The organism is Pandoraea pnomenusa (assembly GCF_000767615.3).
GTDB classification, from domain to species: domain Bacteria; phylum Pseudomonadota; class Gammaproteobacteria; order Burkholderiales; family Burkholderiaceae; genus Pandoraea; species Pandoraea pnomenusa.
Genome location: NZ_CP009553.3, coordinates 4070056 through 4185398 on the forward strand (window position 1 = coordinate 4070056; position 115343 = coordinate 4185398).

At 64.8% G+C, this 115343-nt stretch carries 104 protein-coding genes, 1 tRNA gene and 1 pseudogene (1 of these 106 running past the window's edge); 52 read left to right on the forward strand and 54 right to left on the reverse strand.

Going from position 1 to position 115343, the window contains the following annotated elements; all coding sequences use genetic code 11:
* Window positions 1-101: 101 nt before the first annotated feature.
* A tRNA-Leu gene (locus tag LV28_RS42150) sits at window positions 102-186 on the forward strand.
* Between the two features lie 108 nt (window positions 187-294).
* A complete protein-coding gene (locus tag LV28_RS42155) occupies window positions 295-1656 on the forward strand; it encodes a DUF6538 domain-containing protein (RefSeq protein WP_038620269.1) in 1362 nt (453 codons plus the stop codon).
* 283 nt (window positions 1657-1939) lie between these two features.
* On the opposite strand, the gene LV28_RS42160 is transcribed toward LV28_RS42155, so the two are convergent.
* From LV28_RS42160 to LV28_RS42170, 3 genes are all read right to left on the reverse strand, one after another.
* A complete protein-coding gene (locus LV28_RS42160; RefSeq protein ID WP_038620084.1) occupies window positions 1940-3190 on the reverse strand; it encodes an IS256 family transposase in 1251 nt (416 codons plus the stop codon).
* Window positions 3129-3635 (reverse strand): hypothetical protein, encoded by a 507-nt coding sequence (locus LV28_RS49015; protein WP_147291615.1) that lies wholly within the window; start codon window positions 3633-3635, stop codon window positions 3129-3131. Before LV28_RS49015 ends, LV28_RS42160 begins: the two co-directional genes overlap by 62 nt.
* Window positions 3636-3719: 84 nt before the next feature.
* On the reverse strand, window positions 3720-4253 hold the full coding sequence (locus tag LV28_RS42170; RefSeq protein WP_147291614.1) for a hypothetical protein: 534 nt from the start codon (window positions 4251-4253) through the stop codon (window positions 3720-3722).
* Between the two features lie 158 nt (window positions 4254-4411).
* Between LV28_RS42170 and LV28_RS42175 the strand changes: the two genes are divergently transcribed.
* The 8 genes from LV28_RS42175 (at window position 4412) to LV28_RS42210 (ending at window position 10741) form a co-directional block, all read left to right on the forward strand.
* Window positions 4412-4993, forward strand: a complete 582-nt coding sequence (locus LV28_RS42175; RefSeq protein ID WP_038620263.1) for a recombinase family protein — start codon at window positions 4412-4414, stop codon at window positions 4991-4993.
* An 895-nt stretch (window positions 4994-5888) separates the two neighbouring features.
* On the forward strand, window positions 5889-6740 hold the full coding sequence (locus tag LV28_RS42185) for a ParB/RepB/Spo0J family partition protein (protein WP_058371686.1): 852 nt from the start codon (window positions 5889-5891) through the stop codon (window positions 6738-6740).
* A gap of 140 nt (window positions 6741-6880) precedes the next feature.
* Window positions 6881-7108, forward strand: a complete 228-nt coding sequence (locus tag LV28_RS49655; protein ID WP_038620254.1) for an FDXHR family putative zinc-binding protein — start codon at window positions 6881-6883, stop codon at window positions 7106-7108.
* Between the two features lie 222 nt (window positions 7109-7330).
* Complete coding sequence (gene istA / locus LV28_RS42190; RefSeq protein ID WP_038620251.1) at window positions 7331-8347, forward strand: IS21 family transposase; 1017 nt, start codon at window positions 7331-7333, stop codon at window positions 8345-8347.
* Window positions 8344-9129: an IS21-like element helper ATPase IstB gene (gene istB / locus LV28_RS42195; RefSeq protein WP_038618959.1), complete on the forward strand. Its 786-nt coding sequence runs from the start codon at window positions 8344-8346 to the stop codon at window positions 9127-9129. The genes istA and istB overlap by 4 nt, the downstream gene beginning before the upstream one ends.
* 161 nt (window positions 9130-9290) lie before the next feature.
* A complete protein-coding gene (locus LV28_RS42200) occupies window positions 9291-9515 on the forward strand; it encodes a hypothetical protein (protein WP_038620248.1) in 225 nt (74 codons plus the stop codon).
* Window positions 9505-9813 carry a hypothetical protein gene (locus LV28_RS42205; protein ID WP_038620246.1) on the forward strand — a complete coding sequence of 103 codons (309 nt, stop codon included), beginning with the start codon at window positions 9505-9507 and terminating at the stop codon, window positions 9811-9813. Before LV28_RS42200 ends, LV28_RS42205 begins: the two co-directional genes overlap by 11 nt.
* Before the next feature lie 28 nt (window positions 9814-9841).
* Window positions 9842-10741 (forward strand): hypothetical protein, encoded by a 900-nt coding sequence (locus LV28_RS42210; protein WP_147291613.1) that lies wholly within the window; start codon window positions 9842-9844, stop codon window positions 10739-10741.
* Window positions 10742-11116: 375 nt separating this feature from the next.
* Here the strand turns inward: LV28_RS42210 and garD are convergent, their stop codons facing one another.
* Complete coding sequence (gene garD, locus LV28_RS42215; protein WP_023873373.1) at window positions 11117-12688, reverse strand: galactarate dehydratase; 1572 nt, start codon at window positions 12686-12688, stop codon at window positions 11117-11119.
* Between the two features lie 289 nt (window positions 12689-12977).
* Here garD and LV28_RS42220 point away from each other — a divergent pair, with 289 nt between their 5' ends.
* Both LV28_RS42220 and LV28_RS49105 read left to right on the forward strand, forming a co-directional pair.
* Window positions 12978-14330, forward strand: coding sequence for an MFS transporter (locus tag LV28_RS42220; protein ID WP_023873372.1), 1353 nt, complete (start codon window positions 12978-12980; stop codon window positions 14328-14330).
* Between the two features lie 310 nt (window positions 14331-14640).
* Entirely contained in the window at window positions 14641-15186 is a 546-nt protein-coding gene (locus LV28_RS49105; RefSeq protein WP_038620240.1) for a hypothetical protein, read from the forward strand.
* A gap of 130 nt (window positions 15187-15316) precedes the next feature.
* Here LV28_RS49105 and LV28_RS42230 read toward each other — a convergent pair whose 3' ends face one another.
* Window positions 15317-16426: an ArsO family NAD(P)H-dependent flavin-containing monooxygenase gene (locus LV28_RS42230; RefSeq protein ID WP_115344490.1), complete on the reverse strand. Its 1110-nt coding sequence runs from the start codon at window positions 16424-16426 to the stop codon at window positions 15317-15319.
* The gene (locus tag LV28_RS42235; protein ID WP_371328131.1) at window positions 16423-17304 is read right to left on the reverse strand and encodes an AraC family transcriptional regulator; all 882 of its coding nucleotides are present in this window, start codon (window positions 17302-17304) and stop codon (window positions 16423-16425) included. The genes LV28_RS42230 and LV28_RS42235 overlap by 4 nt, the downstream gene beginning before the upstream one ends.
* Before the next feature lie 117 nt (window positions 17305-17421).
* On the opposite strand from LV28_RS42235, the gene LV28_RS42240 reads away from it, so the two are divergent.
* Complete coding sequence (locus tag LV28_RS42240; RefSeq protein WP_048806548.1) at window positions 17422-18801, forward strand: FAD-dependent oxidoreductase; 1380 nt, start codon at window positions 17422-17424, stop codon at window positions 18799-18801.
* A gap of 57 nt (window positions 18802-18858) precedes the next feature.
* Window positions 18859-19722: an NAD(P)H-binding protein gene (locus LV28_RS42245; RefSeq protein WP_023597194.1), complete on the forward strand. Its 864-nt coding sequence runs from the start codon at window positions 18859-18861 to the stop codon at window positions 19720-19722.
* 75 nt (window positions 19723-19797) lie between these two features.
* On the opposite strand, the gene LV28_RS42250 is transcribed toward LV28_RS42245, so the two are convergent.
* The 4 genes and pseudogenes from LV28_RS42250 to LV28_RS48480 all read right to left on the reverse strand — a co-directional run bounded on the left by LV28_RS42250 (window position 19798) and on the right by LV28_RS48480 (window position 29074).
* Entirely contained in the window at window positions 19798-20646 is an 849-nt protein-coding gene (locus tag LV28_RS42250) for an esterase (RefSeq protein ID WP_048806547.1), read from the reverse strand.
* On the reverse strand, window positions 20627-21781 hold the full coding sequence (locus LV28_RS49600) for a glycosyltransferase family 9 protein (RefSeq protein ID WP_048806850.1): 1155 nt from the start codon (window positions 21779-21781) through the stop codon (window positions 20627-20629). Before LV28_RS49600 ends, LV28_RS42250 begins: the two co-directional genes overlap by 20 nt.
* A 303-nt stretch (window positions 21782-22084) precedes the next feature.
* A pseudogene (locus LV28_RS49605) lies at window positions 22085-22804 on the reverse strand (tetratricopeptide repeat protein); the annotation flags it as partial.
* A gap of 102 nt (window positions 22805-22906) precedes the next feature.
* Window positions 22907-29074: an autotransporter domain-containing protein gene (locus LV28_RS48480; protein ID WP_052408635.1), complete on the reverse strand. Its 6168-nt coding sequence runs from the start codon at window positions 29072-29074 to the stop codon at window positions 22907-22909.
* A gap of 708 nt (window positions 29075-29782) precedes the next feature.
* Between LV28_RS48480 and LV28_RS42265 the strand changes: the two genes are divergently transcribed.
* Complete coding sequence (locus LV28_RS42265) at window positions 29783-30328, forward strand: glutathione peroxidase (protein ID WP_038620235.1); 546 nt, start codon at window positions 29783-29785, stop codon at window positions 30326-30328.
* Window positions 30329-30588: 260 nt separating this feature from the next.
* On the opposite strand, the gene LV28_RS42270 is transcribed toward LV28_RS42265, so the two are convergent.
* From LV28_RS42270 to LV28_RS42355, 18 genes are all read right to left on the reverse strand, one after another.
* On the reverse strand, window positions 30589-31560 hold the full coding sequence (locus LV28_RS42270) for a VOC family protein (RefSeq protein WP_023873364.1): 972 nt from the start codon (window positions 31558-31560) through the stop codon (window positions 30589-30591).
* A gap of 33 nt (window positions 31561-31593) precedes the next feature.
* Window positions 31594-32559 carry a PDR/VanB family oxidoreductase gene (locus LV28_RS42275; RefSeq protein WP_023873362.1) on the reverse strand — a complete coding sequence of 322 codons (966 nt, stop codon included), beginning with the start codon at window positions 32557-32559 and terminating at the stop codon, window positions 31594-31596.
* 41 nt (window positions 32560-32600) lie between these two features.
* Complete coding sequence (locus tag LV28_RS42280; protein ID WP_038622195.1) at window positions 32601-33047, reverse strand: RidA family protein; 447 nt, start codon at window positions 33045-33047, stop codon at window positions 32601-32603.
* A 17-nt stretch (window positions 33048-33064) separates the two neighbouring features.
* Window positions 33065-34096: a Rieske 2Fe-2S domain-containing protein gene (locus LV28_RS42285; RefSeq protein ID WP_023597202.1), complete on the reverse strand. Its 1032-nt coding sequence runs from the start codon at window positions 34094-34096 to the stop codon at window positions 33065-33067.
* Between the two features lie 65 nt (window positions 34097-34161).
* Entirely contained in the window at window positions 34162-34380 is a 219-nt protein-coding gene (locus LV28_RS42290) for a recombinase-like helix-turn-helix domain-containing protein (protein ID WP_023597203.1), read from the reverse strand.
* Window positions 34380-34742 (reverse strand): hypothetical protein, encoded by a 363-nt coding sequence (locus LV28_RS42295; RefSeq protein ID WP_023597204.1) that lies wholly within the window; start codon window positions 34740-34742, stop codon window positions 34380-34382. The genes LV28_RS42290 and LV28_RS42295 overlap by 1 nt, the downstream gene beginning before the upstream one ends.
* 13 nt (window positions 34743-34755) lie before the next feature.
* Complete coding sequence (locus tag LV28_RS42300) at window positions 34756-35766, reverse strand: ABC transporter substrate-binding protein (RefSeq protein ID WP_023597205.1); 1011 nt, start codon at window positions 35764-35766, stop codon at window positions 34756-34758.
* A gap of 73 nt (window positions 35767-35839) precedes the next feature.
* Window positions 35840-37336, reverse strand: coding sequence for an aldehyde dehydrogenase (locus LV28_RS42305; RefSeq protein ID WP_038620232.1), 1497 nt, complete (start codon window positions 37334-37336; stop codon window positions 35840-35842).
* 13 nt (window positions 37337-37349) lie between these two features.
* Complete coding sequence (locus LV28_RS42310) at window positions 37350-38168, reverse strand: aspartate dehydrogenase (protein WP_038620230.1); 819 nt, start codon at window positions 38166-38168, stop codon at window positions 37350-37352.
* Window positions 38161-39813 carry a thiamine pyrophosphate-binding protein gene (locus LV28_RS42315; RefSeq protein ID WP_023873356.1) on the reverse strand — a complete coding sequence of 551 codons (1653 nt, stop codon included), beginning with the start codon at window positions 39811-39813 and terminating at the stop codon, window positions 38161-38163. The genes LV28_RS42310 and LV28_RS42315 overlap by 8 nt, the downstream gene beginning before the upstream one ends.
* Window positions 39806-40612: an SDR family oxidoreductase gene (locus LV28_RS42320; RefSeq protein ID WP_023597209.1), complete on the reverse strand. Its 807-nt coding sequence runs from the start codon at window positions 40610-40612 to the stop codon at window positions 39806-39808. The genes LV28_RS42315 and LV28_RS42320 overlap by 8 nt, the downstream gene beginning before the upstream one ends.
* Window positions 40609-41475: an IclR family transcriptional regulator gene (locus LV28_RS42325; RefSeq protein ID WP_023873355.1), complete on the reverse strand. Its 867-nt coding sequence runs from the start codon at window positions 41473-41475 to the stop codon at window positions 40609-40611. The genes LV28_RS42320 and LV28_RS42325 overlap by 4 nt, the downstream gene beginning before the upstream one ends.
* Before the next feature lie 73 nt (window positions 41476-41548).
* Window positions 41549-42475, reverse strand: coding sequence for an alpha/beta fold hydrolase (locus tag LV28_RS42330; RefSeq protein ID WP_038620228.1), 927 nt, complete (start codon window positions 42473-42475; stop codon window positions 41549-41551).
* A 138-nt stretch (window positions 42476-42613) separates the two neighbouring features.
* Window positions 42614-43171: a cupin domain-containing protein gene (locus LV28_RS42335; protein WP_023597212.1), complete on the reverse strand. Its 558-nt coding sequence runs from the start codon at window positions 43169-43171 to the stop codon at window positions 42614-42616.
* A 58-nt stretch (window positions 43172-43229) separates the two neighbouring features.
* On the reverse strand, window positions 43230-44021 hold the full coding sequence (locus tag LV28_RS42340; RefSeq protein ID WP_023597213.1) for an SDR family oxidoreductase: 792 nt from the start codon (window positions 44019-44021) through the stop codon (window positions 43230-43232).
* A gap of 16 nt (window positions 44022-44037) precedes the next feature.
* A complete protein-coding gene (locus LV28_RS42345) occupies window positions 44038-44820 on the reverse strand; it encodes an ABC transporter permease (RefSeq protein ID WP_023597214.1) in 783 nt (260 codons plus the stop codon).
* Between the two features lie 40 nt (window positions 44821-44860).
* Window positions 44861-45730 carry an ABC transporter ATP-binding protein gene (locus LV28_RS42350; RefSeq protein ID WP_023597215.1) on the reverse strand — a complete coding sequence of 290 codons (870 nt, stop codon included), beginning with the start codon at window positions 45728-45730 and terminating at the stop codon, window positions 44861-44863.
* 325 nt (window positions 45731-46055) lie between these two features.
* Window positions 46056-47132 carry a porin gene (locus LV28_RS42355; protein WP_031627377.1) on the reverse strand — a complete coding sequence of 359 codons (1077 nt, stop codon included), beginning with the start codon at window positions 47130-47132 and terminating at the stop codon, window positions 46056-46058.
* Between the two features lie 503 nt (window positions 47133-47635).
* On the opposite strand from LV28_RS42355, the gene LV28_RS42360 reads away from it, so the two are divergent.
* From LV28_RS42360 to LV28_RS42375, 4 genes are all read left to right on the forward strand, one after another.
* Window positions 47636-48793 carry an FAD-dependent monooxygenase gene (locus LV28_RS42360; protein ID WP_038620226.1) on the forward strand — a complete coding sequence of 386 codons (1158 nt, stop codon included), beginning with the start codon at window positions 47636-47638 and terminating at the stop codon, window positions 48791-48793.
* A 54-nt stretch (window positions 48794-48847) separates the two neighbouring features.
* On the forward strand, window positions 48848-49702 hold the full coding sequence (locus tag LV28_RS42365; protein ID WP_023597218.1) for an IclR family transcriptional regulator: 855 nt from the start codon (window positions 48848-48850) through the stop codon (window positions 49700-49702).
* An 82-nt stretch (window positions 49703-49784) separates the two neighbouring features.
* Window positions 49785-52199, forward strand: coding sequence for a M66 family metalloprotease (locus LV28_RS42370; RefSeq protein WP_048806546.1), 2415 nt, complete (start codon window positions 49785-49787; stop codon window positions 52197-52199).
* Between the two features lie 333 nt (window positions 52200-52532).
* Window positions 52533-52844: a DUF4148 domain-containing protein gene (locus LV28_RS42375; RefSeq protein ID WP_023873347.1), complete on the forward strand. Its 312-nt coding sequence runs from the start codon at window positions 52533-52535 to the stop codon at window positions 52842-52844.
* 109 nt (window positions 52845-52953) lie between these two features.
* Here LV28_RS42375 and LV28_RS42380 read toward each other — a convergent pair whose 3' ends face one another.
* The gene (locus LV28_RS42380; RefSeq protein WP_023597222.1) at window positions 52954-53655 is read right to left on the reverse strand and encodes an ArsR/SmtB family transcription factor; all 702 of its coding nucleotides are present in this window, start codon (window positions 53653-53655) and stop codon (window positions 52954-52956) included.
* A 151-nt stretch (window positions 53656-53806) separates the two neighbouring features.
* Here LV28_RS42380 and LV28_RS42385 point away from each other — a divergent pair, with 151 nt between their 5' ends.
* The 3 genes from LV28_RS42385 to LV28_RS42395 all read left to right on the forward strand — a co-directional run bounded on the left by LV28_RS42385 (window position 53807) and on the right by LV28_RS42395 (window position 58021).
* A complete protein-coding gene (locus LV28_RS42385) occupies window positions 53807-55027 on the forward strand; it encodes a cytochrome P450 (RefSeq protein WP_023597223.1) in 1221 nt (406 codons plus the stop codon).
* A 209-nt stretch (window positions 55028-55236) separates the two neighbouring features.
* Window positions 55237-56661 (forward strand): MFS transporter, encoded by a 1425-nt coding sequence (locus LV28_RS42390; RefSeq protein ID WP_048806545.1) that lies wholly within the window; start codon window positions 55237-55239, stop codon window positions 56659-56661.
* A gap of 106 nt (window positions 56662-56767) precedes the next feature.
* A complete protein-coding gene (locus tag LV28_RS42395; RefSeq protein WP_023597225.1) occupies window positions 56768-58021 on the forward strand; it encodes an Hsp70 family protein in 1254 nt (417 codons plus the stop codon).
* Window positions 58022-58143: 122 nt separating this feature from the next.
* On the opposite strand, the gene LV28_RS42400 is transcribed toward LV28_RS42395, so the two are convergent.
* The 6 genes from LV28_RS42400 to zwf all read right to left on the reverse strand — a co-directional run bounded on the left by LV28_RS42400 (window position 58144) and on the right by zwf (window position 64947).
* Window positions 58144-59643 carry an AMP nucleosidase gene (locus LV28_RS42400; protein WP_023597226.1) on the reverse strand — a complete coding sequence of 500 codons (1500 nt, stop codon included), beginning with the start codon at window positions 59641-59643 and terminating at the stop codon, window positions 58144-58146.
* Between the two features lie 207 nt (window positions 59644-59850).
* Entirely contained in the window at window positions 59851-60060 is a 210-nt protein-coding gene (locus tag LV28_RS42405; RefSeq protein ID WP_023597227.1) for a dodecin, read from the reverse strand.
* A gap of 46 nt (window positions 60061-60106) precedes the next feature.
* Entirely contained in the window at window positions 60107-60706 is a 600-nt protein-coding gene (locus LV28_RS42410; protein WP_023597228.1) for a MarR family winged helix-turn-helix transcriptional regulator, read from the reverse strand.
* 127 nt (window positions 60707-60833) lie between these two features.
* Window positions 60834-62708: a bifunctional transcriptional regulator/glucokinase gene (locus tag LV28_RS42415; RefSeq protein ID WP_023873340.1), complete on the reverse strand. Its 1875-nt coding sequence runs from the start codon at window positions 62706-62708 to the stop codon at window positions 60834-60836.
* Window positions 62686-63363, reverse strand: coding sequence for a 6-phosphogluconolactonase (pgl, locus tag LV28_RS42420; RefSeq protein WP_031627378.1), 678 nt, complete (start codon window positions 63361-63363; stop codon window positions 62686-62688). The genes LV28_RS42415 and pgl overlap by 23 nt, the downstream gene beginning before the upstream one ends.
* A gap of 90 nt (window positions 63364-63453) precedes the next feature.
* A complete protein-coding gene (gene zwf, locus LV28_RS42425) occupies window positions 63454-64947 on the reverse strand; it encodes a glucose-6-phosphate dehydrogenase (RefSeq protein ID WP_023597229.1) in 1494 nt (497 codons plus the stop codon).
* A gap of 309 nt (window positions 64948-65256) precedes the next feature.
* Here zwf and edd point away from each other — a divergent pair, with 309 nt between their 5' ends.
* The 4 genes from edd (at window position 65257) to LV28_RS42445 (ending at window position 69178) form a co-directional block, all read left to right on the forward strand.
* A complete protein-coding gene (edd, locus tag LV28_RS42430; RefSeq protein ID WP_231113198.1) occupies window positions 65257-67104 on the forward strand; it encodes a phosphogluconate dehydratase in 1848 nt (615 codons plus the stop codon).
* A gap of 120 nt (window positions 67105-67224) precedes the next feature.
* Window positions 67225-67602, forward strand: a complete 378-nt coding sequence (locus LV28_RS42435) for a hypothetical protein (RefSeq protein WP_023597231.1) — start codon at window positions 67225-67227, stop codon at window positions 67600-67602.
* Between the two features lie 72 nt (window positions 67603-67674).
* Complete coding sequence (gene dapA, locus LV28_RS42440) at window positions 67675-68556, forward strand: 4-hydroxy-tetrahydrodipicolinate synthase (RefSeq protein ID WP_023873337.1); 882 nt, start codon at window positions 67675-67677, stop codon at window positions 68554-68556.
* 40 nt (window positions 68557-68596) lie between these two features.
* On the forward strand, window positions 68597-69178 hold the full coding sequence (locus LV28_RS42445; protein ID WP_038620221.1) for a hypothetical protein: 582 nt from the start codon (window positions 68597-68599) through the stop codon (window positions 69176-69178).
* A 28-nt stretch (window positions 69179-69206) separates the two neighbouring features.
* Here the strand turns inward: LV28_RS42445 and mgtA are convergent, their stop codons facing one another.
* Complete coding sequence (gene mgtA / locus LV28_RS42450) at window positions 69207-71936, reverse strand: magnesium-translocating P-type ATPase (RefSeq protein ID WP_025249675.1); 2730 nt, start codon at window positions 71934-71936, stop codon at window positions 69207-69209.
* Between the two features lie 855 nt (window positions 71937-72791).
* Here mgtA and LV28_RS42455 point away from each other — a divergent pair.
* Window positions 72792-73394 carry a phosphatase PAP2 family protein gene (locus tag LV28_RS42455; RefSeq protein WP_023597235.1) on the forward strand — a complete coding sequence of 201 codons (603 nt, stop codon included), beginning with the start codon at window positions 72792-72794 and terminating at the stop codon, window positions 73392-73394.
* A gap of 131 nt (window positions 73395-73525) precedes the next feature.
* Here the strand turns inward: LV28_RS42455 and rnk are convergent, their stop codons facing one another.
* Complete coding sequence (gene rnk / locus LV28_RS42460) at window positions 73526-73951, reverse strand: nucleoside diphosphate kinase regulator (protein WP_023597236.1); 426 nt, start codon at window positions 73949-73951, stop codon at window positions 73526-73528.
* A gap of 149 nt (window positions 73952-74100) precedes the next feature.
* Between rnk and hemL the strand changes: the two genes are divergently transcribed.
* From hemL to ribD, 5 genes are all read left to right on the forward strand, one after another.
* Window positions 74101-75405 carry a glutamate-1-semialdehyde 2,1-aminomutase gene (gene hemL / locus LV28_RS42465; protein WP_023597237.1) on the forward strand — a complete coding sequence of 435 codons (1305 nt, stop codon included), beginning with the start codon at window positions 74101-74103 and terminating at the stop codon, window positions 75403-75405.
* Between the two features lie 86 nt (window positions 75406-75491).
* Window positions 75492-76106 carry a LemA family protein gene (locus LV28_RS42470; RefSeq protein WP_023597238.1) on the forward strand — a complete coding sequence of 205 codons (615 nt, stop codon included), beginning with the start codon at window positions 75492-75494 and terminating at the stop codon, window positions 76104-76106.
* Window positions 76107-76116: 10 nt separating this feature from the next.
* Window positions 76117-77109, forward strand: a complete 993-nt coding sequence (locus LV28_RS42475) for a TPM domain-containing protein (protein WP_080685223.1) — start codon at window positions 76117-76119, stop codon at window positions 77107-77109.
* Window positions 77110-77114: 5 nt separating this feature from the next.
* A complete protein-coding gene (locus tag LV28_RS42480; RefSeq protein ID WP_141570980.1) occupies window positions 77115-77726 on the forward strand; it encodes a TPM domain-containing protein in 612 nt (203 codons plus the stop codon).
* Window positions 77727-77732: 6 nt separating this feature from the next.
* Window positions 77733-78830, forward strand: coding sequence for a bifunctional diaminohydroxyphosphoribosylaminopyrimidine deaminase/5-amino-6-(5-phosphoribosylamino)uracil reductase RibD (gene ribD, locus LV28_RS42485; RefSeq protein WP_038620219.1), 1098 nt, complete (start codon window positions 77733-77735; stop codon window positions 78828-78830).
* A 135-nt stretch (window positions 78831-78965) separates the two neighbouring features.
* On the opposite strand, the gene LV28_RS42490 is transcribed toward ribD, so the two are convergent.
* From LV28_RS42490 to LV28_RS42500, 3 genes are read right to left on the reverse strand one after another with little or no spacing between them, the layout of a single operon-like run.
* Window positions 78966-79727, reverse strand: a complete 762-nt coding sequence (locus tag LV28_RS42490; protein WP_023597242.1) for a 2-keto-4-pentenoate hydratase — start codon at window positions 79725-79727, stop codon at window positions 78966-78968.
* Entirely contained in the window at window positions 79724-80563 is an 840-nt protein-coding gene (locus LV28_RS42495; RefSeq protein WP_023597243.1) for a 2-keto-4-pentenoate hydratase, read from the reverse strand. Before LV28_RS42495 ends, LV28_RS42490 begins: the two co-directional genes overlap by 4 nt.
* A complete protein-coding gene (locus LV28_RS42500) occupies window positions 80563-80772 on the reverse strand; it encodes a tautomerase family protein (RefSeq protein WP_023597244.1) in 210 nt (69 codons plus the stop codon). Before LV28_RS42500 ends, LV28_RS42495 begins: the two co-directional genes overlap by 1 nt.
* Before the next feature lie 157 nt (window positions 80773-80929).
* Between LV28_RS42500 and LV28_RS42505 the strand changes: the two genes are divergently transcribed.
* From LV28_RS42505 to LV28_RS42530, 6 genes are all read left to right on the forward strand, one after another.
* Entirely contained in the window at window positions 80930-81835 is a 906-nt protein-coding gene (locus LV28_RS42505) for a LysR family transcriptional regulator (protein ID WP_038622184.1), read from the forward strand.
* A gap of 488 nt (window positions 81836-82323) precedes the next feature.
* Complete coding sequence (locus LV28_RS42510) at window positions 82324-83436, forward strand: branched-chain amino acid ABC transporter substrate-binding protein (RefSeq protein WP_023597246.1); 1113 nt, start codon at window positions 82324-82326, stop codon at window positions 83434-83436.
* A 104-nt stretch (window positions 83437-83540) separates the two neighbouring features.
* Window positions 83541-84464 (forward strand): high-affinity branched-chain amino acid ABC transporter permease LivH, encoded by a 924-nt coding sequence (gene livH, locus LV28_RS42515; RefSeq protein WP_023597247.1) that lies wholly within the window; start codon window positions 83541-83543, stop codon window positions 84462-84464.
* 8 nt (window positions 84465-84472) lie between these two features.
* A complete protein-coding gene (locus LV28_RS42520; protein WP_023597248.1) occupies window positions 84473-85747 on the forward strand; it encodes a high-affinity branched-chain amino acid ABC transporter permease LivM in 1275 nt (424 codons plus the stop codon).
* Window positions 85744-86511: a high-affinity branched-chain amino acid ABC transporter ATP-binding protein LivG gene (gene livG, locus LV28_RS42525; protein ID WP_038620217.1), complete on the forward strand. Its 768-nt coding sequence runs from the start codon at window positions 85744-85746 to the stop codon at window positions 86509-86511. Before LV28_RS42520 ends, livG begins: the two co-directional genes overlap by 4 nt.
* On the forward strand, window positions 86511-87212 hold the full coding sequence (locus tag LV28_RS42530) for an ABC transporter ATP-binding protein (RefSeq protein ID WP_023597250.1): 702 nt from the start codon (window positions 86511-86513) through the stop codon (window positions 87210-87212). Before livG ends, LV28_RS42530 begins: the two co-directional genes overlap by 1 nt.
* A 245-nt stretch (window positions 87213-87457) precedes the next feature.
* On the opposite strand, the gene LV28_RS42535 is transcribed toward LV28_RS42530, so the two are convergent.
* Both LV28_RS42535 and LV28_RS42540 read right to left on the reverse strand, forming a co-directional pair.
* Window positions 87458-87955, reverse strand: a complete 498-nt coding sequence (locus LV28_RS42535) for an SRPBCC family protein (protein ID WP_038620215.1) — start codon at window positions 87953-87955, stop codon at window positions 87458-87460.
* Between the two features lie 2 nt (window positions 87956-87957).
* Window positions 87958-88290, reverse strand: a complete 333-nt coding sequence (locus LV28_RS42540) for an ArsR/SmtB family transcription factor (RefSeq protein WP_023597252.1) — start codon at window positions 88288-88290, stop codon at window positions 87958-87960.
* Between the two features lie 241 nt (window positions 88291-88531).
* Here LV28_RS42540 and ribBA point away from each other — a divergent pair, with 241 nt between their 5' ends.
* The 4 genes from ribBA (at window position 88532) to LV28_RS42560 (ending at window position 92211) form a co-directional block, all read left to right on the forward strand.
* On the forward strand, window positions 88532-89653 hold the full coding sequence (gene ribBA / locus LV28_RS42545; RefSeq protein WP_024788703.1) for a bifunctional 3,4-dihydroxy-2-butanone-4-phosphate synthase/GTP cyclohydrolase II: 1122 nt from the start codon (window positions 88532-88534) through the stop codon (window positions 89651-89653).
* A 214-nt stretch (window positions 89654-89867) separates the two neighbouring features.
* Complete coding sequence (ribH, locus tag LV28_RS42550; protein WP_023873325.1) at window positions 89868-90380, forward strand: 6,7-dimethyl-8-ribityllumazine synthase; 513 nt, start codon at window positions 89868-89870, stop codon at window positions 90378-90380.
* Window positions 90380-90835, forward strand: a complete 456-nt coding sequence (gene nusB, locus LV28_RS42555; RefSeq protein ID WP_023597253.1) for a transcription antitermination factor NusB — start codon at window positions 90380-90382, stop codon at window positions 90833-90835. Before ribH ends, nusB begins: the two co-directional genes overlap by 1 nt.
* 170 nt (window positions 90836-91005) lie before the next feature.
* A complete protein-coding gene (locus LV28_RS42560; RefSeq protein WP_038620213.1) occupies window positions 91006-92211 on the forward strand; it encodes a pyridoxal phosphate-dependent aminotransferase in 1206 nt (401 codons plus the stop codon).
* Window positions 92212-92393: 182 nt separating this feature from the next.
* Here the strand turns inward: LV28_RS42560 and LV28_RS42565 are convergent, their stop codons facing one another.
* Window positions 92394-93383, reverse strand: a complete 990-nt coding sequence (locus LV28_RS42565; protein ID WP_023597255.1) for a lytic transglycosylase domain-containing protein — start codon at window positions 93381-93383, stop codon at window positions 92394-92396.
* 639 nt (window positions 93384-94022) lie between these two features.
* On the opposite strand from LV28_RS42565, the gene LV28_RS42570 reads away from it, so the two are divergent.
* The 3 genes from LV28_RS42570 (at window position 94023) to LV28_RS42580 (ending at window position 99419) form a co-directional block, all read left to right on the forward strand.
* Window positions 94023-95573, forward strand: coding sequence for a UbiD family decarboxylase (locus tag LV28_RS42570; RefSeq protein ID WP_023873323.1), 1551 nt, complete (start codon window positions 94023-94025; stop codon window positions 95571-95573).
* A gap of 275 nt (window positions 95574-95848) precedes the next feature.
* Window positions 95849-97348, forward strand: a complete 1500-nt coding sequence (locus LV28_RS42575) for an NAD-dependent succinate-semialdehyde dehydrogenase (RefSeq protein WP_038620211.1) — start codon at window positions 95849-95851, stop codon at window positions 97346-97348.
* A 454-nt stretch (window positions 97349-97802) separates the two neighbouring features.
* Entirely contained in the window at window positions 97803-99419 is a 1617-nt protein-coding gene (locus tag LV28_RS42580) for an APC family permease (protein WP_023597258.1), read from the forward strand.
* A gap of 69 nt (window positions 99420-99488) precedes the next feature.
* On the opposite strand, the gene LV28_RS42585 is transcribed toward LV28_RS42580, so the two are convergent.
* The 9 genes from LV28_RS42585 to LV28_RS42625 all read right to left on the reverse strand — a co-directional run bounded on the left by LV28_RS42585 (window position 99489) and on the right by LV28_RS42625 (window position 107084).
* Complete coding sequence (locus tag LV28_RS42585) at window positions 99489-101435, reverse strand: GGDEF domain-containing protein (RefSeq protein ID WP_028731354.1); 1947 nt, start codon at window positions 101433-101435, stop codon at window positions 99489-99491.
* 388 nt (window positions 101436-101823) lie between these two features.
* Window positions 101824-102636 (reverse strand): MetQ/NlpA family ABC transporter substrate-binding protein, encoded by an 813-nt coding sequence (locus LV28_RS42590; RefSeq protein ID WP_023597260.1) that lies wholly within the window; start codon window positions 102634-102636, stop codon window positions 101824-101826.
* Between the two features lie 62 nt (window positions 102637-102698).
* On the reverse strand, window positions 102699-103352 hold the full coding sequence (locus LV28_RS42595; protein WP_023597261.1) for a methionine ABC transporter permease: 654 nt from the start codon (window positions 103350-103352) through the stop codon (window positions 102699-102701).
* The gene (locus LV28_RS42600; protein WP_023873319.1) at window positions 103342-104376 is read right to left on the reverse strand and encodes a methionine ABC transporter ATP-binding protein; all 1035 of its coding nucleotides are present in this window, start codon (window positions 104374-104376) and stop codon (window positions 103342-103344) included. Before LV28_RS42600 ends, LV28_RS42595 begins: the two co-directional genes overlap by 11 nt.
* A gap of 349 nt (window positions 104377-104725) precedes the next feature.
* Entirely contained in the window at window positions 104726-105148 is a 423-nt protein-coding gene (locus tag LV28_RS42605; RefSeq protein WP_023873318.1) for a response regulator, read from the reverse strand.
* 13 nt (window positions 105149-105161) lie between these two features.
* The gene (locus LV28_RS42610) at window positions 105162-105806 is read right to left on the reverse strand and encodes a response regulator (protein WP_029754293.1); all 645 of its coding nucleotides are present in this window, start codon (window positions 105804-105806) and stop codon (window positions 105162-105164) included.
* 112 nt (window positions 105807-105918) lie between these two features.
* On the reverse strand, window positions 105919-106476 hold the full coding sequence (locus LV28_RS42615) for a ferritin-like domain-containing protein (protein ID WP_023873316.1): 558 nt from the start codon (window positions 106474-106476) through the stop codon (window positions 105919-105921).
* A 163-nt stretch (window positions 106477-106639) separates the two neighbouring features.
* On the reverse strand, window positions 106640-106801 hold the full coding sequence (locus tag LV28_RS42620) for a DUF1328 domain-containing protein (RefSeq protein ID WP_023597266.1): 162 nt from the start codon (window positions 106799-106801) through the stop codon (window positions 106640-106642).
* 106 nt (window positions 106802-106907) lie between these two features.
* Window positions 106908-107084 carry a DUF1328 family protein gene (locus tag LV28_RS42625; RefSeq protein WP_023597267.1) on the reverse strand — a complete coding sequence of 59 codons (177 nt, stop codon included), beginning with the start codon at window positions 107082-107084 and terminating at the stop codon, window positions 106908-106910.
* Between the two features lie 237 nt (window positions 107085-107321).
* On the opposite strand from LV28_RS42625, the gene LV28_RS42630 reads away from it, so the two are divergent.
* From LV28_RS42630 to LV28_RS42645, 5 genes are all read left to right on the forward strand, one after another.
* Window positions 107322-108866: a sensor histidine kinase gene (locus tag LV28_RS42630; protein ID WP_160117973.1), complete on the forward strand. Its 1545-nt coding sequence runs from the start codon at window positions 107322-107324 to the stop codon at window positions 108864-108866.
* A gap of 142 nt (window positions 108867-109008) precedes the next feature.
* Window positions 109009-109215 (forward strand): CsbD family protein, encoded by a 207-nt coding sequence (locus tag LV28_RS42635; protein ID WP_023597269.1) that lies wholly within the window; start codon window positions 109009-109011, stop codon window positions 109213-109215.
* A gap of 139 nt (window positions 109216-109354) precedes the next feature.
* Window positions 109355-109492: an entericidin A/B family lipoprotein gene (locus tag LV28_RS48485; RefSeq protein ID WP_023597270.1), complete on the forward strand. Its 138-nt coding sequence runs from the start codon at window positions 109355-109357 to the stop codon at window positions 109490-109492.
* Between the two features lie 128 nt (window positions 109493-109620).
* Window positions 109621-110184, forward strand: coding sequence for a hypothetical protein (locus tag LV28_RS42640; protein ID WP_038620207.1), 564 nt, complete (start codon window positions 109621-109623; stop codon window positions 110182-110184).
* Between the two features lie 501 nt (window positions 110185-110685).
* Window positions 110686-110991 (forward strand): hypothetical protein, encoded by a 306-nt coding sequence (locus LV28_RS42645; protein ID WP_024788702.1) that lies wholly within the window; start codon window positions 110686-110688, stop codon window positions 110989-110991.
* Between the two features lie 116 nt (window positions 110992-111107).
* On the opposite strand, the gene LV28_RS42650 is transcribed toward LV28_RS42645, so the two are convergent.
* The gene (locus LV28_RS42650; RefSeq protein WP_038620205.1) at window positions 111108-112520 is read right to left on the reverse strand and encodes a methyl-accepting chemotaxis protein; all 1413 of its coding nucleotides are present in this window, start codon (window positions 112518-112520) and stop codon (window positions 111108-111110) included.
* A 296-nt stretch (window positions 112521-112816) separates the two neighbouring features.
* Entirely contained in the window at window positions 112817-113734 is a 918-nt protein-coding gene (locus LV28_RS42655) for a LysR family transcriptional regulator (protein ID WP_255315206.1), read from the reverse strand.
* A 133-nt stretch (window positions 113735-113867) separates the two neighbouring features.
* On the opposite strand from LV28_RS42655, the gene LV28_RS42660 reads away from it, so the two are divergent.
* Both LV28_RS42660 and LV28_RS42665 read left to right on the forward strand, forming a co-directional pair.
* Window positions 113868-114650, forward strand: a complete 783-nt coding sequence (locus LV28_RS42660) for a sulfite exporter TauE/SafE family protein (RefSeq protein WP_081327018.1) — start codon at window positions 113868-113870, stop codon at window positions 114648-114650.
* Window positions 114651-114754: 104 nt separating this feature from the next.
* Window positions 114755-115343, forward strand: the 5' portion of a protein-coding gene (locus LV28_RS42665) for a carbohydrate kinase family protein (protein WP_023873308.1). Its footprint extends 350 nt past the window's final position; the window shows 589 of its 939 coding nt (coding positions 1-589); it begins with the start codon at window positions 114755-114757; the stop codon falls past the right edge of the window.

The window sequence follows — 115343 nt, forward strand, 5'->3', positions numbered from 1 at the left end:
GTGGCCGGCAGGAATTTCGGTCATAATTTCGCCTTCGTCCGGTGAGCCATCAAATGCGCCGAACGAATCACGCTGCGACACCATTCGGTGAACGCACACCCGCCCAGGTGGTGAAATTGGTAGACGCAGGGGACTCAAAATCCCCCGCCGCAAGGCGTGCCGGTTCGATTCCGGCCCTGGGCACCACAATCCCGGCCAGGGGCACCACGAAATCCCAGTATCCATGCGGGTTTCCAGCAACTTAACGCCAGCACCGATGAGGTTTGTGGGGTAATCCTATGGGATATACTCCTCATGAAGTTGACTCTCGGTGTCCTACGCGTGTCTCTGAAAAATGCCTTCCTCCGTGGTGGTGTCATTTACTACCAGCGAGCAATCCCGAAAGACTTACAGGGCCGCTACTCCGCCAAGCTGGTGAAGACCAGCCTAGGGACTAGCGATGTCCTGATCGCCAAACGGAAGATCGAACAGATTAATCGCGAACTCGAAGCGGAATGGGCGCTCATGCGCGGCCACCCCGAAGCGACCCCGAAGAGTATCCAAGGGCAAGCGATAGAGTTGCTCCGTAAGTGGGGCCTGTCTCCCGATCCGACTCCAGACGATGCTGATGCCGTTGAACTGTTTCGCGACCATCTCGATGAGAAGCGGGAGCGCTACGCAGACGGGGACGAAACGACCTATCGGGATGCCGATGGCAGCGAGTACCTAAGCCCGGTCAAAATCAAAGCAGCGCAAATCATTGCCGGTACCGTGAAGCCTGTCCTCACGGATGCTCTTGAGTTGTATCTTCAGGTCCACCCGAAGCGCTCCGACGAGCGTTTTGAGGGACATACGCGGCTCGTGTTCAAGACACTGACGGATGTCGTCGGAGACAAGCCAATTGCAGACCTGTCACGAAGTGATGCGCATAAGTATGTCGCGGCTGAGATAGCCCGTGGGGTGAAGACCGGCACCGTCAATCGCTACATGAATACGATCCGGGCAATCATCGGCACTTGGTTACGCGAGAAAGAATCGGACAAGCCTAACCCCTTCACCCGCATCCCGATCCCGGAGAATGGTGGCGATGCGAAGAAGCGGGAGCCGTTTACAGGGGCAGAACTGCGGACGCTCTTCGATGCGTGCAAGACCAAGGATGATGATGTCCGGTGGTTGACTGCCATTCTGGGTGACACCGGAGCACGTCTAGCGGAAATCACTGGGCTAGCTTTGGATGACCTCGTGTTGGACGCTGAGACCCCGCACGTCGTTATTCAGCCTCACCCTTGGCGCTCCCTCAAGAACGCATCTAGTGCCCGTTCAGTGCCCCTAGCGGGCATGGCGCTATGGGCCGCCCAGAGGGTCAAGCAGGCCGCACGTAGGGGCCAGATATTCGCATTCCCCCGCTACACCTCGGCGGATGGGACCAAGGCCACGCATGCAAGCAACACCATTGCAAAGTGGATTCGGAGTCTGGAGGTAGACGGTAAGGCCATGAATCACACAGCCCATGAGCTACGCCACACGATGGCGGATCGTCTCCGGGATGTGCAGTGTCCCGAGGACATACGGCAGGCCATCGGGGGATGGGCTACGAGAGACATCGCATCTAAGTACGGGAAGGGCTACAGCCTAAAAGTGATGGCTGAGTGGCTAGCCAAAGTGAGGGCAATATGACCATCCTAAGACAAAGGATTGGAGGGCAATGGGATTTGTGGTTTTCCATCCTAAGCACTTTTCGTCAGCGGGCAGGTGTTCTTACCGCCTCGATTAGCCAAGCTTCGTAACCATCCAATCCATCAGCACCACCGTAGCGAACAATACCTTTCGTGAGGGAATCAAGGACAAAGGCAATATGCTGTGTGAAGGCGACGAGCCAATGAATGTCGCTGAGTGGCTCTGGCCTTCCTGAGGCAAAATGGAGGGTGTCAGAAATTCCGTGTTCAAGGCGGGTTGGGAATCACACGGACGGTCGCACGAAACGATCGGCGTAGAGGATAGCGAATTGGTTCATGGCCGCTTTCCAGTCTTTGGCTGCACGCCCCCAATCAGCGGTGATATTGCGCAGTGCCAGCCAAATGAGTTTCGTCGCTGCATCATCCGTCGGGAAGTGACCTCGCGTCTTGATGATCTTGCGCAGTTGCGAGTTGATATTCTCGATGGCGTTCGTAGTGTATATAACCTTGCGGATGTCCGGTGGAAACGCAAAGAACGGAATCACGCGATCCCAGGCATTGCGCCACGACGTGCTCACAGTTGGGAATTTCTGGCCCCAAGGCCCGTGGGCAAACGCATCCAATTCGGCCTGGGCCGCCTCGGCGCTGGGCGCGGTGTAGATCGGTTTGAGCGCGGCAGCCAGACCCTTGCGATCCTTCCAGCTCGCGTAGTCGAGGCTGTTGCGGATCAGATGGACGATGCAGGTTTGCAGCGTCGTTGCCGGAAACACGGCGGCCAGGGCTTCAGGCATGCCTTTGAGGCCGTCGGTCACGGCGATCAGGATGTCATTGATCCCACGCGTTTTCAGGTCGTTGAACACTTTCATCCAGAACTTGGCACCTTCGGTGTTCTCGATCCACAGGCCCAGGATGTCGCGTGAGCCGTCAGGCAACACGCCCAGTGCCAGATAGACAGCCTTGTTACGCACCACGGCGTCTTCGCGAATCTTGACCCGCAGCGCGTCGAAGAACACGACCGGATACATCGGCTCCAGCGCCCGGGCCTGCCAGGCAGTGACCTCGGCCATCACCTCGTCGGTCACGGAACTGATGAAGTCGGGTGAGACCTCGGTGCCGTACTGCTCCAGCAGGAAGCCCTGAATCTCGCGCACAGTCATGCCTCGGGCATACATGGCGACAATCTTGTCGTCGAAGCCCGTGAAGCGGCGTTCGTGCTTGGGAATCAGCAGCGGCTCGAAGCTGCCGTCACGGTCGCGGGGCACCTCGATGCGCATCGGGCCGTCCTCAGTCAGCACCGTCTTGGCACCTCGGCCGTTGCGCTGATTGGTGACGTTGGCCGGTTTGGCCCCGCCGGCCGGGTAGCCGAGATGGTGGTTCATCTCGCCGCCCAGCGCGCGTTCGATGAGCGCCTTCTTGAGCGCCATGGTCGCGGCATTGATGGCTTCGGCCGTCATCGCACCATTGCCGAACTGCTCAAGCAGCTCGGCGGGAATTGCCGGCAGCTCTGCCAGCGGGGCTTTCGGTTTGCGAGGCATACATTCTCCTTGGGAGCATCATATGCCTTGAACACGAAATTACTGACAGGCCCGCAAAATGCCACGGGCCAAAGCACGATTTAATTGGTTCAACATCAGACGGCTCAACATGGGCGCTCAGATCGTGCGCAACCTTATTTCGGAGCGCGTTAAGGGCAACCACCCCAGCACCATGCAACTCAAGAAGGCTGCCAGGCGGCAACCGTTTTATCTCCCACTTCTTTGCGAACCCCATGCGCTCCCTTTGTTTTACGCTGAGATTAGGGTTTGCAATCTCCAAGTACCGATCTAAAAATCTCTCAATTATCAGATGCGATAGCAAAATCTGGCCGATCAACTCCCGGTCCTTTCCCAAATAGGCAAGGTACTCGCCATTGAACGCAGCCACACATTGCTCATGATGGTCGGCGTCATTCAGCATGGTCCGAACAAATGCGGAGTTCATTAGTGACCTTGTAGACTCGTCCGATTCCATTTTTTGCATGTCCAAAATTTTGACAAAAAAAATGTGAGACCTTCCCCTTCGACCTTACCTAGGCGAACCTCCCCCCATACCCCCAAATATCTGCCTCATTTCCTTAGGCATTGCCGCGCGTGCCGATGGCGTATTCACGATGATTCGATTCGCCACCGAACGAAGTCCGTCAATGACAAACTTCAAGTCTTCGGTAGAGACCTGTTGCATCGTCGGTTGAGCGCCGGGACGCTGCTTCAGAAAATTGGTTACCGAAGGCCCTTGATTTGATATGCCCCATTGCCAGTGGGCGAATTGATTGCGCTTTTCGGTTAAGAGCTTGTAATCACCTAGCGCAGCCTTTAGAGCCCGGTCCGCGTCTGGATCGTCGGATGGCCGAAGCTCTAGCAATGCCGATATGATTTCCTTCATCTGCGCAGGCTTTAGGTTGCCTTTGTCAATGAGTACCTTTGCAGAGTCCTCATCGAGACCGCAGCAATCCATAAAGAGTGTGTACACGAGCATCTCCACAAACGAATGAACGGAGATCATTTCACCCAAGCACTTTAAATAATCTTCAGGCAGTACCGACCACGTTGTATTTGTCACGCCTATATCCCCCAAGTTTCGAGCATTCTACCCAAGCCGGGTCTGTCCGAAGAGGATCACTTACGTACTCCCCTTGCGGCATATGTACGAAACTAAGGCTTGCATTTTTTCGTACATGGCCTATTATTCGTACGTCCATTTCGTACATAGAGCCTATCATGTCCCGTGTCTTCGCCTACTGCCGCGTGTCCACTGCCGACCAAACCACAGACAACCAAGTCCGAGAGATTGAGGCCGCAGGCTTCGCGCTCACGCCTCGACGCACAGTCACCGAACACATCTCCGGGTCCGCCACAGCAATGGACCGCCCGAAGTTCAGGGCTCTAAGTGAGAAGCTTGAAGACGGCGATGTTCTGGTGGTGACGAAGTTAGACCGCCTTGGGCGCAATGCGATGGATGTCCGTGCTACGGTGGAAGCCCTCGCCGCTGAAGGTGTCCGGGTTCACTGCCTCGCTCTCGGTGGTGTTGACCTGACTAGCGCAGCAGGACGGATGACGATGCAGGTCCTTGCAGCAGTAGCAGAGTTCGAGCGGGACCTGTTGATTGAGCGGACCAATGCAGGTATCCGCAGAGCCAAGGCCGATGGCAAGGCATTCGGCAGGCCTTCAGCGCTTTGCCCTGAGCAGCAGCAGGAGGTGCGCCGGAAGTTGGCCGAGGGTGTCCCAGTGGCGCAGCTAGCGCGGGACTTCGGGACTACCCGACAGACCATCATGAGGGTCCGTGGCCGCGAAGCGGCATAGGGCAGACCGAATTATGGCCCACAATAGGAGACCCCTCGATAGGTAGCATACTAGGAGAATCCTGCCGTCCGACCGAATTATGTCCGATAGTAGGAAGAAGCCACGCCTCGGAATTGCGTGGCCGTCTTCATCTGCCTTGCTGCTGTGTCGCGCTCTCTGTAGAGGGAGGCGGGCGACACCCTAGGCAACAAGGCAAGGCATTGCTCATGGCCTTGCGTGTGCATGGGCCGGTCTGTGACTACGGCGCACCGGTCCCATTGCCCTCGATAGAGCCCATCCGTCACACGTCACCATAGCCATTCTTGTTTCTGGCTATCGGTTCGCGTCACCAGCAGTGCCCCCTCAGTTCCCTTGGCAGTTCACCCCGAGAGTCACCCGTGAGGGTCGGCTCTGTTTCTGCGCAATTCCTCTTCCTTCGAAATGAAAAAAGAACAACGCATCCAGTATCAACGGCGGCTTGATCCCGAGACTAGTGATGTCCTACGGGTTCGCCTTGAGCGACCGCTAGCGGACACCATTCAGGCTCTTCAAGAGCATCCTACGTGTGTCATCAAGGGCAACCTCATCCCGTCTCGCAGTTTGATTATGCGGCGTGCCATTCAGGTCTACGACAAGTATGTCCGTGGCCTGAGTGGCGATGCTGCTGATCGTGAGAACGCCGAACTCCATCGCCTTACCTAAGCCAACGTTTCCACTGACCATGACAACCATTACTGACAAGGCCTTCTCAGGCCAGCAATTCTTCGGACTCCCTGAGTTCGTAGGTACTCCGACCGCCACCGTGAATGGTGATGACGCTCCTCTGACTTCATTGGCTAGCGGGGTCTTTCTCACCAGTCCCTGCGCACAAGACGATGAGGTAATCGTCGCCTTCGAGCGAGCATAAGGAAAGGGGATGGACCTGAATAGACCAATTGGACTTGCCCATCCCTCTCTCAGTAAGCCCCTAAGGATGCCATTCGGGGATATTTACGTTGCCCCTGAGCGCTTCCAAGTCCGCGATGCCGATGCGGCCACCCTAGTGGATGGCACGTTGCTTAAGGCTGGGTCTCGCAGACTCACGAAAGAACTTAAAGCCATCATGGAGGCAGGCTCCACACTGGACCCCATGATCGTCTGGAGTGATCCACAGGATGGCCTTACGTACCTCATCGACGGCCACCACAGGCACGACGCAATGGTTGCCGCTGGCGTTTCGCCGGGGCGAATGGTTTGGGCTCAGACCCTGCGAGTGCCGACCGCAGCAGAGGCCCGTGAGGTGGCTCTGTGGATTAATCGCAGGGCGCATCTGAACATGGACCCGAAGGAAGTTCATGAGGCCTACTGGCGTCTATTGGTTGCTGGGGAAACTACCGGCTCCGTCCGCGAGCAGGCGGCTCGATACCAAGTGAAGCAGACCACTGTTCACCGGATGATGAAAGCCGCGCCTGAGGTGAGGGCGCAACTTCAAAACATGGCTAACTCCGAGGGCGTCAATTTCGATGTTGACTACGTTAGGGAACGCGCGCCGCGCTGGAAGGAACTGTCCACTTGGAGAGACCCCGAAGCGGGTGCCGAATCAATGGACGTGATCGAAGCGAAAGAGATTGAGCGCATTGTCAGGGACCTCACGTTGAGGCATGGCGAGACCGCGAAAGCAAATCCACAGATGCTTGTGCGGGCACTCCGAGAGTTTTTGGAGGGGGCCACTGGCGGCAACGCGAAGATCGAACTTATGGGGGACTCCAGTGGTGATGAAGACTTCTGAAGATGCCCGCACAGCGGACATTCGGTGTTCCCTTAGGTATGTCACTTTGGAACGCCGATAAGTGTTCCAAAAGAACACCCTCCGCTAACGCAACCCACGCCCGCCATTGAGCGGGCTTCTTTTTGTCTGCAAACAACATCATGAGCAAACGACTAACCGGAGACCGCAACCAATGCCCCGGATGTCACCAGCATTTCAATTCCTCTCACGCTTTCGACAAGCACCGAATAGGCGTATTCGGGAAAGACCGTCGATGTATGACTGTCCCCGAGATGAAAGCGAAGGGCATGGCAATTAATAAGGATGGATTCTGGGTCAGCAGTCTACGCCCTCAAGAATCGATTCTGAGGGCACCGGTAGGCACCTAACAGCCGCCGCCCGACACCGACCTATACCACTCATCCCATATTCCCATGAGCCCCTCTGAATCCCCCACCGTTGCACTCGAACTGCTGACAACGATGCGAGACCGGTATGAGCGCTTTGTTCCTCGCGTCTACCGGCATTACTTGTTAGCGCCGATGTAAAACTGACCCACCCGCCGAAGTGAATCTGACCCACCTGGGAGAGGATGGCGGCTTTTGCCGCCGATGCTGACTCAGGAGCAAGCAGTGGAAATCAAGGTATTGGCAAGGCGCGGAGCGCCGGTGCGGGAGATAGCGAGGCAGATGGGTGTCTCGCGGAACACGGTCCGACGATATCTGCGCGACCAGAAGGCTAGCCGGTATAAGGGGCGAGAGCCTCGGCCAACCAAACTGGACCCGTTCAAGGCGTACCTGCTTGGGCGAATCGAGGCGGCGCGGCCGCACTGGATTCCGGCAACGGTGTTGCTGCGCGAGTTGCGGGAAGAAGGCTACGACGGCGGTATCAGCCAACTCAAGGTGTTCCTCGCGCCATACAGGGACGCGGAGCCGGAACCGGTCGTGCGCTTCGAGACGCCGCCAGGCCGACAGATGCAAGCCGACTTCACCACGATCCGACGCGGCAGGTCGCCGTTGCTGGCGCTGGTCGCCACGCTGGGCTACAGCCGGGCGACGTACGTGCGTTTCACGAGCGGCGAGGATGCCACGACGTTGTGCCAGTGTCTGCGAGAAGCCTTCGTCTACTTCGGCGGCACGCCCGAGCATGTGCTGTTCGATAACGCCAAGTCGGTCATCGTCGAACGCGATGCTTACGGCGACGGTCATCATCGCTGGAACGGCGAGATGTTGGCGCTGGCGGAAACGTATGGATTTACGCCGAAGGTATGCAGGCCGTACCGTGCCAAGACCAAGGGCAAGGTCGAGCGCTTCAACCGGTATCTGAAGCAGAGCTTCGTGGTGCCGCTGGCGGCGACGCTCAAGCAATCTGGCCTGAAGCTGGATGTCGAGGCGGCTAACGGCCATATTGGCCGCTGGCTGGCCGAGGTGGCGAATGTCCGGGTGCATGCCACGACGAAAGAGAAACCGTCGGTTCGACTGCCGTTAGAGCAAGCGGCACTGCTGCCGTTGCCGGTGTCGGCCTCGATTACAGCACCGGTACCGACGCGGCTTAAGCGAGTGCTGCCGAGCGAAAGCCTGCAGCATCCGCTGTCGGTCTACGACGCCTTGCTGGAGGTGGCAGCATGAATCTCCAGCATGAACGCATTGCAGGGCTGTGTGACGAACTGAAACTGGACCGCATCGGGAACGACTGGAGCGTGCTGGCCCAGAACGCTGCCAACGCTGATGCCAGTCACGCCGACTTCCTCGAACAGCTACTGCTGACCGAACGGGATGCCCGAGAGGAACGCAAGCGCCAGACGCTGACCAAGATGGCCTCCCTGCCGGGCATCAAGACGCTGGAGCAATACGACTTTGGCTTCGCCAGCGGCGCACCGCGAGCCCAAATCCAGGAGCTGGCCGGGCTGGCGTTTATCGAACGGGCCGAGAATGTCGTGCTGCTCGGGCCATCTGGCGTGGGCAAAACGCGCATCGCCTGCGCCCTGGCGTATCGGGCGACACAGGCAGGAATCAAGACGCGCTTCACGACCGCCGCCGACTTGATGATGCAGTTGGCCACAGCCCGGCAGCAGAACCGGCTGCGGGAGTTTTTTAACCGCGCCGTGGTTGGCCCAAAGCTGCTGGTTATCGATGAAATCGGCTACCTGCCGTTTGGACGCGAGGAAGCCAATCTGTTTTTTAACGTGGTGGCCAAGCGATACGAGCGCGGAGCCATCGTGCTGACGAGCAACCTGCCATTTACGCAGTGGGCCACGGCATTTGCCGACGACCAGACGCTGACTGCGGCGATGCTCGACCGGCTGCTGCATCACGCGCACATCGTGCAGATTGCAGGCGAAAGCTATCGGCTGAAGGACAAACGGAAAGCTGGACAAACTACACGCGCAGGCGCGAAAGCCGCCGCGTGACACGGAGCCTGGGTGGGTCAGATTTACTTCGGCGATACGCCGGAAGGTGGGTCAGATTTAAACCGGCGTTGACAATTACTTCCGAAAGGACCTTCTCAGGCGAATGAAGAAGGCCAAACACCTCGCACAAATCTACGCCTCCGGCACTTGAAACCATTCCCATGACTATCGAACCAGAAGCCTCCGCATCAGCGTTGAAGAAGCGCAAACCGTCGAAGCGCGTGACCAACATTGCCGCTGAGAATGAGCGCCGCCAAGCGATCCATGCGCGATTGGACCTCCTCCTTGGTAACCCCACCCGTGATGAGCACATGGAAATTCTGATCTCGTTACTCATTGGATGGGAGCTAGAGGCGAGGCTACGGAGATTGGTCGATGCAAAGTGACGACGAAGTATTCACCGTCTCCGGCATCACAGCGTCAGCGTCCGCGTTGATCCGCCTTGGATTACTCCAGCGTGACCCTCAAGGTGCCTTTCTGACCACCGGCAAATTTCCCCATCGGCCCATCCCGGCTGCTCCCCCAGACTTCTCCTCAGCACCTGCCCCAGACCCATACAGCCCCGAGGGATTGACCAGGCGGGGCTATCACGTGTTGCGAGGGGAAACCTTCGACCAAGACCGCGTGATGATCGGCGGGGGCTATTACCGCATTACCGAGGCACGGAAGCACGGCCTCATCTAACTCACCACTTCAAACCAAGACTACGACCATGAGCGACTACAACAGCTACTCCACCTACGTGCCTACCGACGAAACAGTAGCCCCGACCACCGGCCCCACGACGCGTGTTACTGGTGGGACGACTTCGATTACGTTGAACGGCAATGAGTCCAAATCTAACTTTAGTCAGCATGCCGAGGTTTCCGCTAGTGACCTCTCTCCGTACTCCGCTGATGACTGGCGCAGCACAGCCCGAAACTCAATGGGTTTCCCCACCAACAACATCACCGCTGATAGCGTAGTTGAAATCTCAGGCATGAATGCCAAGGTTGGCGACTTCATTAAGGCGGGTGTCCTGCGAGAGACTGCGGATGGCTTCGCACTGGTATCTAGCGATAGCGCGGGTGACACCGACGAGGGCACCGAAGAGACAAGCCCGGACGCAGCCACGATGCCCGAAGAAGTGGCCTCAGCGGTGGATGCCGCAGTGGAGCCGTTCGACCAATCGACACTGGATGTTGGTCTAGCCCATGCCATCGCAGCCGCTACCGGCGATATGGCAATTGAGGATGTCGTCTTAGGCGTGGCCCAGCGGTCTGGCATGGACCCGTCGCAAGCAGGCGAACGTGTTCAATTCGTGATGGACGCGTATCAGGCGCAGACCGATAACTTCCTCACGAAGAATGGCCTCAATGCTGATGAGCTTCCCGCATTCTACGATTGGGCCAAGCAGAGCGGACAGAAGGCAATGCTCACAACTGCCATCCAGCAGCAGGCATACGGGCGCGACATGAGCGCGTGGAAGCCACTCATTGCTGGGTTTATGCGTGGTGTTGCCCCGAACCTCGGAGCACTCCAAGCAAACGGCTACGAGGTCAACGGAAATCTTGTGCGCATCGACGGGAAGTGGATGAACGTGAAGGCAGCAGCTAAAGCCGGATTCATCTGATTCACGGCGGGGACTGCCTCGACGCAAGGCCTGGGGTGGGGTAACATCGCGGGGTAATTCAACCTACCCCACGAATCCCCTTCAGGCCAGATATAGCCTTGCGGGCTGAGAGTTGCGTAGCGTTACCGGCCCTGGGCACCACAACAGCCTTATCTCGCAAGACTTCCCGCAGGTCATCCCTCTTCGCGCCGATGGTCCGCCTATCCGTCGCGACATGGGCAGGTTTTTACCCGGTCATTCACCGATTCCCACGGCCATCGGATCTTCCCCGAACGGAATCCCGCCCCGACGCGCCGGGCAACACGCGGGTGACGCATCCGTCCCGCCGCCCTAGGCGGCTCACGAACTGCATCCCGCGCGCAGCCCCCCCAAGCATCAGGTCACAGGGGCCGGATTGAAAAGCACCAGGGCATTGTGCAGTTTCAACTTTTCCGCCGCCGTCTGCTTCTCGCCACTCGCGACGGCAAGCATCGTTCGGAAGAGCTGCCAGCCCACCTCCTCGATCGTGGCCGCACCCGTCGCAATCGTGCCGGCATCGATGTCCATCAGGTCGTGCCAACGACGCGCCAGGTCCGAGCGCGTCGCGACTTTGATGACGGGCACTTCGGCGAGACTGTACGGCGTGCCTCGCCCGGTCGTGAAGACGTGCAGATTGATGCCCGCGGCAACTTGCAGCGTGCCGCAAATGAAATCGCTCGCCGGTGTCGCCGCGTAGATCAACCCCTTCTGCCTTGCCTTTTCGCCCGGCGAAAGTACGCCTGAGATCGCCGCGCTTCCTGACTTGACGATGGACCCCATCGCCTTCTCCACGATGTTGGAGAGCCCACCCTTCTTGTTACCGGGCGTGGTGTTGGCGCTGCGGTCGGCGCCACCCCGCTTGAGATAGTTGTCGTACCAATCCATCTCGCGGATGATGGCCGCAGCGACTTCCGGCGTTGCCGCACGCCCCGTGAGCTGCCCCACGCCGTCACGCACCTCCGTGACTTCCGAGAACATCACCGTGGCCCCCGCCCGCACCAGAAGATCCGAGGCAAAGCCCACCGCAGGGTTGGCAGTGAGTCCGGAGAACGCATCGCTGCCGCCACACTGCACGCCGACGACCAGATCGGACGCGGGACAGGTCTCCCGCCGCCGACGATTCAACCGCGTCAAGTGCCCTTCGGCCGTTCGCATGATCGATTGAATCATCGACTCGAAGCCCACATGCGACTCGTCCTGCAACACGACCACGTCGCCGTTGTCGACACCAGATTCGCCGCCCGGCGCCGAAACGCTCGAGATGGGAATGGTGCCCGCCGGCATGAGGCGCTCCGGTTGCAGCTTTTCGCAGCCCAGGCTCACCATCATCACCTCGCCACCGAAGTTCGGGTTCAGCGCAATATTGCGCACCGTACGGATGGGCACCATGGCGTCGGGTGCGTCGATGGCCACGCCACATCCATAGGTGTGACCAAGACCGACGACATCGTCGACATTCGGAAATTTCGGCAGCAACTCGCGCTTGATACGCGCCACGGCATGCTCGACGACATCCGCGACGCATTGCACCGTCGTCGTGATAGCGAGGATATTGCGCGTACCCACCGATCCGTCGGCGTTCCGATACCCCTGGAACGTGAAATTCTCGAGCGGCGGCATCTCCGGCGCGGGAATCGTCGCCATCGGCAGGTCGTCCAGCGCGGGAGGCGTCGGCATGCGAATGACATGCTCATTGACCCAGCTTCCTCTGGGTAATGCCTTCGTCGCGTAGCCGATGACGACGTTGTACCGGATAACCTCGTCACCCTCGGCCAGATCCCGCAACGCGACTTTGTGCCCCTGTGGCACTCGCTCGAGAAGCGTCAACCCATCCGCGAACGTCGCCCCTTCCCCCAGCCCCCCGTCATTCACAACAATCGCAACGTTGTCATTGGGATGCACACGTATATATAGCGGAGCCAATTCCATTTGCTTCTTCCTCTCCGGGCCATAGCCCAACCACCTAAAAGTTACATCATCATACAACGTATGACCTGTTTTCTCATACGCGTTAACCCTCTAACAATGACGTTTTATGGTACTTGACGTTGCGATTCGATCAATCACGTTGTACGATGACGTATAAGAAATAAATCGATGCATCGAAAGAAGCTCGGCGGTCGACAAGCGCCGCTTGAGGAGACGGGCGAGGCGCGCCCGATCCCCCCTCGGGAACAGGAATCGTCGCCTCGCAGGCAAGCAATAGAGGAAGAACGTCATGGCAATCGGCCGAACCGTGAGCGCCGCGCACGCGCTCAAACGCACCAACGTCCGCTACATCATCCTGGCACTCGTTTTTTTCATCACGACCCTGAACTACGCCGACCGCGCCACGCTTTCGGTCACCGGCTCGGCGATGCGCGGTGAGTTTGGTTTCGACGCGATCGAGATGGGGTACATCTTCTCCGCGTTCAGCTGGTCGTATGTCCTGTGTCAGGTTCCGGCCGGATGGCTGCTGGACCGCTTCGGCGCTCGCCGCGTCTACGCCGCAAGTATTTTGCTTTGGTCGCTCTTCACGCTCCTGCAAAGCACCATCGGATGGACCGGCAGCGCGGCGGCGGCCGTCACGGGCCTGTTCATCCTGCGCTTTGCCATGGGCGCGGCGGAAGCCCCCGCATTCCCTGCAAACGCCAAGGTCGTCGCGAGTTGGTTCCCCGCCAGGGAACGGGGTACCGCGTCAGCCATCTTCAACTCGGCGCAATACTTTGCCGCCGTCGTATTCACCCCTCTGATGGCGTGGATCACGCACGCGTTCGGCTGGCATGAAGTGTATGTCGTGATGGGAGTCGTCGGCCTTGTCCTGTCGGGCGTGTGGCTCAGGTTCATGAAGCACCCTGCCGACCATCCGGGCGTCAGCCCACGCGAGCTCGAATATATCGAGCAAGGTGGCGGATTCATTCGCGGCCACTCGGCGGCCGCCGCCCATGCCCCTCGCAGCAACGACAGCTGGCGCGTCGTACGCCAACTGCTGGGCAACCGCATGCTCCTGGGCGTTTATCTCGCCCAGTTCTGCATCAACGTGCTCACATACTTCTTCCTCACCTGGTTCCCCATCTATCTGGTCCAGGCACGGCACATGACCATTCTTCAGGCCGGCCTTGTCGCATCCTTGCCGGCCATCTGCGGCTTCGGTGGCGGGGTGCTCGGCGGACTCCTGTCGGACACACTCATCCGTCGCGGCCGCTCGCTCACCGTTGCCCGCAAGGTCCCCATCGTCGGCGGCATGCTGCTGTCGTGCTGCATCGTCGGGTGCAACTACGTCACCACCGACTGGATCGTCGTCGCATTGATGTCGCTCGCGTTCTTTGGCAAAGGCATCGGCGCGCTGGGCTGGGCCGTCGTCGCCGATACGTCACCGCGAGAGGCGATCGGCCTTTCCGGCTCCCTGTTCAACATGTGCGGCAACGTCGCAGGCATCGTGACACCGATCGTTATCGGGTATCTGGTCACGCGATCCGGCGGCTCCTTCAACGGCGCGCTGGCATTCGTCGGCCTGAACGCACTGTTGACGGTGTTTTGTTACCTCGTCATCGTCAAGGACATCAAGCGCGTGGCGCTTCGCCCTATCTAGTTCGTTCGATTACGAAACGCCTAAAGGGCGCATGACACGTATCGCCCCCAGCGGAGACGCCATCCACCGATAGGTCGAGTCCGAATCCGACAGCGCGTCATCCAATATCCGCACGCAGCGTGCAATTTGCCCATTGGACAAGCATGGCGCGGGTTATCCCGATACGCCTCACTCGCGAAACGCACCGGTGCTTTCGGCACGCGACGCCCATTCGGGGGATTCGGATGTTGCTGAAACTCAAGTGACTTCACTGCTGCCATGATGAAAACGCCCCCTCGATATGGCAATGGGGTTACTTCATGGAGGATCTATGAGCAGTCCGAAAGATAAAGCCGGCAAGTCCCTGTGCGGCGACACGAGGCCGCCGGCGACCGGCGACGAAGCGCCCCGCGCCGTCGACACACCGCCCGGCGACGACGACGCAAGGAAAGCCGAAGACTCGACCCGACGCATTTGCCCGAAATCACGACGCGAGACGTCGAAAGCCACCGACGCAGGCGACGCGTCCGCGCCCCTGGTCGATCCACGCCGGGAGCCGGCGAAATCGGGACGGGAACCGGCAAGATATCTCGGCGCCAACCGAAAGGTGGCGCCAGCGGCCGTGCCGACCCTGAAGCTACCGAGAGCCCTGGCGCGGGAGGGCTTCGTCGTGTGGTTCCATGACCATGGCCAATACCTTGGCCTTGCATGGAACGACGCGGTATCGGAGATCGAAAAAGCCCACGTCGACGACGCGGATCACGCGATCTATTTCGACACCTTTGCCCAGGCCGCCGTCGCGTGTGAGAAGTACATCAGCCCATGCCGGGTGCTGCACTCGCCCGGCCCCGGCAAGCGCCCGAGGCTCATGGGCTAGTCCGCACCCATGGTTCACGTCCGAGAGACTCGCACCCCGACGCCACACCCGCAGACGTCGCATCGCCGGCCCCGCGATCGCCCGGGCGCGGGGCGAATGCCGCATCAGGGGCCCCCGCCCTTGACGACGCTCACGTCTCCCGGCTCGGTGTGACCGCAGCCCCTTGCGCGCCGAGATACGCCACCACTTCCTGCGCCGTGGCACGAGCACTTCGCATCACGCCGATCAGCGTGGCCGAAGCGTACCCGGTCCATTCTCCGTAGCCGACGAGCCACAATCGAGGTTCGTCGACGGCACGCGTGCCCGTCACGCGAATCGTGCCGTCGGCGTTGACGATCGACAAGGCGCTCAAATGCGCCAGCGCGGGCCGAAACCCGGTGCACCAGATGACGACGTCGACCGGCGAATGCGTGCCGTCCGACCAGATCACGCCGTCTTCGACGAAGCGCTCGAACGGCCGTACCGCGTGCAGGACGCCTCGTTCTCGCGCCGCGCGCACCGAAGGCACCATGACGATATTCGCCAGACCGCTGTCCGGATAGGGGTCGGGCAAGCCACGTTGGGCGGCCTGCCAGCGCGCGGTCGCTCGCTCGAACAGCACACGGCCGTCGACGTCGTCGGGCAGGAACGTCGGCGGTTCGGGGGTGACCCAGACCGATGCGGCAACGGCAGAGACTTCCGCATGAATCTGCGCCCCCGAATTGCCGCCGCCGACCACCAGAACGCGCAGGCCGCGCAACGCCTCCGGACCTTGATAGTTCGCCGAATGCCATTGGCGACCGCGAAACGAGGATTGGCCGGGGTATGACGGCACATGCGGCGCGTGCCACGACCCGGTGGCGCTGATCACCGCACGCGCCAGCCAGTCGCCACGATTGGTGTGCACGCGCAGCCCGTCGACCTGCGCCGTGACCGAGACAACCTCGACCGGACGCTCCACCGGTACGGCATAACGTGTTTCGTACTCCCGCAAATACGCCACGACTTCGTCGCGCGACGGATAGTGCTCCGCGCCGCCTCGCATCGGCCATCCCGGCAGCGAACTCCATTGCGCCGGCGAGAAGAGCTGCAACGACGGCCAGGCGCGCTGCCAGGCGCCGCCCGGCCCGGGCTGGTCGTCGAGCACGACGTAATCCACCTGCCAGCGACGCAGAAAATACGACGTCGCCAACGCCGACTGGCCGCCGCCGACGACCAGGGCATCCACGGTGCGCAACGGCACCTCGTCACGCTGCGTCATGCCACACCCTCCTCGCCTTCATCGTCCCACCGCGTCTGCGGCCCCACCTGACGGAAATAACGTCCGGGCGACTCGCCGAAGGCCCGCCGGAACATCGCAATGAAGTTGCTCGGTGTGGAATAGCCGAGCGAATCGGCGACCGCGCCGACGGCCTCGCCATTGGCGAGTCGATCCAGCGCACTCACCAGCCGCGCCTGCTGGCGCCACTGCGTGAAGCCCATGCCCGTCTCCGTCACGAAAAGCCGTCTTGCCGTGCGCGCCGACACTCCCGACTGCCGGGCGAGCGAATCGAGCGACGTATGCGCGCCAAGATCGTCGAGCACCGCGCGCGCCACGCGTATCGCCCGGGCATCGGTCGGCATCGGCAACCCGAGCGCCTGCTCGGGCGCGCGTTGAATCTCGTCGACGAGCACCTGCGCAAGACGCATTTCCGCATCCGTAAGCGTATCTCGCATCGCCCACGACACCGCCCGTTTGACCAGTGCCGCCAACAGCTCCGAAACGCCGACAACACATGGCGTCCGTGGCAGGCCGGTCGCCGCGCTGGGCGCCACGAGCACGATCCATCCGCTGACCACGCCGGTGAGCGATACGCGGTGCGTCATGCCCGGCGGTATCCATCCGGCGCGATACGGCGGCAGCACCCAGGCCCCGAGCGGCGTGTGAACGTGGACCAGGCCCGAGTGAATGCAGAAGAGCTGCCCCCGCAAATGGGAATGCCAGTCGAGCTCCCGCGTGCCGATCCGGAACAGACTCCGCTCGTTGTCGTGGCCACCGAACGCCCAGACCGGCGGCCCGTCAAGGCGGTCGTTCGGCTGGTATTTGGCGAGCGGCGATTCCGACAGCGACATCAGGGGGGGGATTTGGCTAGCCTCCATCATTTTGTCCGGAAATCATTGTTTTATGACCAAACAATGTTATCAGGTCGACAGTGCTCGCGCCGACAATGAACGCATCGTCACAGCCGGCCCGCACCATCGGGGCCCATTCACCTCATGACCGCCTTGCATGTCAACATCATCGGCGCGGGCCTTGGCGGCCTGTGCCTTGCCCAGGGCCTGCGCCGGGCAGGAATCGCCTTCGACGTCTACGAGCGCGACGCCTCATCCGACGCCCGCTTCCAGGGCTATCGTCTGCGCATCGACGCCGACGGCCTCGACGCCCTCGCCGAATGCTTGCCGGACGAAGCCCTCGTGCGCATCCGCGAGCGCGCCGCCGTGGCGCGGTCCGGCGGCCGCTTCGTCACGCCGCAGCTCGACGATGCCGACGTCGTTCTTCCACCCAGTTGGCACGAGGCCCGGGCGAATGCCGGCTTGCCTTCGCCAAGCGACCAGGGTCGCCGCCGCCGCGGCGCCGCAGGCAAGGCGGCGCGGCACCTGCCCCGGACCGACCACATTCCGGGCGACCTCAGCGTGCATCGACAGACGCTGCGGGAAATTCTGCTCGACGGCATTCGCGAGCGCGTCCATTTCGGAAAATCGTTTGCCCGCACGACCTCAACCCCGGACGGCCAACGCGTTGCGCATTTCGACGACGGTTCGCGCAGCCGCGCCGGTCTCGTGGTTGCCGCCGACGGCAGCCATTCGCGCGTGCGCGAATCCGTGCTGCCCGGCATGGCGCCTCGCGACACCGGCAACGTGTGCTGTTACGGCCTGACGCCGCTCACGACCGCGATGCTCGTGCTCATGGACCGTCACGGCGAGGCGACCGTGATGGAGGGAAGCACCGTGGTGTTTGCCGACGGCTTCGCCGTCGTGATCGAGGCGATGCTCTTTCGCCGCCCCGACAGCGAGCGTGCGCAGGCGCCGCTGCCCGGGCCGGAACGCATGCCGCTCTCACCCGTGCCGGACTATCTGTACTGGGCCTTCATCGGTCCGGCGTCGACGCTGCTCGGCGCGTCGCGCACGAACGGTGCGAACGGTGCGAACGGGGCGAACGTCCAATCCGACGAAACGCTCACGCTTGCGCGCATCGACGCGCTGACCGATGCGTGGCATCCGCATCTGCGTTCGCTTTTCACGTACGCCTCGCCCGACACGATCCGTACGCTGCCGGTACGCAGCACGACAAGCCCGCTGCCATGGCAGATCGACGGCGTGACGGGGCTGGGCGACGCCGTGCACACGATGAGCCCCGCAGGCGGTCTCGGCGCGAATACGGCACTGCGCGATGCCGCCCGGCTCACGACATGGCTGCACGACGTTGCACGAGGGCGCGCCTCGCTTGCCCGCGCCATTTCGCGATACGAGCGCGACATGTGCGAGCGCGCACAGGAGGCCGTGCGACTGGCCGACGCGGGCGCCGCCTTGCTCAACGGTCGCCGTCATCCCCCGCAAGCAACCCAGCCAGCCCCGGCCGACGCGATCCATCTGTGAACCCGGCGCGCTCCCGTGTTACAAATACGGCAACGTGACTGCGCGCCAGGAGTAACCATGTACACCGTAATGGGTATCACGGGACGAGTCGGCGGAGTGATCGGACACGATCTGCTGGCGGCCGGCCGGCCGCTGCGGGCGATTGTTCAGGATCCCGTCAAATCCAGTCGATGGGCAACGCTGGGCAGCGAGATCGCAGTGGCCGAGCATGGCGACGTCGACGCCCTCACGAACGCATTTCGCGGCAGCGAGGCGGTGTTCGTGATGCTGCCGCCGAACGCCGATCCGGAGCCGGACTTCTCTCACGCACGACATCTGATCGACGCCATTCGCCAAGCGCTGGCCGCCACGCGCCCCAGGCGTGTGGTCTGCCTCTCGAGCATCGGGGCGGACAGCGAGGTGCCGAGCCTGCTCTCGGCGCTGCACATGTTCGAGACGGCCATGGTGTCGCTGCACCTGCCCGTCACCTTCCTGCGCCCCGCCTGGCTGATGGAGAATTTCGCTTGGGACATCGCGCCCGCGCGAGAACGCGGCGAGCTGCCGAGCTATCTCGCGCCGGTGGATCGGGCGATACCGATGGTGTCGACGAGCGACGTCGGTCATTTCGCTGCCCGCGCCATGCAGGAGGATTTCGACGACGAACGCGTTTGGGAGATCGAAGGGCCTCAGCGATACTCTCCCGACGACATCGCCGCGGCACTGGCCCGTGCGCTGGTGCGCGACGTGAGCGCCGAGGCCGTGCCGCGTGCCGGCTGGGACCCACTCTTCCGTGCGCAGGGCATGCGCAATCCGCTGCCGCGCATCCAAATGCTCGATGGCTTCAACAACGGCACCTTTCAGTTTCGCGACGACGGGAAACACACGCTGCGTGGCGAGGTGACGCTTCTCGAAGCGATCACCGCGCTGGTGCGAGAGGCCTGAGCGAGGGCGCACCACCACGCACCACCACGCACCTCCGCGCGGCTACACCGCTTCAGACACGCCGAGCCACGCCGCTCAAGGCGATTCCGCGCATGCGGGCGTCCGCGCGAGCAACGCCGGCCAGCGCGCCGCCCAATCGCCGTCATGCGCCACGCCGTTGACCACCAACGTGCGGACGCACCGGCCGCCGACCGCGGCAGCGAAGCGCTTCGCGACCTCCGGTGGCACGACCGTGTCCTGTGCGCTGCTGAAGTGCACCTGCGCGACGCCCGACAGACGTGCGGCCTCATCGATTGGATTGAGCGATGCTGGCATCGGCGACACGCCGTGGATTCGATTGACATATGCCACGTCGAGATTGCCCGCCACCGTGCGCAGCGATACGACGTCGTGGCGGCGCGCGGCAATGAGTGCGGCAATCGCGCCGCCGCCTGAAAAGCCGACGAGGCCCAGACGCTGTCCGGGCACGCGCGCGGCGATGCGACCAACGGCGTCGTTCATCGCGTCGACCACTTCCGGCGCGAACCGCTTGCCGGTCCAGTACGCCACGTTGCACGCCGGGTTTCGAGCCATTGGCGTGAACTGACAGGGGCGAGCGAGATAGACCACGTTCGGTGACGTATCCGCGGCGGCCAGGGCGAGTCCGGTTGCCGCGACAGGCGTTGGGTCGGGCGACGGCTCGGTGCGCGACAACCAGGCCAGACCGTCCCCCTCGATATAGATGCGCACCGGCGCGTCGGCGCGCGCGATACGCACAAACGCGGTCAGCACGAATGCTCCGCCCTGCACCGTTTCCCGATGCAGTCCTGCGGGGCCGGCCAGCGCCTGCGCATGCGCGTCCCGATCAAGGCTGGCGCAGCCCGAGAGCGCGGCCGCCGCGACAGCGCACGCGCCGATCCAGGCTTCAGCGCGCATGGTCGTCATGCGCCGTCTCGCGCGATGCGGCCACGAAGGCGTCGAGCGCACGCGCCATCTTCTCGACGACGGGCGTCCACTCGGCACGCGCCGTCTGGCGAAACAGGCGCATCCCTGGATACCAGGGAGAATCGTCGCGCCCTTCCAGCCATCGCCAGTCGGGTACGAACGGCAGCAGCACCCACACGGGGCGTCCCATCGCACCGGCCAGATGCACGGGCGACGAATCGACGGAGATCAGCAGATCGGCCAACTGGAGAATGGCGGCGGTGTCCTCGAAATCGCGAATCTCGTCGCCGAGCACAACGACCTGCATGCCGTCGGGCGGAGCACTCGCCTGCGCGCTCGCCGGTCCCTTCTGAATCGAGAGAAAGGACGCACCGGATGCGCCCAACGGCGCCAGTTGCGCGAGCGTCATTGAGCGATTGTGGTCGTTCACATGCTCGGGACGCCCGGCCCAGACGAGGGCGACCCACGGCCTGGGCACGTCGGCGAGACGCTCGCGCCAGAGGGCCACGCGCGCCGGATCGGCGCTCAGATACGGCATCTCGCCCGGAAGATCGTCGAGCCGAAGCCCCATTGCCATGGGCAGGCTCATCAGTTCGCAATGCAGGTCGAACGCTTCGGTCAGCGAGCCACGCGCGACGATATCCTCGTCACCCCACATCCGCTTCGCAATGGACAGCGCCTCGGCATTGACCTCGAAAATCACACGCGCCTGACTGCGCTCGCGCGCCCAGCGCGCCATGCGCATGAACTGGAAGGTATCCCCGTATCCCTGTTCGTCGTGAATGAGGAGCGTCTTGCCGGGAATCGGCTGTCCGTCCCATCGAGGCCGCTGCACCTTGCGCTCGATCGACTGTGTGTGCTCGAGACTGTAGCGATACCGATACTCGCGCCAGCCGCGCTCGAAGTCGCCGAGCAGCAGCAACGCCTCGGCGAGATCGAACCGGTTGGCCAAATCGCCCGGTACCTGACGCGCGAGCATGTCGAGCACGTCGCAACCTTCACGCGTCTTGCCTTGCGCTCGCAGCACCATCGCCAGCAGACGCCAGACCGACATCGGCGCAACGCCCTCGGCCACGGCTTCGCGCAGCAATGGCTCCGCGCCTTCGTAATCCTGCGCCGCGACCAACGACGCGATGGCGCTCTGACGCTCGGTCTGGGCTTGCGTCGGCGCCGGCGCGTCGATTGCGGACGTGGCCGCGCCAGCGTCGGCGTGCCCCTGATCGCGCCTGGCGACGTCGGCCTCGACGGCGGCGAGCGCCGCGCGGGCGCCGACATTCTCGGGCACGATTCGCACGGCCTCGCGTGCCGATGCGAGTGCTTCATCGAGACGTCCCAGGAGTCGCAGAATGCACGCGCGCGCGACGAGTGTCGACGGATGCTGCATGGCGAAGGCCGACATCACTTCCACGATCTGCCATGCGCCGCCCAGATTGCCGCGCGCGAGTTCGATATCGGCGAGATTGCGGTAGGCGTCGACGAATTGCGGGTCGATTTCAATGGCGCGCCGCGCCATCGCGGCCGCTTCGTCATGACGTTGCTGCGCACGCAACAGCGCCGCCAGGTTGCTGTGCACGTCGGCGCGCTGTCCGTCGAGTTCGAGCGCACGCCGGTAATGCCGCTCCGCTTGTTCGGTCCGGCCCAGCAGACGCGCCGTGTTCCCGAGATTGTTCCACGCATCGGCAGACCCGGGTTGCAGTTCGCTCAGACGCTCGAGACTCGCCAGACTCTGCGACAACTGACCGGCTTCCTGCTGCGCGATCCCCAGATTGTTCCATGCCGCGGGGAAGGTCGGATCGACCTCGACGGCCCGCTGCGCGGCGTTCAACGCCTCGTCGAGGCGTCCGGCCTGACGGTTCATCTCTGCCAGATCCGACCAGCAGGCAGCCGGTGCGCCCGGCACCTTGCATACCTCGCGCAAGTGCTCGATGGCCACGTCCAGTTTTCCGTACGCGTGCGCCATCAGGCCCAGCAGGTAATGCGCGTCCGGATGCCCGGGGGACGCCGCGAGCACGCGTCGGCACAGGATTTCGGCTTGCGGCGCCTGCCCGGCCTGCCAGTGAGTGCGCGCACGGGCCATGGCCTCGGCGAAAGTGATCGTTTCCGTGGCGGGCACGGTCGAGGCGTTTGGCGAAACCGGAAGGGCGGGGCTGGAAGACATCGGAACGATGGGCGGGCGGTGGCGGACCGCAAGATACTTCCACGGCGCTCGCCATCGTGTCAACGATGGCGAGCGCCGGTGTCGGGTCACGGCACCAAGCCGTCAGAAGCGTTGCTGGATGCGCACGATGCCCGTGTGCGATACGAAGCCAGAGCCGGCCTGAAGGTTATAGCGGATCGATGCACTCATGTTGCTCGCGCGCATGAGCGTGAGGCCCAGCGAAATATCGGCAAGATCCGACACGGGCGTCGCGCCCACCGTCGTGAACGCCGTCTGCCCCGACGGATCGGCGGCGAAGCTCGCCCCCGTCGACAAGCGCGTGCGATTGTACTCGTGCACCCAGCGCACGCTCAGCTCCGGCATCCACGTGCCCGACGACGTCTCGAACGGGACACCGATCTTCGCCCCCAGCGCACTGCGCACCGAGCTGGCGCTCGCGCTGCCCACCGAGAGCGCCGCACCGTTGCCGCCGCTTTCCGTGTAGCCGGGCTGACTCAGGTGGCTGAAGCTCAGGCCCACCAGCGGCGTCACGATCGCGCGCCCAACCGCCAGCGGCCAGCCAAACTCCGCGCTACCGACATACTGCTGCCCGTTGAAGCTGCCGCCCGCCGCGCCGTTGAAGCCCTGCATCGACACCAGGCGCGTGGTGTTGTAGCGCTGCATGACCACCGAGCCCGAGAGATTCACATACCACGGCTCGCCGGTATAGGAGGCGTAGCCGATCAGTCCGTACCCATTGACGCTCGTGTTGTTGCCCGACGTGGCGCCGTCGTTGTTGATGACCGTGCGCGAGAACTGGAATGCGCCGCCCGCGCGCCAGCGGTCGCCGAAGGCGCGGTCCGCACCAATGAGCAGGCCGCCGTAATTGGCGGCGTAGCCGTCCACGCCGTCACGCTCGGACTGGCTGGCGTGGCCGCCGAATGCCTGGCCCCACACGCCCCAGTTCACCGCGGCGTCGCCCGTTGCCACCCCGGTCCCTCCGGCCGAGGCCGTGCGCAGACCGTTGACGTGGGCACTCACCACACTGAGCGCGTCGATCGCGGCGGCCCCCGCGGCGCGTGTCACTTGCGACGGTGCCAACTGATTGCCCACACGGTTGGCCGACGCCGTCGAACCATCGGAGAGCGAACCCAGCGTCGCGTTGTATAGGTTGAGCAGTTGCGCATCGCTCACGCCGGTATAGCCGAGCAGCCCTCGCAACGCCGACTGGGCGTTCTGCGTCGAAGCGATAGTGGCATTGGTGCGCGGATCGAACGACGGGATCTGACCACCACCGTTGCCGCCAGCGCCGCCGCCAATGGTGCCGGTACCGCCGCTGTTGCCGCTATTGCCGCTATTGCCACCATTGCCGTTGTTGCCGTCGTCCTTGCCCGCGTTCGGATCGGAGACCACGGTCAGCACCAGATCGCGCTTCGTGCCGTTGGCCACGTTCGCGCCAGTAGCGCCGAGCGTCGTCGAGCCGTTAACGCGATAGCTCAGCAAGCCTTCGTTGTAATTGGCCGTACCGGCGGTGTCGATCACGACATAGCGCTGGCCGACCGCGAACGAATACCCGAGCGACTGCAACGCGATTCTGGAGCCGGGTGCCAGCGTCGTATTGCCGGTGACCACGAGCCGGCCATAGCCGCTGTCGGTCGTCATGTCACCGGTCGTCACCGCATTGCTCGCTACACCAACCTGCAGTGTGCCGCTCGCGGCCTGGTCGAAGTTGCCATCGACGTTGAGCGTTCGGTTGATCTGCAACACCGACGCGTCGTTGTGCACCGTACGCACGCCGCCAAGGTCAAAGTGGTCGTCGAGCACCAAACGTCCCCCTGTGAAGCGGGTGTCGGCATTGGTGCTCACGATGGTGCCCGGGAAAACGCCGCCAAAGCCGGTCAGGGTGCCGTAAGTGCCATCCGTTGCGCCAGCGATCTTCAACACGTTGGGCGAGCGATTGATGATCCAGCCGGCGATCGTGCCGGCGTTGTTGATCGCATCGATGGACGACGTCGTTGCCTGGTTCGAAATCGCGCCGCCGACGCCCGTGATCAGGCCTCCCGCCTGGTTGTTGATCGTGCCGATGGACGCATCGTTGTAGATCCCGTAATAAGCGCCCGAGATCGTGCCGGCGTTGTTGATCGCGCCGATCGTGCCTGCGAACAGCGTGCCGCCAATCAATTGCGACGCGTTGTTCAGGCCCACCGCATACTGGCCCGGCACGCCGGTGCCTGCGGTGATCGTACCGCCGGCCAGGTTGTTGATGGCAGCGATCGAACCGCCGTAGTTCGCAAGGCCATACATCTGCCCGATCAGGGCGCCGGTGTTCTCGATCAGACCGAACGACGACGGCCTGGCCAGGTCGCCGGATGCCGCCAGCATCACCCCCGTGTAGCCGGTGATTCGCCCGCTGTTGGTGAGCACGCCCCACTCGCCCGTGCCCCACACGCCCACGCCATTGGAGGCGGTCGTGGTCGCGGCGATCGTGCCGGCGTTGATTAGTGTCGTGAGCGAACCCGTGTTCGCAACGCCCAGCGTGGCGCCCTGGATCAGGCTGCGGTTCTCCAGACGCGCAAGCGCACCGGTGTTGTTCACGCCACCGAGGTTGTCGGACACGATGGTGCCCACGTTCAGGATCGTTCCGACCAAGCCGCCCGCATACAGGCCCGAATTGGTGCCGCCGGACGCCGAAATCACGCCGTTGTTCACCACGCTGTCGACCTGACCGCCGTTGCTGGCAATGCCCAGTGCACTCTTGCCAGCGAGGGTGCTGGCAATCGTGCCCGTGTTCGTGATCGTGCCGAGGTGACCGGTAATCGACGCCTGGGCCGTGCCGCTGACGTCGAGATTCGCGCCGTCGAAGCGCCACTGCGACGCATCGCCGCCAGTCACGCCCGCCACGAGATTCGTGGTGCCGTTGACGACGCCGAGGTACTGCGGCGTGAAGAGCGTCACGAGCAGCGTGGTGCCCTGGTGCGCACCGTTGGCCGCGAGCGTCGGGTTGCCGTTGATCACATAGCGCAACGTGCTTTCGTTGTAATTGATCGTGCCCGCCGAATCGATGACCACGTAGCGCTGCCCTGCGGCGAACGCGTACCCCATCGATTGCAGCGCGATGGTCGAGCCCGGTGCGATGTACGTACTGCCGCTTACGAGGAGACTGCCGTAATTCGGCGAGTCCGCGCCCGCCACGCCGATCTGAAGCGTGGCGTTCGCGCTCTGGTCGTAATTGCCGAAGATCGAGAGCGGACGATTGACCTGGAGCAACGAACCGACGTTGTGCAGCGTGCGCATGCCGGTCACGTTGCCGCCGATCGTGGTGCGCAGTTCGAAATCGTTGTTGACCAGCAAGTTTCCGCCGGTGAGTCGTACGTCGGCGTTGGTACTCACGATGGTGCCCACATTCGCACCGCCACCGAAACCGGTGAATGTGCCGAACGTGCCGTCCGTTGCACCGCTGATACTCAGTTCGTTCTGGGAGCGATTGATGATCCAGCCGGCAATCGTGCCCGCGTTGCGAATCGCGCCGATCGACGCCGACGTCGCCTGGTTCGAGATGGCGCCACCCAGCCCAGTGATCACGCCGCCCGCCAGATTGTCGATCAGACCGATGTTGCTGCCGTTGGAAATCCCGTAGTAGCTGCCGGCGATCGTGCCTGCATTGCTGATCGTGCCAATCGTACCCGCCAGCAGCGTGCCGTTCGCGGTGAGATCGAGGTTCTCGATGCCGGAGACAATGGTGTTGCCCGTGCCACCCGTTCCGGTGATGGAACCCCCTGCCTGATTGTCGATCTTCGTGATCGTCGAGCCGTTGTTCGACAAGCCGTTCTGCGCGCCTGTAATCACTCCGCTGTTCGTCAGCAGGTCGAGCGTCGCAGGGGCCGCAGTGGTGGCCGAGGCGTAATTCACGAGACCGTTCCAGCCGAGGATAAGCCCTTGGTTGGTCAACTGCCCCAGATGCCCCGTATTCAGGGCGCCATAACCGGTACTGGCGCTCATCGTGCCGGTGTTCTGCACCGAGGTCAGCGAGCCATAGTTCGCAAGACCGTCGAGCACGCCCGTTATCGTGCCGGTGTTCTCGAATGTGGTCATCGTGCCGGTGTTGTTCACCGCATCGCGCGTGCTCGTTCGCACTGCGCCGTGGTTCACCAGCGTGCCGACGGTGCCGCCGTTGAAGAAGCCCGAGTTGTTCGGCCCGGTCGACGCGATGGTCCCATCGTTGACGAAGCGGTCGACCGAGCCGTAGATCGCGGCAATGCCCATGGCCGACGTCCCCGTCAGGGTCCCGGTGTTCGCGATCGTGCCGATCGAGCCGACGACCGTGCCGAACGTCGAGCCGGTGATCGAGACGTTGGTGCCGTCGAACGACCACCCGGTGCCGCTGGACGGTACCCCCTTGAGCAGACTGGCGGTCCCGCCGATCGTGCCCACGGCGCTCGGCGCGATCAGCGTCACGATCAGATCGAGATAGCTCCCGTTGGCCTGACGCACGCCGCTGCCGACGAGGGTCGACCCACTGATGACGTAGTTGAGCGACGCTTCGTTGAATGGCGAGGACCAGTCCATCGTTTCGAGCACGACATATCGCTGGCCGGACGCGAACGCGTAGCCCATCGACTGAAGCGCGATGGTCGTGCCCGGCATGAGTGTCGCCAACCCCTGCACCACAAGACGGCCATAGCCGCTGTCGGATGTGCGGTCACCGGTCGTCGTGGCGCCTGAGCCGACGCCGATCTCGAGTGTCGCCCCCGCGTCCTGTTGATAGTTCCCGTACACCGAAATGGTACGGTCGAGGTGAAGCCTGGCCCCGCTGTTCAACAGCGTGAACGCGTTGCCCAGGTTCACGTTGTCGTTGAGGATGAGATTGCCGCTCGCGAACCGCACGTTCGACGTTGGACTCTCGAGCGAGCCGACGGAAGTGCCGTCGAAGCCGGTCAGCAAGCCGTAGCCGCCGCCGGCGTCACCGTTGATCGTCAGCGCCACCGAGCCGTAGTTGACGATATTGCCCTGGATGGTTCCGGCGTTGTTGATCGTGCCGATCGTTCCCCCGCCGGCGGCAATCGCGATCGCGTTGAGCCCGCGGATCACGCCGCCGCTGTCGTTGTTGATGGTGCCGATGCGGCTCCCGGCCGCCCCCGTCACAATACCGGTGCCCGAAGCGCCTGCGTCGATGCGCCCGGTGGCGAGGTTGTGAATCTCGTCGATCGATCCCGAGTTCTGGATCGCGCCGCCATAACCGGTGATCGAGCCGCCGTTGGCGATCGAACCGAGGGTCGCGTTGTACACCGTCCCGCCGACGGTCGTGGTCGAATTGCTCAGACCGTAGACCGAAGCGCCTGCGCTGGTCGCGTCAATCGTGCCAAAGTTGCTGAGCGAGGTGATGCCGCCGCCGGCGTTGTAGACGCCGACAAGACCGCCCGTGATCACGCCGGTGTTCGTGATCGTCCCCACGGACACCGGGGCGGAGGTAGTACGCTGATTCAGCACGCCGTAATCGCCCGAGATCGTGCCGCCCGTCTGATTCATCAGGTTGTCGATCCGCCCTGCGTTACTGATCGCGGCTTCGTTCCCGCCACGAGAGACGCCAATCCATCCCATGTTGCCGAGGTTCGAAATGGTCCCTTGGTTCAGCACCCCCGCCCGCCCGGGGGCATTGTTGTTGACCGAGATATTGCCGCCGTTGGTGAGCGTGCCGAGCTGCCCCGAATTCAGCACGCCGAGCGTGCCGCTCACGATCTGGCCGTAGTTGCCGAGCAACCCGATCGTGCCGCTCGATTGCACACCGCTCTGGTCGCCGTAGATCGTGCCGTTGTTGAGCAGCCGGCCGAGTGCTCCCGACACCGATACCCCCGTAGCGGCACCGACGATCGTTCCGTTATTGTTGAGCAACGAATTCAGGCCTACAGGTGTCCTGATGAGCGCTCCGACCGCATCTCCCCTGAACGACACGCCCTGGTCGAGGTAGATCTCGCCGAAAGCCCCCGTGAAATTCACGCTGCGCGTTCCGTCGACGATGACATTCAGGTTGTTGCCGTCCCATTCCCACGTGAGCCCGCCATCCGGCGCGCCCCAGTTTAGCGGGGTCGCCTGCCCGTCATATCCGGTAACCGAGCCGACCGCCTGCGCCATCGCCGCACCGGAAGCCGCGATCAAGGCGGCGGCTGCGACCGCTGCCCTGCGGGCGCGCCGATCCACGCTGCGCGTCGCCTTCCCGTGGCTGCAGGCCACCTCGGAAGCGACTTGATACATCCCCAGACTGGTGCTCCACACCACGCGGTAAATGCGATTCATACGATGCCCCGGCTCACTGTGCCTATGTCGATGTGTTGGATGACGGAATTCGGTATGACTTCCCGAAGCCATACCTGTCCCCGGCTCGGCCGCAGGCGTGCCGGGACATCGCTGCGAGAACCATTTCCGGCAGCGGATGCGTCAGGGATTCAGGCGAGAAAAATGCGCTCGTGCGCTACGTCAGGCGGGGGTCCGGTCGCCGCACGGGAGAGTCAGCAAAAGCACGCGCGGAAGCGTGGATTTTTAGAGAAGTTTTACAAAACATTCGGACTACCCCGTAAATATTGACTGGCGCCTTGCCTTTTGATTTTGTTGCTTTTTTTGTCCGGCGAATCCTTTCATATGCTTTTTCTACTGTCAATCAACAATCATCAAGTTTCCTTTAAATGCCTGATTTTATTAAGTTATACAAAACAATAAAAAACAACGATTCGTCCCCCAATCGTCCTACTTTTATTCGAAAATTACTCCACTCAATGAGGGCCATAACAACAATGGGATGCTGCCTTCTCGAAGCATGCGTTCGCACCACCTCGTGAACCTTCCAGGGGATTGCATGCTCGCGGCGCGGGATGGACTGGCACAGGTCGACGTCACGGTTGCGCCGCCCGCCCTGCGGGCCCGCCGGGCTTGCGCTACACTCGTTCGACCCTGCGCGGCTCGCCTCGGGCGGCACGCCTTTTCCCTCATCAAGGACACGACACGCACATGACCACGAACCTCGAAACCATTCCCGTCAATCGGAACGACGGCAGCGCCGCGACCCTGGGCGACTACGCCGGCAAAGTCCGTCTCATCGTCAACGTCGCGTCGAAGTGCGGTCTCACGCCGCAATACGAAGGCCTGGAGCGCCTCTACGAAGACAAGCGCAACGCCGGCCTGGAAGTCCTGGCCTTCCCGGCGAACAATTTCAAGGGTCAGGAGCCCGGTACCGACGCCGAGATCCTCGACTTCTGCACCACGCAGTACAACGTGACCTTCCCGCTGTTCGCCAAGATTTCCGTGCTCGGCGAAGACCGCCACCCGCTGTACACGGCACTGGTACAGGCCAAGCCGGATGCCACCGGCGAAGGGCCTTTCCGTGAGCGTCTCAGGGGTTTCGGCGTCGAGCGCGAGAACCTCGCCGACGTCCTGTGGAACTTCGAGAAATTTCTGATTGGCCGGAATGGTCAGGTCGTGGCGCGCTTCTCGCCGGACGTGAAGGCCGACGATCCACGCCTGGTGGCCGCCATCGACGCCGAACTGGCCAAGTAAAAGAATCCGGGGCGCGGCGCCGGGATCGCCGCAAGAATGCAAAAGGGGGCTGCGCAAACGCATGCCCCCTCTGGTGCCGCCAGCCGCCGCAAGACGGTTGCCGGCGCACGATATTCGCCGCTCGTGCACGGCCTGCGTCTGGACAGACCGTGCACGGGCCTCATGGCGAGATATCGCGCGCCGGTTCCCGCTTCTCGCGACAACTCGCGAAAGCCGGGCGCCTCATTCCCCCCGGAGTGAGGCGCCCGCGATGACCGACCTCAGCGCTTGGCCGTGTCGGTCATGAACTTGCCGCCCGGCGCTTCGCCGCCCTTCTTCTGACGGCGCGTGTTCCCATCGATCCCGCCGTCCACCGCCCACTCGGCGAACACCGTGGGCCCCGGCTCGAAATCGCGCGGCTGCCATTCCGGCGTGAGGATGTCCTCGTCGGCGTAATACTCGATGAGCGCGCCGCACGGATTCTTGAAGTACCAGAAGTACGCCGACGAAATCGGGTGACGGCCCGGCCCGAGCTGCGTTTCCCAACCGCACCGATCGATGTGCATGCCTCCCCCAAACACTTCGTGGATGTCCCGCACGGTGAACGCCACGTGATTGAGGCCTCGCTTGCCGTTGGGCAGCGCCAGCAGGAACAGGTCATGGTGACCGCCGTGCGGCGCGCAGCGCATGAACGCGCCGCGATCCGGGTAGCGATCCGACAACTCGAAGCCGAGCTTGTCTTCGTAGAACTTCTGCGTGGCCGCCAGTGCGTTGGTGAAAAACACCACGTGGCCGACCTCGATCGGCTGCGCCCGCTCGTACACCGGACTCGGCGTATTCACGCGTTGCGCCGGAATGCCCCACGGGTTGGTCGGTGCGCCCTTCACGTCGATGGCGCGCTTGGCGGTGACTTCCACACGCAGGGCCAGCCCGTTCGGGTCGATGCAACCGGTCGCGCCGTCCCTGAAGTAGTAGCCCGGCTGGTCCGCGAGACGATCCGCGATGGCCGCGACCTCCTGGGCCGTCGTCACGCCCCACGTGACCTCGCGCAAGGTCGGTCCCTCCTCCATGGCGGGCGGCAGTGCTGAATCGTCGTGGCGCACCGCCAGCACGCGAGCACCGTTGAGCGTCTCGAAGCGTGCGCCATTGGCGTCGGCGGACACTTCCGTGAGGCCCCAGTCGGCCAGGAAGCGGCGGCAGGTGTCGAGGTCGGTGACCCCGTAGGTGATTTGTTCGATGCCCAGAATCGTCATGTCTGTCTCGGGGAGGGGTTCAGGGTGTGGCAATCACAGATCGAGTGTCAGACGGTCGCCCTTGCAACCCGACACGCAGATCATCATCACCTTGTTGGACGCACGCTCGGCCGCGCTGAGCACCGAGTCGCGATGGTCGGGGCAGCCTTCGAGCACGCGCGTCTCGCACGCGCCGCAAACACCCTCCATGCAGCTGTGTTCGGCGTCGATGCCCGCGGCAAGCAACGTTTCGAGCAGCGTGGCGCCGGCAGGCACCGCAACTTCCCTGCCGGACTTCGCGAGCGTTACCACGTAGCCCTCGGACGTGGCAGGCGGCGGCGCATCCGGTGCGGCGGAAAAGCGTTCGATATGCACGTGGTCGATGCCGGCTGCGGCGCAGGCCGCCTCGAACGCGTCGAGCATCACGCCCGGGCCGCAGCAGTAGGCGTGCGTGCCCGCCGGCTGCCCGCTCAGAAAAGCCGCAAGCGATGCCGGCTTGCCGCCGTGCTGGTCGTCGAAGTGATAGGTCACGTCGCCGCCCAGGGCGTCGAGCTCATCGAGGAACGCCGCCTGCGGCGCCGTGCGGGCGCAGTACATCAGCTTGACGCTTCGGCCCAGCGAGCGGAGCCGACGGTACATGCACAGGATCGGCGTCACGCCGATCCCGCCCGCCACCAGCACCGTGTGCTCGGCCGTCTCGTCGAGTTCGAAGTGGTTGCGCGGCGCCGAAATGTCCAGCGTCATGCCCACGCGGAAGTTGTCGTGAATGAAGCGCGAACCGCCTCGGCTTTTCGGGTCGGCCAGAATGCCCAGCACGTAGCGATTCGGCTCGCCGGGAGCATTCACGAGCGAATAGCTGCGCACCAACCCGCTCGGCAGATGCAGGTCGATGTGCGCGCCCGGCGTGAAATCCGGAAACGGGGTGCCGCTGCCCGACGCGGGCACGAGTTCGATGCTCATGATGCCCGCCGCTTCGTAGCGCAGCGTGCGCACCATTGCCGACAGGTTTGACTTGCTCATAACGCCGCTCTCTGATGTTGCTGATTCTCTTGTCGTGCGGGTCAGCCCGCCACGGACAAATCGATGTCGAGTCGCGCGAACGCCTCGATCTCCACGCGCAGCTCCGGGAACACGAGGCCGCTCACCTGCACCAGCGTCGAACACGGATACGCACCGCCGTTTGCCGCCACCGCCGCGAAGAACTCGCGGCGCGCGCGACCGACTTCGTCCTTGTCGGCGATATCGGTCACGTACACCACCAGCTTGTAGACGTTCGCCAGGCGCCCGCCGCCCGCCTCGACCAGCGCCCGGATCTTGCCCAGCACCACCAGCGTCTGTTCGTAGGTCGTGAGCGGCTTGTCGGCGTTGCGCGTGGCCGGATGCGCGGTCATGCCCGACATCAGGATTTCATTGCCGAAGCGAATGCCGTTGCTCCACGTGGCCGTTTCCAGATCGGGCACGGCCACGGCGCGCAGGCGTTGCGCCTCGAGAGGTTGATCGACTGGCATGACGTGTCCCGCGCCGATCACGCCTTGCCCGGCTGCATGCGCTCGAGCTCTGCCTTCGCCAGGTTCTTCAGATGGCGACGCAGGCGCACGATGCCCATGTCGTGCTGATACAGATGCTCGTGCTGATTGGCGTCGGGCTCCATGTCCTCCAGCATCACGCGATCCTGCTCGAGCACTGCCCAATGGCGCGCCTCGAGACGATTGCGGTACAGGAAGCGCCACGTGTCGCGCTGCCAGCCGTCGAGCTTGCGGCAACGCCAGTGGAACACGGCCGCGAGCGTCGGCGAAATCGGCGTGTAGCTGCCCACGATCACGAAGTTGCCGCCGGGGCCGCCCGTCTTCGGATACGGAATCTCGAGACGCATCCAGTGCGTGCCGGTATCGGCCCACTCGGTCCAGTCGAAGTTCACATCGCGCTGGCCTTCTTTCTCGAAGACGAAACCACGCTCGGTGTCGCGAATGCGGAACGCCGCCGTGTTGTCGCCCTCGGCCATCGAGTGCGACTGCTTGTGCAGATAGGTGCCGTGCATCGGGTCCATCACGTTGTCGAGCACGTAACGGTAGTCGCCCTTCCACTCCGTGTAGCACAGGAACGACGAGAAAGCGCCGTCGGCGTCGAGCTCTTCCGGCAGCACCAGCGGCGGCGGCGTGTCGATGTTGCCGGTGGCGTTGTACAGCCAGATCGCGTCATTGCGTTCGACGATGTGGTAGGCCTGCGTGGGACGCGAGCCTTCGAGCTTGCAGCCCGGGCTGCCCGGCACGCGCATGACGGTGCCATCGCAGCGTACCTGCACCCCGTGATAGCCGCAGGCGATGCGGTCGCCCATCACGATCCCCTTGGAGAGCGGTGCGCCGCGGTGCGGGCAATGGTCGTCGAGGGCGTGGACCTGATTGTCCTGATCGCGCCAGAACACGAGCTTCTTGCCCAGACGTCGCAGCGAGACCGGCTCGCGGCCGACCATGTGCGACGGGCAGATCGGATACCAGAGGTTCTTCAGGCCGCGCTCGAGAATGGCGTCGGCGGTAAGAATGGGTTGTTGCGTAGTCATGGGGGACATCTCCGTCGCAGTCGCCGGGCGCAGGCAGCACTCGGCGATCGCGCAATGTTTGGGGTTTACTCTTCGGCCAGCCGGGCGATCTGCGCCTTGTAGATTTCTTCGGTCCACACGTCGCCTTCCTGCGGGCCGGGGCCGGTACGGTTCAGATAGGCCACGAGGCCTGCCAGATCGTGCGTGCCGGCGGCGTAGGCGCGCTCGATGGCGTCGCCCAGCAGGCTTTCGTATTGCGTCGGCTCATGGCGACGCGCCTGATGCGGTTCGAGATAACGGTCCATCATTTCCCTCCATTGCGAACCCGTTCGCGAATGCGCGCATGCACGGGTACGAAGTCGTAAGTCGGATAGCATTCGGTGCGAAACACGCCCCATGCCGAGCGCTCCAGCTCCACATTGACCACCGGCAACAAATGCGGTGGCAATTCGAGCGTGACGATCTGGCCGAACCCCATCGCGACCGTCCACGACACGACCTTGACGCCCTCGGGCGGGAAGCGCTCCCACCATTCGGCCGCCTTCAGCCGCTCCTGGAAATCGTCGAGATTGTTCGACTGATCGTGGCGCAGGAACACCGTGAGCAGCATCGTGCCGGATGGCCCGGCCGGTGACTCGTCCGGCGTTGCGATTGCGTTCTGGCTCATGAGGCGCCTCGCCTTACTGCACGAATTGATTGGTGAACAGGTCGGCCGGGTTCGACTTCTCGCGAATCACCTTTTCCTGCGCATAGAAGTCCTGCAGCTTGGTCACGCGCGCCGGATCGAAGGCGCCCAGGCGTTGCTGCCCCGGATACACATTACGCGCGTAGTACGTGAGAATCTTCTCGATCTCGGCTTCCTTGCCCTTGTAGCCCGGCACGCTCGCGCAGTATTCCTTCGCGGCGCCGGCCGGATCGCGCATGATCTCGGCCACCGACTTGATCGTGGCGCGCACGAACTTGCGAATCATCTCCGGGCGCTCGGCAATGGTCTTGTCCGAGGCCAGGATGGCCTGCGCCATGCCGGGGAAGTACTTGTCGGTCGACGTCATGGTGATCTTCACCCCGGCGTCCTCGATGTTCTGCGCCCACTCGGGCGTGCCGACCATCGCTTCGGCCTTGCCCGTGGCGACCTGCTGCCACACACCCGCCGGTCCGGCGCCCTGGATGCGGGCGTCGTTGCGCGTGAGACCGGCCGAGGCCAGCAGGCCGAGCGTGGCGTAGAAACCGGTGTCCTGATAGGCCAGCACGGTGATCGTCTTGCCCTTCAGGTCGGCGGGCGACTTGATGTTCGCGTCGTCGCGCACGACCAGCTGGTGCAGCGTGCGTCCGCCAAGCAGCGCCACGCCCTTGATGGTGATGCCGTTCGGACGCAGCACGATCGGCGTGTCGCCCAGGCCGCCGCCCAGGTCGCCGTTGCCCGACGCGAGCTGCTTGCCCACGTCGGCGCCGCCCTGCACGGTCAGCCAGCGCACCGACAGGCCTTCGGCCGCGTAGTAGCCCTTCTTCTCGGCCAGCATCAGCGGCGCGAACGCCGGCAGGTTCGCCGGGGCCGGGAGCAGATAGGTGATCTGCTGCGTGGCCGGTTGCGCCATGGCGGGCGCGGCCAGCCCCGAAAGACCGGCCACGGCGCACAGGCCGGCCGTCAGAAAGGCGCGGCGCGCCAACGATCCACGGAAAATCGACAACATATCTCTGCCTCGCTCAGTTGCGGTTACCGCGATGCCCCGTGCATCGCGGCTTGTTCTGCCATCACTTGCCCGATCAGACCTTGCCCGCCCAGCCGAGCGGGTTGTCGTTCATGCCCCAGTAGAGGCTTTTCTGATGGGTGTATTCCAACAATCCCAGACGCCCCTTCTCACGCCCCATGCCGCTCTCCTTCCAGCCGCCGAACGGCGTCGAGATCGAGAACTGCTTGTAGGTATTGATCCAGACGGTCCCCGTTTCCAGCGCACGACCGATGCGCCACGCGCGCTTGTAGTCGCGCGTCCAGATGCCCGCGGCAAGTCCGTAGACGCTGTCGTTGGCCTCGGCCAGCAAATCGTCCTCGTTCTCGAACGGCAGCACGGCGAGCACGGGTCCGAAGATTTCCTCCTGCACCATGCGCGCCCGATTGGTCAGGCCCTCGATGATGGTCGGCGAGTAGAAATATCCCTTCTCGCGACCGTCGCCCACCGGCCGCTCGCCGCCGCACAGCAGGCGACCGCCCTCCTCCAGTCCGATAGCGACATAACGTTCGATCGACTCACGGTGCGCCGACGTGACGAGCGGGCCCATTTGCGTATCTTCACGCAGCGGATCGCCAACGCGCAGCTGCTTCGCCCCGGCGACCAGACGCTCGAGGAACGTGTCGAAGATGGCCTTGTGCACGAACAGGCGCGAGCCCGCGATGCACGATTCGCCCGACGAACTGAAGATGCCGTAGAGCACACCGGCCACGGCATGGTCGATATCGGCGTCCTCGAACACGATGGTCGGCGACTTGCCGCCTAGCTCCAGCGACACAGGCATGAGCTTCTCGGCGGCCAGACGCGCAATGCCGCGGCCGACTTCCGTGCCGCCCGTGAAGGCGACCTTCCTGACCTTGGGATGGCGCACCAGAATGTCGCCGATCACCGAGCCCTTGCCCGGCAGCACCGACAGCACACCACGCGGCACACCGGCGGCTTCGCAGATGCGGCCGAGTTCGAGCGAGGCGAGCGGCGTGACTTCCGCGGGCTTGAGCACCACGGCGTTGCCGGCGGCGAGCGCGGGCGCCAGCTTCTGCGCATCGGATGCGATCGGCGAGTTCCACGGCGTGATGGCGGCCACGACGCCCAGCGGTTCGTGCACGCTCATGGTGAGGTAATCGCCACGCGAGGGCGTGAGCGTTTCCTCCAGCGTCTCCAGGCACGAGGCGAAGTACCGGAAAGTGCCCGCCGCGCTTGCCACGAGCGCGCGCGTCTCGCTGATCGGCTTGCCGTTGTCGCGGCGTTGCAGATGCGCGAGCGCCTCGGCGCGTTGCGTGATGCCGTCGGCAACACGATGCAGCACGGCAGCGCGTTGATGCGGCTTGAGGCCCGCCCAGTCGGCACGGCGCCACGCCGCATCGGCCGCTTCCACGGCTTCGACGGCGTCCTCGGCGCCGGCTGCCGCGATCTCGGCATTCACACTCTCGTCGGCGGGATACAGGCTCTGATAGCGCTTGCCGGTACCGGCGCGCCATTCGCCGCCGACCAGAATGTCGCTCGAAAATCCCTGCAGCAAATCTTGATGGCTCATGATGCGGTTCCTGCTAGATCACACAGTTCGCGACGCGATTGCGCAGCGCGCGAATGGCCGAATACGCGGTCAGCGCCGAGGTCTTGGGATTGTCCGGCAACGGTTTGCCGCACATCTCCAGCGACATTTCGCCGAACGCACCGCGCGCCGCGATGTGGTGCACGTTGCGCGTGGTCGCCGGGTCGGCGATCAGACGCACGCGCGTGGCGTCGAGACCCAGGCCCGCGATGGCGACCGTGGCCGCCACGTTCGCGTTCTTCGGATACAGGCGCGCCGCTTCGCGGGCGCTGCCTTCGAAGATCACGGTGGCGCTCGTGAGCGACGCGAGATCGCACACGTGCTCGGCGGGCGTGCCCTGCCATCCCAGCGGAGGCTTGCGGCCCGTGTACAGCACTTCGTCCAACCCGCCCTCGCGCGCGGCGGCAATCGCGTCGATGCCGCCAATGGCGCCCGAGAGCAGCGTGACGGTCGAGGCGCCGTCTCTCGCGGCCTGCTCCAGCGCGGTCAGCAGCGCGGTGTCGGACAGCGCACCGATGGAGGCGACCGCGCAGTCGACGCCCGACTTGAGCAACGGCACGACATGTCCGGACAGAGCGCTGTGGCCGGCACACTCCAGAACGAAATCCGGACGGCTCGACAGGGCGTCCGCCGAGGACACCACCTCGGTGCCCTCGCGCACGCTTTCGCGCACGCGGGCGGCCGCGTCCTCCGGCACGATCACGTGGCCCACGCGCAGGTGCGGATCGCTCGCGCACGCTTCGTAGACCTTCGAGCCGATCGCACCGAAGCCGATCAGCGCGACGTCGACGGGACGATGATTCAGCTCATGCATTGGCGGGCTCCCGGACCGGCGGGCCGGCAAAGTGAGACGCGAAGTTGCCGACCGACAGCATGTCGACCTCCAGCAGTACCGGGCCGTCGTGCGCGACGGCGCGCGCCACCGCGCTCTGCGCCTGGTCGATGTGCGTGATGCGTTCATGCTTGAGTTGCAGGCTCGCGCAAAACGCGGCGAAATCCGGTTGGTGCAGTTGCACGTAGTGACGACGGCCGCCGTACTGCGCGTCCTGAATGTTGCGGATCACGCCGTAGCACTGGTCGTTCATCAGCAGGATCACGACCGGCGCCTTCTCCTGCACTGCCGTGGCGAGCTCGCCCACGTTGACCATGAGGCCGCCGTCGCCGCACAGCGCGACGGTCTTCTTCGCATTGCCCGCGAGCGCCGCGCCAATGCCCATCTGCATGCCCTGACCGATGCCGCCGCCGAGCGCGTGCACCCCGGCGCGCGGCGAAAAGATCTTCAGCAGGCGATTGCCCCACGTGCTGTTCGAGATCGTGACGTCTCGCACCCAGTTGAAATCACGGCCCAGCGCGCCTTGCAGCGCGGCCACGAGCTGACGATACGGACCGAGCCCTTGCGCGACCTGGTCGATCGCCGCGTCGCGCGCGGCCGCCAGATCGGCGTGGAATGCCGGATCGACCGACAGACGCCCCTGCAGGCGGTCGGCCAACGCGTTGAGCACGCGCGAGGCGTCGCCCTGCACGAAGAGGTCGTTGCGGTAGCCGCGATTGTCCGCGAGCCCGTCGGCATCGACCCGGTACAGCGGACGCGGCAGCGCGAGCTTGTACTTGAGCGTCTCGTTGCCGCGCAGGCGCGAACCGACGACGAGCACCGCGTCGCAAGTCCTGTAGAACTTCTCGACCGTCGGGTGAATGTTGAACGCGCCGAGCGTGGCGGCGTGGTCTTCCGGCACGATGCCGCGCCCCTGCACGCTCGTCACCACGCCGAAGCCCATGTCGACCAGACGCTTCACGGCCGCTTCCGCGCCCCGGGCGCCGCCGCCCAGCCACAGCAGCGGACGATGCGCCGCCGCCAGCTTGTCGGCCAGCTCCGCCACGCGAGCCTCGTCATGCGTGGGTACGGGAATGTGCGGCGCCGCGAGATCGGACGGCCACTCGATTTCGGCGGCCTGGATGTCGATCGGAATCTCCACGCTGACCGGGCCGGTCGGCGCCGTGAGCGCGGCGCGCACCGCTTCGCGCACCGTCGACAACGCCGTGTCCACGCAGCGCACGCGATAGGCCGCCTTGGAGATCGAGTTCAGCATGCTGAGCTGGTCCGGCGCTTCGTGGATGTACGCCAGATCGCGGTCGAGGAATTCCGTCTCGATCTGACCGGTGATGTGCAGCACGGGCGTGCCCGCCGTGAGCGCTTCGACCATGGCGCCGGCGGCATTGCCCGCGGCGGTGCCCGTGCTCGTGAACGCCACGCCGAGGCCACCCGACACGCGCGACAGGCCGTCGGCCATGTTCAGCGCGCCGGCTTCGCCGCGTGCGCCCACATAGCGGATTTTTTCGCGACGCGCGATGGCGTCGAGGATCGGCATGTTGTGAATCGAGATCACGCCAAATGCGGTCTGCACGCCGCACTGTTCGAGAAACGCCGCGATGACTTCGCCGACGGTGGTTTTGTTAGACATGTCTTGCCAGGCCTCCGGAAACATCGATGTGGCTGCCCGTCGTATAGGACGATTGCGGGCTGGCCAGGAAAAAGATCGCCGCGGCCGCCTCTTCAGGCTTGCCCAGACGTTGCAACTGGATTTGCTTCTTGCGCGCGAGCTCCCCGGTCCACTCCTGCCAGGTCTTGCCTTCGCCCTGCTCGGCAAAGCGCCGCCGCCACTGCCCCGACTCCACCAGTCCGATCAGGATCGAGTTGACGCGAATGCGATCGGGGGCGAACTCGCTTGCCATCGATCGCACCAGGTTCTGGATGCCGGCGCGCGCCGACGAGGTCGCCACCATGTGCGGCTCGGGCTGCAGCGCAAGCAGCGAATTGACGCAGACGATGGCCGCATCCCCGGTCTCGCCCGCGGCCTCGCGCAGCATCGGCAGGCAGGCGCGGGTGGTGCGGATCACGCTGAAGTATTTCAGTTCGAGCTCTTCGCGCCAGGCGTCGTCGGTGGTGTCCGCGAACGTCGAGACACGGCCCTGGCCCGCATTGTTGACAAGCATGTCGAGACGGCCGAATTCGTCGCGGATACGCGCGGCGAGCGCCGCAACGTCGCTCTCGACGAGCACGTTGCATTGCGCCGCGATGAGGCGCGCCTGCGGGTGACGCTCGCGCAGATGCGCCTCGGCCTGCGCCAGACGTTCCGGGTTGCGCCCGCAAATCGCCACGGCCGCACCGGCGTCGAGCAGGCGCCCGGCCGTGGCGAGGCCGATGCCGGACGTGCCGCCCGTGACCAGCGCCGCGCGTGAGGAGAGGTCGATCTTGATCATTTCAATCCCAGTGACTTCATGTAGGGGGAGGTGCGGCCGTCGCCGCCCGGCCGGTAATTCAGACGGTGCGAGAGCGCGTCGGCGGCTTCGCGCACCTGCCCGATCAGTCCCGCGTCGAGCATTGCCGAATCGATGTTCGCGCGCGGGATCGTGACCGTGATCGCGGCGCAGATGCGGCCCGCGTCGTTGCGTACCGGCGCGCTCACGACGCTTATGCCGCGCTCGAAGGACGAGGCCGAGACGGCATACCCGCGTTCGGCGTCCTCGCGCACGCGCTCGAACAACTCGGCGAGCGTCTCGGGGGTCTGCGGCGTGTATTTCTCCAGCGTCTTCTCGGGATACAGCGCACGCAGTTCGGCGAGCGTGAGATCGCCCATCAGCACATGGCCGTGGACCGTGGCATGCGCAGGCAAGCGCGTACCGACGTTGACCTTGATCGAATTGAACACCCCGGCCACGCTCTGCGCCTTGGCCACGAACACGATGTCGCGCCCGTCGCGAATCACGATGTGCGACGTCAGCTGGGTGGCATCGCGCAGCCGCTCGATGATGGGAATGCCCAGATCGGTGAGCTCCAGCGAGCTCAGGTATTCGAAGCCCAGACGCAGCACCGCCACGCCCAGACGGAAGTTCTTTTCGCTGCCCGCGCGCTCGAGAAAGCCCATCGCCTCAAGCGTTTGCAGCAAACGGAAGACCGTCGTGCGCGGAATACCGAGGCGCTGCGAGAGCTCCGGTGCGCTGAAGACCGACTCGCGCGGCGAGAATTGCGTCAGGATGCGCAGGCCGCGCTCCAGCCCCGGCACGAGGTAACGCGATTCGGCGGGCGCCGCCTCGGCGACTTCGTCGTCCAGCGTGTCCTGCATGTCCTGTACGTCCTGCGTGCTGTCGTCGATCGACGCCGCGGCGACGGCGCGCTTCGGATTGGCGGGTGCCATGTCAACGCTCCCCTGCCGCAATGCGCCCAAGCCACGCGGCAAGCGCGGCATCGAGCACGTCGGGCGTTTCAATGTAAGACGCGTGGCCGGCCCCTTCGATAATCTGAAGCGGCACACCGGCGACGTCGGCAATCGTCTGGCAGCTCGCGGGAGGGGTGACGGCATCCTGGGCGCCGACGGCCACCGCGACGGGGCCGGCCTTGGCCGCCGTGTACCGGGCCAGGTCGCCCGCCACATCGCCGTTCGAGAGCAGATGGGTCGCCTGCGCGTAGCCCTCGGGCCGCACCCGCGACATGTTCCACTTCACCCAGGCGCGCGGCAGGTCGGCCGCGTTCGGTGCCACGAGGTTGTCGCTGCGTTCGCGCGCCATGCCCGCGGGACCGAGTTTGTGAAGCATCGCCAGGCGGCTGTCGCGCTTGGCCGCCCGTACTGCCGGGTCGGCCTTGCCGTAGCCCCCTGCCGGCGAGCACAGAAACAGGCCGAGCACGCGGTGCGGCGCACGCGCGGCAAACCTCGACGCCATGATCGCGCCGAGCGAATGGCCGGCCACCGCCACGCGCGCAAGACCGAGCGCATCGAGCCACGCTTCGAGGGCGTCGGCGTAGGCGTCGGCATCCGGCTCGGCAGGCGCGACATTCGTTGTCTGACCGTAGCCAGGGGCATCCCAGGCATAAAGCGAGGCGCCAAGGCCCGTCGCTTCGAACTGCGCCAGCCACGACGCCGCCCCCGACCCGATGCCGTGCAGCATCACCACAGGGACGGCATCAGCGGCTTGCGCCGTCGCGCAGCGATAGCCGACGGTCCCCGCGCGCGTGGTGACGGTGCGATACGGGAAGGCCGCCAGGCGCGCGCGCAGGGCGGCGACATCGGGGACATCGGCGTCTGCGGACACTTCGGACACTTCGGACGAGTTGGCTTGGGCTTGCATGGCTGAGGCTGAACGTCTGGCTTCGTGAATTCTTGCCGGCGAATGGCACGCGAATCGCATGCGTTTCACCGGACTTCGGCCGGGGCGGCCTGTCGTGGATGCGCCGAGCGCCGGCCCACCCCGGGCGCCCCCGGCGGATTACTTTTGCTCGCGCTTGATCTTCGCGAGCGGCGAATCGGGCGGATACGTGGGCGTGACCGGCTTTTGCGAGCCGAGCATCACGCACATGAGCGCGTCTTCGTCGCCGATGTTGATCTCCGTGCGATACACGCCCGGCGGCACCGAGATCAGGTCGCGCTCACCCAGAATCGCTTCCCACGTCTCGCCGTCGCGCTCGCAGATCACCTTCATCTTGCCGCGCATCACGAAGAAGATTTCCTCGACGTCCATGTGAATGTGGCTCGGTCCGATGTTGCCGGCCGGAATCACCATCGTGGAGAACGTGAAGTGGCCGGCGGGCACCGTGTTGGCGTCGCGCGCCACGCCCGTGCCACCCGTGCCCACGTAGCGCATCTGCGCGCGGCGATACTTCGGGTCGTAGTCGGCCTGGAACTTCAGGGCGTCCCAGTCGTACTTGCGCGTGGAAAAGCGCGCCACGCGCGTATCCAGCCATTCGGCGAACGACTGTCCTTCGGCCTGCGTCCAGCTCTCGACGGCCTGGGGCGTCGCGGTATTTTTAGCTTCGGCTTGCGCCATGATGTAACTCCTTGAAGGCGTTGCGAATTGAGTGCGTCTAGGGCTATGGCCGGTTTCGTCAGTACATGACAAAACCGCCGTTGACCGGCAATACCTGCCCGGTCACGAATCGGGATGCGTCGGAGAGCAGGAACAACACGGGACCGATCACGTCGTCCGGCACCTGCGCGCGCGGCAGCGCACGTCCTTCCAGATAGTGGCGATGGCGCTCGGCCGGCACGTAAGCCGTGGCCTCGACTTCGACGAGGCCCGGCGCGATGGCATTGACGGTGATGCCGTCCGGGCCGAGCTCGCGTGCGAGCGAACGCGTCATGGCCATGACCGCGCCCTTGCTGGCGGTGTAGGCGAGCAGGCGCGGCGCGCCCCACAACGCGGTGTCCGAGGCGATGTTCACGACACGCCCCTGACCCGAGGCGCGCAGGAACGGCAATGCCGCCATGGTCATGAGCCAGGTGCCACGCACGTTGACATTCATCACCGCGTCCCACGTCTCGAGGCTCAGCTCGGTGGCCGGCTTGCCGCCCGAGTTGGTGATCGCGCCGTTGTTGACCAATCCGTCGATGCCGCCCATTTGCTCGGCCGCCGCCCTGGCTGCCGCCTCGATCGAGGTTGGGTCCGACAGATCGACGCGCACGAACGACACGGCGTGGCCGGCCTTGCGCAGCGCTTCGGCCAGCGCCTCTCCGGCCGGCGCGGCGATATCGGCAATCGTCACCGCGGCGCCCCGCGCGGCGGCCGCGCGGACGAAACCTTCGCCAAGGCCACGGGCGCCGCCCGTGATCAGCAGCTTCTTGCCGTCGAGCGGCGCAAGCGTAGCGGTGTCGAGCGCGGGGATGGGCAGTTCGGTCACGTTGGTACTCCGTTGCTCAGGCGATGTTCATCGCGGCGCGCGGCACGTAGTGCAGCGCACGGCGTTCGAGCCAGACCACCGCGGCGTACGCGGCAATACCGATGACGGTCAGGCCGGCGATGGAGACGAACACCATCGCGGTGTTGCCCTGACCCTCGCCGTAGACGAGCAGGTAGCCCAGGCCCCGGTCACCGCCGACCAGTTCGCCCACGGTCACGCCGATCACGGCGAGCGTGGAGGCGATGCGCAAGCCGGCGAACAGCGCCTGCATGGCCGACGGGAATTCGACGAAGCGGAAAATCTGCCAGCGGCGGCCGCACAGCGCACGCACCAGATTGACCATGTCGGGATCGACCGAGCGCACCGCGCCGAGCACGTTGATCATCACGGGGAAAAAGACGATCAGCACCGCGACGAGGATCTTCGGGTAGATGGTGTAGCCCATCCACATCACGAACAACGGCGCGAACGCCACCTTCGGCGCGATCTGCAACGCAAGGATGTACGGCGAGAGCATCGCCTCGGTCGACGGCGACAGGCCGAGAATTACACCGATGATCACGCCCAGCGCCGAGCCGATGACGAAGCCCGCGATCACTTCGAGCGCCGTCACACCAATGTGCAGCCAGAGGTTCTCGACCTCGAACATGCGCACGCCCTCGACGATCGTCGACGAGAGCTTGGGCAGCACGAACTCGGGCACGCCGAATGCCGTCGGGCCCCATTGCCATACGGCGGCGAAGATCAGCAGCAGCAGAATGCTGCCGGCGGTCAGTTGCGTTTTGGAAAGGGATTTCATAGCGGGAATTTCCAGTGGCTTGCGATGTCGATGGCGGCGATCAACCGAGGTGGTCGTCGCGGCCGACCTTGAGCAGTTCCATCAGATGCGCGACGTACTCGTTCATGCCGGCCTGCTTGCGCCGCTCGATGGGATTGTCGCGATGCGGCAGATCGACCGTGATCTCTTCGATGATCGTGCCCGGGCGCTCGCTCATCACGAACACGCGATCCGACAGCGCGATCGCTTCGGCCAGATCGTGCGTGATCATCAGCGCCGTCTTGCCCTCGGCGGCGAGCATTTGCGCGAGATCCTGCTGGAGCACCATCTTGGTTTGCGCGTCGAGCGCCGAGAATGGCTCGTCCATGAGCAGCACGTCGGGCTCGACGGCCAGCGTGCGCGCGAGCGCCGCGCGCTGACGCATGCCGCCCGACAACTGGTGCGGATAGTGATTCTCGAAGCCCTTCAGATGGCAGCGCGCGAGCAACGCCCGGGCGACCTCGGCACGTTCGGCCTTGCCGCGTCCGCGAATCTGCATGCCCAGCTCCACGTTCTTCTGGATCGAGCGCCACGGCATGAGCAAATCCTTCTGCAGCATGAATGCGACCTGCTGCGAGGGTCCGCGCACCGGCTTGCCCGCGAGCGTCACCTGCCCTTCGCTCGGCGCGTACAGGCCGGCGCCCATGTTGAGCAGCGTGCTTTTGCCGCAGCCGCTCGGCCCGATGAGCGAGACGAACTCACCCGCCTTGATGCCGATCGACACGTTCGAGACGGCCGTCATCTCGCCCTTGCCCTGGCGATTCCTGAACCGACGCGTGACGCCGCGGTACTCGATCGCGAACGGCATGGGTGCCGACGCGGGCTGCGCCTGACGCGCCTCGGCATGGGCCTCGGCAACGTTCGCGTCCTTCAATTGAATCGACCTGAGCATGGGAAACCACCGTGTTTCTGGATGTTCAACTTGCGCCGGGCAGCCCTTGGTAACGCTTCGCTTGCATGGGCTGCCTGCCTGTCTTTCGCCTTCGTCGTACGTTTCATATGTGAAACGTTGATTTACTTATGGATCAATTATAGGGAGGGATCGACGGAGTCAAAATTGTTTTTTGACTAGGGGAAACCCGTAACCGCCTACGTTTAGCCGTTTTTTGCCGTGAGAAATCCCATGCACCATAAAAAAACGCCGACGGGCGCGAGCCGGTCGGCGTGTGAAGTGAGACCACTGGATGAAAACCCGCGAAGGCAGGCGCGCCGCTCGTTCAGAACGCGTGATGCACGCCGGAAATGATGACGAGCTGGTTCGACGTCGACGACGCGCCGATCGTATTGATGGCCGTGATCGCGCCGTTGCCGCTGGCGTGCTGGTACACGCCGCTCAGATAGACCTGGGTGCGCTTGGACAGCGCATAGACGTCACCCAGGCTGAACTGCGTCCAGCGTTTGCCCGACATGTTGGTGGACGCCGCGCCGAACGTGATCGTGTTGGCAACGCTCGTGGCGTAGTTCGCACCGGCGTCGAACGACTGGTAGGTATCGCTGTAGCCGGGCGACTGGAGCTTCACGCGGGTGTAGAGCGCGTGCAGCAGCCACGAACCGAAGCCGTACGACATGCCGGCCCCCATGTTCTCGACATTCGACGCCGCGTAGGCCCCCACCGGCTGCCCCTGGAAAGTCGCGCCACCGAGCACGGCCACGTTGGGTGTACGGTTGTTCTCGTTCGAGTACACCGCCGACGCCTTGAAGCCGCCGTTCGTATAGTTCGCCGCCACGCTCCACTTGCGACCGTTGGCGAAGTTCGTCGTGTTGCCCAGGGAAATCATGGCGCCGGCCTTGAAGCCCGCGAAATCCGGCGTGACGTAGCGCACAGAGTTGTCCACCTGGACAACCGACGTGTTCGCGAGTTCGTCGAGGTTGCCCGGGTGGAACATGTACCAGTTCATCCCCAGATAGGCGGTGCTCATCGGCCCCAGCCAGTCAAAGTTGAACGTCGTCATGTGACCGAGCGTCAGCGTGCCCATCCTGTCGGATTGCAGGCCCACCCACGACTGTCGGTTGAACATCGAACCCGCCTTGATCGTGTTGCCGCTCAGGGTCGAGAAGCCATTCTCCAACAGGAAGATGGCACGATTGCCGCCACCCAGATCCTCCACGCCGCGAAAGCCCCAGCGATCCGGCTGCGTGGCGCCCTGTTGCGCCATCCAGTTGGCGCTGCCACCCTGATTGTTCACGTAGGCCACGCCGGCGTCCATGCTGCCGTACAACGTCACGTTGCTCTGCGCATGCGCCGCGACCGGCACGCCCGCCGCCAGCAGCATGGCCGCCGCCAGCTTCGTCATGCCCGGGATCCGCCCCGTCGGAAACCGCTTCATCTGTGCACTCCTGTCATTCGATGATTCGAGAACGGTGGTCACGCACGGCCACCTCGCGTCCCGCCGGTTCGTCCACCCGACCTTCCGCACTTTTACGCCGCACGTTCCACCTATGAAACGTTGGATCACTTATGAAACCAACTGTGCAGAGCTTAGGTCAGATGGCGCGCGAGTCTCGCAGCGGAGATGCACGAATTGCCGTACGTAAATTGGCGTGCTACCGCACGCCTGTTGCACCACCGGTGGCACGACACGCAAGGCGTGCGGCAGCGCCATTCGTCCCGTCGGCGTTGCCGTTCGTCCGATGCGCCGGGCCTTCGGCGGCCCATCGCATGCTCAGGATTTACCCGAAGAAGGGTTGCGGCAAGTCGAATCAAAAACAATAATATTTGAACATCATGTTCATATTTGAACATTTAATTTTTTCGATTCACCGGCGGCTTACGCCACTTTTGTAAAAGGTGTTCTCCATGCAAGCTCCCCTCATCGGCATCAACGGCGCCGGCATCGGCGGTCTGGCCGCGGCCATCGGTTTGCTGCGCGCCGGATTTCGCGTGCGCGTGTTCGAGCAGGCGGCGCAGTTCGCCCGTGTTGGCGCCGACATCAATCTGACGCCGAACGCCGTGCGTGCGCTCGACGGTCTCGGTGTTGGCGACGCGTTGCGCGAGACAGCGGCGCAGCCGAGCCACCGGATCAGCCGCACTTGGGACACCGGCGAAGAGACGTCGCGTCTGGAGATGGCGCAGACCGCGCAGGCGAAGTACGGCGCGCCACAGCTCACGATGCATCGCGCGGATCTGCTCCAGGCGCTGGAGCGGGCCGTGCCCGCCGACGCAATCGCGCTCAGCAAGAAGCTCGTGTCGTTCGAGGCGCCGCCGCAGGGGCAACCCGGATCGATTCGCCTCACCTTTGCCGACGGCGCGCATGACGACGTGGACGTGCTCATCGGTGCCGACGGTATCCACTCGGTGGTGAGAACCGGCCTGTTCGGGCCGGAGTCGCCGGAGTTCACGGGCGTGGTCGCGTATCGCGCGGTGGTGCCTGCGCACAGGCTAGACGGCCTGCCGAATCTCGGCGCGTTCACGAAGTGGTGGGGCCCGAACCCGTCGAGCCAGATCGTGACCTTCCCGCTCAACCTCGGGCGCGATATCTTCGTGTTCGCCACGACGCCGCAAGACAGCTGGACACTCGAATCGTGGACGGCGCCGGGCGACGTGAACGAGTTGCGGGCCATGTATGCCGATTACCACGGCGAGGCCCGCGCCTTGCTCGATGCGTGCGACAGCGTGCTGAAGTCGGCGCTGTACGTGCGCGATCCGTTGCCGCAGTGGTCACGCGAGCGCGTATCGCTGCTGGGCGACGCCTGCCATCCGATGATGCCGTTCATGGCACAGGGCGCGGGCATGGCGATCGAGGATGCTGTGGTACTGTCTCGCCACCTCGCCGCGGCCGGCACGCAGGCCGACGCCGTGTCGCTGGCGGACGCACTCGGACGCTACGAAGCCGCGCGCCGCGAGCGCACGGCGCGCGTGCAGATCGGCTCGCGCGGCAATCAGTGGCTCAAGGAAGGCGGCAACGCCGACTGGGTCTACGAATACGACGCGTGGCAGACACCGCTCGCGGCTTAAGCGGCCCACGCCGCTCGCACGCCGCGCCGGCGCCCTTTCAACGGAATCGAACGCATGACGAAAGCCGCACCCGACACCGACCGCGCCGACGGCGCCGCGGATGCCCCCGACACAGCGCAAGCCGGTCTCGTCACACCGGTCATGCGCGCGCTCAAGCTGCTCCGCTTCGTGGCGGACGGCGGCTCGACGGCGAACCTGAGCGAGGTCGGTCGTCGCATCGGGGTGAACCGCGTGACCGTCATGCGCCTGATCGAGACGCTGCAGTTCGAGGGCGTGCTCGAACCGCTCGCGCAAGGCGGTCATCGACTCGGACTCGGGTTCCTGACGCTCGCGGCCACTGCGCTGGCGGGCGAGGATCATCTGGCGACGGCGCGACGCGTGCTCACGCGCGTGACGGGCGAGACGGGGCTGTCGAGTTACCTGACCGTGCTGGACGGCGCAAACGTACGCTATCTGCTGTGCGAGACGCCGGCCTTGCCGCTGGTGAGCAATATTCGTGCAGGCAGTCGCGTCACCGCGCATCTGACAGCGCCGGGGCGGGCCTTGCTCGCGCATTTGAGCGGGGAACGCCGCCGCGCGTTGCTTGGACCGGAGCCGCTTGCGGCGGTGACGGCGCAAAGCGCACGCACGTACGCCGCGCTCGACGCCCAGCTGGCCGCAGATCGCGACGCGGGCTGTGCGTGGAGCCAGGACGGATTCGAAGCGGGCATCGACGCCTGCGCCGCGGCCGTGCTCGACAGCCATGGCCGACCGCTCGCCGCGCTGAGCGTGGCCGGACCACGCACGCTTGTCGGCACCGACCCCCGCACCCGCGAGCGCACGGCCCGCGCCGTGAAGTCCGGCGCCGCCGACCTGGCCGTGTTGCTGACGGATTCACCGGCGTTTCTCGCCGCTGCCGAGCGGGGGTGAGGCGATAACTGTCAACCTTGACAGTGGTTGAGCACGCAACGCGCGGAGCACCATGAACCCCCTCGGACACCGCAGAGAGGTCATGATGAACAAAGCCCCGCCCCCTTCCGTCTCCGCATCCCCGACGCGCAGCGCCGCATCGCGCACCACCTGCTGCGGCCACGACGTTCTGCATCGCGATGCCGATCGTGCACACCGCGGCACGCAATCGCCGGGCGCCACGCTCGACGCCGATGAACCGCTGATCTTCGACGCGCTGCCCTGGCCCAACGACCTCAAGGGCGCGCTCGCCGCCGGTGTGCGCTTCGTGCAGCACCACGTGATTGCCATGACGCCCGTGGCGCCCGAGGCGCCGCACGTCCTGACCTCGCGTCGCAAGACCCTGCTGCTGGTCAGACCGCAAGTCGCGCTCGTGTCGCTGCAGGTGACCGGCATCGACCGCACCGGCACGTCGATTGGGGCACTGGCGATGCACCCGCCCGAACAGTTGCCGAAGACCGTCTATCACCACGACGACGCTTCGGATGGCGCCGCGCCAGCCGATGACGAAGAGAATCAACGCCTCGTCTACGCGGAAAATGTATGGAGCGTCGAACTGCCCCCCTCCTGGATCGAGCCGGGATTGCAGTTGCTCTTCGACAGCCCGGCCGGCGGCGGACAACTCGCGGACATCCGGGTCGGTGCGCCCGTGGAGGTGCTCCTCCATACCATCGACATCGGCATGCTCACGCCGCCGCGAAACGCCTTTCGGTTTGCCGGCGAGCCTGCGCTGCAACGGGAGTACTTTCAGACGGTGCCGCTGCGAAAGCTGATCGTGAACCAATACGAAGCGATTCACTGGCAGCCGGTCATGCTTCCCGACGGCACGTTGCTCACGGACAACGCGCCCGATGAGGGCGACTGGCACCAGGGCACATTCCGTGCGCTGAGCTGGTCGCTGATCTCGAGCGCCATTCATCTGGCCAATCTGGGGCAGAACGCCTCGTCCGGCAGTGAAGACGCGGCCGCGCATGACATTGCGCAGTTCACCGTGAGCAACGTACGCGGCAATTACGCCAACGGCGTGGTCACACACGGCGGCATTGCCTACTCCGGCTTCACGACGACGGTGGAGTTCTCGGAAGGCAACGAGTTCAGTCACGAGGTCGGGCACGTTTTCCACCTCGATCACTACCCGGGCGGTTTCGACGGATCGATTCATCGCGCGGCCGGCCAGCCCAATTCCACGTGGGGTTGGGACATGGATCTGCATCGATTCATTCCGAATTTCTTCCCCGGTCGCTCCGGAGAGGATACGTGTCAGGACGACATTTGCGAGCCGCCCTTTCACGACCGAAGTTTCGGCCGCGACGCGATGGCCGGCGGAGAACCGTTTTCGGATCGAAATCGTTATACGTTGCACACCCCCTACAGCACTCGCATCGTCCACGACGCGCTGAGCGGCTATCGCGTTTTCAGCGCCGAATCGCCAACCGGGTATCGCGCGTGGGATGCCGAGTCGCAGACCATGCAAGCCGCGCAGACACTCGTTCGCACCAAGGATATCGCGTATGCCGATTACGCCGACCTCGGCGAGGCAGCGTTGGCAGCGCTGCTCGCCACGGCGGATATCGTGAGAATCGATCTCACGATCGGCTATTTCGTCGAGTCCATACACGTGCCCGCCGCCTCTGCGGCAAATCGTACTCAGGCGATCTCCATCGAAGGCAGCGTGGGCTATCCGATCGATTTGCATATCAATGGACAGACGATCGTCATTTCGGAGCCGGTCCACCTGTGCTTTGTCAGCGACGGCGAACGCTGGAACGAGGGTTATGTACCACTTTACGACTGGATGGCACGAGCGCGAGCGCGCAACGCGTCGATGAACGAGACCTACATGGGGGTACTGTTCGAGCAAAATAACCTGGTCGAAATCCACATCACGGACGAGGACTGGGTGGCCGATGTGGCCGTCCCGCAACTGTCATTTCTCTGGGACCGCATCGTCGTCATCAACCATGACGCCGAGAACAGCACCACGCTTGCCATCAACGGACAGTCGATGCCGATATCGCGCGGTCAGTCAAAAGTGTTTCGCTGGAGTTTTTCCGACGAGCGCTGGGTGGAATACGGCCACACCTTCGATACCGCCGCCCCCAGGACACCATCGACCGTCGGCGTGCCGGTCACGACGCTCATCGGGTTCTACGATCCGCAAGGCACGCTGCCGGCGCACATCTTCCCTGCGCTTCACGGCGCCTACGGCATGCTGCATGAGGCCGATGGCGACGTGAGCGCGACCTGCCGCCTGGTCGTCGACGGGCCGGGCGGCGAACAGCACTTCAGGCTGTTCCGATCGCGCGGCTATCCTCACGAAATGAACAAGTTTCACGTCAACATCCCCGAGTCGACACAAGCGCGTTCCGCGTACGTTGTCGTGAATGGCGCGGTCGTCGCGCAACTTGCCATCCAACCGGCGGCATCCGTGCCGCAGGTGTTTGTATACGGCGAATGACAAGGCGGCCCCGACGCGCCGCTTCGGGGCATCGGGGCCGCCGTGGCGTCGGGGCGTCGGACGGGCAGGCCAGTTTCCGGACGGCGACATTGCGTCGCCGTCCTTTTATTTAACTTGTTCATTAGAGGACAAGCTCGACTTCCAACTGAGCCTTGACCGCCTCGAAACCCTTTGCTCATGGGGCTTTCGAGGCAGCCCATTCTTCGCAATGCATTGTTGCGCCGCACGCGGTTACTCCTGCGACGTGGTCGTCCTACCTTAGAGGCGTAGGCGGTGCCGGACATCCAGAACGATCCGGCCGACCACCAGAAAAGCAATGACAGGAGAAAAAACATGACCCGCACCCTTTCCCATCTGACGATTGCCGCCGCCCTCGCCTTGGCCGCCATCCCCGCCGCGTTTGCCGGTACCGGTGCAAACGGCTATCCGAACGAAAACTTCTTCTGGCAATCGAGCGTGTACAGCGAAAAGCTCGCGGTGCCGCGCGCGCAGGTCCGTGAACAACTGGTCCGGGCTCAGGCGCAAGGCACGCTCACCCAGACCGACAGCCAGTACCCGGTGTTGGTGACGTACGGCAACCCGGTCGGCGAACGCGTCAACGGCTCGGCAGGTGCACTGAGCAATTCGACCTACATCGGCAGCTGAGCCGCCGGTCGCCCGGCAACGACAGTGCCAGGCGTCGACTCACCGCACAACCGACACCCCGCGAACCTTTGCGGGGTGTTTTGTTATGGAGACGAAGCCAGGCAGCGTCTCAGGCCGCGATGTCCGCGAGCTTCCGATCTCCCAAAGGCGTGACACGCAGCGCGCGCGCCACTCGCGTCGGTTCGAGCCACTTCGCCTCGAGGCACTTGCCAAGCAACGCCGCACCCAGCGCGCCGCCGAGGTGCGGCTTGCGTTCGCTCCAGTCAGGACAGGTGCAGGCGAAGCGGCGTCTGCGCGTGTGCGCTTGCGAGAGATCGACGCCGAGCGCTGTCATGCCGCGCATGCCCGCGTCCGTCAGGGCCACATCGCTGCCGTCCACGCGAATCCACTGGCGGGCCTGCATCCTCGCGAAGAGCTCGACGGCGACCTCCCCGGCGAGATGGTCGTAGCACGTGCGCGCATGGCGCAATGGCACCGGCGTAACGCGGTTCGCCGGCACAGGGCGCGGGCGAAGTTCCTGCGTCGCCAGTACCGCGCTGGCCAGCGCCTCGATGGCCGCCGCCGCCTCGGGAGTGGCAATGCGGAAATACCGGTGGCGCCCACGCGACTCCTGCGCCAGCACGCCGCCGTCGACGAGGCGCGCCAGATGTCCGCTCGCGCTCGACGGCGACAGACCGGCCACGAGCGCCAGCTCGCCGGCCGGACGCGCAGAGCCGTCCATCAACGCCCACAGCATGGTCATGCGTCCCGCATCGGCGAGCAGCGCCGCGAGCGAGCTGACGCCCGGCGCGTGATCTCTTGCGATATCCATGGCAATGACCTCATGAAGTACTTGCCTCGCAGTATAGGCGGGCCCTGCGCTCAACACTTCAGCGCGTGATGAAACGTGGCGGCCTCACCGGCGCCTACGATAACCCTTGCCCCTTATCGCGATATCGCGACCTTACCGGGAGACGCCCGCCATGCTTGCCGTTCATACCGAATCCCCCGCCCTGCCATCGCCGGCAAACCCGTTGGCGGCCGTGGGTCATCCCGATCCGTACCCCTATTACGCAGCGCTCGCCGCACGGCATCCCTTCGACTTCGATGCCTCGCTCGGCCTATGGGTCGCCGCCGGCCCCCAAGCCGTCGCCGCCGTGCTGCGGCATCCGGCGTGTGGCGTGCGCCCTGTCGGAGCCCGCGTGCCCGCCGCACTGACCGATGGTGCCGCAGGCGACTGGTTCGGCGAACTCGTCCGAATGAACGACGGGGCGGCCCATGCATCGCTCAAGCCATGGCTCTCGGCACGACTGGCCACGCTGCGCACCGATGCTGCCGCGATCAGCAGGCTTCGCGAGGCGAGCCAGGCCGCCTGCGCGGACGCGTATCTCGCCTGCGGCGACTGGCCGCCGGCGCGCCTGGACGATTTCGTATTCCGTCAGCCGATCTACGCCCTCGCGGCATGGCTCGGCGTCGCCCCCGCACAATGGGCGGACGTGTATGACGACGTTCACACGCTCGTCGCCGCGATGGCCGAGGCGGGCAGCCCTTCGCCTCGCAAGGAGGTGCTCGCTCGCGGACACCGTGCGGCGGCGACGCTGCGCCACCGGATCGACGACTGGCTCGACAACGGCGCCGCGCCGGGCACATGGCTGCGCGAGACCGCGCGGCGCGCCGCACGCGGCGAAGGCCCGGACGACGACGCGCTCGCCGCCAACATCGCAGGCCTTTTCACGCAAACCCACGACGCGTGCGCGGGCCTTGTTGCCAACAGCCTGCGACGCATCGCGCGGCGCGCGACGACGCTCGTGCAACCGGACGAGTTGCGGACCGCGGCGGCGGTCGTCGGCGAGGTCCTGCGCCTCGATCCCCCGGTACAGAACACGCGCCGGTTCCTGCTCGCGCCAGCGGTCATCGGCGAGCGCACGCTCGCACCCGGCGAAGGCATCCTCGTCTTACTCGCCGCCACACCGGCGACAGACGCGACACACGCGACACACGCCCATGACAACCTCGCGCCGACCTTCGGGCAAGGCCCGCACACCTGCCCTGGTCACTCGCCCGCCGTAACCGTCGCGGCCGTCGGGGTTCAGGCGATCCTCGCCAGCCGCGTCGACCTGAAGATGCTGGCGGGCGGCACCGCCTGCCATCCGCTGGCGAACGTCCGTATCGCGCGCTTTGATTCGGCCGCGTCAACGCGTTAATGCCTCAACGGCCACGCCAAATTATCAGTTTTATCTGTCGAAACCTTAGTTTCAACAGACAAAACATAGCGAATCGTACGCGACGCCAGGCATGGCGGTGGTTTACGGGCAAGCGCAGCCCCCTCCAACGATTTCAGGCAGCATGACGGTTTGTCCGCACGTCTGCGCGGTTCCCGCGCCGGCGTGCCGCTCCGTCCTGCCCTGCTCTCATGTCCGACACCTACACTGACGGCATGCCCATGCCCGCCCGGGTCTGGGCCATTGCGACCGTCATGCTCGCCATCTCGCTCTCGGTACTCGACGGCGCCATTGCCAACGTGGCGCTGCCGACCATCGCGCGCGATCTGAACGCCAGCCCCGCCACGTCGATCTGGATCGTGAACGCGTACCAACTCGCGATCACGATTTCGTTGCTGCCGCTTGCCGCACTTGGCGAAATCGTGAGCTATCGACGCGTCTACACCTACGGTCTGGCATTGTTCACGCTCGCCTCGCTCGCCTGCGCGCTCTCCGACTCGCTCGTCACGCTCACACTCGCCCGGGTTGTGCAGGGCTTCGGTGCGGCCGGCATCATGAGCGTGAACACAGCGCTGGTGAAGGCCATCTACCCGTCGCGCTGGCTCGGTCGTGGCGTCGCGCTCAACTCGCTGATCGTGGCCGTGTCTTCGGCGGCCGGCCCCACGATCGCCGCCGGCATTCTCTCGGTCGCTCACTGGCCGTGGCTGTTCGCGGTCAATGTGCCGCTCGGCGTCGTCGCGTTCGCCATTGCGGTGCGCTCGTTGCCCGACAGCGTGCGCGCCTCGCATCCCTTCGACTGGATTGGCGCGGTACTGAGCGCCCTCACCTTCGGGCTGCTGATCTCAGGCATCGATTCGTTCGGGCACGGACAGGAACGATGGCTCGTGGCGGTCGAACTCGCGGCCGCCGTGATCATCGGTACGATTTTCGTACGGCGCCAGCGCCACCAGCCGGTGCCGCTCCTGCCCGTCGATCTGCTGCGCATTCCGATCTTCGGGCTGTCGATCTGCACCTCCATGGCGTCGTTCTGCGCGCAAATGCTCGCGTATGTATCGCTGCCATTCTTCCTGCAGGACACGCTGGGCTTCGATCACGTACAGACCGGCCTGCTGATGACGGCGTGGCCGCTCACGATCGTGGTCGTCGCGCCGCTGGCAGGGCGCCTGCTGGAGCATTACAAGCCGGGCTTGCTCGGCGCGGTCGGGATGGCCGCGTTCGCGCTCGGGCTGCTTGCGCTCGGTCTGCTGCCAGCGCATGCGCAACCCGTCGATATCGTCTGGCGCATGGCGCTGTGCGGCTTCGGCTTCGGCTTGTTTCAGTCGCCCAACAATTACGCCATGCTGATGTCCGCGCCGGCGCATCGCAGCGGCGGCGCCAGCGGCATGCTTGGGACGGCTCGCCTCACAGGGCAGACCACGGGCGCGGCACTCGTGGCGCTCGTCTTCAGTGTCGCCCCCGACGGACACGGCACCCGTGCGTCGCTCTATGTCGCCGCTGCGTTCGCGGCGGTCGCGGCCGTGGTCAGCAGTCTTCGTACGCTGCCGTCCGCCCAGCCCGGCGCGGGATCGTCCGGAACGTCGGGGCCGACGCGCGCCTCCGGCTCACCAGGCGAATGACCGCCCGCCACCCCGCGGCCGCGCCCGGGCGGGTTAGACCGGACGCCCGCCCGGCCGTGCTACACTGCCGACCTTTTACGGCTCGCCTGCGCGGGCCGCAAATGCCATGAGTTTCTGCGCCATCGATTTCGGCACCTCGAATTCCGCCGTCGCCATTCAGAGCGGCGACGCCATGCGTCTGGTCGAACTTGAAGCCGGCTACGGCACCCTGCCCACCGCCGTGTTCTTCAATGCCGATGAAGGTGGCCGCGCGTCGTTCGGCCGTCAGGCCGTGGCCGATTACGTCGACGGCTATGACGGGCGTCTCATGCGCTCGCTCAAGAGCCTGCTCGGTTCCTCCCTGATCGAAAGCACCACCGACCTAGGCAACGGCTCGGCGATGCGCTACATCGACATCATCGCCACCTTCCTGCGTCATTTGCGCTCGCACGCCCTGAAAGCGGATGGCGGCGATCTGCGCCAGGTGGTCATGGGTCGCCCGGTGTTCTTCGTCGACGACGACCCGCGTGCCGACGCCGCCGCGCAACGCTCGCTCGAACAAAGCGCGCGCGACGTGGGCTTCCAGGACGTTCAGTTCCAGTTCGAGCCGATTGCGGCGGCCTTCGATTACGAGTCGCGCCTCGCGCAGGAGCAGCAGGTGCTCGTGGTCGACATCGGGGGCGGCACATCTGACTTCTCGCTCGTGCGCGTGGGCCCGGGGCGCGCTCGCCGTCTGGAGCGCAAGGACGACGTGCTCGCTCACCACGGTGTGCACATCGCCGGAACGGACTTCGACCGTCGCATCGAACTGGCCACCATTCTTCGCGAACTCGGCTACAAGGCCCTCGGCCCCGACGGCAAGGAAGTCCCCAACCGCATCTACTTCGATCTCGCCACGTGGCACCTGATCAACACCGTGTACACGCCCAAACGCGTGGGGGAGCTGGCGTTGACCGCACATCTGTATGCGGATCCGGCGCACCACCGCCGTCTCATGCGCACCGTGGAGCAACGCCTCGGACACGCGCTCGTGGGTCATGCGGAAGACGCGAAGATCGAGGTCTCGTCGGGCGGCGAGACGTACATCGACCTGTCGGTGATCGAGCGCGACCTCGGCATTGCTTTTTCCGAGGCCGGCCTGGTGGAAGCGGTGAGCGACGAAATCGCCAGCATCACGGCGGGCGCCGTGCACACGGCATCGCTGGCGGGACTTCGCGCCGACGACGTCGATGCACTGTACTTCACGGGCGGCTCCACCGGCCTGCGCTGTCTGTCGGACGCGATGTGCGCCGCCTTCCCGAAGGCCACGCCTGTCTATGGCGACCGCCTCGCCAGCGTGGCGCTCGGTCTGGGCATTCATGCGAAGCGAGTGTTCGCGTAAGCGGTGATTCGATAGCGAACGGATAGCAACGACCGGCGAACGGCGGCGAACGCGCGTTCGCCAACGTGAAAAAAGCGCGCGACCGAGAGGTCAGCGCGCTTTTTTTCGTCTGTCGACGGGCGTTACTGGAACGCGACTTCGTTGAAGCTTCGCAGCTTGCGGCTATGCAGGCGATCGAGGCCGTTGTCGCGCAACAGCTCCATCGCCTTCACGCCGATCTTCAGATGCTGATCGACCCGTTCGCGATAGAAGCGGTCCGCCATGCCGGGCAGTTTCAACTCGCCGTGCAGTGGCTTGTCGCTCACGCAGAGCAAGGTACCGTATGGCACCCGGAAGCGAAACCCATTCGCCGCGATGGTCGCGCTCTCCATGTCGAGCGCAATGGCGCGGCTCTGGCTCATGCGCTGCACGGGCTCGCGGTGATCGCGCAATTCCCAGTTACGGTTATCGACCGTCACGACCGTTCCTGTGCGCATCACGCGCTTGAGTTCGAAATCGTCGAGCTGCGTCACGTCGGCCACGGCGCGCTCGAGCGCCACCTGCACTTCGGCCAGCGGCGGCACCGGCACCCACAGTGGCAGGTCGTCGTCGAGCACGTGGTCTTCGCGAACATAGCCGTGCGCCAGGCAGTAGTCGCCCAGACGTTGCGAATTGCGCAGCCCCGCGCAGTGTCCCAACATCACCCAGGCGTGCGGGCGCAGCACCGCGATGTGATCGGTGATCGTCTTCGCGTTCGAAGGGCCCACACCGATATTGACCATGGTGATGCCCGTATTGTCGGGGCGCACGAGATGGTAGGCCGGCATCTGCGGCAACCGCGACGGCGATGTGCCCGCGGGCGCGCGCGCGTCGATGTTCTGGTTCCAGTGCGTGACATTCCCCGGTTCGACGAACGCCGTGTATTGGCTGCGGTATTCGCGCAGCGCCGGATCGTCGGTCTCGCTCATCAATTCCCGTCCCAACTCGACGAATTCGTCGATGTAAAACTGGTAATTCGTGAAAAGCACGTAGTTCTGGAAATGCTCGGGCGAGGTTGCCGTGTAGTGGCGCAGACGATGCAGCGAATAGTCCACGCGCGGCGCCGTGAACAGCGCGAGCGGCAGAATCTCGTCAGGCAGCGGGTCGCGCGTGCCGTTCACGATACTGTCGTCCATCGTCGCCAGATCGGGCACATCGAACACGGTGCGCATGGCGCGCAGGTGAGTCTGGTCGAGATCGCCCTCGAGGTACACGCCGTCCTGATAGGCGAAGTGCACGGGAATCGGCTCGTCCGATACCCCCACTTCGAATGCCACGCCGTGGTTGTGCGCGAGGCGACGAAGCTGCTCGGTGTAATAGTTCTCGAACAGGTCGGGGCGCGTGACGGTCGTCTGGTAGCTGCCCGGCCCCGACACGAAGCCGTAGGACAGGCGCTTGTCGAGCTGGGTGATGTCCTCGGTGGTGATACGAATGAACGGGTAATGCGCGCTCACCCGTCGCGCGGAATCCTTTTGCGTCGAAAAGCGTTCGAACGCGGCGCGAAGGTACGCCGTGTTGGCGTCGTAAATCGTCTTCAGGTAGGCGACGGCTTCCACCGGATCCGCAATCGATCGGGTGGCATGGACCGGTTCTTGTTCGGACATGCGCAAACCTCTTCTATCTTTTTCATGATCTCGAGTATGCGCCTATTGTGACACGACTATACGACACTCGCGTGTGCCTGCGACGAGACGAATTCCCGTGCCGATCCGCTTCGCATCGACACGGGAAAATGCAGACCACACGGGGTCTGGGAAGCACTTGCGGGCATGCGTCCGATCGGTCGCTCCGGTGCCTGCGAACCCGGCCGATCAGTCTTCCAGACGCACGCCGACCTTGAGGGTGACCTGCCAGTGAGCGACCTTGCCGTCCTCGATGTGGCCTCGGGTTTCCGTGATCTCGAACCAGTTCAGGTTGCGCAACGTCTTGCTCGCGCGCTCGATGGCGCATTTGACGGCATCGTCGATCGATTGGGTCGACGAGCCGGTCAGCTCGATCTGCTTGTACACGTGATTCGACATGTCAGTCTCCGGCGTCGGGTTAGGAGACTCCCATGCTAGGCGCGTCCTACCGCGGCCGCAAGTCGGTGCATTCCGACAGCCCGTCCTCGGGACCGTCGAGACGCTGCGCGCCCGGAGAGACAGCCGCGTTCGAGGCCGTCGCTTCGTGGTGCGGCACATCGCGTGGCCCGTCGCGACGCAACGCCGCCGGCACCACGGTGTCGAGCGGCGTCGGCACGACATTGGCGAGATTTCGACGCACCTTCTGCAAGAGCTGCGTGAGTTGGACGCACTCGAATGCCGTGAGACCCTGCATCGCTTCGTTGCGCACTTCGTCGGAGAGCGCACGGGCGACTTCGAGCTGCGCCACCGCCGCGCGCGTGACGAACAAGCGCTCGATGCGAGGATCGCGCGCGTCCGGCCGGCGCCGCACCCACCCCGCCGCCTCCATGCGCTCGAGCGTTCGCGCGAGCGTCTGCATGGGCGTCTCGAGGATGTCGGCCAGCACCGTCTGGCTCACGCCCCGATTGTCGGCGAGATAGACCAGCAAGCGGCACTGTGCGCGCGTAAGCGGCAGCGTGCGTTGCGCGAGCTGTTCGAAACGGCGTCCGAACAGACGCTGGACGTCTGCCACGAGAAAACCGAATCGTCGGGCGGAATCGGACATTTTCATATGCCGCATTATGATAAACAGGTTTAGGAATATCAAGCGGCGCCGCTCAGCTCGCCGAGGCCCCGAGCCGCATCGTGTCGACTGTCTGTCGGATGCCTGTCATTCGCCTGTCATTCGCCTGTCAGTCACCTGTCGATTTCCTGTCGGCGTCCTGTCCGCTGCCGTGACCGAGCCAGTCCAGCGCACCCTCGCCCACGGCGTGCCCGCCCGGACCGGCACGCCGGATCGCCACGCCAACGGCCAGCACGTCAATGGCCGCCAGATGCAGTATCCGGGCGATCATCGTCACGTGCGCGCCCATCGTCTCGACGTGATCGTTCGGCAGCACCAGCGTGGCCTTGCGCGCCAGCGGCGAGTTTCGCGCCGTGAGCGCGATAACCTTCGCTCCGCGCCCCACGGCAATATCGACGGCCCGGTTCAGATCCACCGAGCGCCCCGACGCCGAAATTGCCACCACAACGTCGCCATCACCGAGCAAACCCGCGGCGGCCTGCAACAGATACGGGTCGCCATACGCGATGGTTGGCATTCCGAAGCGGAAGAACTTGTAGTGTGCGTCCTGCGCGATCACGCCCGAATTTCCCAGTCCATAGAACTCGATGCGACGCGCGCCGTCGAGCAGCGCGACCGCCGACTCGACCGTCCGGGCGTCGAGGTGCTCGCGCATCTGCAGGATCGACGAGACGGTGTTGTCGAGCACCTTGGCGCTGAACTCCGCCGCCGAGTCGCCCACATGCACCTGCCCGTGGCGCACCGGCAACGTGCCGGTAAGTGCGCTTGCGAGCTTGAGCTTGAAGTCCGACAGCCCCTGGCAGCCAAGCTTGCGGCAAAAGCGGATCACTGTGGGTTGACTCACCCGGGCCAGTCGCGCGATCTCGGCCACCGGTTCCGCCAGCAACGCGCGCGGTTGCTTCAGCGTGAGTTCGGCAACGCGTTGCTCTGCGGGACTCAGCCGGTCGCGCAGACGATGCAGACGGTCGATCAACGCCCCCGCGCCGACCGCGTGCGTGCCGAGTTGTTCGGCGAGAATCGCGGACGTGCCGAGAAACGCCGGATGGTCGGCCGTGATCACGAATGTCGGGATCTTCCGCAGATAGGCCTCGAAACGCCCCTTGGCCTCGAAGCGCCGGCGAAACGGGGAGTCCTCGAACAGCTTGCCGAGCTTGGGGATCACGCCGCCACCGAGGTACACGCCGCCGACCGCCCCCAGCGTCACCGCCACATTGCCCGCGAGGGTACCGAGCATCGCGCAAAAGCAGTCGACGGTCTCGCGCGCGAGCGGGTCGCCCGCATGCGCGAGTTTCGCGATCTCGGGGGTCTCGAGTGCCTGCACCTCGCGGCCCTCGCGCGCGGCCAGCGCCTGATAGACGAGCGCCATGCCCGGCCCCGCCACCAGGCGCTCGAAAGACACATGCGGAAAATGCTTCCACGCGTAGCGCAGGACGTCGATTTCGCGTTCGTCGGCCGGCGCGAACGTCGTATGCCCGCCCTCGCTGCCCAGCGCAATCCACCGGTCCGCGGCCGGAATCAGGCCCGACACGCCCACACCCGTGCCCGGCCCGAGCAAGCCGATGACGCCATTCGGACGCGGCTCGCCGCCCCCCACCTGATGCTTTTGTGCGTCGCTCAGATACGGGAGCGCCATGGCCAGCGCGGTGAAATCGTTGACCACCAGCAGCGTTTCGAAACGCAGCGCACGTCGAGTGGCTTCGATCGAGAAGTGCCAGTCGCGGTTCGTCATGCGAACTTCGTCGCCTTCGATCGGGTTGGCGATCGCGATCGCCGCATGCCGCACAGGCTCGGCGTGATCGGCATCGTCGAGATAGGCGCGAATGACTTCGGGAACACCGGCGTAATCGTCGCACGCGTAATCGCGAATCTCGACAAGGTCGCCCGGCGAAATTTCCAGGGCGAAGCGAGCGTTGGTGCCGCCGATATCGGCAAGCAGACGCGGCCCGCTCAGATGCGGCGGATTATTCCTCACTCCAGAAGACATCGAGACTCACTCCTTCACGGTGGATCAGCCGGGAAATGGCGTTGTCCTGCACCTCGTCCTGCGCCGCTTCCAGTACGGCCCGCTTGGCCGGGCCCTGAATCTGCAGCATGAGCCGCTCGCTGGCCGCGAGCGCCGCCAGCGACCATGAGACCCGCACGTGCGGCGCGCGCTGCGGATGCACGAGCACGAACTTCTCACGGGTGGTGATCGCGTCGTGCCACTGCGGAGCATCGGCGAAGAGTGACGCCGTATGCCCGTCTTCGCCCATGCCCAGCACACACACCTGCGGCACGCCGTGCGCCCAGGTGTCGTTGAGCGTACGCACCTGCAGCGAGGCGCTCGTGCGCGTGTCGACGAGCGGCAGCCAGTGCGCGCCGCTCGCGTGGGGCAACAGCGTCTCGGCCACGAGCCGCGCGTTGCTCTCATCGTGCGTGGGCGGCAACCAGCGGTCGTCGACCAGCGTGATGTCGACATCGCGCCATGCCACCGGGAGCCGGGCGAGTTGCATGAGGAACGGCCGAGGACTCGCGCCGCCCGACACCGCGAGCAGCGCACGCGGGCGGATCGTCAAGGCTTCGTCGAGCCCGGCGACGACCGCGTTCGCGAGTGCCTGTGCCTGCGCTTCACGCGTTGGGAAAATTCGCCAGTGGATCATGGGTGTCTACCTCCGTTTGCCTTGACGGTGGACGCGGCGTGCAGCGCGCAACAGCGCCGGACGGCCCGCCGCCGCGCGCCGCAATCCGTCTCAGTTGTCTTCTTCCACCCAGCTCGTGCCGTACTGCGTGAGCAGCGCGCTCGCGGCGGGCGGCCCCCAGGTGCCGGCGGCGTAGCGCTTCGGACCCTTGTGCTGGCGCGCCCAGTACGCCTGGATCGGCGCGACCCAGCGCCAGGCCTGTTCCTGCTCGTCACGTCGTACGAACAGGGCCAGGCGCCCGTGGATGACGTCGAGCAACAAGCGCTCGTAGGCATCCATGCGGTGCCCTTTGAAGAACTGATCGAACGCGAGATCGAGGTGAACCGATTGCAGGTTCATTCCCTCACCCGGTTGCTTCGCCAGACAGTAGAGGCGGATCGATTCGTTCGGCTGCAGACGGATGACGAGACGGTTCACGCCGGGGTGCGTCGTTGCCTCGCCGAGCAACGGATACGGCGTGGCCCGATAGTTGACGACGATCTCCGCCACACGTTCGCCCAGCCGCTTGCCCGTGCGCAGGAAAAACGGCACGCCGGCCCAGCGCCAGTTGTCGATGTCGGCCTTCAGGGCCACGAACGTTTCGGTCTGGCTGTCGGCGGGCACCCCCGGCTCGTCCACGTAAGCGGATACGGCCGACTTGCCGATGGCCCCGCCGCCGTATTGGCCGCGCACCACGTTGCGGGCCACTGACTCGTCGTCAAGCCGGCGCAGCGAACGCAGCACGCGAAGCTTCTCGTCGCGCACGGCGTCGGCGTCCATCGACAACGGCGGCTCCATCGCCACGATGGCGAGCAGTTGCAGCAGGTGGTTCTGCACCATGTCGCGCAGCGCGCCGGTCTGCTCATAGAACTCGCCGCGCCCCTCCACCCCGATCTCCTCCGCGATCGTGATCTGGATGTTCTCGATCAGGTCACGCCGCCACAGCGGTTCGAAAATCGCATTGCCGAAACGCAGCGCGAGCAGGTTCTGCACCGCCTCCTTCCCGAGGTAATGGTCGATGCGGTAAATCTGGTCTTCGCGGAAGATCGCGCCCACGGCGTCGTTGATCGCCTCGGACGATGCGAGATCGTGGCCCAGCGGCTTCTCGAGCACGATGCGCCCGTTCTCGTTGAGCCCCGCCCTTCGCAGCCCTTCACAAATCGGAATGAATAACGACGGCCCGGTGGCCAGATAGAAGATGCGCACGCCGGGCCGCTTCGCCAGCCGTCCGGCCAGCACGTCGAATTCCGCCTGGCGCCCGAGATCGAGCGGCATGTAATCGATCGTCGCCAGAAACTGCTTCCACGCCGCCTCGTCCCACACGTCGGGCTTGATATGGCCTCGCACGTGCTCTTCGCACCAGGTGTGGTAGCCGGCGGCATCCATCGGTTTGCGGGAGACGGCCAGAATGCGGCCGGTGGCAGTCGCGTCCGAGGCATCGGCCCGGCCGTCGGACCCGAGCTGCCCGGTGCGGAACGCCCGGAACAACGAAGGGAGTACCTTGCGCAGCGACAAATCGCCGGTGGCACCGAACAACACAAAAGTATAGGGTGAAGGCGTATGCATGGCAGAGACGATGACACTGAAAGATGGCACTGGAAGAGCGCAACTTTGACACTGCATTGTAGTTTAACTACACTTCAATTCAACAAAATCTCGTGCTTTCACTACATCTCACGGTCTGCATGACGAGGTACCTCGGCGCGGGAAGCGCGCGCCCGATGCAGAAGCCGACGGCAGGCGCCTCGCGTGGGCGGACATGGCGGCCCGAATGGCCGAACGACACGAAAGGCGCGAAAGCCGCTCGACCTCCGACGGCGCGGAAGCCCCGAAATATCGGAATCCCCACAAGCCCCACAACGTCCCGGAATCACCATGACTCAGTTTTCGCATAATGTGTCGCTGCATCCGGTGGTCAAGCGCGTGACAGAGCGCCTGATCGAGCGTAGCCGGCCGTCCCGTCAGGCGTATCTGGAGGGCGTGGCCCGCGCCGCACAGGGACAGCCCGGACGGGAGAGGATCGGATGCGCCAACCTCGCGCATGCATTGGCGGCCGCGCCCGCCGACGACCGTCTCAGGATCCGCTCCGAACGCACCCCCAACATCGGCATCGTCACCGCATACAACGATATGCTTTCGGCGCACGCGCCATTCGCCGAGTTCCCCGACATCATCAAGTCGGCGGCGCGCTCGCATGGCGCAAGCGCCCAGGTGGCCGGCGGCGTGCCCGCCATGTGCGACGGCGTGACGCAAGGCTATGCCGGCATGGAACTGTCGCTCTTCTCCCGTGACGTGATCGCCATGGCGTCGGTGGTCGCGCTCTCGCACCAGATGTTCGACGCGGCCATGTTCCTCGGCGTATGCGACAAGATCGTGCCGGGTCTCGTGATTGCCGCACAGGCGTTCGGCCACCTGCCCGCCGTGTTCAGTCCGGCCGGCCCCATGCCCTCGGGACTGCCCAACGACGAGAAGTCGCGCATCCGCCAGGAGTACGCCGCCGGGCGCGTCACGCGCGCCGCGCTGCTCGACGCCGAACTCGCGGCCTATCACGCCGAAGGCACCTGCACGTTCTACGGCACGGCGAACAGCAATCAGATGCTCATGGAGTTCATGGGCCTGCATCTGCCGGGCGCGTCGTTCGTCAACCCCCATACGCCGCTGCGCCACGCGCTCACGCAAGCCGCCACGGCGCGCGCGGTAGCCCTCGCGAAATCGGGCATCACCACGTCGCAGATCCTCGACGAGCGCGCTTTCGTCAACGGCGTGGTCGGCCTGCTCGCGACCGGCGGCTCGACCAACCACACGCTGCACCTGGTCGCCATGGCGCACGCGGGCGGCATCCTGCTCGACTGGCAGGACTTCGCGGAACTGTCCGACGTCACGCCGCTACTCGCTCACATCTACCCGAGCGGCAAAGCCGACGTGAACCAGTTCCAGGCGGCGGGTGGTCTGAATTTCCTCATTCGTGAACTGCTTGACGCCGGCTTCCTGCACAACGACGTGACCACGGTCATGGGGCACGGGCTGCGCGCGTACACGCAGGAAGCCTGCCTGCGCGATGACGTGCTGTGCTGGCAGGACGCTCCCGCCGAATCGCTCGACGAGAACATCGTGCGTCCGGCCTCGCGACCGTTTGCGCCCGAGGGCGGCCTGCGCATGCTCGCCGGCAATCTCGGACGCGCCGTCATCAAGTCGTCGGCCGTCAAACCCGAGCACCAGAAGGTGCGCGCACCCGCGCGCGTGTTCTCGGATCAGGAGTCCGCCCAGGCCGCGTTCAAGGCGGGCGAACTGACGCGCGACGTGGTCGTGGTGGTGCGCTTCCAGGGGCCCCGCGCGAACGGCATGCCGGAGCTGCACAAGCTCATGCCGATGCTCGGCCTGCTGCAGGACGAAGGTCACCATGTGGCGCTCGTGACCGACGGCCGGATGTCGGGCGCGTCCGGCAAGGTGCCCGCCGCCATTCATCTGTCGCCCGAAGCCGAGCAGGGCGGCATGCTCGCGCGCGTGCAGGATGGCGACATCATCACCATCGACTGCGAAAAGAACCTCCTTCATTGCGAAATCGACGACGCCGCACTCGCCGCACGCCGTCCGGCGTCGCCGCCGCAACGCCCGTTCGATCCCTGGCGCAACGTCTTCTCGCTGTTCCGGCGCAATGTCGGCGCCGCGCCGCACGGCGCCTGCGTGCTCTTCGACGACGCCGAGTATCCGAAGGACAGTTGACGACGGCGCCTTCGCGTCGCATTCGCCGCATCAGGGCGTCAGGAAATCTTGACGCCTTTTTTATTCGTGCGTCCCTAGACTGGCTTCGTCGTCACTTCCGTCGTCATCCGACACGTTGCCATGCCCACGCTTGCCCAGCCCGCCAACCTCGAACCTCCCGCTGCCAACGCCGCGATGCCGCGCATCGGCGACATGCCCGGCATCGCGGCCGAGCGCAACATCGCGCGTCAACGCAATCGCCACAGCCCCCGCGTTCGCCTCGACGCGACGCTCGACATCACACTCAGCCGCACCGCTGTCTCGACGCTGGCCGTCACGCTCGCCATGCGCCTGCCCCCGCCCTGGCGCGTCGAGACGATTCGCGCGATACGGCGCGATACGGCCGCCGTGGTGTCGATTGCCCTGCCGCGCGTCGAAGCCTCGCACGCCATGCATGCGGTGATGCAGTCGCTGCCCGAGGCCGAATTCGGCGTACTGCGACTGCGCCCCGCCGCCTGACGTCTGGCGCGGACCGTCTGTAAGAATCCTGAGCCATTACGCCAGCCGCCCCCTTAATTCGCCCCCCATCCTATGCATTCAACCCGCTTTCTCGGCGTGTGGATTCCGCTCGTCACGCCCATGACCGGCGCCAACGGCGACCGGATCGATCGCCACGCGTTCGCACGCCTCGTGGACTACTACCTCGCCGCGGGCGTCGACGGCCTCGTGGTGGCCGGCACCACCGGCGAAGGCGCGCTGCTCGACGACGAGGAGCGCCGCTGGCTCGTCGAAGCCGCCTGCCATCTCGCTCGCGATCACGCGCCGATACTCGCGGGTATCGGCGCGGCCGACACGAGCCACGCCGCGCGGCAGATGCGCCAACTCGACGATTTGCCCCTCTCGGGGTATCTCGTCTCGCCGCCCTACTATCTGCGTCCGTCGCAGGAGGGCATCCTCTGGCACTATCGCGCGCTCGCCGCCGGCACGCGCAAGCCGATCGTGCTCTACGACGTGCCGTTGCGCACCGGTGTGGCGCTCGACGTCGAAACGATCCGCGAACTGGCGTCGCACGAGCGCTTCGCGGCCATCAAGGCGTGCGACGCCGATGCGCTTGTGCGTCTGCCGTCGCAAGTCGACCTGCCGGTGCTGTGCGGCGACGACCTGCAACTGCTGCCCGCATTGCAGGCCGGTGCGACGGGCTGCATTTCGGCCGCCGCTCATGTGCGGCCGGACCTGTTCCTCAAGCTCCTGCGCTATGCGCGCGACGGCGACATGGTGCACGCGACGGCACTGTTCAACGGCATGAAGCCCCTCATGCGGCGGCTGTTTGCCGAGCCCAATCCGGTGGCGATCAAGGCCGCGCTCGCCTCGCTCGGACTGTGCGCGCAGACGGTGCGCCGCCCCCTGATGCCGTGCACGACGTCGCTGCGCAAGGAACTCGATGCGCAACTCGAAGTGACCATGGCCTTCTGACGCACCAGACGTCGCCCCTCTCACCCACACGCCAATCGCCATGGACGACCTCGAACGCCATCACCGTACCGTTGCACGTCTGCTCATCAAGCTCTCCGGCACCACGCTCGCCCGGCTCGCCTACGCGACCGGCATCGCCGCCGGCACGATTTCCCGCTGGGTGCACGGCGACGGTTGCGCCCTTGGTGCACAGCGCCGCGACAGACTCTTCGCCGCGCTCGGTGCACGCACCGACGGCGCGAATGTGCGCCTGGCGGCGCGCGCGACCGGCGCGGCGCAGCCGATGTTTCAGATCACCGGCATCTTGCAGGCCGAACGGTTCGCCACCCTCGCCGCACTGACCTCGACACGGTTCGTGGCCGCGCGCGAAACCTGCCAGGGCCGCACACTCGTCAGCGTCGTCACCGACGTGACGGGTTGCACGACCGCCCTGCTCGTGGGCACGCGCGAAGCGCTGGACGAGCTGTACGCCGAACTCGACATCTCGGTACCGCCCAGACGTCGCCTGGCGCCGTCGACGCATGCGTGCCGTCCAGCTCGTCCAGCTCGTCCGGATCGTTTTGAGGCGGAACTCGGCGCGTCCGCCTGGCCCTCGCACACGTTGCGCCCGCGCTCCAACTGAAGCGGATCGGCGCGCAGGGCGTGCCGTATCACTGCCAGCCGAAGCGGCGTGCGAACATGCCCTTCATCATCTGCGTGAGCACGGCGTAGGCGAGCAGGATCGCGGCGAGCATCGGGAAATACGCGAGGGGCAGCGCCTGCATCCTGAACGTGTCGGCGAACGGCGACATCGGCAGCATCAGGCCGATCAGCATGACCGCGCCCGTCATCAGCATCAGCGGCCAGGCGGCGCGGCTCTGAATGAAGGGCAGACGGCGCGTGCGGATCAGGTGCACGATCAGCGTCTGTGAGAGCAGCCCTTCGACGAACCATCCGGACTGGAACAACGACTGATGCGCCGCACTGTTCGCGCCGAACAGGTGCCACATCGCGACGAACGTCAGCACGTCGAAAATCGAGCTGATCGGGCCGAAGAACACCATGAAGCGCGACAGATCCGCCGGATTCCACTGTTGCGGCTTCGTCAGTTGTTCGTCGTCGACGTTGTCGAACGGAATCGTGGTCTGCGACAGATCGTAGAGCAGGTTCTGCGTGAGCAGTTGCAGCGGGAGCATCGGCAGGAACGGCAGGAATGCACTTGCGATGAGCACCGAGAAGACATTGCCGAAGTTCGAGCTGGCTGTCATCTTGATGTACTTGAGCATGTTCGCAAACGTGCGCCGCCCTTCGATCACGCCCTGCTCGAGCACCATGAGGCTCTTCTCCAGCAGGATGAGGTCAGCGGCCTCCTTGGCGATGTCCACGGCGGTGTCCACCGAAATGCCGATGTCGGCCGCGCGCAACGCGGGCGCGTCGTTGATGCCGTCGCCCATGAAGCCGACCACGTGGCCATTCGCGCGCAGCGTGCGCACCAGGCGCTCCTTGTGCGCCGGCGTGAGCTTGGCAAACACATTGGCACGCTCGACCGTCTGCGCCAGTTCGGCGTCGGTCATCGATTCGATGTCGTCGCCCAGCACGCAGCCGGTCACCTTCAGGCCGACCTCCCGGCAGACCTTGGCCGTCACGAGATCGTTGTCGCCGGTCAGCACCTTGACGTCGACGCCCGACGCGGCGAGCGCGCTCAGCGCCGGGGCCGTCGACTCCTTGGGCGGATCGAGAAACGCGATGTAGCCGACCAGCACCAGTGCGCTCTCGTCCGCAACGTCGTAGCGCTCGCGCACCGGCGGCAGATGGCGCGTGGCCACCGCCACGACGCGCAGCCCTTCGGCATTCAGGTCCGCCGTCACGCGGCGCAGGCGTGCGAGCACATCGGGCGTGAGCGGCTCCACATTCGCGCCGTGCTGCACCCGGTCGCACACGGCCAGCACTTCTTCCACCGCCCCCTTGCAGATCAACTCGTGATGCTCGCCGTTCTCGCTCACCACCACCGACATGCGACGGCGCTGGAAGTCGAACGGAATTTCGTCGATCTTGCGATAGCGATTGACCACGTCGAGCCGCTGGTGCAATTCGGCATGGTCGAGCACGGCCACGTCGAGCAGGTTCTTGAGCCCCGTCTGATAGAAGCTGTTGAGGTACGCGTACTCGAGCACGTCTTCCGAGGCGTGGCCCCAGACGTCGGTGTGGCGCTCGAGGCAGATCCTGTCCTGCGTGAGCGTGCCGGTCTTGTCGGTGCACAGTACGTCCATGGCGCCGAAGTTCTGGATCGCGTCGAGGCGCTTGACGATCACCTTCTTGCGCGAGAGCACTACCGCACCCTTGGCGAGCGTGGCGGTCACGATCATCGGCAGCATTTCGGGCGTGAGGCCAACGGCCACCGACAGCGCGAAGAGCGAGGCTTCGAGCCAGTCATGCTTGGTAAAGCCGTTGATGAGCAGCACGATGGGCGTCATCACCATCATGAAGCGGATGAGCACCCACGAGACGCGGTTCACGCCCTGCTGGAACGACGTGACCGTGGGCTGCTGCGCGGTGACGCGCTGCGCGAGCGACCCGAAGAACGTGCGCGCACCGGTCGCGACCACGACGGCCGTGGCGGAGCCACTCACCACGTTCGTGCCCATGAACGCGAGATTGTCGTAAGCCAGCGGGTTGCTGCCGCCGGATTCGCAGGCGTGCGCGAACTTCTCGACCGGAAGCGCCTCGCCCGTGAGCGCCGACTGCGAGACGAACAGGTCCTTGGCGCTCAGGATGCGCACGTCCGCCGGAATCATGTCACCCGCCGCAAGCAGCACGATATCGCCCGGCACAAGGTCGGCGAGCGGGATCTCGCGGCCCATGCGGCCCAGCGCGCGCACATTCGCCGCGTCGATCGCGGTGTCGCGACGCAGCACGGTGGCCGTGGTGCGGACCATGGCCTTGAGCTTCTCGGCCGCCTTGTTCGAACGCGCTTCCTGCACGAATCGCAACACCGTGGAAATGATCACCATCGACGCGATGATGATCGTTCCCTCGGTGTCGTCGGTCGCGTACGAGACCGCGGCCAGTGCCGAGAGCAGCAGATTGAAAGGATTGCGGTAGCAGTTGAAGAGGTGGCGCCACCAGGGCAGCGGCTTCTCGTGCTCGACTTCGTTGGCACCCACGTGCTCGCGCACGGTCGCCGCTTCGTCGTCGGACAGGCCGTCGCGAGTGGTGTGCAGACGCGCGAGCAGGTCCGGACCCGCGTCGCGCGCGGCGTCGGCCAAACCTGGCGGTGCCTCGTGGCCATGGGCGGGCGCATCGAGGGTTTCGAGCATGTCGCGACGGCGGAAGAAGCGCAGGCCGAGGCGCGCGCCAAGCACCGCAATCAGACGCTCGCTGAGCGTGAGAGCTTGTTGCATCGGATACATCCTTGGAAAGCCATTGGGCGCGCCGACGGATCGCGAACGCCCTGGAATCGTCATGGGCGCGGATCAACCCGCGTGCTTTTCACCCCGTCGCATCACGGCGCGCAACCACTGCGCGACGCGTGCTCGCGCGCCCGGTCGGGCAACGCCAGCGCTCTCGGCATGCGGATCGACGTGAAAGTGATGCAGACACTGCGATGGCAGCATCAGGGCTTGCGGATTGCCTCCGCGAAGGGTCATGGAGTAACGGAACACGATAAATCCCCCGGACGCGCGGCGATCCGACCCACGCGGGCGCCGGGATCGTATTCGCCGCCCGCGAGGCGGTGGAAACGAAACGCGAACGCACACGCACGGCAGGACAGCCCGAACGGCATACGTAAAACTTGTTAGGGAGCGTGCTACGAAAGACAGCCGCTATCGATACGGCCCAAACCGGTCCTCCGGCGCGACGGCCAGGGGCGATGGGCAATCAAGAGGAATGTCTGAGGAGCGCGCCGACCCGACGATGCGAGTCAGCGGCGGGGAAGATCCCGGGGACTAACTCGCGGTATTGGCGTCGACCTGCGTCGACCGGCAACTACCACTGGAACTACTGTCCACGGAAGGACCTCCTGAGAACTAAGACGGCGCGATTCTACCCCCGAGCGCGTCGAAAGAAAAGTGACAATTCAACGTGTTACAAAATGATGACAATGGAAACTTTCCACCGGCCGGCGGCTCAGTCAGAATCTGTCATGTTTTCGTCACAATCCGCCTGCCGGCGGCCGTCGATGCGCTGGCACCGCCCCCGGGGCAGTCCGGTCGGGTCGCGGGGTCCGGCGGCTATTTTTTCGCCCTCCGGACTCAATGGATTCGATCAATCGCGCGCTCTTTCTGGCCATCAACGCTTCGCCTAACGTGAGCGAAGGCGAACTGGCTGTCGCCGTCTTTCTCGCCAAGTACCTGATTCTGCTCTTGCCGGTGGGGCTGGCGACGCTTTGGCTCGCAGGCGGACGCGACCGCGAGGGCGCCGTGCACGGCCTGCTGGGCGTAGGCCTGGTGCTGCTGGTCAACTTCGTCATCGGGCTGGCCTGGTTCGAACCGCGCCCCTTCGTTGTCGGACTGGGCACGAACCTGCTCCCGCACGCCGCCACCAGCGCGTTTCCGAGCAATCACGCCTCGATCATGTTCACGGCCGCGTTCGTGTTGATGGGCACGGTCGCACGCACGCCGCGACTGCTCGGCAAGCTGCTGCTGCTCTGTGCCCTGCCCGTGTGCTGGGCGCGTGTCTACCTTGGCGTGCACTGGCCCGTCGACATGCTCGGCGGGTTCGTCGTCTCGATCGTGGTCGCGCTGATCATGCGCAGCGCCGGCGCGCGCGAGACCAGCCGCATCGTGACCGCGGTGTTCGAAGGCATCTATCGACGCCTGCTGGCATGGCCGATCGCGCGCGGCTGGCTGCGTCGGTGAACGACGCGAGACTGCGCGGAACGACGAGACGAGCGGACAGTCGAGCCCGAGGAAAACGTTATGTGCGACGGGGGGATGTTTGGGAGACTCGGGAGATCCGAATCTCCCAATGATGCTGCGGAAGACGTGAATCAGCGGTGATAATCGCCAGCCGCTTCCGGCTGGTAGTCGATGCCGAGCAGTTCGAGCTCGATCAGGCGTCCGCCCGGCACCTGCCAGTGGATCGACTGCCCGACGCGCAGTCCGAGTAGCGCGCTGCCCACCGGCGCGAGCACCGACAGGCCGTTCTCCGTGCTCGCAAGATGCTGCGGATACACGAGCGTCACACGGTGGGCCTGCTGCGTGGCCAGATCACGATAGCGCACCACCGAATTCATGGTGGCGATGTCGGCCGGCATCTGCTCCGGGTCAACGACACTCGCCCGGGCAAGCTCTGTTTCGAGTGCCTCCACATATGGCAATGCCGCGCGCGGCGCCTGCGCCATGAGCGATTCGAGGCGTTCGACATCTAGCGTCGAGACGGTGATCGAGGGACGTTGGGAGTTCACGGTGGACATGTCGACGGGCCTGTATTTCCTTGACGTTGAGAAAGTTGCCCCCAATCTAACAGATGCCCCGCCCTGCGAGAAGTCCCGCAGCCGGGCGGCATCCGCTAGAATCGACGCATCGGGGCCCGTGTGCCCGCCAACGCCGCCTAACTGAAGTCATGTCCGAATCCACCACCAACGCCGCCCTTTTCGAGCGCGCCCAGCAAACCATTCCCGGCGGGGTCAACTCGCCCGTGCGCGCTTTCCGCTCCGTGGGCGGCACCCCGCGTTTCATCGCCCGCGCCCAGGGCCCCTACATGTGGGACGCCGAGGGCACGCGCTATATCGACTACATCGGCTCGTGGGGGCCAATGATCGTCGGCCATCTGCATCCCGACGTCGTTGCCGCCGTGCAAACCGCGATGTCGCAGGGCTTCAGCTTCGGCGCGCCGACCGAAGCCGAAGTGGTCATGGCCGAGGAAATCTGCCGTCTCGTGCCGTCCATCGAACAGGTGCGGCTGGTGTCCTCGGGCACCGAGGCGACCATGAGCGCGCTGCGTCTCGCGCGCGGCTTCACAGGCCGCAACAAGATCGTGAAGTTCGAAGGCTGCTACCACGGCCATGCCGACAGCCTGCTCGTGAAGGCCGGCTCCGGCTTGCTCACGTTTGCGGATTCGACGCGCAATGCACCGTCGTCGGCCGGCGTGCCGCCCGAAGTCACGCGCGACACGCTCGTGCTGGAGTACAACAATGTCGAGCAACTGCGCGAGCTCTTTGCCGGTCAGGGCGGCGAAATCGCCGCGGTGATCGTCGAGCCGGTCGCCGGCAACATGAATCTCGTGCGCGGCTCGCGCCACTTCCTGCAGTCGCTGCGCGAGCTGTGCACCGCGCACGGCGCGGTGCTGATTTTCGACGAAGTGATGTGCGGCTTCCGCGTGGGGCTGGGTGGCGCTCAGGCGCTCTACGGCATCACCGCCGACCTCACCTGCCTGGGCAAGGTCATCGGCGGCGGCATGCCGGCGGCGGCCTTCGGCGGACGACGCGACATCATGTCGCACCTCGCGCCGCTGGGCGGCGTCTATCAGGCAGGCACGCTCTCGGGCAACCCGCTGGCCGTGGCGGCCGGACTCGCCACGCTCAGGCTGATCCAGACGCCGGGCTTCTACGAAGACCTGGCCACACGCACGTCGCGGCTGGTGAATGGGCTCGTCGACGCGGCGCAGGCGGTCGGCGTGCCGTTCTCGGGCGACAGCGTGGGCGGCATGTTCGGCCTGTACTTCCGCGCGAGCGTGCCGCAAAGCTTCGCCGAAGTCACCACGTCGGACGTCGCCCGCTTCAACAAATTCTTCCACGGCATGCTCGATCGGGGCGTCTATCTCGCCCCGAGCGCATTCGAAGCCGGCTTCGTCTCCGCCACGCACGACGACACGATCATCGACGCGACGATCGCCGCCGCCCGCGAGGCGTTTGGGACGCTCGCGTGAGCGCCCGGGGCCGCTGGCGTACGCTTTGCGTCATGGCGCTCGCGCGTCGCCCATCGTCCCGTTCGAACATTACAAGGGGAAACATCATGCAAATGCTGCTGCCGACGAAGCTTCGTCAGTCGTTCCTGCGCTGGCTGGCCCTCGGCCTGCTCACGTCGCTGCTCTCCGCCTGCGGATACAACGAGATCCAGGTCAAGGACGAGGCTGTCAAGGCGGCCTGGAGCGAGGTCGTCAACCAGTACCAGCGTCGCGCCGATCTGGTCCCGAACCTGGTGAACACGGTCAAGGGCTACGCCGCGCACGAGCAATCGACACTGACCGAAGTGATCAACGCGCGCGCGAAGGCCACGAGCATCACGGTCACGCCGGAGACGCTGAACGACCCCGAGGCGTTCAAGCGATTCCAGCAGGCGCAGGGGGAGCTCTCCGGCGCACTCTCGCGACTGATGGCCGTCTCGGAGAACTATCCGAACCTGAAGGCCGACGGCCTGTTCCGCGACCTCCAGTCGCAGCTCGAGGGCACCGAGAACCGCATTACCGTGGCGCGCAATCGCTACATTCAAGCCGTGCAGGACTACAACGTCTACGTGCGCCAGTTCCCGAACAACCTGACGGCGAAGATGTTCGGCTACGGCCCGAAACCGAATTTCACGGTCGAGAACGAAAAAGCCATTTCGACGGCGCCGGCAGTCAAGTTCTAAGGAGCACGTCATGGCGACTGTTCCGGCCATCCGGGCGATTCCGGCAAATTCAGGGCGGTCAGTGCGTTCCGCCAGGCACGCATGCCCCTGCCCGGATGCGCCGCGGGCGGCCCGTGGCCGGGCAGCGCGCGCGTTTTGGACCCTGCTGGCGCTGACGCTCGTTTGCCTGTGCTGGCTGGCGCTGCCCGCCGGCGCGCAAGACCTGGTGGCCGTGCCCGCGCTCACGGCACGCGTGACCGATCTCACCGGCACGCTCACGCCGGAGCAGCGCAACGCTCTGGAGACCCAGCTGGCTCAGTACGAGCAACAACGCGGCAGCCAGATCTTCATCCTGATGGTGCCCACCACGGCGCCCGAGACCATCGATCAGTACAGCATTCGTGTGGCGGATGCGTGGAAAGCGGGCCGTAAGGGTGTCGACGACGGGGTGATCCTGCTCATTGCCAAGGACAATCCGAACGACCTGCGCAAGATGCGCATCGAAGTCGGACGCGGCGTGCAGGGCTCGCTCACCGACGCCATCTCCGGTCGCATTCTGCGCGACGTGATGGCGCCCCACTTCCGCAACGGTGACTTCTTCGGCGGCCTGGCCGCAGGCGTGGCCGCCGTGGAAGCCGCCATGAACAACGAGCCGCTGCCCGCACCGAACTTGCCGTCGACACGGGCTCCGCACTCGGATCTGTCAGACTTCCTGCCGCTGCTCTTCATCGTGTTCATCATCGGCATGGTCGTGCTCATGGAAAGCCGCCGACGCTTTCGCGGTCCCGGCCTGCCCGGCGCCGGCGTGAACGATCCGCGCTCGCGCGTGCTCACCGGCGGGCGCGGTGGCCGCATTGGCCCGGGGGGTTTCGGCGGTGTTCTCGGCGGCGGGCTGGGCGGTGGACTCGGCGGCGGCTGGGGTCGCAATGACGGTGGCGACTTTGGCGGCGGTGGCGGTGGGGGCGGCTTCGGCGGTGGCGGAGGCGGCGGATTCGACGGCGGCGGCTCGTCGGGGAACTGGTGATCACCATGGCACACGAAACGCACTCGACTTCCCCCGCGCACGCGAGAGATCCTCACCACGGCGACGCCTCTGCCGCTCAGGCGTACGCGCCGGAGTCCGACGCCAGTGGCGTGCACAACCTCTCGCGCTGGCTACGGCACTTCGGCACGTGGCGCGCCCATGCTCGCTGGATTTTCCCGGACAAGGCGCTCGACACACTCGAGGCCGCGATCCGGGCGTCGGAATTGGAGCACCGTTGCGAGATCCGGCTCGTCATCGAAGCGGCCATGCCGCTGGCGGCCGTCTGGCACGGCCAGACGTGCCGGCAACGCGCCGTGCATCTGTTTCGCCAGCTCGGGATCGCGCACACGAACGAGCGCACGGGCATTCTGCTGTACATCAACCTCGCCGATCACGACATCGAGCTCATCGCCGACAAGGGCGTCAACGCCTTGGTGCCCGCTCGCACGTGGGATGCCGTCGTAGCCAGGATGAGCGACGGATTTCGCGAAGAACGATACGTCCAGAGTGTGCTCGACGCCCTGGAGACCCTGCGCGCGATCGCGCGTGAATCCCTGCCGGCGCACGCCGGCGCCGTGTCGGCCAATGCCTTGACCGACCGGCCATTGATGCTCTGACACCTCATGTTTTCCGAACAGGACTTTGCCCACATGCGCCGCGCGCTCGCCCTTGCCGAGCAAGCGATGTTCACGACCACGCCGAACCCGCGCGTGGGCTGCGTGATCGTGCAGGACGAGCGTGTCATCGGCGAGGGCTTCACGCAACCCGCCGGTCAGGACCACGCCGAGGTGCAGGCGATGAAAGACGCGCGCGCACGCGGCGAAACGCTGCGAGGTGCCACCGCGTACGTCACACTCGAGCCGTGCAGCCATTACGGGCGCACGCCGCCCTGCGCGAAAGGGCTCATCGAGGCCGGCGTCAAGCGCGTGATCGCCGCGATGGAAGACCCGAATCCCGTCGTCGCAGGGCGGGGGTTGGCCATGCTGCGCGACGCCGGCGTCGACGTGCGCTGCGGCCTGCTCGAACAGGAAGCGCGCGAAATGAACATCGGCTTCGTCGCCCGCATGACGCGCGGCACGCCGTGGGTACGCCTGAAAGTGGCCGCGAGCCTCGACGGCAAGACGGCGCTCAACAACGGTGCGAGCCAGTGGATCACCGGTGCGGCCGCGCGCGCCGACGGGCATGCGTGGCGCGCACGCGCCTGCGCCATCCTGACGGGTATCGGTACGGTGCGCGAAGACGATCCCTCGCTGACCGTGCGCGAGGTGCAGACCACGCGCCAGCCGCTGCGCATCGTCGTCGACTCGCATCTGGACATTTCTCCGGCCGCGAGAGTGCTCGCTGACGGTAATGCCCTCGTGGTGTGCGCCGACGGCGATGCCGCGCGCGTGGCACGCCTGCGCGATCTCGGGGTGGAAGTGCTCGATTTGCCGAATGCGAACGGCAAGGTCGAGCTGCCGGCGCTCCTTCGCGTGCTGGGCGAGCGTCAGCTCAACGAAATCCACGTGGAAGCCGGATACAAGCTCAATGGCTCGCTGTTGCGCGAGCACTGCGTCGACGAGCTGCTCGCCTATTTCGCGCCCTGCATTCTCGGCGATGCGCAAGGCATGTTCCATCTGCCGGCGCTCTCGTCGCTCGACGACAAGCTGACGTTCCGCTTCACCGATGTACGCACGATCGACAACGACCTGCGCGTCATGGCCCGCCTCGTGCAGCACTGAAGCGCGGCGCGCACGCGGCGAAGTGGTGCGGCGCACCTTCGTCGCCCCCCACACACGACTCGCATTGCCCTGAAAAAACACGGGGCGCCCGTTGAGGTGCGCCCCGTGTTTCTTCATACCGCGCGAACGTCGGGCTCAGACGTGGAATCCCACGCGACCGAGCGTTTCCATCTCGACCGAGACATACTGCCCCGGCTGGATGTACTCGGCGGGCGTGGCGCCGCCGGCCATCACGATCCAGCCCGCCTGCAGCGGCTCGCCGGCCGCCGCCGACAAACGCGCGGCCGCCACCAGCGAACGCAGCGGATGACCGAGCAGCGCCGCCGTCGACCCGACCTGCGCCGTGCGGCCGTTGATCGTCATCGCCAGCCCGAGGTTCGAGAAGTCGACGTGCGGATCGTGCCATGCGCCGATCACGAAGCCGCTGGACGATGCATTGTCCGCGATCACCTCGGGCAGCGTGAACTTGAAGTCCTTGTAGCGGGAATCGATGATCTCGATGGCCGGCGCGATGGCCTCGACCGCCGCGAGCGCCTGCGGGCCCGTGACGTTGCCTTCGAGCGGCTTCTTCAAAATGAACGCAATCTCCGGCTCGACACGCGGATGGACGTAGCGCCTGAAGTCGATCGACGTGCCCTCCTCGACCTGCATGCCGGACGTCAGGCGCCCCCAGATCACGTCGGACAGCCCCATCTGGATCATCTTCGCGCGGCTGGTGAACCCCATCTTCACGCCGACGCGCGTCTCGCCGCGTTCGGCGCGCCGGGCGAGCGAGGCGGCCTGGATGGCGTAGGCGTCGTCGAGCGACAGACGATTGTCGGTGTCGAACTGCTCGACTTCGTGGGCGAAGTGGGCCGCGTCGTCGAGCAGCTTGGCGTAGTCTTGAATGTGGCTCATCGTGCAGCCTCGCTGGCAGAGTCGGCCGGGGCGAAGACGGCACGCACCGAACCCAGGCCATTGATACGGGTCTCGAAAATATCGCCGGGCGTCACGGCCGCCATCGGGCCCAGCGCGCCGGAGAGCACCAGGTCGCCGGCCCTGAGCGGCGTGCCCACGGCCGCCATCGTGCGGGCGAGCCACACCACGGCGTTGATCGGACTGCCCAGACACGCGGCACCAGCCCCCACCGACACCGGCTCGCCGCGACGCTCCATGACCATGCCGCACATGCGCACGTCGAACTCGGAGAGCTTCTTCGGCGTGTTGCCGATAACGAAAGCGGACGAAGACGCGTTATCGGCGATCGTGTCGGTAATGCGAATGTTCCAGTCGGCCACGCGGCTGCCCACGATCTCCAGCGCCGGCAAGGCGTAGTCGATGGCGTTGAGCACGTCGAGCTGTCCGGGATGCTCGATGTTCAGGTCGCGGCCGATCACGAAGGCAATCTCGGCTTCGATCTTCGGCTGCGTGAGGATCGAAGCGGGAATCGGCTCGCCGTCGCCATACCCCATGTCGTCGAAAAGCATGCCGAAGTCCGGTTGGTCCACGCCCAGTTGCTTTTGCACCGCGACCGACGTCAGGCCGATCTTGCAGCCGACGATGCGGCGCCCCGCGGCCAGACGGCGCTCGGTATTGATGCGCTGAATCGCGTAGGCCTCGTCGATGCTCAAGGGCGCATACGTCTCGCGCAGCGGGGCGATGAACCGGTGCGAGCGCTCGGCTTCGTGCAACGCGTCGGCGGCCTGCTGCAGACGCGCACGCGTCGCCTCGTCGTGTCGTTCGATCGTGCCCATCACGCGCCAGCCTTGGCCGGCGCCGCCGGCTCGTCCTTGGTGCGCTCGCCCACGGCCCAGTGGGCGGCCGGCACTTGCGTGGCATAGACACGAATCGATTCGAGCGGCGCGCCGAGCGTTTCGTGCACGGTGCGTGCCACGGCCTTCACGCAGGCCTTGACGGTGGCGTCGTCGCGACCTTCCACCAGGTTGATATGTACGATTGGCATGAGGCTGTCCCCTGAAAATGCCGGATTGAGCGGCGTCGTGCCTTATGATGCGCGCCCGGGCGGATACCGTCCAATACCAAATTTCCAGATTCCGATACCATTCCGGTATTGAGTGACGGGCGTGCACAGCGTCCGTCCGGCACCGAACGAGGCTTTCATGGACATCAAGCAGATGCGTTACTTTCTTGCCGTCGCGCAGGAGGGTCATTTCGGGCGGGCGGCGCAGCGGCTCAACATGGCGCAGCCGCCGCTCACGCGGCACATTCATGCACTCGAGGCACAACTGGGCACCGCGCTGTTCGTGCGCACGCCCAAAGGGGCGACGCTGACCGCCGCCGGACAAACGCTGCTCGACGAGGTGCCGAACATTCTGTCGCTCATGCGCCGCGCCGAGGAGCAGACGCGTCTGGCGGGCGCCGGCTATATCGGACGTCTCGACGTCGGCATCTTCAGCTCGGGCATTCTCAACGCGATTCCGAGGTTGCTCGCGAGCTTTCATACCGAACGTCCGGAGGTCAAGATCGGATTGCACAATCTGTCGAAGACCGAGCAGATCGCGGCCCTGCGCGAGCGACGCATCGCCATCGGTTTCAACCGGCTGATCCCGGACGAACCTGACCTCGTCGTCGACTGGATTCAACGGGAACCGTACCTCGTCGCGCTGTATGAGGGTCACCCGCTGTGCACGCGCGCATCGCTCACGCTCGCCGACCTCGACAACGAACGCATGATCCTCTATCCGAACGCGCCGGTGCCGGGCCTTGCCGAAGAGGTCGCGGCCGCGTTTCGCGATGAAGGCGTGACGCTGCGCGTCGAACAGGAGGTGGAGGATGTCGTGACGTCGATGGCGCTCGTGGCGAGCCGGTTCGGCATTTGCGTGACGACCGAGTCGGCGGCGAATCTGCGACTGCCCGGTGTGGTTTATCGACCGCTCAAGTCGCGGCGACTGCGCGCGATCGAACTGAATTGCATGTACCGGCGCGACGACGAATCACCGATCCTCGCCGCATTTCTCGCGCTGATCCGGCACTCGCGCACCCGCCGTCACGCGCTCGCGATGTAATGCCCTTCGACCACGGCCCCGGCGGGAAGGCATTGGCTTGCGCTTCGGGCGTCTGACTCCCACGGGGGAGCGACCCGCGGATATGGGCACCGATATATCGGATCAGATGCAATGGGAATTGATTGGATTTCAATTGCCGAAAAATTGTATCCAAAATGTACAAACACGTAATCCAATGTCGCCCGTCATCATGGCCCCGATTCCGGTAATCGCGCCGTTGCCCCCCCTCACATCATCTGCGTAGTACTACGGAGTATCGATGTGACGACTCTTATTTTCCCATTCCGACCCTTTTGAAATCCTTTATCCATGCGGGTTTCGAGGTGGCCGCGCATTGCTGTTCCAATTTGACGGCTTATTACGCTACTATGGCGCATCGTTCTCGCCGGTCACGGCAGAATGATCCAATACCGACCAGGTTCAGCAGTCGATTGAGGCGTCCCGCACGCCCGGGTCGTCAAAAAATACAAATCAAGGAGATGTCCACAATGCAGTTCCGTCACAAATCCCTGTTCGTCGCCGCTGCCCTCGCCTTCATCGGTACGGCCGCCAACGCCGAGACCGTCAAGATCGCCATCGCCGGCCCGTTCAGCGGCTCGGTGGCCCAGTACGGCGACATGGTCAAGGCCGGTGCACTGACCGCCATCGAACAAATCAACGCGGCAGGCGGTGCGAACGGCAACAAGCTGGAAGCCGTGATGATGGACGATGCATGCGAGCCGAAGCAGGCGGTCGCCGTCGCCAACAAGATCGTCAGCCAGAAGATCAAGTATGTGATCGGTCACGTGTGCTCGGGATCGACGATCCCGGCATCGGACATCTACGAAAACGAAGGCGTGGTGATGATCACGCCGTCGGCCACCGCCCCGCAACTGACCGAAGGCAAGAAGCGTCACTTCATCTTCCGCACGATCGGTCGCGACGATCAGCAGGGCCCGGCGGCCGCCCAGTACATCATCAACAAGGTCAAGCCGAAGAAGGTTGCCGTGCTGCACGACAAGCAGTCGTACGGCCAGGGCATCGCCACCTCGGTGAAGAAGGACCTCGACGCCGCCAAGATCCCGGTGGTGCTGTTCGAAGGCATCAACGCCGGTGACTCGGACTACTCGGCGGTCATCACCAAGCTCAAGTCGCAGGGCGTGGACTTCGTGTACTTCGGCGGCTACCACCCGGAAATGGGCCTGCTGCTGCGCCAGGCGCGCGAGCAAGGCGTGAAGGCGACGTTCATGGGACCGGAAGGTGTGGGTAACAAGGACGTGACGGCCATTGCCGGCCCGGCCTCGGAAGGCATGCTGGTCACGCTGCCGGCCGACTTCGCCGCCGACCCGGCCAACGCCAAGCTGGTGAAGGCCTTCGCTGATGCCAAGCGCGACCCGAACGGTCCGTTCCAGATGCCGGCGTACACGGGCGTGCAACTGATCGCCAAGAGCATTGCCGGCGCGAAGAGCACGGACCCGGAAAAGGTGGCCAAGTACCTGCACGCGAATACGTTCGACACGCCGATCGGCAAGGTGGCCTATGACGCTGCCGGCGATCTGAAGTCGTTCAAGTTCGTCGTCTACACCTGGCACAAGGACGCCACCAAGACCGCCGCCAACTGATTCCCTGACGCTTTACCGGCCAGCGAATCTCCCCCAGCCGCCCGCCGCTCCCGGCGGGCGGCTCGCATTCGCGCTCGGCCCCCGCTCGTCGCGAGGCTTCCCGCATGAACGAATTTTTCCCACAGCTTGCCCAGCAACTGGTCAATGGCCTGACGCTGGGTGCGATCTATGCGCTGATCGCCATTGGCTACACAATGGTCTACGGCATCATCGGCATGATCAACTTTGCCCACGGCGAGATCTACATGATCGGCGCCTACGTCGGGCTTGTCACACTGACTGCGATCGGAACGGCGGCGGGTTACCCCTTGCCGCTCGTGCTGGGCGCGGCGCTGCTGGTGTCGGTGCTGATCACGGGCCTTTACGGCTTCGCGATCGAGCGGGTCGCGTATCGCCCGCTGCGCGGCGGACCTCGCCTGGGGCCGCTGATCTCCGCGATCGGCATGTCCATTTTTCTGCAGAACTACGTGCAGATCGGCCAGGGCGCGCGTGACGTTTCCGTGCCAATGCTGATCTCCGGTGCCATCGACATTCCGATGGGCGACTTCACCGTGACGATTCCCTACGCCCGCATGCTGATCGTCGGCGTCACCGTCGCGCTGATGATCCTGCTCACGCTGTTCATCGCCAACTCGCGCATGGGACGCGCCTGCCGCGCCTGTGCCGAGGACATGCGCATGGCCAACCTGCTCGGCATCGACACGAACCGCGTGATCTCGTTCACGTTCGTGCTCGGCGCCATGCTCGCCGCCGTGGGCGGCGTGCTGATCGGGCTGACCATCGGCAAGCTCAACCCGTACATCGGCTTCATCGCGGGCATCAAGGCCTTCACGGCCGCCGTGCTCGGCGGCATCGGCAGCATTCCCGGCGCCATGCTGGGCGGCGTGCTGCTGGGCCTGGCGGAGACGCTCGCGTCCGGCTACATGCCCTCCGAGTACAAGGACATCGTGGCGTTCTGCCTGCTGGTGCTCGTGCTGCTGTTCCGCCCGACCGGCCTGTTGGGCAAGCCCGACGTCGAGAAAGTCTGAGGTCGACCATGACACAACAATTCACTCTCAAGTCCGGTGCGGCGAACCGCTCTCCGGCGGGCGAAACGCTCAAGGGCGCGGTCATCGCCACGATCGTGACGATCATCCTCACGGCCCCCATCCTGGGCCTGCAACTGAAGCTCGACGGCTACAAGGTGGTGCTCGAACAGCATTGGCGTCCGGTCTGGATCGCCGCCGCCATCGTGTTCGTGTTCCAGTTGATCAAGCCGATGCTCGTGCGCTCACGACGCGCCATCAAGTTACCCGCCGTACCCGCGATGGGACGTCGCCAGCAACTGACCGCCATGTGGGTGTTGCTCGCCGTCGGTCTCGTGTGGCCGTTCGTCGGCTCGCGCGGCGCGGTGGACGTGGCCACGCTCGCGCTCATCTACTGCGTGCTTGGCCTCGGTCTCAACATCGTGGTGGGGTTCGCGGGGCTGCTCGACCTGGGCTACGTCGGCTTTTACGCAGTCGGCGGCTATACGTACGCGCTGCTCAACCAGTATTTCGGCCTCACGTTCTGGGAATGCCTGCCGCTTGCCGCGCTCATGTCGGCCACGTTCGGCTTCCTGCTCGGCTTTCCGGTGCTGCGCTTGCGCGGCGACTATCTGGCGATCGTGACGCTTGGCTTCGGCGAAATTATCCGGCTGCTGCTCAACAACCTGACGAGCCTCACCGGTGGCCCGGACGGCGTATCGGGCATTCCAAAGCCGAGCGTGTTCGGCTTCGAGATGGCGCGCTCGTCGAGCGTGGAAGGCGTGAAGACCTTTCACGAACTGATCGGGCTCGACTATAGCGGTTCGCACATGGTGATCTGGCTGTACCTGCTTGCGTTCGCGCTCGTCGGCTTTACCCTGTTCGTCACCAGCCGTCTGATCCGCATGCCGATCGGCCGCGCATGGGAAGCGCTGCGCGAAGACGAAATCGCCTGTCGCTCGCTCGGCCTGAATCCCACGCGCATCAAGCTCTCGGCGTTCACGCTGGGAGCGTCGTTCGCCGGACTCGCCGGCGCGTTCTTCGCCGCGCGTCAGGGGCTGGTCACGCCCGAGTCGTTCACGTTCATCGAGTCGGCACTGATTCTTGCCGTGGTGGTGCTCGGCGGCATGGGTTCGCAGATCGGCGTGATTCTCGCGGCCGTGCTGCTCACGGTGCTGCCCGAGGTTGCCCGCGACTTCGCCGAGTACCGCATGCTGATCTTCGGTCTCGTGATGGTGCTGATGATGATGTGGCGTCCGCAAGGGCTGCTGCCCGCCACCCGCCCGCATGTGGAGTTGCCGCAATGAGCGCAGAACTGTTGAAACTCTCCGGCCTGCAAATGCGCTTCGGCGGTCTGCTGGCAGTCGACGGCGTCGAGTTCGACGTCCGCAAGAACGAAGTCTTCGCGATCATCGGCCCGAACGGCGCGGGCAAGACGACCGTCTTCAACTGCGTGGGCGGCTTCTATCGGCCGACGGGCGGTTCGATCATGCTAGACGGCGAGAACATCACGGGCTTGCCCAGCCATATAGTCGCGCGTCGCGGACTGGTGCGCACGTTCCAGAACATTCGTCTGTTCCGTCAGTTGACGGTCGTGGAGAACCTGCTCGTTGCGCAGCACATGCGCGTACACAGCGGCTTTCTGCAAGGACTGTTCTCCACGGGGCCGTTCCGCCGCGCCGAGCGCACGGCACTCGAGCGCGCCAAGCACTGGCTCGACCGGCTGGGGTTGACCGCGGTCGCCAACCGGGAGGCCGGCACGCTGTCCTATGGTCATCAGCGACGCCTCGAAATCGCACGCTGCATGATCACCGAACCTCGGCTGCTCATGCTCGACGAGCCGGCGGCCGGTCTGAACCCGCAGGAGAAGGTCGAACTGCAGCAGCTCGTCGACAATTTGCGTCACGAGTTCGGTATCTCGGTGCTGCTCATCGAACACGACATGAGTCTCGTGATGGGTGTCTCGGACCGGATTCTCGTGATGGAGCACGGCAAGCCGATCATGACCGGCAAGCCCGACGAGGTGCGCAACGATCCTCGCGTCATCAAGGCCTACCTCGGGGAGGAATAATGCTCAAGCTGGAACAGATCCACACCCACTACGGGGCCGTCGAGGCGCTCTCGGGCGTGTCGATCGAAGTGAACAAGGGCGAGATCGTCACGCTCATCGGCAGCAACGGCGCCGGCAAGACGACGTTGATGATGACCGTGTGCGGCACGCCGCGCGCCTCGAGCGGACGCGTGATGTTCGAAGGCAACGACATTACCGGCTGCCCCACGCACGAGATCATGCGCATGGGCCTGGCGATCTCGCCGGAGGGCCGTCGCGTGTTCCCGAGCCTGACCGTCATCGAAAACCTGAAGATGGGCGGTTTCTTCGCGTCGAAGGACGACATCGACGCCGGCATGGACCACGTCTTCAAGCTGTTTCCGAGACTCGCGCAACGCGGCAAGCAGCGCGCCGGCACGATGTCGGGCGGCGAGCAGCAAATGCTGGCAATCGGGCGGGCGCTGATGAGCCGTCCGCGCCTGTTGTTGCTCGACGAACCGACGCTCGGCCTCGCGCCGCTCGTGATCGCACAGATCTTCGACATCATTCGCGCGATCCGCGAGGAAGGCGTGACCGTGTTTCTGGTGGAGCAGAACGCGAACAAGGCCCTGCACGTGGCCGACCGCGGTTACGTGCTCGAGACCGGACGCGTCGTGCTCGCCGACTCGGCCGCGAATCTGCTGGCGAACGACGACATCAAGCGCGCCTATCTCGGCGCCTGACGCGCCCTCCGCCACGGCGCGCATCGCCGTGGCCTCAGGTCATGAAAAGGACGCACCCCGAGCATCCCCCCATGAATTCGGGCGGACAAGTTCGGTAGGTGCGTCCCATTTTCGTTCGGGGGAGAAATGCCGTTCGCGGCACCGCCAAGGCACCCTCGAGATGGCACCGAGGCGCCCTCCGGGCGCTGCGACCGGGTACGTTCAGGTGAGTCCGCTTCCGCCTGGGCCGATGCGCCTCACATCGCTCACTTCATCAATGCGACCAATTGATCGAGCGCCTTGCCCCAACCATCATGGAAGCCCATGGCTTCGTGCTGCGCCCGCGTCGCTTCATTCCCGTGAATCGCAATGGCCGTGTAACGGGTGCCCTTGCCCTGTGCCTCCATCAGCACGGCGGCAGTGAACTGAAAACCACCGTGCTCCTCGACGGGTGCCGGCGCCGGACGAAAGCCCGGCAGCACCGCATTCGTCCAGACGAGGCGCGTGTTCTCGACCACCTCCAGGTAGCAGCCCACGTTCGGGAACTGCTGCCCTTCGGGCGAGCGCATCACGGTGCGGAACAGGCCGCCCGGGCGCAGATCGATCTCGCACTCCACGGTCTGCCACGGTGCGGGCGTGAACCACTTCTTGATATGCTCCGGCTGCGTCCAGGCCGCCCACACGCGCTCGCAAGGCACGTCGACATAACGCTCGAGTACCAGATCCAGCTTCGGGTCGACGGAGAAAAGGTTGGCACGAGTCATGTTCACGTCTCCTTCATTTGCAGCAAGTAGCTGTCGAGTTGATCGAGGCGGCGCGTCCATTTGTCGCGCTGCAACTGAAGCCAATCCTGCGCCCCCGCCAATGTCCCGGTCTCCAGGGCATAGGTTCGCACGCGTCCGGTCTTGCGCGAGACCACGAGACCGCTCTCCTCCAGCACGTTCAGATGCTGCGAGAACGACGGCAACGCCATCGGGAACGGACGCGCCAGCTCGCTCACCGACGCCGGGCCGAGCGTGAGTCGCTCGACGACCGCGCGTCGTGTGGGATCTGACAGCGCCTGGAATATCCGGTCGAGAGGAATGGGTTGATTAGCCATGTGCCTAACTATAGGCAGCCCAAACACTTAGGTCAATACCTTTGTATTGAGCATTTTCCGACGACGATGGCGCCCGTCGCGCAGGGGCTCGCACGATTTGTCCGTCGACCGATTCGGATGGCCCTCAAAATGTCGTCGTCAATCGATTTTCCGGGCCATGCCGCGCGAGATTCGGGCGCAGCCGCGCACCGGCTTGGCGTAGAATAGAGCCTTTCCAAATTCAGCTCCCGCGTTGTCCGCTATGCCGTTGGCCACTACAGAAGAAATCATTGCCGAGCTGAAGGCCGGCCGCATGGTTGTCCTCGTCGACGAGGAAGATCGTGAAAACGAGGGCGATCTGGTCATGGCGGCCGAATTCGCGACGCCCGAAGCCATCAACTTCATGGCGAAGTACGGCCGGGGCCTGATTTGCCTGACACTCACGCAAGCGCGTTGCAAGCAGCTCAACCTGCCGCTGATGACCTATCGCAACGGCACGCAGTACGGCACGGCGTTCACGCTGTCGATCGAGGCGGCCGAAGGGGTCACCACGGGCATCTCCGCGGCCGATCGCGCCCACACGGTCCAAACCGCCATCTCGCGCGACGCCCGCCCGGAAGACATCGTCCAGCCGGGGCACGTGTTCCCGATCATGGCGCAGCCCGGCGGTGTGCTGGTGCGCGCAGGTCATACCGAAGCCGGTTGCGACCTCACGGCGATGGCCGGCCTGACGCCCGCGGCCGTCATCTGCGAAATCATGAACGACGACGGCACAATGGCACGCCTGCCGCAGTTGCTCGAGTTCGCTGAACAGCACAACATCAAGATCGGCACCATCGTCGACCTGATTCACTATCGCAGCCGCACCGAATCGATGATCGAGACGGTCGCGACGCGCGAAATGCAAACGGCATGGGGTTCGTTCCAGGCCACGCTGTACCGCGACAAGCCCAGCGGCGCGCCGCACCTGGCGCTGGTGCGTGGCACGCCCACACCGGACGACGAGACGCTCGTGCGCGTGCACGAACCCCTGTCGGTGCTCGACCTGCTCGAGACCGGCGTGTCGACCCACTCATGGACGCTGGCCGGCGCGATGCAGGCGATTGCCGAGGCCGGCAAGGGCGTGGTGGTGTTGCTCAACTGTGTGGAAACGCCGGAGCATCTTTTCAGCCAGTTCGAAGCCCTCGACGAATCCGAGAAAGCGGCCCGCGCAAAACGTCGCCCGGTCGACTTCCGCACGCACGGCGTTGGTGCGCAGATACTGCGGGAACTCGGCGTCGGTAAAATGCGAGTGCTGTCGAATCCGCGCAAGATCCCGAACATGGCAGGTTATGGCCTCGAAGTCACCGGTTTCCAACCGATGCCGGGCGCCGAGGCTATCTGATCCGGTGGGATTCAGCCGGGTCGCCGGCATGCCCCGTCGCGCACGCGCGGTCGTTGCCGCGAGTGTTGCGAATACCGGGACGATTGCAAGTATCGATGCCTCGCCGGACAACGACGACGGGGCGTCGCAAAGCCGAGCACGGCCTACCTGAGGCTTGCCCGGCACAACGTTGGCCGCACCGCCTGGACGGTACTTTTTTTTGAGGAAGCCCATTATGGACATCGGACAATACCAGCCGGAACTCGACGGTGAAGGCCTGCGCGTGGGTATCGTGCAAGCACGATTCAACGACGCCGTTTGCGCGGCACTGCGCACCGCTGCCGTGGCGGAGCTCGAGCGTCTCGGCGTCGAGGGCGAAGATGTGTTGCTCGTGACGGTACCCGGCGCACTGGAAATCCCGCTGGCATTGCAAAAGATGGCCGAATGCGGCCAGTTCGACGCGCTCATCGCGCTTGGCGCGGTGATCCGGGGCGAGACGTATCATTTTGAGCTCGTCTCGAACGAAAGCGGTGCCGGCATCACGCGCATCGGCCTGGATTTCGGTATCCCCATCGCAAACGCGGTGCTCACGACCGAAAACGACGAACAGGCCGAAGTGCGCGCCGCCGAGAAGGGCCGCGACGCAGCCCGCGTGGCGGTGGAAATGGCCAATCTGCTCGAAGCCATCGACATGCTCGGCGGCGACGACGGATCGGACGAAGACGAAGACGAAGAGGAAGATCGGTAATGAAGAGTGCTCGCCGCCGCGCGCGCGAATTTGCGCTGCAAGGGTTGTATCAATGGCTGCTTTCGCGCGGTCACGCGGGTGAGATCGATGCGCATTTGCGCACTACCCCCGGCTACGACAAGGCCGACCACGCCCACCTGGACGCGGTTCTGCATGGCAGCATTCGCGAGGCGGACGCCTTGTCGAAGCAACTCCAGCCGTACCTGGACCGACCGGCGGCCCAGTTGTCGCCGATCGAACACGCGGCACTGATCATCGGCGCCTACGAGCTGATTCACTTGCAGGACGTGCCGTACCGTGTGGTGATCAACGAGGCCGTGGAGGTTGTCAAGACCTTCGGCGGTGTCGACGGCCATCGCTTCGTGAACGGCGTGCTCGACAAGTTCGCCGCCGAGGTTCGTCCGGACGAAGTCGCGGCCAATCGCCGCAACGCCGGGCGCGACAAGAGCGCCTGACGCAGCGCGGGCGGTCGGGACGACCGACGCGCCCCCGGCATCCCGGGCTTTCCAGCCCGACGATGCCGGCGCCTGTCGGGCCGCCCGCCCTCCATGGGCCCAGCGGCGTGTGTTTCCCCTCGTCCCGCGAGTCTCCCCCCACCTGCAACCGTACCGCCCCCCCACACATCATGGACCGCACTCCCGAACTCGCTCCCGCCGCGCTGAAACTGGCACAACGTGTCGACGACATCGCGCCGTTCCACGTCATGGAACTGGCGAAGCAGGCGGCATTGCGCGAGAAGGCCGGACATCGCGTGATTCACATGGGGATCGGGGAGCCGGACTTCACTGCCCCTGAGGCGGTGATCGAGGCCGCCGCGAAGGCGATGCGCGACGGGCGTACGCAGTACACCGGCGCGATGGGGATTCCAGCGCTGCGCCATGCCATTGCCGACTACTACCGCAGTTTTTACGGCGTGGAGGTCGATCCGTCGCGCATCGTCGTGACTGCCGGGGCGTCGGCCGCCCTCGTCCTCGCGTGTGCGGCACTCGTGGGTGTGGGCGACGAAGTGCTGATGCCGGATCCGTGCTATCCGTGCAACCGTCATTTCGTGTCGACCTTCGACGGCAAGCCGGTGCTGGTCCCCTCCGGCCCGGCCGAGCGGTTCCAGCTCACGGCCGAGCGCATCGAGGCGCACTGGCGTTCGGCGACCAAGGGGGTGCTGCTCGCCTCGCCATCCAATCCGACCGGCACTTCGATCGCGCCCGACGAGCTGTCGCGCATCGTGAAGGCGGTGCGCGCGCGCGGTGGTTTCACGCTCGTCGACGAGATATACCAAGGCCTGTCGTATGACGGCAAGCCGACCACCGCCCTGACATTCGGCGACGACGTGCTCGTCGTCAGCAGTTTCTCGAAGTATTTCAACATGACGGGCTGGCGGCTCGGCTGGCTCGTGGTACCGCCGTCGATGGTGCCGACGTTCGAGAAGCTCGCCCAGAATCTGTTCATCTGCCCATCGGCGGTCGCGCAGCACGCGGCAACCGCTTGTTTTCTTCCGGAGACGATCGCGCTCTACGAGACCCGAAAGGCGGCGTTTCGCGAGCGACGCGACTACATCGTGCCGGCGCTCGAGCGCCTGGGTTTCCAGGTACCGGTGATGCCCGACGGCGCCTTCTACGTCTATGCCGATTGCACCGGCGTGTCGCACCCGGATGCCGCGGACAGCGACCGCCTGACCCAGTCCTTGCTGCAACAGGCGGACGTCGTACTCGTGCCCGGCCTCGACTTCGGCTTCGCCGAACCACGCAAGTACATTCGGTTGTCGTACGCGACCTCCCTGGCCCAGTTGGAAGAAGCCATGGACCGGATCGGGAAAGTCTTCGCCAACGGCTGAGTTGCCGAGCCGACTCGCCAGCCAGGCAAGGTGCCCGCGAAAAACAAAAAACCCATCGAATCGCTTCGATGGGTTTTTTTCTTGGCTGCGTGATGCGCCTCTATGTAGAGAGGCATCACGTTGACGCGTCGGCCGAACGCATCGCGCATGCGCGGGAGCGGCCAGATCGGCCGCTGGATGGATCAGGCCGCCGTGCTGTCGTCGGCTTCCATCGACTTGCCGGCGGCAGCCGCCTTGCCCGTCGACGTGGAAGCAGCCGGCGCAGACGTCGATTCCGCCGCGTCATCCGACGACTTACCGGCCGAGACCGGCTTGGTGACGGGCTTGGCCGAGCTGACGATCACCGGCGCCTGCGGCGCGTACGGCGAGATCTTGCGGCCCATCGCGACACCGCGCAGGCGGTCGCGCTCGGCGAGCACCTTGGCGCCGTAGCCACCGTCACCCGCACTGGTCGAGCCCACGTACAGACGCAGACCTCCGGCGAGCGAGCCGCCACGCGCAATGCATTCCTTCAGAATCAATGCACCGACCTTGATGTTGGCCAGCGGATGCAGCGCCGCTTCCGGGCCGCCGAAGTATTCCAGCTTGTCCTGGTGCACCTTCGACATGACCTGCATCAGACCTTGAGCGCCCACGGTGCTCTCGGCATACGGGTTGAAGCCCGATTCGATGGCCATCACGGCGAGCAACAGCAGCGGATCGAGGCCGACTTCCTTGCCGGTCGAGTACGCCGCGCGAACGAGGTTACCCGTCACGTCGCCGGCCACGCGGTAGCGGCGAGCGAGGTAGTCGGCCACGGCAATCTGCTCGCGCGTGTCCAGCACCTTGTTCGCACGCGCATCCGCCGCCACGCGCTGGTTCGGGATATAAGCGGCGAGAACGGCTGCCGAGGGCACATGCTGCGCCGCCTGGGCCATCATCGCCGAATCGGACGGCGAAAGCTTGGCATCGGCAGCGCCATTGGCGCTCTGGCCGGCCGCATTGGCCGTGCCGGTCGCCGCCTCGAGCAGCGGACCCACGCGCGACGCCAGATCGGCGCGCCATGTCGGTCGAGCCCACAACGCGAGCGTACCGACCACGGCAACCAGACCGACCGCGCTGGACGTATACAGTCCGACACGACCGCCATGCCATGCAAGGCGACGCCAATCGCGGCGAGCCGCAGCCACCATTGCCGCACCGCGCGCACGAAGCGCATGGATCGCGGCCAGTAGCCAGGGTGATAAACCAGACTTCTTCATACTACGTACTCCGGTTACGCCGTCACCACGGGGTGGCCCCGAGGCGTAAGGAAATAAGCCGGTATGCCCGCCAGGCATCCCCGTGAAGCGCTTATTTACGGCATATGGAACGAGGCGGTGCATCGTGTTTGTCATGGACGATGCCGCTACCGCCGCAGCGCGCCGACCTGTTCAGGTGTCCGGCGCTGACGAGCTATCGCTCGCGCTGCTTCCTAAAACACTGGCTTCCCGACCTCGGTGAGAAAACCAGCCACTGAAAATCCACGTCGATGTTGTAGTTGTCGCTAAGCTCGAGCGGGTCGGCCTACCCGTCCACGAAGCCGCCTTTCTGGATTCAACGGGCGGATTGTAGCAGCGATATATAAACCGTCAATACTATTTCAAAGCAAAATGATTACTAAAAGTAATTTGTAACAGCCGTTTTGCCGTGACGTTCGATCGCCTTGCCCGGTAAAATGCCCTGCCGCGCCCTGCGTTTACAAGGGCATCCCCCGGTCTTACACGCGATTCAAACGGCCGTTCGCATCTCCCGTATGAATTTCGTAAAAATTTTTGGTAACTGTTTGTTTCATGAAATATCTCGATCTTCGTGACTTCACCGCGCAACTGGAGCGATCCGGCCAGCTTCGTCGCGTAGACGTGCCGGTCTCGCCGGTACTGGAGATGACGGCGCTCGCCGACCGCGTGCTCAAAGCGGCGGGGCCGGCGCTGTGGTTCGAGCGACCGACCGGCTACGACATGCCCGTACTCGCCAACTTGTTTGGCACCCCTGAACGAGTGGCTCTCGGCATGGGCGTCGAGAATGGCGATAACGCCCTGAGTTCGCTGCGCGACATCGGTCGGCTGCTTTCGACGCTCAAGGAACCGGAGCCCCCGCGCGGCCTCAAGGACGCGGGCAAGCTGTTCGGCATGGCCAAGGCGGTGTGGGACATGGCACCGAAGGAGGTGAGCGCCCCGGCGTGTCAGGAGATCGTGTGGGAAGGCGAGGATGTCGACCTTGGCCGCCTGCCGATCCAGACGTGCTGGCCCGGCGACGCCGCACCGCTCATCACCTGGGGTCTGGTCATCACCAAGGGCCCGAATCGCAGGCGCCAGAATCTGGGCATCTATCGCCAGCAGGTCATGGGTCGCAATCAGGTGATCATGCGCTGGCTCGCGCATCGCGGCGGCGCGCTCGACTTCCGCGAGTTCGCGCAGGCCAATCCCGGCAAGCCGTTCCCGATCGCCGTGGCGCTCGGCGCGGACCCGGCGACCATGCTCGGGGCCGTGACGCCGGTCCCCGACACCTTGTCCGAGTACCAGTTTGCCGGCCTGCTGCGCGGCAGCCGAACCGAACTGGCCAAATGCCTCACGCCCGGCCTGGAGTCGTTGCGAGTGCCGGCACGCGCCGAGATCGTGCTGGAAGGTTTCATTTACCCCGCCGACCAGCCCCCGGCCGTGCCCGACGGTGCGCCGCCACCGCCCTCGCGAGGTGCGACCGCGGGATACGCGCACGCGCTCGAGGGTCCTTACGGCGACCACACGGGCTATTACAACGAACAGGAGTGGTTTCCGGTCTTTACCGTCGAGCGCATCACGCTGCGGCGCAATGCGGTCTATCACTCGACATACACCGGAAAACCGCCCGACGAGCCGGCGGTGCTCGGTGTGGCGCTCAACGAAGTCTTCGTGCCGCTGTTGCAAAAGCAGTTTCCGGAGATCACCGACTTCTATCTGCCGCCGGAAGGATGCAGCTATCGCATGGCGATCGTGCAGATGAAAAAGGCCTATCCGGGTCACGCGAAGCGGGTGATGTTCGGGGTCTGGAGCTTCCTTCGCCAGTTCATGTATACGAAGTTCATCGTCGTGGTCGATGAAGACGTCGACATTCGCGACTGGAAGGAAGTGATCTGGGCGATCACCACGCGCGTCGATCCGACGCGCGATACCACGCTCGTCGATCAAACGCCGATCGACTATCTCGATTTCGCGTCGCCCAAGGCCGGGCTGGGGTCGAAGATGGGGATCGACGCGACCAACAAGTGGCCCGGAGAAACTTCGCGCGAGTGGGGACGTCCCATCGAAATGACTGCCGACGTCGACGCGCGCATGGCGGCGCTTTACCGGGATCTCGGCCTGTAAAACGGGCCAACCCGCGCACTGCGCTGCCCTCATCGCTGTAGAAGACCGCGTCGTTCGCCGGCCGCCGACGGGCTTTCGGCACGCGCAGCACTCGCCTGCCGGACGACGCGGCACATCGCATCATGCCGTTCAATGCCGCTCAATGCCGCGCGTCACGAAACGCTCGCCGCATTGGAGTAAGCTGGCCCGACACACCGACAAGCCGTATCCGTTTCCGTCCCCCGCGCGGCGCGGCATGCAGCCGCTTCGCACGGTCATCGAGAGGAGAGCTGATCGTGTCAACATCCCACCCATCCACGCCCGCCAGGGCTCACCCGGCACTGGCTCGTCTGAAAGATCCGGCACTGCTCAGGTTCGACGCGTATATCGACGGCGCCTGGACGCAGGCCGACTCGCAGGCGACTTTCGTCGTCAACGACCCGGCCACCGACGCAGCGATCGCCCACGTCGCCGACCTGGGCGCCAAGGAAACCGAGCGCGCCCTGGTCGCCGCCGAAACCGCACTGCCCGAGTGGCGCGCCCGTACCGGCAAGGATCGGGCGCGCATCATGCGGCGCTGGTATGACCTCATCATGCAGGCACAGGACGACCTCGGCGCCATCATGACCGCCGAGCAAGGCAAGCCGCTCGCCGAGGCCAAGGGCGAGGTCGCCTACGGCGCCTCCTTCATCGAGTGGTTCGCCGAAGAAGCCAAGCGGGTGGACGGCGACGTCCTCACTTCCCCCGAGGGCGGCAAGCGCTTGCTGGTGCTCAAGCAGCCGATCGGCGTATGCGCCTCGATCACCCCCTGGAACTTCCCGATCGCGATGATCACGCGCAAGATCGCGCCGGCCATCGCGGCCGGCTGCACCATCGTGGTCAAGCCCGCGCGCCTCACACCGCTCTCGGCGCTGGCCCTGGCCGAACTGGCCGAGCGCGCCGGGCTGCCTCGAGGTGTCTTCAACGTGGTGACGTCGAAAAACTCGTCCGACGTGGGCGACGTGCTCACCGGCAGCCCGCGCGTGCGGCACCTGTCCTTTACGGGCTCGACGCCGGTCGGCGCCCGACTCATGGAGCAGTGCGCGCCGACCATCAAGAAGGTCGCGCTCGAGCTGGGCGGTCTCGCACCGTTCCTCGTATTCGACGACGCCGATGTCGACGCCGCCGTCGAAGGCTGCATCGCCTCGAAGTTCCGCAATGCCGGGCAAACATGCGTATGCGCGAACCGCATCTACGCGCAAGACGGCATCTACGACGCCTTCGTCGAAAAACTCACCGCTGCCGTGAGCCGGCTGCGCGTGGGCAACGGCTTCGAACCGGGCGTGGCGATCGGCCCGCTCATCGAAGACGCCGCCGTCGAAAAAGTCGAGCGCCACGTGGCCGACGCCGTCGCCAGGGGGGGACGTGTGACGGTCGGTGGCAAGGTCCTGCACGGCCGATTCTTCGAACCGACGGTCGTGGCCGACGCGAGCGCGGATATGCTCGTCGCGCAGGAAGAGACCTTCGGACCGGTGGCACCGGTCTTCCGCTTCAGAGATGAAGCCGAGGGCATCCGGCTGGCCAACGCGACGGACTTCGGCCTGGCGTCCTATTTCTTCGCCCGCGACGTCGGACGCGTCTGGCGCGTCGCCGAAGGCATCGAAGCCGGCATGGTCGGCATCAATACTGGCCTGATCTCCAACGAAGTCGCCCCGTTCGGCGGCGTCAAACAGTCCGGCCTGGGACGCGAAGGTTCGAAGTACGGCATCGACGAGTATCTCGAGCTGAAGTATCTCTGCCTCGCCGGCATGGGCTGACAGGAATCGACAGGGCACCGACACCGCGAATTACATCTGACCCTTTAATAATTTGTAATAGTCGGATTCCCACGCCATGAGCCGCGCCCGGACTGGGTTGTACGCATTTTTGCCTAACATCGCCGAACCGGATGCCATTGCAAAAGTGTTACAAAGTCCCACACACGCGGGCCGGCTCGGGTAGAATCGCGCTTTTTTTCGCGAAGCCCGGACTCCGACCCCAATTCGGGGTTGCACGCTCACCCGTGTACCCGTTTGCGTCGTCAGGCCGGAGACCGCACCGGATTCGCGAAGCCGATCAACAGAAGTCGTGTCCGTCAGCGCCGTCCCCCGCGCCGTCATGCTCCTTGTGATGGCGACCGGCCTGCCGGCAGTTTGTCCGCCCTCGCGCAGTCTGCCGCCCTGCCCTCATCGGGGTGGCACCTGTCCCCCCCGGGCGTGGAGAAGACATCGAATGGATAACAATCAATCTCTCATGCGCAACATTGGGCCGTTCGCCCTGATGTTGACCGGTCTCGGCTCGATCATCGGCTCAGGCTGGCTGTTCGGCGCCTGGAAAGCCGCCAAGATCGCAGGCCCCGCCGCACTGCTGGCCTGGATCATCGGCGCCGTGGTCATTCTGGCCATTGCCCTGACCTACGCCGAGCTCGGCGCCATGTTCCCCGAGTCGGGCGGCATGGTGCGCTACTCCCGCTACTCGCACGGCAGCCTGGTCGGCTTCATCGCCGCCTGGGCCAACTGGATCGCCATCGTCTCGGTGATCCCCATCGAAGCCGAAGCCTCGATTCAGTACATGAGCACGTGGCCGTACGAATGGGCACACAACCTGTTCGTGGACGGCACGCTCACCGCGAGCGGTCTCACGCTCTCGGCACTGCTCGTCGTTGTGTACTTCCTGCTGAACTACTGGGGCGTGAAGCTGTTCGCACGCGCCAACACGGCCATCACGCTGTTCAAGTTCGCGATCCCGGCGCTGACGATCGCGGGCCTGATCATCGCGGGCTTCCACCCGGGCAACTTCAATCTCGCCGAGCATGGCGGCTTCGCGCCCAACGGCATGTCGGCCGTGCTCACGGCCGTGGCCACGTCGGGCATCGTGTTCGCCTTCAACGGTTTTCAGAGCCCGGTGAACCTCGCGGGCGAGGCGCGTGATCCGGGACGCAGCATTCCGTTTGCGGTGGTCGGCTCGATACTGCTTGCCACGGTCATTTACCTGCTGCTTCAAGTCGCGTACATCGGCGCGCTCTCGCCCGAGCAGCTCGCCGGCGGATGGCACATGGTGAGCTTCAGCTCGCCGTTTGCCGAACTGGCGATCGCACTCGGCCTGAACTGGCTCGCCATCGTGCTGTACTTCGACGCCTTCCTGAGCCCGAGCGGCACGGGCACAACGTACATGGCCACCACGAGCCGCATGATTTACGCCATGGAACGCAACCGCACCCTGCCCGAGATTTTCGGCCGCGTGCATCCGCTGTACGGCGTGCCGCGCCCGGCGATGTGGTTCAACCTCGCGATCTCGTTCATCTTCATGTTCTTCTTCCGCGGCTGGGACTCGCTTGCCGCGGTGATTTCGGTCGCGACGGTGATCTCGTACCTGACCGGCCCAATCAGCGTGATGGCGCTGCGCCGCTCGGCACCGGAAATGGAACGGCCGCTGCGTTTGCCCGGCCTGTCGCTCATCGCGCCGTTCGCGTTCGTGTGCGCTTCGCTGATCCTGTACTGGGCACGCTGGCCGCTGACCGGCCAGATCATCGTGCTGGTCGTCGTGGCGCTGCCCGTCTACTTCTACTACCAGGCGAAGGACAAATGGCAAGGGTTCGGTCGTGACCTCAAGGCGTCGTGGTGGCTGATCGGTTACCTCCCCGTCATGGCGTTGTGCTCGTACATCGGCAGCAAGGAATTCGGCGGTCTCGGCCTGTTGCCGTACGGCTGGGACATGGCGGTGGTCGCCCTCCTGTCCCTCGCGTTCTATCACTGGGGCGTGAAAGCAGGCTGGCGCACGCCGTACCTGTCGGAAGAGCGCGAGCGGGACGTTGCCGGCATGGAAGGCATGCCCGCGCTTTCGCACTGAGTGTCTGGCGCCGCCCGGCGTCCGAATGGCAAAGCCCGCCGATCCGGCGGGCTTTTTTTCGCCCCATGATTACCGGTGCGCCCGCCGACGCTCGATGAAAAGGCTGTTTCCCAGCGCGCGCTTGGCCATTTTCTTGGCCTCCGCCGCGGCCGCCGAGACTTCCACGTGCGACGGAAAGCTCTCGGGCGTCACCGCGACCACGCCGATCGACAGGCTCGTGATGGGGTGGAAGATGACCATGCCGCGCCGGTCTTCGGCCTCGAATCCGCCAGCCGCGATCTGATCGGGATGAAAGTACTCGGTCACGGCGTCGCCGAAACGCGTCAATGCCTCGCGGCAGCGCGCTTCCCAGTCGGGACTGCGAAACAGAATCAGAAAGTCGTCGCCACCGATATGCCCCAGGAAGTCCCGCTCGGGATTGCGCACCGCCATGAGCACGCGCGCGACCAGTTGAATCAGGTCGTCGCCGCGCCGGTAGCCGAACACGTCGTTGAACGGCTTGAAGTTGTCCAGGTCGACGTAGCAGGCGTGAAACGACTGTCGCTCGCCGATCATGCGATCCATGTAATCGTCGATCGGCACGTTGCCCGGCAGCAGCGTGAGCGGGTTGGCGTAGCGCGCCGCGTCGAGCTGCATGTCGGTGATGTGGCGCATCAGCGCATGCCCCTGCGCGACACCGAAATAGCGCCCCTGGTCGGTCACGATGAACCCCGCCGCGATCTGGCGGCTCGCGCCTTCCGCGATCATGCGACTCAGATCCTCCACGCGCGCGCCCTTGTCGAACGTGAGCGGGCGCGGCTCCATCACCGCCGAACACGGCTTGCGTCCGTACAGCTCCCGCGTGAACGGCCGCGCGAACCGGCCAATGAGCGAGGCGCGGCCAATCAGGCCTACCGGCCGATCGCGCTCCACCACCGGCAGCACTTCCAGTGCGGGATCGCTCTCGAAACGTGCCACCACGTCTTCACTGCGCGTGTCGGGCGACACCGGCTGCACGTGCGACGCAATGCGCTCCAGCGTGACGTTGCCCGCGCCCAGTTGGCTCGGCTGTTGATGGACGTAGGCGCGCCGCTCGTTCACGACTTCCTGCACCTGCGCCGTGATGGCGCGCTGCGGCCGAGCCTCGGGACGTGCAATGAAATATCCCTGGCCGAGAAAGATGCCGAGATCGCGCACGACCTGAAGCTCTTCGGCGTGCTCGATACCTTCGGCGATCACGCGCGTGCCGCTGGTCTCGGCGATCTGCCGCATCGAGCGCACGAACTGGAGCTTGACGGTATCGGTGTCGATACCATCGACAAAATGACGGTCGATCTTGACGTAATCGGGTCGCAGCTCAGACCACAGGCGCAGGCTCGCATAGCCTTCGCCCATGTCGTCGAGCGCCACTTCGAAGCCGAGCGCGCGATACGCGGCAAGCGAAGCGCGCGTGCTCGCCAGATCCAACGTGGGGGCATGCTCCGTGAGTTCCAGCACGACCCGCTCGGGCGTGAGTTGAAACGATTCGAGCATGGCAAACGTCTCGTCGAGCCCGAGCGACTCGGTCACGCCGCCGCCAGGCTGAGCCCGCGTGACCGGACCGATGTTCAGGAACAGGCGCTCTGGCAGTCCCTGCTCGGCGAAGCCGCGCAGCACGGCACGGCGGCACGCGAGTTCGAGCGGGGCGATCAGGCCATGGCGACGCGCCGCCGCGAAAAGCGCCATCGGCGAATGCATCGACGTGCCGGCCGGCCCGCGCACCAGCCCTTCGTAGCCGGCCACTTCCGAGGTCCGGAAATCGACGATCGGCTGAAACACGCAGGTGAGCCCGATGCCCTCGCACACTTCGGCAAGGAGCCCCCGCTCGTCCGGTTCGACGTGATGGGTGCCGGCGGCGCCCATGGCAATGTCAGCGTATCGGGTATGCGAGGCGGCCGACGCGGCGGCATCAGAGGGAACGACGTTCGCGTCGCGTGGCGTCGCGGGCGCGGCAAATCGCTCCGACGGACGTATCGCGACAGGCGGGAGAGGGTTCAACTGAAACTCCGTAAGTCGGTGCGGTGCGTCGCCATCGTGCGAGCAGCGTTACGCCGTGCGGGCACACGTCGGACGCAACCCTGCGCCCCGAAGGCAAGAAGCCGCTTCCGATGAAGTGTCTCGCCCGAGTTCCCCGTCTTTCACGTGCGGTTGCTGCGCTTTGGCCCATGCCCGCGTCTGGAGACGACGCCCGTGGGCGCCCTCTTTTACTGACGGTCAGGCTATCGCCGGAATTTGACAGAACCGTGACACTGTCGGAATTGCCACACACCGGGCGCGGGCGTGATGCCGACGCGCCGTGGCACAGACGCGCCGTCACCGGGACGAAAAAAAACGGCAATGCCGCGAAGCATTGCCGTTTCCGGGGCGTATCCCGAACGACCGGAATTTACCAGGCCGTGACCACCGAGCCGCCGAACTTCTTTTCGATGAAGGCCTTCACTTCCGGCGAGTGGTAGGCCTTGATCAGCTTGGCCACCCACGGCTTGTTCTTGTCGGCCGAGCGAATGACGAGCACGTTGGCGTACGGGCCGTTTGCGTCTTCGATCGCGAGCGAATCGCGCTTCGGGTTCAGACCGGCCTCCATCGCGAAGTTGGTATTGATGACCGCCACGGCCACGTCGTCGAGCGAGCGCGGCAGTTGCGCGGCGTCCAGCTCCACGAACTTCAGCTTCTTCGGGTTCTCGATCACGTCCAGCGGCGTCGCCTTCAGGCCCGCGTCGGCCCGCAGCTTGAGCAGACCCTGCTTTTGCAGCAACAGCAGCGCGCGCCCGCCATTGGTCGGATCGTTGGGCAGCGAGACCTTGTCGCCGGTCTTCAGATCCGCGAGCGACTTGAGCTTCTTCGAGTAAATGCCCATCGGGAAGATCACGGTCTTGGCAATCGATTCCAGCTTGTAGCCGCGGTCCTTCACCTGCGCGTCGAGGTACGGCTGGTGCTGGTAGCTGTTCGCATCGAGATCGCCCGACGCGAGCGCCGCGTTCGGTTGCACATAGTCGCTGAACTCGATGACCTTGATGTTCAGGCCGTCCTTGGCGGCGACCTTTTTCACTTCGTCGAAGATCTGTGCGTGCGGGCCGCCCGTGACACCCACCTTCAGATTGATGGCATCTGCCGCTGCGGCGGGGGCGGCGAATTGCGTGGCAAGAACCGTGGCGGCACCGACACCGGCCAGCAGCTTGAAGAGCGTACGACGTTGCATGGAATACCTCGCGTGTGTGAGAAATGCCGGACGTCAACGCCGGCGATGTCGTTATGGGGAAATTACTTGTGGCTCAAACGCCGCACCAGCCAGTCGCCGAACGTCTGCACCAGTTGCACGAACACGATCAGGATCAGCACCACGGTGATCATGACCTCCGGCAGGAAGCGCTGATAACCGTAGCGAATGCCCAGATCGCCCAGGCCGCCGCCGCCGATGGCACCGGCCATGGCCGAGTAGCCCACCAGGCTCACGAACGTGATCGTCAGGCCCGCCACGATGCCGGGCAACGCCTCGGGCAGCAGCACCTTCATGACGATCTGGCCGGTCGTCGCGCCCATCGACTGTGCCGCTTCGATCAGCCCGCGATCCACTTCGCGCAGCGCCGTTTCGACCAGGCGCGCCACGAAGGGGGCGGCAGCGATCGTGAGCGGCACGACGGCGGCCATCGTGCCGATCGACGATCCGACGATCAGCCGCGTGAACGGGATCACCGCGACCAGCAAAATGATGAACGGCGTCGATCGCACGGCGTTGACGAGGATACCGACGATGCGATTGGTCGGCAGGTTCTGCAACACGCCATTGCGGTCCGTCAGGTAGAGCAGCACGCCCAGCGGCACGCCCACGACGGCACCGATGACGCCAGAGATCCCCACCATGACGAGCGTCTCCCAGAACGAGGAGACGAACAGATCGAACATTTCACTCCACATGGCTGAGCTCCTCGACGACAACGCCCTGACTGGCAAGGAACGCCATGGCTTCGGCCACGCGGGCCGGGGTACCGCCTGCCAGCACGGCGAGCGATCCGAAGGCCTGCCCCTGGATCTCGTCGATCTGGCCGTGCAGGATATTGAAATCGAGCTCGTAGCGTCGAATCGCCTCGGACAGCAGCGGCTGATCCACGCCCGCGCCCGAGAAGGCCAGACGATAGAGGTGGTCGTGACCATTGCCGATGCGCGAGGCGACACGCTCGCGAACACCGGCAGGCAGTTCCTGCGAGATCACGTCGCCGATGAGCGCACGCGTGACTTCGTGGCGCGGACGCAGGAAGACGTCGATCACACGGCCCTGCTCGACAACGCGGCCAGCGTCGAGCACCGCAACGCGGTCGCAGACCTGCTTGATGACTTCCATCTGGTGCGTGATCAGTACGACCGTCAGCCCCAGTTCGCGATTGATGCGCTTGAGCAGCTCGAGAATCGAGCGCGTGGTCTCGGGATCGAGCGCGGACGTCGCCTCGTCGGAGAGCAGCACCTGCGGCTCGCTCGCCAGCGCACGGGCAATGCCCACCCGCTGCTTCTGGCCGCCGGAAATCTGCGACGGGTAACGATCCTTCTGTGCCGTCAGCCCGACCAGTTCGAGCAACGGCAGCACCTTGGCGCGAATGTCGGCGCTCGGCATGCCCGCGAGCTCGAGCGGCAACGCCACATTCTCGTAGACGGTGCGCGAGCTCAGGAGATTGAAATGCTGGAAGATCATGCCGATGCGACGGCGCGCCTGGCGCAGATCGTCGGCGGACATCGACGTCAAATCCTGCCCGTCGACGCGCACGGTGCCGTCGCTCGGACGGTTGAGCAAATTGATCACACGCACGAGCGTGCTCTTGCCGGCACCGCTTCGGCCGATGATGCCAAAGACTTCGCCGCGCTCGATCGACAGGCTGATGTTGGAAAGCGCGTCGACCGGCCCCTTGGGCCCAGCAAATCGCTGGGTAATGTTCTGGAGTTCGATCATGCAAAAAAATAGCAGCCCCACTGCCGGAAACTGCCCGCAGTGCGCCGCCGAGACTCGGTATTTAGCGTGAAGGCGACATTCTAGCCCATGCACCTAAATAGTTGAAAATAATAAAACTTGATCTCTTTATATGGAAATTCCACTTAATTTGCACCAAGGCAGGGAGTGCCATGATCGGTGTATCGCATTGCAGCACGAAATGCGCACATGACAGCTGGCCTGCCCTCTCAAACGAGAAAAGATGAGGTGATTTCGCTAACCGGGAGTTTCATTCCCATTTAACGGGAATGACGGAAAGATGAGGCGACGTGACGACAGGGCCGAGGCCCGGTCGGATGGGCGGACACGCTCAGGCCTGGCGGCTGGTGGCGAACTCGTCGAGCACTTCGATCACGCGGTCGAATTCGAGCGATTTGTCGAAGAAATACTGCACGCCCAGTTGCTGGCACCGCTTGCGATACGTGGCGAGCGCATAGTTCGTCAGCACGATGGCCATGAGCTGCGACAAAAGCCCCGCCTGATGCAGGTAGGAAAGCACGTCCATGCCGGAGCCGCGGCGCAACTGAATGTCGACGATCACCGCATCGAACGAGTCCTCCTTGAGCGTGCGCACCGCGTCGTCCGCGGTTTCCGCCACCCCCGTCACCTGAAGCATGCCGGTCGAGCCAAGCGCCTCCGACAGGCTCTCGCGAATGACGGCGGAGTCTTCGATCAACAGGACTTTGAGGGGCAAGCGGGACCCCGTATGCGTTGCCGCGTTCCCGGTTGACATGACAGCCTCTCTTTCAACTGATCAAGCCGTTCTTCAGCGCATATAGCGTCAGATCGGCGTTGGTTTTCAAATGCATCTTTTCCAGCACACGCGCGCGATACGTGCTGACGGTCTTGACGGACAGATGCAATTCGTCGGCGATTTCCGTTGGGGTACGGCCCTGCGCGAGCTTGCAAAACACCTGGAATTCCCGCTCCGAGAGCTGTTCGTGCATTGGCTCGTCGACCGGCTGATCGAGCTTTTGCGCGAGCAGGTCTGCGGTCACCTCGCTGACGTAGCGATGGCCGCGTGCCACCGTGCGGATCGCCCGAATGATCTCCTCGGGCGCGGCATCTTTCATCAGATAGCCATTGGCGCCGGCTCGCAGCAGGTTCACCGCGTACTGCGCTTCCGGATACGTCGAAAGAAACAGGACGCCCTGCTCGGGACGTAACTGCTTGATCACGCGCAGGGTGTCGATCCCGTTCTTGTCGGGCATGGCGATATCCAGCAGCACGACATCGAACGCCGTATCGCGAACGGCGCGAATCACTTCGTCGCCACTCGACGCCTCGCCCAGCACTTCCATGTCCTGCTCGTCGGCAATGAACTGTTTGAAGCCGGTGCGTACGATCGCGTGGTCGTCGGCAATCAGGATTTTTATTGTTGTCAGTGACATCTAAGCTCCAGAGACTATCCCCATCGGCCAGATGGCAGCGCTTGCATGGTGTCAATGCGCTGGTCATGGCCGCTACTCGCCAATACTCGTCGCTACTCACCGCCACTCACCGTCACTCGCGGTCGAGCAGATCCCGCATATCGTCGGCATGCTCCTCCTCGACCGCCAGAATCTCCTCGAGCATGCGACGCGTCGTGGTATCCCGGTCGCCCAAATAATGAATCATCTCGCGATAACTCTCAATCGCAATGCGTTCCGCCACCAGATTTTCGCGGATCATGTCGCGCAGGTTGGCGGCCGGCACATACTCGGCATGGCTTCGCGCGGAGAGGCTGTCGGGCGAGAAGTCCGGCTCGCCACCCAACTGCACGATACGCGCGGCGATGCGATCCGCATGGTCCTGCTCCTGCGCGGCGTGTTCCGCGAATTCGGCAGCCACCGGCTCGGCATGGATGCCCGTGGCCATGAAGTGGTGGCGCTTGTAGCGCAGCACGCAAACCAACTCCGTGGCGAGTGCGTCGTTGAGCATGTGCACCACTGCGTCGCGGTCCGCGCGGTAATCCTCCGTGACGGCACCTTCGTCGAGATGCTCGCGCGCCCGCTCGCGCAGCGCGCGCACATCGATCTCGAAGTCTTCGCCCGCATGCTGGCTGTGCCCGTTGCCCTTCATCGCGTGTGTGCCGGACGTTGCAGTCTGCTGCTTGGCGTGCTTGGCGGTATGCATGAGCGATTCCTCCTGTCAGTGTTTTTGGGGGGAGCGCGCCGGCGATAGCCGGGCGCTCGTTCGGGGCGAATCCGGCGCAGGGCCGGATCGTGCCGAAGTCAGGCGCGGCTCATCGTCGAATCACGCCGAAGAGCAGCGTGACCAGGAAGATCACCAGGAAGATGAAGAACAGGATCTTGGCGATCTCGGCGGCGCCCGCGGCAATGCCGGTAAAGCCGAAAACCGCGGCGATCAATGCGATCACGAAAAATACGACGGCGTAGTGAAGCATCGCAACCTCCTATCAAGTGAGCGGCTCGCGCTCGACACGCCGGACTTGCCGGCGCCGCTGCACGGCTTCGCGGCGGCGCACGCGCGCGTCGCCGCGAAGCACCGCGCTAGTCGACGATCTTCTTGGCGATGGTCAGGCCAAGCAACAGGAAGATCACGAACAGCACCAGGAACAACACGAACAATATCTTCGCGATCCCGGCGGCGCCGGCAGCAATTCCCGTGAAGCCCAGCAGGCCCGCCACGAGCGAGATCAGTGCGAACAACAAAGCCCACTTCAACATAGCGTTCTCCTTGGTCGGAACAGCGTTTCCCGGAGAGATTCCTCGCTCCCGGGAATTGGCGTCGCTGCCGAATGCAGCGCAGGCAAACTCCTGGGCGCTGAATGTATGGTAGAAAAACCCCGCTGACGAAACAGCCCGGACGGCGCTGGTTTTTACGTAGGAATTGGCTGACAATTTGGGAAAAGTCGCGTATTTCGCCGTATGATCGAAGCGCGTCTTACCTCCGGTCACCCTCACATGCCCCGATTGTTCACGTCCTGGTTGCGTCGCCGAAGCTGGATCATCGCCATGGTCGCCGCGATCGTGATCACGGTCGGCAGTCTGGTCGGGCTGGAGTCCGCGCACCGACGGCTGGCTTCCACCTACGAGGCGGCACTGCAGGGCATGATCGCGGCCAACGAGCTCAACGAGATCATGGCGCGCACGTCGACCGTGGTTTCGAGTCAACGCGGCTACCTGCTGACCAACGATCCGGTCTACCTCGCCCCCTACCTGTCTGCCGTGCGGCGCATTCGCGACCTGGCGGCGGTCGTCATCGCGCATTACGAAGCCGTGGGCGACACCCAGGCGACCGAGGACTTCGCGCGCGTCATGACGCTCTTCTCGCAGCGCATCGCCGCCATGGAAGCCGCGCGAGCCAATGTCAAGCAAGGCACCATGAGCCTTGAAGAAGCCCTCTCCCCGAGCAATCTCGGCCTCGGCACCATGGAGCCGGTGCAAAACGGCATCACCGATCTTTACAACCGCGAAGTGGCGCGCGCGCGCACGGCGCAAAGCGACGGCCGCTTCGACCAGGCGATTTCCGCAGTGAGCGCGGGCGCGCTTTCCGTGCTCACGATCCTGCTGTTCGTGATGTTGTTCCGCTCACTGGGCAAGCAGATGCGGCAGGAACAACTTGCGCGCGATCAGCTGCACGAGCAGCAGACCCATCTGGATCGGCTCGTGCGCGAGCGCACCGAACAACTCGACGAGTTGGCGACCCACTTGCAGAACGTGAGCGAGGACGAGAAGACACGGCTCTCGCGCGAACTGCACGACGAACTCGGCGCCATTCTCACCGCGTGCAAGATGGACGTGACGTGGGCACATCACAAATTGCGCAACACCGATGCGGTGATCGCCGAGAAACTGGCGCGTGCCCAGCGCAACCTCGACGCCGGCATCCAGATCAAACGCCGCATCATCGAGAACCTGCGGCCGACGGTGCTGATCAACTTCGGGCTTGTCACGGCGTTGCGCTCGCTTGCCGAAGAGACTGCCGACCAGCAGCACTGGCAGCTCGATCTCGATTTGCCGGAAGAGGATTTCGCGCTGCCCGAGTCCACCGCGATCGTACTGTTCCGTGTGGCGCAGGAGGCGCTCACGAACGCGGGCAAGTATGCACGCGCAACACAAGTGCGCGTGGCCCTCGCGTGCGACGATCAGCGCGTGCGGCTCGAAGTCATCGACAATGGCATCGGCCTGACGCGCGACCAGTTCAACAAGCCCAAGACGCACGGTCTGTTCGGCATGCGGCAACGCGTTTCGGCCAAGGGGGGGCGCATTGACATTCACTCGCTGCCGCAGCGCCTGGGCACCGAGATCCAGGTCGTGTTGCCGCTGTGCAATCCGGCGGACGCCCCCGAAATCGCAACGGAAGTCACGCAAAGCACGGCCGCGCCGACCGCCGCAGCCTCTGCCTCTGCCACTGGCCCGGCCACCGCCGACGCCACCCCGTCGGCCACCGCGACCGACACGCCACCGCGCCCCGACACGCCCGGCTCCCGCGTCGGAATACGCTGACAGCGCAACCCGACTCCGCCTACACCGCGACGATGTCGCGGCTGACAGCGCCGACATTTCGCACTCCCTAACATGGAATCACTGCCACCGACGACACACGCCGTGCAGTGGCACTTTTTCCAACCCGATAAAAGGAGTTGTCATGAACTCGGATCAAATGAAGGGCAAGTGGAACCAACTCAAGGGCGAGGCGAAAAAGCAATGGGGCAATCTGACCGACGACGATCTGCTCAGGATCGAAGGTAACCGCGACAAGTTCGTTGGTGTGCTGCAGGAGCGCTACGGCAAGGCCAAGGAAGACGCTGAACGCGAAGTCGACACCTGGAACAACCAGCATAAGCTCTGGTAATCGGATATGTCCGTACCCGCCGGCAGGCGGGTCCCCCGGCCGCCGGGAGGCGGTCTCCTCCCTCCCCCTCCCCCTCGTCGCGCTGCCATCGCGCCATGCTCGCGCGACAGATGACATCTTTGCTCAAGGAGAAATCAAAATGAAACGACTGATCGCCATCGCACTGCTTTCGGGCTTCGCACTGGGCCTCGCGGGCTGCAACACGGTCCAGGGCGCCGGCAAGGATGTTGAACGCGGCGGCGAGGCCATCCAGGGTGCTGCCGAGCGCAACAAGTAAGTCGCCCGCGGCCTGAGGATGCGCCGGATGCGCCCGACGATGTCGACGCCGTCCGACGACCTCGGCTGACATCCCCCAACGCCCAGGAACCCGCTCAACAGGAGGACGAGATGTCACATCGATTCGTCATGAGAGTTCTGACCTGCGCCTGCCTCGCTACCGGCATGCTGGGTGCGGCGGCCGCCAATGCGGCAGACGCCGCCGCCAAGGATCGCTACGAGGCCGCGCAAAAATCAGCCGAGGCCGACTACAAGGCGGCATCGGCGCGCTGCGACGACCTCAAGGACAACGCGAAGAAGATCTGCGTGGACACGGCCAAGGGCAACGAAAAGGTGGCCAAGGCGAACGCGGAAGCCGACTACAAGCAAACGCCCAAGGCCCGTTACGACGCCGCTGTCGCCAAGGCCGACGCCGACTACAGCGTCGCCAAGCTGCGCTGCGACGACAAGAAGGGCAACGACAAGGACGTTTGCGTGAAGGACGCCGACGCCGCGAAGACGAAGGCCTACGGCGACGCCAAGGTCATGCGCACGAGCCGCGAGTCGTCCAAGGACACCGTCGCGGCGCGTCATGACGCCAACGCCGATGCGAACAAGGCCCAGTACAAGGCGGCGGTCGAGCGCTGCGACAGCATGACGGGCGACAGCAAGGACGCGTGCGTGGCCGACGCCAAGGCACGCTTCCACCAGTAAGCGTAGCGTTTCTTTCCGGCCCCCTGCCTCGCGGGGGGGGAGCCGGCACGGGTTTGGCAGGGAGGAGACGGCGTGAGGTCGCGAGTGCCCCACGCCGACGGCGGCGGACGTTGCGAAAGCGGCATCCGCCGCTGTTTTTGCGCCACAGCCCGGTGTCGTCGGTGTAAATGAATGTAACAAGTGCCGCGTATTCGGGGCCGTCCGGGACGCCTTCCGCTGGCGCCTCCGTCAACCGAAACGAGCGCAAACCGTTGATTATGAATAAAATAGCAATGTAATCAACACGTTTGGCAGCGGCTTTTCATCCTTTGAACGCTCCCTGCTCCGGGTCCGCACGCATACTTTGCAACAATTGTGCCCACCCCGGATTTCGGAACTTCAGTAAAGTGAAGCCAAGGAATGTGACGAATCAGGGTGCCGACGGGCACTGGGCGCGTCGAACGGCATGGTGCCGCTCGGGTGCCGTCATCAGTACGCTGCCAAGACCGCAGGAGAAATGTCATGAAAACCAAGTTTGCCGCCCTTGCCATCGCCGGGATCGCGCTCGCCGCGGGCGCGATCGGGACGGCGCAGGCACACGTCTCGGTCGGGATCGGCATCGGCTTGCCGCTGATCGCGCCGGCGCCGGTCTACGCTCCGGCCCCGGTATACGTTGCGCCGCCTCCGCCGGTTTATGTGGCGCCCCCGCCCGTCTATGTGGCCCCCGCGCCGGTCTACTACGGCGCACCGCCGGTGTATTACGGTCGTCCGTACTACGGCTACGGTTACGGCCATGGCTACTGGCGCCACGGCCGCTGGCACCGCTGACAGTCAATGGCCGGCCTCGCAGCCGGCTGCCGAAAAGCAAAGCGCCACCGATTCCGCAATCGGTGGCGCTTTGCTTTTGAGGCCAACGCGGCACGCAGGCGCATGGCGCTTGGCGCCTAACGCGCCACGCGGTACGCGATACGAAACCCTCCCCAGTGGCGGCCGTTCACGTAGATCGGCGCCGACGCGTCCTTCATCACCACGAACTCCCCGCCTCCCATATCGCGCCGATACGTCTGCAGCAGCAATGGCTTGGTGTTGCGACCGGCCGCGGAGCCCGTACGGTCGTTGAACAACCGCCGGTTGCGGCAATGCGCCGCGTTCCATACGGGATCGTTGGTCGGCGTCTGCGAGAACTTGCGGTTGTGCGTTGGCAGATAGCCGTTCTCGTCGACGGCCGCGCAAAAGGCGATGCGCTCGTTCAGCGCGAGCAACGGTTCCTGAATGGCAGGCAGCGCCTCGTCGGTAAATCGCGTGAAACGGGCCATTAACTGCTGCGGATTGGAGCCGGGAATCGGTTCGTAGTTGCGATCGAACAACTCCTGCTCGCTGATTCGCCCCTTGGCCAGCGCCGCCTCGAAGCTCTCGCCGACTTGCCGCGCGGCGCGCCGCACGGCCCGGATGAACGGCGTGTCTTCCGTCTCGACATCCGCTTCGGCGATGAGCCCGATCAAGTGTTCCGAGACGGACAGCAAGCCGTTGATTCGCTCGCGCGCGCGCTCGACGTGTTCGGCCGAATGCGTGACGCCGTCAGCCATTTCATCGACATGCGAGGCCAGCGTTGTGCACTCCGTTTCGATGGCTTCGCTGACCTGTGCAATCTGTCCCGCCTGACGATCGAACGTATCGAGCGCGGTACCCGCCGTCTCGATCACGCTCGCGATGGCGCGTGTGCCTTCCCGGGCGTCGTTCGCGCGGGCGACGTTGGCGTTGCTCTCGCGCATGAGCCGCTCGGTGCGCTCGCCCAATGCGGCGAGCGTGTGTTCGATCTGTTGCGTCGCTTCGGCGGTTTTGCTGGCGAGCAGTTTGACCTCGGTGGCCACGACCGCGAAGCTGCGGCCGGCCACCCCCGCGCGCGCCGCTTCGATGGCGGCATTGAGCGCCAACAGATTGGTTTGCCTGGCGATGACCGAGATACCTTCGGCAACCTTGCCGACATGATCGAGCGCTTCGCGCAGCCCGGCGATTTCGTCGGCCATGCCCGAGACGCCTTCCACGAGACCGTGGATCGATGCCAGCGAAGCGTGCGCGGTGTCGCGCGACGCCGCGATCTCGGCGCTGGCGCGATCCGCCACATCGCGGGCGTCTCGCGCGGCGGAGGCAATGCGCTGATTCCCTTCGCTGGTGTCGGCGGCAGCGCGGCGCAGTTCCTGGAACACTTCGGCCTGCCGTTTGATGCGCACCGCGATCTCGTCGACATTACCGGCGATGTCGCACAGTTCCACGCCGAGCGTACCGGCGTTGGTGGCCACCTCGTTCATGATGTTGACGGTCTGCGCGGCTCCCCTTGTGCGCGTGAATAGCCCCATCGTCAGTCTCCTCGCGTCTCTGATCTGCTTGTTATGACGAGGGCGCGAGCGCCGCCGGTACGGCGAGAACCGCCAGGCACACCGGGTAGACGTCTGCGCCGCACGCCGGCGCTTTCTTGCGCCGAGTGTCGAAAAGTATAACGGGAGAAAAACGGCCGACTTGAGGGTTTCCTCTCGTTTTCCCGGCCCCGCTTCCCCCTCGCGCCCCGGCACGGGGCGACGCGCGTTGGCACTTTTCGACGTTGTCCGAGCACCCTCTCACGCACGGCTTACGCCGGACTTACTGCGTGGACTGACTACGCGTCGCGCCCCGTTGACGCACCGATCGCCACGCGCAGCGCATCGCCCACCGCGCGCACGAGCGCGCCGGCGTCGCGGCGATGCAGCAATGCGACTTCGCTGCTCGCGCTTTCGTCGTCGAGCGCCACGCGGTGCACTTGTGCACCGGCGATCGCACCGAGGCTCTCCGGCACGATAGCCACACCGAAGCCCGCGGCCACCAGATGCACGAGCGTCGCCTTGCGCGACGTGGCGGCAGCCGCCCGAGGGAAGAAGCCATGCTGCTGGCACAGTTGTGCCACGCGATAGCTGAGTCCGCCGCGCTCGCGATGCGGCACGGAGACGAAAGGTTCGGCCGCCAGCGCCGCCACACTGACCGAGGTTTTCCCCGCGAGGGCATGATGGGCCGGCACGAGCAATTGCAGGCGCTCCCGCGCAACGACCTCGCACACGATCGACGGCGCGGGACGCAGCACCGGCAGCCGCACCAGTCCCAGATCGACGCGCCCGGCTTCGATCTCGTCCTGCTGCTGCTCGGACGACAGCGTCGAGACATCGACGCTCACCCCCGCATGAGCCTGCAAATGTGCATGAAGCGCGGCGGGCAGCGCGCCGGCGAAGGGCACCGAGCTGGAATGCGCGAGCCGCACGGTGCCCTGCTCGCCGCGCGCCACGCTGCGCGTGAGCGCCACGGAGCCGTCGAGGTCGGTGAGCACGCGCCGCGCCTCGCTCACGAACGTGCGCCCCGCCGGCGTGAGCGTCACGCCCTTCGACGAGCGCTCGAGCAACACCGCCTGAAGCTCGCACTCGAGCTCCGATATCTGCCGGCTGAGCGCCGACTGTGCGACGAACAATCGCTCCGCGGCCGCGCTGAAGCCGCCTGCGTCTACCACTTCGAGGAAATACCGCAACTGCCGCAGCGACACCATGACCATGCCGTTTCGAGATCGAACATCGCCACATTCTATATTGGCGCGCATTAGCCTCGCCGCCCTATGCTGACGACGATCCCGCGCATGCCTGCGCGCCACTCGAACTCGCCAGCCCTCGCCCGTCACCATGCTCCCGATGCCGCTTCATCTCGTTCCCGACACAATCCTGGGCTCGCTGCTCGCCGCGCTTCCTTCCCCCGGGCATTGGGCGCTCATGAGCGCGGCGCTCGTCGTCGCGTACGTCATCTTCGGCATCGCCGGCTTCGGCACGGCACTCGTCGCCAGCCCTGTGCTTGCCTATGCCTTGCCCGTTGCGCAGATCGTGCCGATGCTCGCGCTGCTCGACTTCGGTGCCGCCTCGGGCAATGTGATGCGCAACGCGCGCGCAGCGGATGTGGCCGAACTGCGCCGGCTCTTACCGTCGATCGTCGCTGGCAGCCTCGTGGGGGGCGCGCTGCTGCTCACGTTGAAACCGGACATCCTGTTGCGCGCGCTGGGATGGTTCGTCTGCGCCTACGCCCTCTTTTCCCTGGCCGGACCGAAGGCGAAGTCACGACTCTCGCAGGCGTGGGCGATTCCGTTCGGCGCGCTGGGCGGTCTGTTCGGCGCCATGTTCGGCAGCGGCGGGTTTCTGTTCGCGATCTACCTCACGAGCCGTCTGGAGCGCGTCGAGGCCATGCGCATCACGCAGTCGACACTCATCGGCTTCAGTACCCTCGTGCGCGCCATGCTGTTCCTGATCGCCGGCGTCTACGCCAACGTGTCGATGCTCGCGACGGCCGCCTCCCTCGTGCCTGCCATGATCGCGGGAATGTGGCTCGGCAAGCACGTCACCCTGCGACTCTCCCGCCAGCAGTTCGTGAGGCTGGTCAATGTCGTCGTGCTCGCAGCCGGCATCGCGCTCCTGCTGCGCACTTGACGGACGAGCGGCCCAGCGCATGGGCGCCCCCGTTCGCTGGCGAGTGCGTGCCGAGCGTTGCAAACGGATATGCTGGCGACTTCCCCACCCGAGGTGTGCCCGTCATGCCCTCTGCCGCGCTCCCGGCTTTGCTCGTCTTCGGTGAAGCGCTCACCGACCTCATTCGTCAGCCGCACGGCGACGCCCGCCACTGGGTCAGTCGCGCGGGCGGCGCCTGCTGGAACGTGGCGCGCGTATGCGCCGCCATGGGGGTGCCGACGGGGTACGGTGGCGCGATCAGCACGCACGCGCCGTTCGGCACCGAGCTGCTCGCACTGACGCGTGCCGCCGGGCTCGACCCACGTTATGTCCAGCCGGTCGACGCCCCGCCGCTGGTCGCCGTGGTGCATCGGCACGATCCACCCGACTACTTCTTTCTCGGCAACGGTGCGGCCGATCTGGCCTTCGATCCGGCGGCCCTGCCGTCGGGCTGGCAAGACGCCGCACGCACGGCGCACTTCGGCTGCATCAGTCTCGTGCGCGAGCCGCTGGCAGGCACGTTGCTGGCGCTTGCGTCGTCATTGCACACGCGCGGCGTGACGATCAGCTTCGATCCGAATCTTCGCAACCTGATGGGGCCGGACTATCGTGCGACGTTTGCGCGAATGGCCGCGCTCGCCACATGGCTCAAGCTTTCGGTCGAAGACCTGCGAG

Bases quoted from the DNA above. Each gene is read 5' to 3' on its own strand.
- LV28_RS42335 (WP_023597212.1), bottom strand. From the start codon at position 43,171: ATGGCGCAAGCCGAAGCTAAAAATACCGCGACGCCCCAGGCCGTCGAG.
- LV28_RS42400 (WP_023597226.1), bottom strand. From the start codon at position 59,643: ATGTCCGAACAAGAACCGGTCCATGCCACCCGATCGATTGCGGATCCG.
- LV28_RS42415 (WP_023873340.1), bottom strand. From the start codon at position 62,708: ATGTCTTCTGGAGTGAGGAATAATCCGCCGCATCTGAGCGGGCCGCGT.
- LV28_RS42395 (WP_023597225.1), top strand. From the start codon at position 56,768: ATGAGTTTCTGCGCCATCGATTTCGGCACCTCGAATTCCGCCGTCGCC.
- LV28_RS42285 (WP_023597202.1), bottom strand. From the start codon at position 34,096: ATGACTACGCAACAACCCATTCTTACCGCCGACGCCATTCTCGAGCGC.
- LV28_RS42520 (WP_023597248.1), top strand. From the start codon at position 84,473: ATGACACAACAATTCACTCTCAAGTCCGGTGCGGCGAACCGCTCTCCG.
- LV28_RS42315 (WP_023873356.1), bottom strand. From the start codon at position 39,813: ATGTCTAACAAAACCACCGTCGGCGAAGTCATCGCGGCGTTTCTCGAA.
- LV28_RS42385 (WP_023597223.1), top strand. From the start codon at position 53,807: ATGCTTGCCGTTCATACCGAATCCCCCGCCCTGCCATCGCCGGCAAAC.
- LV28_RS42570 (WP_023873323.1), top strand. From the start codon at position 94,023: ATGAAATATCTCGATCTTCGTGACTTCACCGCGCAACTGGAGCGATCC.
- LV28_RS42270 (WP_023873364.1), bottom strand. From the start codon at position 31,560: ATGACGATTCTGGGCATCGAACAAATCACCTACGGGGTCACCGACCTC.
- LV28_RS42445 (WP_038620221.1), top strand. From the start codon at position 68,597: ATGGACGACCTCGAACGCCATCACCGTACCGTTGCACGTCTGCTCATC.
- LV28_RS42185 (WP_058371686.1), top strand. From the start codon at position 5,889: ATGGACCTGAATAGACCAATTGGACTTGCCCATCCCTCTCTCAGTAAG.
- livH (WP_023597247.1), top strand. From the start codon at position 83,541: ATGAACGAATTTTTCCCACAGCTTGCCCAGCAACTGGTCAATGGCCTG.
- LV28_RS42655 (WP_255315206.1), bottom strand. From the start codon at position 113,734: ATGGTCATGGTGTCGCTGCGGCAGTTGCGGTATTTCCTCGAAGTGGTA.
- LV28_RS42310 (WP_038620230.1), bottom strand. From the start codon at position 38,168: ATGCATGAGCTGAATCATCGTCCCGTCGACGTCGCGCTGATCGGCTTC.
- LV28_RS42290 (WP_023597203.1), bottom strand. From the start codon at position 34,380: ATGGACCGTTATCTCGAACCGCATCAGGCGCGTCGCCATGAGCCGACG.
- LV28_RS42565 (WP_023597255.1), bottom strand. From the start codon at position 93,383: ATGGTGGCTGCGGCTCGCCGCGATTGGCGTCGCCTTGCATGGCATGGC.
- LV28_RS42275 (WP_023873362.1), bottom strand. From the start codon at position 32,559: ATGAGCAAGTCAAACCTGTCGGCAATGGTGCGCACGCTGCGCTACGAA.
- LV28_RS42495 (WP_023597243.1), bottom strand. From the start codon at position 80,563: ATGGGCACGATCGAACGACACGACGAGGCGACGCGTGCGCGTCTGCAG.
- LV28_RS42325 (WP_023873355.1), bottom strand. From the start codon at position 41,475: ATGCAGGACACGCTGGACGACGAAGTCGCCGAGGCGGCGCCCGCCGAA.
- LV28_RS42600 (WP_023873319.1), bottom strand. From the start codon at position 104,376: ATGATCGAACTCCAGAACATTACCCAGCGATTTGCTGGGCCCAAGGGG.
- edd (WP_231113198.1), top strand. From the start codon at position 65,257: ATGACTCAGTTTTCGCATAATGTGTCGCTGCATCCGGTGGTCAAGCGC.
- ribH (WP_023873325.1), top strand. From the start codon at position 89,868: ATGGACATCGGACAATACCAGCCGGAACTCGACGGTGAAGGCCTGCGC.
- LV28_RS42405 (WP_023597227.1), bottom strand. From the start codon at position 60,060: ATGTCGAATCACGTGTACAAGCAGATCGAGCTGACCGGCTCGTCGACC.
- LV28_RS42205 (WP_038620246.1), top strand. From the start codon at position 9,505: ATGCAAAGTGACGACGAAGTATTCACCGTCTCCGGCATCACAGCGTCA.
- LV28_RS42265 (WP_038620235.1), top strand. From the start codon at position 29,783: ATGACCACGAACCTCGAAACCATTCCCGTCAATCGGAACGACGGCAGC.
- LV28_RS42660 (WP_081327018.1), top strand. From the start codon at position 113,868: ATGCCGCTTCATCTCGTTCCCGACACAATCCTGGGCTCGCTGCTCGCC.
- dapA (WP_023873337.1), top strand. From the start codon at position 67,675: ATGCATTCAACCCGCTTTCTCGGCGTGTGGATTCCGCTCGTCACGCCC.
- LV28_RS42300 (WP_023597205.1), bottom strand. From the start codon at position 35,766: ATGTTGTCGATTTTCCGTGGATCGTTGGCGCGCCGCGCCTTTCTGACG.
- LV28_RS42605 (WP_023873318.1), bottom strand. From the start codon at position 105,148: ATGTCAACCGGGAACGCGGCAACGCATACGGGGTCCCGCTTGCCCCTC.
- LV28_RS42250 (WP_048806547.1), bottom strand. From the start codon at position 20,646: ATGACGACCATGCGCGCTGAAGCCTGGATCGGCGCGTGCGCTGTCGCG.
- LV28_RS42295 (WP_023597204.1), bottom strand. From the start codon at position 34,742: ATGAGCCAGAACGCAATCGCAACGCCGGACGAGTCACCGGCCGGGCCA.
- pgl (WP_031627378.1), bottom strand. From the start codon at position 63,363: ATGATCCACTGGCGAATTTTCCCAACGCGTGAAGCGCAGGCACAGGCA.
- LV28_RS42330 (WP_038620228.1), bottom strand. From the start codon at position 42,475: ATGCAAGCCCAAGCCAACTCGTCCGAAGTGTCCGAAGTGTCCGCAGAC.
- LV28_RS42650 (WP_038620205.1), bottom strand. From the start codon at position 112,520: ATGGGGCTATTCACGCGCACAAGGGGAGCCGCGCAGACCGTCAACATC.
- LV28_RS42535 (WP_038620215.1), bottom strand. From the start codon at position 87,955: ATGACTCGTGCCAACCTTTTCTCCGTCGACCCGAAGCTGGATCTGGTA.
- LV28_RS42530 (WP_023597250.1), top strand. From the start codon at position 86,511: ATGCTCAAGCTGGAACAGATCCACACCCACTACGGGGCCGTCGAGGCG.
- LV28_RS42160 (WP_038620084.1), bottom strand. From the start codon at position 3,190: ATGCCTCGCAAACCGAAAGCCCCGCTGGCAGAGCTGCCGGCAATTCCC.
- LV28_RS42350 (WP_023597215.1), bottom strand. From the start codon at position 45,730: ATGCTCAGGTCGATTCAATTGAAGGACGCGAACGTTGCCGAGGCCCAT.
- LV28_RS42560 (WP_038620213.1), top strand. From the start codon at position 91,006: ATGGACCGCACTCCCGAACTCGCTCCCGCCGCGCTGAAACTGGCACAA.
- LV28_RS42245 (WP_023597194.1), top strand. From the start codon at position 18,859: ATGTACACCGTAATGGGTATCACGGGACGAGTCGGCGGAGTGATCGGA.
- ribD (WP_038620219.1), top strand. From the start codon at position 77,733: ATGTTTTCCGAACAGGACTTTGCCCACATGCGCCGCGCGCTCGCCCTT.
- LV28_RS42320 (WP_023597209.1), bottom strand. From the start codon at position 40,612: ATGATCAAGATCGACCTCTCCTCACGCGCGGCGCTGGTCACGGGCGGC.
- LV28_RS49105 (WP_038620240.1), top strand. From the start codon at position 14,641: ATGAGCAGTCCGAAAGATAAAGCCGGCAAGTCCCTGTGCGGCGACACG.
- LV28_RS42345 (WP_023597214.1), bottom strand. From the start codon at position 44,820: ATGAAATCCCTTTCCAAAACGCAACTGACCGCCGGCAGCATTCTGCTG.
- LV28_RS42305 (WP_038620232.1), bottom strand. From the start codon at position 37,336: ATGAGCCATCAAGATTTGCTGCAGGGATTTTCGAGCGACATTCTGGTC.
- LV28_RS42590 (WP_023597260.1), bottom strand. From the start codon at position 102,636: ATGCAACGTCGTACGCTCTTCAAGCTGCTGGCCGGTGTCGGTGCCGCC.
- LV28_RS42455 (WP_023597235.1), top strand. From the start codon at position 72,792: ATGGATTCGATCAATCGCGCGCTCTTTCTGGCCATCAACGCTTCGCCT.
- LV28_RS42230 (WP_115344490.1), bottom strand. From the start codon at position 16,426: ATGACGCAGCGTGACGAGGTGCCGTTGCGCACCGTGGATGCCCTGGTC.
- LV28_RS42155 (WP_038620269.1), top strand. From the start codon at position 295: ATGAAGTTGACTCTCGGTGTCCTACGCGTGTCTCTGAAAAATGCCTTC.
- mgtA (WP_025249675.1), bottom strand. From the start codon at position 71,936: ATGCAACAAGCTCTCACGCTCAGCGAGCGTCTGATTGCGGTGCTTGGC.
- rnk (WP_023597236.1), bottom strand. From the start codon at position 73,951: ATGTCCACCGTGAACTCCCAACGTCCCTCGATCACCGTCTCGACGCTA.
- LV28_RS42510 (WP_023597246.1), top strand. From the start codon at position 82,324: ATGCAGTTCCGTCACAAATCCCTGTTCGTCGCCGCTGCCCTCGCCTTC.
- LV28_RS42235 (WP_371328131.1), bottom strand. From the start codon at position 17,304: ATGGAGGCTAGCCAAATCCCCCCCCTGATGTCGCTGTCGGAATCGCCG.
- istB (WP_038618959.1), top strand. From the start codon at position 8,344: ATGAATCTCCAGCATGAACGCATTGCAGGGCTGTGTGACGAACTGAAA.
- ribBA (WP_024788703.1), top strand. From the start codon at position 88,532: ATGCCGTTGGCCACTACAGAAGAAATCATTGCCGAGCTGAAGGCCGGC.
- livG (WP_038620217.1), top strand. From the start codon at position 85,744: ATGAGCGCAGAACTGTTGAAACTCTCCGGCCTGCAAATGCGCTTCGGC.
- hemL (WP_023597237.1), top strand. From the start codon at position 74,101: ATGTCCGAATCCACCACCAACGCCGCCCTTTTCGAGCGCGCCCAGCAA.
- LV28_RS42435 (WP_023597231.1), top strand. From the start codon at position 67,225: ATGCCCACGCTTGCCCAGCCCGCCAACCTCGAACCTCCCGCTGCCAAC.
- LV28_RS48480 (WP_052408635.1), bottom strand. From the start codon at position 29,074: ATGAATCGCATTTACCGCGTGGTGTGGAGCACCAGTCTGGGGATGTAT.
- LV28_RS42630 (WP_160117973.1), top strand. From the start codon at position 107,322: ATGCCCCGATTGTTCACGTCCTGGTTGCGTCGCCGAAGCTGGATCATC.
- istA (WP_038620251.1), top strand. From the start codon at position 7,331: ATGCTGACTCAGGAGCAAGCAGTGGAAATCAAGGTATTGGCAAGGCGC.
- LV28_RS42200 (WP_038620248.1), top strand. From the start codon at position 9,291: ATGACTATCGAACCAGAAGCCTCCGCATCAGCGTTGAAGAAGCGCAAA.
- LV28_RS42505 (WP_038622184.1), top strand. From the start codon at position 80,930: ATGGACATCAAGCAGATGCGTTACTTTCTTGCCGTCGCGCAGGAGGGT.
- LV28_RS42380 (WP_023597222.1), bottom strand. From the start codon at position 53,655: ATGGATATCGCAAGAGATCACGCGCCGGGCGTCAGCTCGCTCGCGGCG.
- nusB (WP_023597253.1), top strand. From the start codon at position 90,380: ATGAAGAGTGCTCGCCGCCGCGCGCGCGAATTTGCGCTGCAAGGGTTG.
- LV28_RS42620 (WP_023597266.1), bottom strand. From the start codon at position 106,801: ATGCTTCACTACGCCGTCGTATTTTTCGTGATCGCATTGATCGCCGCG.
- LV28_RS42360 (WP_038620226.1), top strand. From the start codon at position 47,636: ATGCAAGCTCCCCTCATCGGCATCAACGGCGCCGGCATCGGCGGTCTG.
- LV28_RS42370 (WP_048806546.1), top strand. From the start codon at position 49,785: ATGATGAACAAAGCCCCGCCCCCTTCCGTCTCCGCATCCCCGACGCGC.
- garD (WP_023873373.1), bottom strand. From the start codon at position 12,688: ATGGAATTGGCTCCGCTATATATACGTGTGCATCCCAATGACAACGTT.
- LV28_RS42480 (WP_141570980.1), top strand. From the start codon at position 77,115: ATGGCACACGAAACGCACTCGACTTCCCCCGCGCACGCGAGAGATCCT.
- LV28_RS42625 (WP_023597267.1), bottom strand. From the start codon at position 107,084: ATGTTGAAGTGGGCTTTGTTGTTCGCACTGATCTCGCTCGTGGCGGGC.
- LV28_RS42615 (WP_023873316.1), bottom strand. From the start codon at position 106,476: ATGAAGGGCAACGGGCACAGCCAGCATGCGGGCGAAGACTTCGAGATC.
- LV28_RS48485 (WP_023597270.1), top strand. From the start codon at position 109,355: ATGAAACGACTGATCGCCATCGCACTGCTTTCGGGCTTCGCACTGGGC.
- LV28_RS42490 (WP_023597242.1), bottom strand. From the start codon at position 79,727: ATGAGCCACATTCAAGACTACGCCAAGCTGCTCGACGACGCGGCCCAC.
- LV28_RS42280 (WP_038622195.1), bottom strand. From the start codon at position 33,047: ATGCCAGTCGATCAACCTCTCGAGGCGCAACGCCTGCGCGCCGTGGCC.
- zwf (WP_023597229.1), bottom strand. From the start codon at position 64,947: ATGCATACGCCTTCACCCTATACTTTTGTGTTGTTCGGTGCCACCGGC.
- LV28_RS42355 (WP_031627377.1), bottom strand. From the start codon at position 47,132: ATGACGAAGCTGGCGGCGGCCATGCTGCTGGCGGCGGGCGTGCCGGTC.
- LV28_RS42610 (WP_029754293.1), bottom strand. From the start codon at position 105,806: ATGTCACTGACAACAATAAAAATCCTGATTGCCGACGACCACGCGATC.
- LV28_RS42210 (WP_147291613.1), top strand. From the start codon at position 9,842: ATGAGCGACTACAACAGCTACTCCACCTACGTGCCTACCGACGAAACA.
- LV28_RS49015 (WP_147291615.1), bottom strand. From the start codon at position 3,635: ATGAACTCCGCATTTGTTCGGACCATGCTGAATGACGCCGACCATCAT.
- LV28_RS42475 (WP_080685223.1), top strand. From the start codon at position 76,117: ATGGCGACTGTTCCGGCCATCCGGGCGATTCCGGCAAATTCAGGGCGG.
- LV28_RS42470 (WP_023597238.1), top strand. From the start codon at position 75,492: ATGCAAATGCTGCTGCCGACGAAGCTTCGTCAGTCGTTCCTGCGCTGG.
- LV28_RS42540 (WP_023597252.1), bottom strand. From the start codon at position 88,290: ATGGCTAATCAACCCATTCCTCTCGACCGGATATTCCAGGCGCTGTCA.
- LV28_RS42410 (WP_023597228.1), bottom strand. From the start codon at position 60,706: ATGTCCGATTCCGCCCGACGATTCGGTTTTCTCGTGGCAGACGTCCAG.
- LV28_RS42500 (WP_023597244.1), bottom strand. From the start codon at position 80,772: ATGCCAATCGTACATATCAACCTGGTGGAAGGTCGCGACGACGCCACC.
- LV28_RS42220 (WP_023873372.1), top strand. From the start codon at position 12,978: ATGGCAATCGGCCGAACCGTGAGCGCCGCGCACGCGCTCAAACGCACC.
- LV28_RS42240 (WP_048806548.1), top strand. From the start codon at position 17,422: ATGACCGCCTTGCATGTCAACATCATCGGCGCGGGCCTTGGCGGCCTG.
- LV28_RS42595 (WP_023597261.1), bottom strand. From the start codon at position 103,352: ATGTGGAGTGAAATGTTCGATCTGTTCGTCTCCTCGTTCTGGGAGACG.
- LV28_RS49655 (WP_038620254.1), top strand. From the start codon at position 6,881: ATGAGCAAACGACTAACCGGAGACCGCAACCAATGCCCCGGATGTCAC.
- LV28_RS42175 (WP_038620263.1), top strand. From the start codon at position 4,412: ATGTCCCGTGTCTTCGCCTACTGCCGCGTGTCCACTGCCGACCAAACC.
- LV28_RS42390 (WP_048806545.1), top strand. From the start codon at position 55,237: ATGTCCGACACCTACACTGACGGCATGCCCATGCCCGCCCGGGTCTGG.
- LV28_RS42635 (WP_023597269.1), top strand. From the start codon at position 109,009: ATGAACTCGGATCAAATGAAGGGCAAGTGGAACCAACTCAAGGGCGAG.
- LV28_RS42375 (WP_023873347.1), top strand. From the start codon at position 52,533: ATGACCCGCACCCTTTCCCATCTGACGATTGCCGCCGCCCTCGCCTTG.
- LV28_RS42640 (WP_038620207.1), top strand. From the start codon at position 109,621: ATGAGAGTTCTGACCTGCGCCTGCCTCGCTACCGGCATGCTGGGTGCG.
- LV28_RS42365 (WP_023597218.1), top strand. From the start codon at position 48,848: ATGACGAAAGCCGCACCCGACACCGACCGCGCCGACGGCGCCGCGGAT.
- LV28_RS42580 (WP_023597258.1), top strand. From the start codon at position 97,803: ATGGATAACAATCAATCTCTCATGCGCAACATTGGGCCGTTCGCCCTG.
- LV28_RS42645 (WP_024788702.1), top strand. From the start codon at position 110,686: ATGAAAACCAAGTTTGCCGCCCTTGCCATCGCCGGGATCGCGCTCGCC.